Genomic DNA, 112,980 nt, shown 5'->3' with positions numbered 1-112,980 from the left:
TTCGCGCTGCCTGCCGCATAGGCGGCTGGCGCTGGTCTCGCACACATCCCGGCGTCGTTTCTTTTGCGTAAAGGATCTCAGGATCCCGACGCTGCGTGTGAATCGCGCCGAGCCCGGTGTGTCGGCCGCCTCAATGCTCGCCCATCGTAACGATCGAATGTCGCGGCGCTTTGCCGCGGTGCGAATCCGGCGAGCGGCAGCAGGCCGACAGGCGACTGCAGCCGTCCCTTGGTAGCGAATGCGCAGGAGTTTGCGCTTCCACAAAGAGCCATGGATAGAAATAGGTCGATTGTTGCACCGCGGGTGGTCCGACGCACCAATCGAATCTTGATGGAGCGCCGGGCAAGACGGCCCCTCGGTGGAATTGATCCAGCTCAAAATATGACGCGATGGATGATCAATAGTCAGGCACCAGGATCAAACATCAGGGATGAGACGATGATGGCGCCCACTCCGGCTGATCTTGGGATCGCTGCGGAAATACCAGTCTTCAGTGGACTCGAGCCGCAGGCGCTCGCGATCTTGCTGGGGCCAGCCAGCATCTTCAATCTCCGTCCGGGTCAAACGCTGTTTCGTCAGGGCGAGCCGGCCCAGGCATTCTTTGTCGTGATGGACGGCTGGGTCAAGCTGTATAGGGTCACTCCTGCTGGCGACGAGGCCGTGCTCAACGTGCTCACCAGGGGTGAGAGCTTGGCCGAGGCGGTCACCTTCACGTCCAGCCGCTATCCCGCTACCGCGAGTGCGGTAACACCCGCCCGTGTGATGGTCATTCCAGCCGACCACGTCGTCGCCTGCATTCGCCAGATGCCAGACGTCGCGATCGCGATGATCGCATCGACGTCGCAACATCTGCACCGAATGGTTCAGCAGATCGAGCAATTGATGGCGCAGAGCGCCACGCAGAGGGTGGCCGAGTTTCTCGCCTCGCTGGCTCCCCGAACCAGGGGGCCATGCACGATCACCCTGCCATACGACAAATCGCTGATCGCCGGCAGGCTCGGCCTGAAGCCAGAATCGCTCTCGCGGGTGTTCGCCAAGTTGCGCATGGTAGGCGTCGATGTCCGGGCCTCGAATGTGGTGGTGCGCGACATGGCGCAGCTCTGCAAGCTCGTGGCCTGCGACCGGATCAGCGGGCACTGCCCCGTAAAGCCCAAGATGATGTGCTCCCAGCCGCCCGCTCCACGCGCGATCCAGCCCGAGGTGAAATCCGTGCCGGCGTGAACCTTCATGCTCCTCAAGCTGGAGAACGTCGGTTTCCCGTCATTTCTCCGAATCCACGCTGGCCTATCCGGGGCGTTGCCCAGACCAGTCCCACTCAAAACAGGAGACGACGACATGAGGCGTGTCTTGATCGCAATCGCAGTCGCTGTGGCTTCGAGCAGTGCTGCTTCCGCGCAGGATGTGACGGCCGGCGCTACAGCCTTCAAGAAATGCGCCAGCTGTCACGATGTCGGCGCGACCGCGAAGAACAAGGTCGGTCCGGTACTCAATGGACTCGACGGCCGCAAATCGGGATCGGTTGCTGGCTACAACTATTCGGATGCGAACAAGAGCTCCGGCATCACCTGGGACGAAGCGAACTTCCTCGATTACATCAGGGATCCCAAGGCCAAGGTGCCCAATACCAAGATGGCATTCGCCGGCATCAAGAACGAGGCCGAGGCGAAGAATCTCTGGGCCTATCTCAAGCAATACGACGCCGACGGCAAGACCAAGTAAGAAAATCGCCCGAATTGAGCGCGCGCCTCGTCCTTCGAGACGACCGCTTTGCGGTCTCCTCCAGATGAGGCTAAGCGGCATAGGTGCTCGTTGAAACGAGCGTAATGCACTCGGTCCTCATCCTGAGGGCCCGCCAACGGCGGGCGTCTCGAAGGATGGCCACAGGCGAAATCGTCTCTATTTCCCTGGCTCCGCTCGGCGGGCATCGTCGCTCAGCCAACGATGCCGTCGCGCGGGCCGGCGGCCCAATATGAGTGGCGCCCGGCCGGATCGGTAGCCCAGATCGCAGTGCCGCTCAGCCGTGGCAGCAACGCCTGGATCTCGTCCGCAGACGCGATGGAGAGCGCCGTCGACAACGCGTCGGCCACAGCGGCCGAGCGATGGTGCACGGTGATGGTGCGCCAATGAGCTGCACTGCGGCCGCTGCGCGGATCGAACAGGTGGTGCGCCGCGCCATCGGCACCGAGCACGCAGCCCGAGCCTTCGGACGTGGCAAGGGCACCTTCCGCCAGGTGCAGCGGATCGGCGTCACGACGCGCGATCAGCCAGGGCGATCCGTCCCGGCGCGGTGCGATCGCCCGCATCTCGCCGAGATCGACCAGGATGTTGGTGAACCCTTTCGCCGCCAGCAACTCCGCCACGCGGTCGGTGACGTAACCCTGGCCGAGACCATTGAGCGTCAGACGTTGGTTGTCACCCAGATGAATTGAATCCGGCTCGAGCCGGACGCCTCGCCAGTCCACGGCCCACCGCGCGTCGGCAATGACGGTTTGCGGCGGCAGGCCCGTATGGGTCTTGTCCGCGAACCAATCGACATGGGCTTCCCACAGCGCCTGCACGGTCGGGTCGAACAGGCCGTTGGTGAGATCTGCGACCTGAAGCGCCAGCGCCAAGGCGCGACGCAGATCGCCGCCCGGCTCGGCGAGCGCGCCATCGCGATTGAGCCTGCACAGCTCGGATCCGGATTGGAATAGGCTCAGCGCATTTTCCAGGCGATCGATCTCTGCCTCGACCAGCGTGGCAATTCCTCGTGCGCACCCCGGCTCGATGTCGCTGAACAGGATCCGCGCGTCCGCGCCCATCGCCGTACCGCGCCATTCGAAATCGGCCCGGGCAGGACTGGCGGGACCCGCGATGGCGACCGCGACGGCCGATGCCAGGATCGTGATGGCACGACGTCGTGTCGGATGATCAGGGAGCATCGTATCTCCTCACGACGGCTTCGAAGGAGCTTGCGGCAACGGTTGACGCCGTTGTGCGCGCTTCTTCAGATGCAGGCAGACGTCCTGGTCGAAATAATTGGCCTGGCACTTCAGGCAGTAGATGCATTCGTTGGGGTTGATCTGGCCGAGCGGATGAATTGCCTGCACGGTGCAGCGCCGCGCGCAGACATGACATTCCGCGCCGCATTCGCGGTAGCGCTTGAGCCATTCGAACATCCGCATCCGGGCCGGGATCGCCAGCGCCGCGCCGAGCGGGCAGAGATAGCGGCAGTAGAAGCGCTCGACGAACAGGCCGGCCAGCAGCAGCAACCCGGCGTAAACGCCGAACGGCCATTCCCGCAGGAACTTCATGGTGATCGCCGTCTTGAACGGCTCGACCTCGGCGAGCTGGAAGGCCGTCAGAATCGAGCGCAGCGAGATCGCCAGGATGGCGACGAAGAGGACGTATTTGATCATCCACAGCCGCTCATGCAGTCCGAACGGGATCTCGATCTGCTTGATGCCGAGACGACGCGCGAGCTGATTGGTGAGCTCCTGCAATGTCCCGAACGGGCAGAGCCAGCCGCAGAATACGCCGCGCCCCCAGAACAGCATGCTGAATGCGACGAAGCTCCAGAGCAGGAACACCAGGGGATCGAGCAGGAAGAGCTCCCAGCGGAAGCCGGACAGCAAGGCATGGATGAAGGTCAGCACGTTGACGACGGAGAGCTGTGCGTTGGCGATGAAACCGAGGAACACCAGCGTCGTGAGCAGATAGCCTGTGCGGAGCCGAGAGTAGAACGCGCCGTGGGCCGTCACCGTGTCCTGGAAGATCAGGATGCCCGCGAGCACCGTCAGCATCGCGCCGAGCACGCCGATCTCGTAGCGTCGCGCCCACCAGATCTCCTGCCACACCGTCTGGACCGGAGTGGGGGCGGCCGTCGTCGATGCCGCGGGCGGCTCGGCCGGCGCGGCGATCAAGTAGCGATCGGGAATGCGATAGTCGAGCGAGACCAAAGCGGGGCCGCTCGCTGCGGCGCCGGCGCCGAGATCGACGTCGAGCCGGAATGGTTTGGTCGAATCGAAGCCGCTCGCCTGCGGAATGCGGAACACGGCGATCTCACGCAACTCCGGCGCGCCGGCGGCATGCAGCGACTCGACCGCCGTGTGATCGGCGGGCTTGAGACGAAGCGTTCGCGAACCTTGGACGATCTCGATCCGGGTGAAGGTCCCCGACTGGCGCCATTCCGTACCCTTGAACGAATAGAGGCCGGATGCGCCGATCAGAAGCAGATCGTCGTCGGGGCCGATCTTCGCCGTCTCGCTTTCGTAAGTCCGCTGGCCGAGCAGGCTCTCCCCGATCGGCGGCGGCGTGGCGAGCGCCATCCAGAGATCGATGAAGGCCTTGTCGGGTTCACTGTCCTGCGTACCGAGCAGCTTTGCCGCTTCGCCACGGCTCACCAGCCGTCGCTGCACCGCGCCCTCGGCGAGCAGCGAGGACCAGGACGACCGGCGCAGGGTCTCGCGGTCGAGCCGCACAGCCCGCTCGGGCGCGTTAATCCGGCTGCGCAGCACGGCGCGTGCCGAGCGCACGATCGCATCGCGGATCACGGTGCTCGTAATGGTCGCGCCGGCGACGGCGTGCGGTCCATGCGCGGGTTCACCGGCGGATTTGAGCGTGGCGCTGCCGCGCACGTCGAAGCCGCGGAAATCGGCGACATAGGCGGCGAGCGCATCGCGCGGAATTCCGATCACGAGGATCGGTTCTTCATGCGCGACGATCTCGGCGCCGGCGACGATGCCATCGGGCGTCACCGCCGCGACGATATCGAGCGGTCGGCCCGCATAGCCGACGGATCCCGAGACATCGAGGCTTGAAAAGGCGTAGCCGAGCACGCGTCCGTCTGCGGCCCGCACCAAAGCTGCCGGAGGCTTGCCATCGGCACGGTCGATCACGACGGGCTCGGAGAAGAACTTTGCGGCAACGCCGAGATCGGCAGCGTTTGCGCTGCAATACATCAACGCCAGCGCCGCCAGTGCGGACAGTGCGTGCCGTACGGCGGCGGAGATGATTCCAGACGATCGCATGCGACGGATCAGGCAGCGTTGTTGGCAGCGCGCATTGAGGTGGATCAATGTTGCGATTAACCGCGGTCAAGGAGAAATCACGGGATTCCCTGCATAAGCCTCTCATCGGATTCTCATGCTGGAGGAATGTAATGCGAGGCCGACCTTCACTATTTCCAAAGCTTGCAAGCTGCGTTGCAGCAACGAGCCTTATGCTTCTGAGTGCGACGGCGGCCGGCTACGCGCAGCAGCAGGCTCCGGCACCGAAACCTGCCGATGTCGAGCAGCACAAGACGACACCGGGCGGCCAATATCAGCCGAGCTTGGACGTTCTCGGCAAGGGCGCGACCGAGCAGCCCGGCACCAAGCCGGGCGATCCCAACCTCACGAAGGCCGAGTTCGACAAGGCCAATCAGATCTATTTCGAACGTTGCGCCGGATGCCATGGCGTGCTGCGCAAGGGCGCGACCGGCAAGCCGCTGACACCTGACCTGACCAAGAAGCTCGGCTTCGACTATCTGCGCGACTTCATCACTTACGGCTCGCCTGGCGGCATGCCGAACTGGGGCACCTCGGGCCAGCTCGAGGCCGCCGATATCGATCTGATGGCCCGCTATCTGCTGAATACCCCGGCGCAGCCGCCGGAGTTCGGCATGAAGGAGATGAAGGACAGCTGGAAGGTCCTGGTTCCGGTCGCGCAGCGGCCGACCAAGAAGATGAACAAGCTCGACATCGACAATCTGTTCTCGGTGACGCTACGTGATGCCGGTGAAATCGCCCTGATCGACGGCACGACCAAGAAGATCGAGCACATCATCAAGTCCGGCTATGCCGTGCACATCTCGCGCATGTCGGCGTCGGGGCGCTACCTCTACATCATCGGGCGCGATTCCAAGCTCAATCTGATCGATCTCTGGATGGACCCGCCGCAGACGGTCGCCGAGCTGAAGATCGGCACCGAGGCGCGTTCGGTCGAAACCTCGAAGTTCAAGGGCTATGAGGACAAGTATGCGATCGCCGGAGCCTACTGGCCGCCGCAATACGTCCTGATGGACGGCGCGACGCTCGAGCCGATCAAGGTGGTCTCGACCCGCGGCATGACCGAGGATACGCAGGAGTACCACCCGGAGCCGCGCGTTGCCTCCATCGTGGCTTCGCACTTCAAGCCGGAGTTCGTCGTCAACGTCAAGGAGACCGGGCAGGTTCTGCTCGTCAACTACCAGGATCTCAAGAACCTGAAGGTGACGGCGATCGAGGCCGAGCGCTTCCTGCATGACGGCGGCTTCGACAAGACCGGTCGTTACTTCCTGGTTGCGGCGAATGCTCGCCACAAGGTCGCGATCGTCGACACCAAGGAAGACAAGCTGGTCGGCGTCGTCGAAACCGGCGGCCAGACGCCGCATCCCGGACGCGGCGCCAACCTCGAGCATCCGAAGTTCGGACCGGTGTGGGCGACCAGCCATCTCGGCAGCGAGACGATCTCCTTCATCGGCACCGACCCCGAGAAGCACAAGCAGTTCGCCTGGAAGGTCGTGCAGACGGTCGAGGGGCAGGGCGGCGGATCGCTCTTCATCAAGACGCATCCGAAGTCGGAGAACCTCTACGTCGATACGCCCTTGAACACGGACGCCGAGATCTCCTCGTCGGTCGCGGTGTTCAAGATCAAGGACCTCGCGGGCGAGAAGCCGACCTACAAGGTGCTGCCGATCGGTCAGTGGTCCGGCATCTCGGAAGGCGCGCGCCGCGTCGTGCAGGGCGAGTTCAACAAGGACGGCACCGAGATCTGGTTCTCGGTCTGGAACAACAAGGCGCAGGACTCGGCGATCGTCGTCGTCGACGACAAGACGTTGACCTTGAAGGCGGTCATTCGTGACCGGCGACTGGTCACGCCGACCGGCAAGTTCAACGTCTTCAACACGCGTAACGACGTCTACTGACAAGCATGGGTTGGTGCGGCGAGCGATCGCCGCACCAACCAGCCTTTTCGCGATGGTTTCGGCGGAGCGCAGCATGGCTGTTGGAAAAGTCTATCTCGTCGGCGCCGGCCCGGGCGATCCCGAACTGCTCACGCTGAAGGCGGTCCGCGCCATCGGTGAGGCCGACGTCGTCGTCTATGATCGCCTGGTGCCATCGAGCATCCTGGCGACCATTGCCGACGGGGTACTCCAGATCAATGTCGGCAAGCAGGCCGCCCATCATCCGGTGCCCCAGGAAGAGATCAACGAGATGCTGGTCCGGCTGGCGCGCGCCGGTCGCACGGTCGTCCGGCTCAAGGGCGGCGACCCCTTCATTTTCGGGCGCGGCTCGGAGGAGGCGGCCGAACTCGACCAGGCCGGCATTCCCTATGAGGTGGTGCCGGGCATTACTGCGGCACAGGGCTGCGCGGCGGCGGCGCGGATGCCGTTGACGCATCGCGGCGTCGCCTCCGGCGTGCGCTACGTGACGGGCCATCGCAAGGCGAACGAGCCGCTCGATCTCGACTGGAAGAGCCTCGCCGATCCCGACACGACGCTCGTCGTCTATATGGGCCTCGCCAATATCGCCGAGATCGTCCGCAACCTGACTGCGCAGGGACTGCCGGGAACCACGCCGGTGCTTGCGGTGTGTCAAGGAACGACGGCGCAGGAAAGCCGAATATGTGCGCCCCTGGAGGCGCTTCCGGTCGCTTTGAAAGACGTCTCCTTCAGCGGTCCCGTCCTTTTCATCATCGGAAAGGTCGCGGGAATCGCCCTGGAACGGAGCGCGCGGAGCGATGCGGCAATTTGCGAGGCGATTTCAGTTGTGGCCTAGCGTCGCCCTGGCATCGGCCGTTGCGATCGGGCCGGCTACCGCGGGCGAAGCAAATGCCGATGCCGCAAGGCTTGCCAATCTGGTGCGGCAGGACTGCGGCTCCTGCCACGGGCTGACGTTGAAAGGCGGGCTCGGCAAGCCGCTGACGCCGGACCATTTGAGCGCCTGGAGCCGCGACCAGCTCATCAGCATCGTCCTGGACGGCGTGCCGGGCACGCCGATGCCGCCCTGGCGTCCGTTGCTGAGCGAAGCCGACGTGCGCTGGATCGTCGAGCGCCTGCAGCAGGGAGATCTGCCATGAAGGTTGCGGCGCGATGGTGTCTGGCCCTGCTTCTGCTGCTGCTGCTGCCAATGCTCTCGCGCGCCGACGAGCTGCGCGGCACCGGCAATCTTGGCCTGGTGGTGGAGCGCGCGACGGGCTCGGTGCTGATCGTCGATGCCACCGCACGCAAATCGATCGGCCGTGTCGAGGGGCTCGGCGATCTCTCGCACGCCTCCGCGGTGTTTTCGCCGGATCAGCGCTACGCTTATGTCTTCGGACGCGACGGCGGCCTGACCAAGGTCGACATGCTCACGAGCACGATCGTCAAGCGCATCGTTCAGGCCGGCAATTCGATCGGCGGCGCCATCTCCGACGATGGCGCGCTGATCGCGGTCTCGAACTACGAGCCGGGCGGGGTGAAGGTGTTCGACGCCAGGACGCTCGATCCCGTCGCCAACATTCCGGCGATCGGCTCAGGCGGCAAGGCCTCGAAGACGGTCGGGCTGGTCGACCTGCCCGGACGGCGTTTTGCCTGGGCGCTCTACGACGCCGGCGAGATCTGGATCGCCGACCTCACTGATGTCGAGACCCCCGCGATCACCAGGCTGACCGATGTCGGCAAGCTGCCCTATGACGGCAACGTCACGCCCGACGGCCGCCATTATCTTGCGGGTCTGTTCGGCGAGGACGGCGTCGTGCATGTCGACACCTGGCGCGCGCCACTCAAAGCCGAGCGCATCCTCAACGGCTATGGCCGCGGCCAGGAAGCGCTGCCGGTCTACAAGATGCCGCATCTGGAAGGATGGGGTGCGACGGGTGACAAGCTGCTGCTTCCCGCCGTCGGCCATCACGAATTGATCGCGGTCGATCTTCGCAGCTTTACCGAGGTCGGGCGCACCGCCACCCACGGCCAGCCGGTCTTCGCCGTGGCGCGGCCGGACGGGCGCCATGTCTGGGTGAATTTCGCCCACCCGTTCAACGACACGGTCGAGATCGTCGACACCGAGACGCTGAAGGTGATTCATCGCCTGACGCCCGGCCCGGCGGTCCTCCACATGGAGTTCACCCCGCGCGGCAACGAGGTCTGGATCTCGGTGCGCGATGCCGATCGCATCGACGTCTACGACGCCGCCTCTTTCGTCAAGAAGGCGGAGATCCCGGCGCAAAAACCGTCCGGAATTTTCTTCACCATACGCGCGACGAGGATCGGACAATGACGCCAAGCTCCGTCGAACTCGCCCTGATCGATCGCTGGCAGCACGACTTTCCGCTTGTAGCGAAGCCGTTCGCAATCGTCGGCCGCTCCGCCGCGCTCGACGAGCAGGCGACCATCGGCGTGTTCCGCCGCATGCGGGCGTGCGACCTGATCTCCCGTGTCGGTGCGGTGGTCCGTCCCAACACGGTGGGGGCGAGCACGCTCGCCGCGCTGCAGGTTCCGCCCGATCGGCTCGACCAGGTCGCCGAGGTCGTCAGCCGGGAGCCGCTGGTCACGCACAATTACGAGCGCGAGCACGATCTGAACTTGTGGTTCGTGATCGCCGGCGGAGATGCCGGGGCGATCGCTGAGACCATCGACAGGATCGAGGCGCAGACGGGGCTGCCCGTCGTGGATCTGCCCATGGTGCAGGCCTATCATCTCGGCCTCGGCTTTTCGCTGCGCGAGCCGCGCGCGCAGAAGCGCCAGCCGCCGGCCGCCGGGGACTATCGTCCCGATCCGCGCGACCAGCGCATTCTCGCCGCGATCGAGAACGGGCTGCCGCTGGTCGAGCATCCCTACCTCGCGGTCGCCGATCAGCTGGCGCTGGGCCAGGAAGAGGTCATTGCGCGGCTGGAGCACCTGGTCGCAGCCGGCGTGGTGACGCGTTTCGGCTGCGTCGTGCGCCACGACAAGCTTGGCTTCCGATCGAATGCGATGGCGGTTTGGAACATCCCGGGCGAAATCATCGACGATGTCGCCGCGATCTTCGCCCGCCACGCCAGCGTGACGCTGTGTTACCAGCGTCCGTCCCGGCCGCTGGTCTGGCCGTACAACCTGTTCTGCATGGTGCATGCGCGCTTCCGTGAGGAGGCCTATGCCGTGATCGACGAGCTCAATCTGCTCGCCGATACCGGTCTGATGCAGCAGGCCGTGCTGTTCTCGAAGCGCTGCTTCAAGCAGCGCGGCGCGGTCTTCTCGCGGCACAAGGAGACCAATTGATGCGCGCGCTGGACCCGACCGAAAAGGCGATCATCAACGGCCTGCAAGGCGGCTTTCCCCTGACGCACCGGCCGTACCGCGATGCCGGCGCCCAGCTGGGCCTGAGCGAGGGCGAGATGATCGAGGAGATCGGCAATCTGCTCGCGCGTGGGCAGCTCAGCCGGTTCGGCCCGCTCTGGAATGCCGAAGCCCTCGGCGGCGCCGTCTGCCTTGCCGCGATGGCTGTGCCGCCCGATCGCTTCGATGAGGTCGCCGAGCTCGTCAATGCCCATCCCGAGATCGCGCATAATTATCAGCGCGATCACGAGCTGAACATGTGGTTCGTCGTGTCGACGGATGCTCCCGCGCGCATCGATCAGGTGATTGCGGAGATCGAACGTGAGACGGGCCTTGGCGTGCGCGCGATGCCCAAGACGCGCGAGTTCTTCGTTGGTTTCCGCGTGGAGGTGTAGGCAATGCTCGATGCCATCGATCGCAAGCTGATCGCCACCACGCAAGCAGGGCTTCCGCTCGTCGCCGAGCCCTATCGCGCGCTCGCCGACGAGCTCGGCCTTGACGAGGCCGAAATCGTCAGCCGCCTCGGGCAGCTGCTCGAAACCGGTGCGATCCGCCGCATCGGCGCGATCCCCAATCATTATGCGCTCGGCTACACCGCCAACGGCATGTCGGTGTGGGACGTCGCCGACGAGGCCATTGCCGAGATCGGCGCCAGGGTCGGCGCGCTCGATTTCGTCACGCATTGCTATGAACGGCCGCGTCATCCGCCGCTCTGGCCCTACAATCTCTTTGCCATGGTCCACGGCCGGACGCGCGACGAGGTGAGGGCGAAGGTTGCCGAGATCGCCGTGCTGGTCGGTCCGGCCGCGCGGGCCCACGAGGTTCTGTTCTCGACCCGGATCTTGAAGAAGACCGGCCTTCGCATTGCCGCCTGACGACGGGAGCCGGTCATGTTTCGCCTGAGCCAATACTTGCGCGAACTGGACGAGCCGGCTCCGACCGGGCCGGTTCGGCAGCCGCCCGGACCGGTGGTGATCTGGAACCTGATCCGCCGTTGCAACCTCACCTGCAAGCACTGTTACTCGATCTCCGGCGACGTCGACTTTCCCGGCGAGCTCTCCACCGCGCAAGTGTTCGGCGTGATGGACGACCTCAAGGCGTTCCGCGTGCCGGTGCTGATCCTGTCGGGCGGCGAGCCACTGATGCGGCGCGACATCTTCGAGATCTCGGCGCGCGCCAAGGCGATGCGGTTCTATGTCGGCCTGTCGTCCAACGGCACCCTGGTGGACGCAGCCATGGCCGACCGCATCCGCGAGATCGGCTACGACTATGTCGGCATCTCGCTCGACGGCATCGGCGAGACCCATGACCGTTTCCGCCGCAAGCAGGGTGCCTATCAGGAGGCGTTGAACGGCCTGCGGCTGCTGCGCGACCGCGGCATCAAGGTCGGGGTCCGCTTCACCATGACGGAGGACAATGCGGCGGAGCTGCCGCGCCTGCTCGATCTGGTCGAGCAGGAGAACTTTCCAAAGTTCTACCTCTCGCACCTCGTCTATGCCGGCCGCGGCAACAAGAACCGCGGCGACGACGCCATGTGGCAGACGACGCGCGATCGCATGGACATGGTGATCGCGCGGGCGTGGCGATGGGCGCAGTCGGGCAGCGAGATGGAGATCGTAACCGGCAACAACGATGCCGATGCGGTCTATCTCCTGCATTGGGCCGAGCGAACCGTGCCCGATCGCGCGAGCGATCTGCGCGCCAAGCTGGTGCGCTGGGGCGGCAATTCCTCCGGCGTCAACGTCGCCAACATCGACAATCTCGGCAATGTGCACCCCGACACGATGTGGTGGCACCATACGCTGGGCAACGTGAAAACGCGTCCCTTCTCCGAGATCTGGCCGGACATCTCCGATCCGATCATGGCCGGCCTGAAGCAGAAGCCGCGCCACGTCTCCGGGCGCTGCGGCGCCTGCGCCTATCTCGACATCTGCAACGGCAATACCCGCGTGCGCGCGCAACGGATTACTGGCGACGCTTGGGCGGAGGATCCCGGCTGCTATCTCAGCGATGCCGAGATCGGCCTTGCGACGCCGACCGATCGGGTGAAGACCAGCATCTATCGCGGAACACGTCATGAAGCGCCGCTCTCTGTTTGATCGCATTCTCCTCGCTCTGGCGCTGCTGGCGCTGGCAGGCCCTGCGCGCGCCGAGCCGGATGCGGCAAAGCTGTTCGCGGACAATTGCGCCGAATGCCACGGCGCGGACCGGCTCGGCCGGCTGGGGCCGGCGCTGCTTCCTGAAAATCTCGGCCGCATGATGGGTACGCGGGCCGCCGCGGTGATTGCCGACGGACGGGCCGCGACCCAAATGCCGGGCTTCTCCAGCAAGCTCTCCAGGGACGAGATCGCCGCGCTCGCGGCCTATGTCTCATCGCCGTTGCCCGCGGTGCCGGCCTGGGGCGCGGCTGAGATCGACGCCAGCCGCGTCGTGCATGCTACGGCGCCGCCGCTGGAACGACCGCGCTTCGAGGCCGATCCCATGAACCTGTTCGTCGTGGTCGAGGCCGGCGACCATCATGCCACGATCCTGGACGGCGACCGCATCGAGCCGCTGGCGCGCTTCCAGACGCGATTTGCGCTGCATGGCGGCCCGAAATTCACGCCCGACGGCCGCTACGTGTTCTTCATGTCGCGCGACGGCTGGGTCAGCAAATACGACCTCTGGACGCTGACCATGCTGACGGAGGTGCGCGCGGGCATCAATTCCCGCAACATCGCGATCTCGCGGGACGGCAAGCATATCGCGGTCGCCAATTATCTGCCGCACACGCTGGTGATGCTCTCGGCGGACGATCTGTCGGTGGAGAAGATCTTCGACGTGAAGGACCGCCTGGGGACGTCCTCGCGGGTCTCGGCGGTGTATCAGGCGCCATCGCGCAACAGCTTCATCGCGGCACTGAAGGATGTTCCGGAGATCTGGGAGATCGCCACCGATCCGAATGCGGGCCCGGTTTATGCCGGCTTCGTCCACAGCCACGAGAAAGGTATGATCGAGGCGCTGCCGTCCTCTCAGGGCCTGTTTGCGCTACGCCGGATCGAGACCCCGGAGCCGCTCGATGACTTCTTCTTCGATCCGCCCTATCGCAACCTGATCGGCTCGGCGCGGGAGGGCAGGGCGATCGTGGTCAATTTGACGGTCGGGCGCGATATCAAACAGCTCGATCTGCCGGGGCTGCCCCATCTCGGCTCGGGCATCTCCTGGACCTGGAACGGCCGGCTGGTGATGGCGACGCCGCTGCTGAAAGCAGGCAAGATCAGCGTGCTGGACATGCAGGACTGGTCGCAGATCAAGCTGATCGAGACGCCTGGACCCGGCTTCTTCATGCGCAGTCATGAGAACACGCCCTATGCCTGGACCGACAGTATGATGGGCAGCGGGAAAGACACGCTTTCGATCATCGACAAGCGCTCGCTGGAAGTGGTCCGTCGCGTCACGCCGGAACCGGGCAAGACTGCAGCGCATGTCGAATTCGACAGATACGGGCGCTATGCCCTGGTATCGATCTGGGAAGACCAGGGCGCGCTGGTGGTCTATGATGCGGCAACCTTTACTGAGGTGAAGCGTATTCCGATGTCGCGTCCTTCGGGCAAATACAACGTGTGGAACAAGATCACCTTTTCCGATGGCACCAGTCATTGAGCAGCCGGGCACTGCCCCGTCGATCGCGTTGCTGTTGGCAGCCCATGGCGAGCGGCGGCTGGGTGCCGGCAACACAGGGGCGTTCCAGCTTGCCCGCGCACTGGCCGCTCGCGGTCTGGTGGCCGAGGTCGCCGTCGGCTTCATCTCGGGCACGCCTGGCATCCGGCAGGCGCTGGAGACGCTGACCTCCAGTCGAATCCTGGTCTATCCGCTGTTTGCCTCCAGCGGCTATTTCACCCGCGACCGCCTGGTTCAGCTGCTCGACGAAGCGAAGGGCGATGGCCGCAGAATCGACGTGCTGCCGCCGCTGGGGCTTGATCCGGGCCTGCCCGATCTATTGTGCGATCAGGCCGTGCGCCGTGCGCGCGACCACGGTGTCGCGCCCGAGGATTGCACACTCGTCCTGCTGGCGCACGGCTCGAAGCGCAATCCAGCCTCGCGCCAGGCCACCGAGCAGGTCGCGCGCGAGATTGAGACACGGGCGGTCTGCCGAAACGTCGTGGCCGCCTTCCTGGAGGAGCGGCCGTCGCTCGAAGAGGCCGCGGCATCCATTGATGGCTCTGCGATTGTCGTTGGCCTGTTCTCCGGTGAAGGTTTGCACGGCGCAAAGGATGCGCCGAAGCTGGTTGCACGGCTTCGCCGCCGCGACATCATGTTCGCGGGCATCATGGGCAGCGGGCCCGGCATCGAGGATCTCGTCGCGCGGGCGGTGGCCGCTGCCCTGCAAAACCCGGGAGCGGTGCAGGCCGGGGAGGACCAGTCGACGCTTGCGCCGGCACCGGGATGCTGCGCCGTTTCAGTTGATTGATGGCGCGGCGTTGAAGCAAAGGGACAAGAGATGACCGAGTACCTTGATGTCGATGTCCGTCCGATCCTGCGGGCCGGGGGCGAACCGTTCTCGACCATCATGGCCGCGGTGGAAAGTGCAAAACCGGGCCAGGGCATCCGGCTCTACGCGCCCTTCAAGCCCGTGCCCTTGTTCGGCGTGATGGCCGGCAAGGGCTTTGCCCATTCCGCGACGGAGATCGGCGGAGGCGATTGGCAGGTGCTGTTCACCCCGACCGGAGCGCCTGCCGAGGGTCTGGCGCCGAAAGCGCAGGCCAGCGCCAAATGGCCGGAGTCAAAGGTACGGCTCGATACCAGGGAGCTCGATCCGCCGGAGCCGATGATCAGGATCCTCGCGGCGGCGGAGACCCTGGGAGCTGGAGAAACACTGACGGCGTTTCTCAGCCGCGAGCCCGTGTTCCTTTTTCCGCAGCTGGAGAAGAGGGGCTACAACTGGCTCGGCGGCTTCCTGCCCGACGGCGTCACCTACGAGCTGACGGTGCGGGCACCGTCATGAGCGGGCAGAGATGCACTTTGCTCCGAATCGATCAGAGCAGCGGATGTTTGATGAACCGCGTCTCGCCTTTTCAATTCAGCTCCGCAATGCGTCGTTCCCATCACAATTCATGTCCCGGAGCGCCGCTCGAAGCGAAGTGACCCACACCGCGATCGCGGCAGGCGATGAGCCTGCCCCTGCGGCGTCTGACGCCAAGCGTGGGACTGCGACAGGGCAACCCACCGGCAGACGAACAGTCAAGCCGGGACCCTCACGAAAACATCGAGGCGATCGTCTGGATATGATCGGTCGCGGCGGCGACAAGATCGGCATAATTGGTGTGCCCTTGCGCGGCCGCCTTGAGAATGCATTCGGCGAGGAATGCCTTCGTCGATATGGTCACGAGGTCGGCAGGCACCTTGGTCATGGCCTCCTCGAGGGCCGTCCTCATGGTGCACACGAGCTCAGGATCGAATTGCGGCATCGAGACAGCTCCATCCATCGCAGCGTCCGGATCCCCAATCAGGCAACCGGTGCGGCAGAAGTCTCGCCGCGCCGGCCGCAAAATCAAATCAACTGCGTTTGACATCCATGAAATCTTGGAAAGGTTGGGCGTTCTCGCGTCGCGCTGGCCCTGAGTTCGGTGCGGCGGTCCGTTTGATTGGCAAAACCGATCGCATGGCTCATCATTGTTCGCATAAGCCACCTTGCCCCAAGACCTGTCGCCTTGCTTCTTGTCAGCCGAGATGACCCATGCACCAGATCGATTGGATTTCGGCGAACATTGCAGCTTCTGCGACTGAACGCGCGCTCAGGGCCGGACAGACCTTGTTTCGAGCCGGCGCGAGACCGGCCGGGCTCTACGAGGTCGTCAAGGGCAAGATACGGCTGGTGCGGTTCGACCGCTCCGGACGCGAGGCTATCCTGCAGCTTGCCGCGCCTGGCGACGTGCTGGCGGAGGCGTCGCTGTTCTCCTCGGCCTACCACTGCGACGCCATTGCCTCAAGCGAGGCGACCGTCCGGCTGTACCCCAAACCAGCTCTGCTCGCCGAACTCGAACGCGACCCAAAGCTCCTCCTGGCATTCTCGGTAATGCTCGCACGCCAGGTCATGGCGCTGCGGACCCGGCTCGAATGTCGCAACATCCACTCGGCTCGTGATCGCGTCCGGCACTATTTGACGGTCAACGCCGATAACAGGGGGCGCAGCGTTACCTTGCCCGGAACGTTCAAGGATCTCGCAGTAGAACTCGGGCTGACGCACGAAGCCCTCTATCGCACGCTTGCCGGGATGGCGGCCGATGGCGAGATCGAACGAGGCAAAGGACAAATCCGCATCTTGAAGTGCCCGATATGATCGAGATCATATGTTGTCGGCGGCCGCCGGTTTAGAAGGGAAGAGGCGGGCGCCTGCAACAGAGGGATCGATCATGGTTTCGTGGCCGACCAGAGCCGCATTGGGCGGCGCCGCAATCCTGGCGACGGCTGCCTTGGCATCGGCCGGCACCTCGAGCCATTCCGGTATGCATCATCAGATGCAAGCTGGCCAAAGCCATGGTCAGGGCCAAGCGATGAGTTCGCACATGTCCCATGACGGCGCGGCCAAGGACGCGCGCGAGATGGTGCAGTTTCCGCCGGACATGCAGACCCATTTTCTGGGCAACATGCGTGATCACCTGCAGACGCTGAACGAGATCGTCGATGCCCTCGCCAGGGACGACTATGCTGCTGCTTCGAAAGTCGCCACCGAGCGCCTGAGTCTGGACTCGCCGTCGGCGGCAGGATGCAAGCCGCAGTCGATGCATCAGGCAAGCCGACCTCCGGAGAACAGATCCCAGAAGCCGATGACAATGGAGGACATGATGGAGACCTATATGCCAGAGGCCATGCGAGGCATCGGCCTGTCGATGCATACGGCGGCGAGCGAGTTCGCCAAGGTTGCGATGACCCAGGACCGCGCCGGGGCGATGACGGCCCTGTCGCACGTCACCCAGAACTGCGTCTCCTGTCATTCGAGCTATCGGCTGCGATAACCATCAGCAGGGTCGCGGCCAGGGTGTCGCACCTTGCCTGTGTCGCGCTCTGTCAATCCGTCTCGCCAAAAATATTCCACTTTACCGAAATTCGGTTTTGGCGTATGTGTCGCGCATCCCGGCTCATCAAGAGGGGCGATCTTGTGGTCGTCACGTTCGCGAGCCGGGCTTGCGGTGGACGCGGCAGCGTCGGCACTGTGAGCTCGAACCCCGCGTGCGGACGAGCGGCGCTGCTAGGCTTCGTCTCGTCTTGCAAGTTTCCGGCTTCGTCGACAGGGCTGGAAAAACTGCGGCGAATGGCGGGCCGTGCGTACGGCAAAACCGTGTGGTCCTGGCCGTCGTTGCTACGGTCAAGCCTTTCGAAGATGCGCGCGAACCCAACCGGGTGGACGGCATCGCCAATTCGAACGGCGAGGGAGGCCAGAAGGAAAGTTCGGCTCCCGGGAGATCACGGCATAAGCCGTCCGACCACCGCGCAGGGAAGGCCGAGTGATCGGCACCACCTGTATGCTGCTGTGCGGTTCTTCCTGCGTGTGCATTTTCGCGCAGCGGACCGCGGGTGCGAGCTGGCACCCGGCCTTCCCTGTGCCCTCTTGGCTTTGAGGGTGGAGCAACGAAGCAAAGCTCGGGCGAATTAAGCCGCGAGGCTGCGAAGGCGTGTCTGCTTGCCTGAAGATTGACAATGCGAACTCAGCTCTCACCGCCGTCACCCTGAGGTGCGCGCTACGCGGCGCATCGCGCCGCGGAGCAAGCCTCAGGATGACGGATTTGCCTGGCGATGCGGAGGAGACACGGCAGCATCAACCCACACCCTTCCGATGATTGAGGTATCGAAGCGCGAGCTTGATGAAGTTGTGCACCACCATCGACGTCTCGTCGGCTCTGAAGACCAGAAACACGTCGGCCGTGGGCGGCGACGGCCTGATCGGACGGAAGACGATGTCGGCTGTGGTGAAGCGCGCAATCGACTGCGGCACGAGCGCCACGCCGAAACCCGCGGCAATCAGACTTGGGATCGACTGGGCATCGACGACCTGCTGAGACACTCTTGGCAGGAAGCCGGCATCGACACAGCAGGTCTGCACGTAGCGTGCGAAATCGGAGCTGTTCGGATCCAGGACGACGTGATCCTCGGACGCCAGTTCGCCGAGCGCGATGCGCTTGCGGCGGGCCAGATGATGGGTGCCGGGCATTGCGAGAACGACCTCTTCCCGCCATGCAAGCTTGCTGGTCAGGTCGCGCTCGCCGGGAATTCCGCGAATGAGACAGATATTGGTCGTGCGGCTGAGCAGCGCCGCGATCTGCAGTGCCGGCGCCTGCTCATGCACCGTCATCTTGACCTGCGGAGCGACCTTCCGGTAGGCCGCGAGCAGCTCTGCGAGACGGCCGCGCAGGATCGAGCCGGTCGCGCCGACATCCAGCGTTCCGATCAGGCCAGCTCCGATCGACCGCGCCTCGTCTTCCGCGGCTTTGACCTGTTGCAGGATCGCGCGGCCCCGCACCAGCATGGCCTCGCCCGCCTGCGTCAGCTCGACCCTGCGGCTGGTCCTGTAGAGGAGCGGGGTCGCGAGCTCTGCCTCGAGGGCCTGGATCTGTTGGCTGAGCGGCGGCTGCGAGAGGTTCAGCCGCCGGGCCGCGAGGGTGAAGCTGCGCTCTTCGGCAACCGCGATGAAGTACCGGAGCTGGCGGAGATCCATAGCGAAAACCTATTAATCGTGTCGCTCTATATATTGGACTTCATGTCGCACCTGGTCAACGAATGACCGGCGGAGCCTTCCAAGCGTCCTGTCGCCGCGAAACGCTCCGTCCGCAGCGATCTCACGTCGCCGCCAACGACAACAATGGCGAAGGCTCCGGCCGACCAAGCCAGATGGAAGCCCAGCGAGCGAGGAAGGCCATGCCCATGTTCTTCATGCCCAAGATCTTCAAGTCACTCTTCTTCCAGGTCGTCGTTGCACTCGCGGCCGGCATTGCGCTCGGCGTCGTCTATCCCGATACCGCATTGCAGATGAAGCCGCTGGGTGATGGCTTCATCAAGCTGATCAAGATGCTGGTGCCGGTGATCGTGTTCTGCGTCGTCGTGCAGGGAATTTCGGCGGCCGGCGACCTTTCAAAGGTTGGAAGGGTCGGCATTCGTTCGCTTCTCTATTTCGAGATCGTTACCACCGTTGCCTTGGTGTTTGGCATTGCGCTTGCCTATTATTTCCAGCCGGGCGCCGGAATGAACATCGATCCGAAGGCGTTGGACGCCAAGGCGCTCAGCGGGTTCAGCCAGACGGCGGCCCAGGTCGCAGGCGGGGGCGTCTCCGAATTCCTGATGAAGCTCATTCCTTCGACGCTTGTCGGGGCTTTCAGCTCCGGCGACGTTCTGCAGGTCCTGATCGTCTCGATCATGTTCGGTTGCGCCGTGTCACTGTGCGGCGAACGCGCGAGGCCAGTCGTTGAGTTCGTCGAGCGGGTGAACGAGATCATCTTCAAGATGATGAACTTCGTCGTCCGGCTCGCGCCGATCGGTGTCTTTGGTGCGATCGCCTTCACGGTCGGAAAATACGGCATCAGTTCGCTCAAGCAGCTCGGGGGCCTCGTTGCCCTGTTCTATCTGGCAGTGGTTCTGTTCGTGGTCGTCGTTCTCGGCGCGATCATGCGGCTTTCCGGCTTCAGCCTGTTCAAGCTGCTGGCCTATCTGCGCGAAGAGCTGTTGATCGTTCTCGGGACGGCCGCGGGCGACAGCGTGCTGCCACAGACCATGCGTAAGCTCGAGCTGCTCGGGATCAAGCGATCGACCGTCGGTCTGGTGATCCCGACCGGGTACTCGTTCAATCTGGATGCGTTCTCCATCTACTTGACCCTGGCGGCCGTCTTCATTGCACAGGCGACGAATACGCCGCTTGCCACGGGCGACCTGCTGGCCATCCTCGGCGTCGCGTTGCTCACCTCCAAAGGTGCTCATGGTGTCCCGGGCTCGGCCATCGTCGTCCTCGCTGCGACGCTGGCCGCCATTCCGGCCATCCCGGCGATTGGACTGGTGCTCATCTTGTCGGTAGACTGGTTCATCGGCATCGCCCGCGCGCTCGGCAACTACGTCGGAAACTGCGTTGCGACAGTCGTCGTCGCCTCATGGGAGGGAGACCTCGATCACGCGAAGGCGCGTCGCATTCTGAACGGCGAGATTGACCCTTCAGTCGAGAATCTGCGATTGGATCCAAACAGTGCGGATGCTCCGGTCGCAGGTCTGCAGACTCTTTGAACACGGTGGCGCTTGAGGCCCGCAATGGTGACACTCTCGATCGAGCCTTTGACGCAGCAGGCATTCGCTCCGTTCGGAGACGTCGTCGAGACGGAAGGTAACACGCCGCTGTCGATCAACCAGGGTTACGCTCAGCGCTTTGACGGGCTCGCCCATATCGACATTGCCACGGAAGGCGGACAGGTCAACATCGGCTGGTTTGTCGCCTCAGTGCGGCCTGCGCCGATCGCGATCCGCCTGATGGAGCGCCATCCGCTTGGAAGCCAGATGTTCGTCCCCCTGAACGGAGCGGATTGGCTCGTGGTCGTTTGCACAGACCCGGGCGTCCCCGCCAGCTACCGGGCGTTCGCGGCAAAGGGCCACCAGGGCGTGAACTATGCTAGAAACTGCTGGCACCATCCGCTCCTGGTTCTGAAGGACGCAAGCGCGTTCCTCGTCGTCGACCGCAAGGGGGATGGCGCCAATCTCGAAGAACACTGGCTGAGCGAGCCGATGCAGATCGGTGTTCAGTCAGCTGCAAGCTGATACGTCCGATCGGTAACCTTCACGAGGCTTGATGATGTCGTCGCGCACCTATCACGTACCGCAGGGCGGCCATCCGCCCCAGACGGACCTGCTGAGCGGCCGCGCGGTCTTTACGAACGCATACGCCGTCATCCCGAGCGGCGTGCAACGCGATATCGTCGTCAGCTACCTGCCGCATTGGGACAGCACGCGCGTCTGGGTGTTGGCGCGACCGCTCTCCGGCTTCGCCGAGACGTTCTCCCATTATCTCATGGAGATCGCGCCGGCCGGAGGAAGTGACATGCCAGAGCCGGACAAGGATGCCGAGGGGGCGTTGTTCGTCGTCGGCGGCAAGTTGAGTCTCAAATTGGCCGATGGTGAATTTGAGCTGCGGCCCGGCAGCTTCGCCTACGTGCCTCCGGGCTGCGCCTGGAGCATTCGCAACCGCGGCCTGGACCCTGCACAGGTTCACTGGATCCGCAAACTGTACCAGCGCGTGCCGGGGGTGGCCGTGCCCGAGGCCATCGTGATCAACGAAGACTCCATCGAACCGATCGCGATGCCGGGCACAGAAGGGAGGTGGGCGACCACCCGCTTCGTCGATCCGGCGGACATGCGCCACGACATGCACATCACCATCGTGACGTTCGAACCGGGTGGGACGATTCCCTTCGCAGAGACGCATGTCATGGAGCACGGATTGTATGTCCTCGAGGGCAAGGCCGTTTACCGTCTCAATCAGGATTGGGTGGAGGTCGAGGCCGGAGACTACATGTGGCTGCGCGCATTCTGCCCGCAGGCCTGCTACGCCGGAGGCCCCGGCCGGTTTCGCTATCTGCTCTACAAGGACGTCAACCGTCACATGAATCTGCGGCAGGGCCCGCCGCTGGTTTAGCCTGCTGCGCCCGCCCGCTTGGCGAGCCCGTCACCGCCCTGCCTGCGCGAGAAGCCAATCCAGAAACAGCCGTCCGGCCCGGTCCTTCATCGCCGTTCTGTAGAGGACATGGAAGCCAGGGCCAACCAGCGTGCGCTCCGGAAACGGCGCGACCAGTCTTCCGCTCGCGAGGTCGTCCTGGATCAATGCGAACGGCCCGACCGCGGCGCCGAGGCCGTTGATCGCAGCCTGCAGGGACAGGAAGAAATGATCGAAGTACGGTCCGGCAACTGTTTCTCCGATCACGACGCCACTGGCGCCGAGCCACCCCCTCCAGGCGTCGGGTCGCGATTTGAGGTGAAGAAGCGGCACGGCTAGCAGATCTCGCGGAGCATTTATGCTGTGCTTCTCGAGCAGCATGGGGCTCACGAGCGCCGTCGAAACGTCATCGGCGATTTTCCCGCAAGAGTGATCGCTGCGCCGCATGACGTCACGGCGAATGATGAAATCAAAGGGCTCGCCGAGCTGATCGATCTCGTCGGTCGGAGATGTCGACAGGCGCAGTTCGATCGAGGGATTCGCCAATTGAAATGACGATGTCTGCGGGATCAGCCAGCGCATCGCGAAAGACGGTGTCGCGTTGATCTTGAGAATTCTGCCTGGCCTGCGCCGCGCCAGTTGTTCCGACGCGATCGCCAGACGATCCAGACACGCCCTGACATCCGCGAGGTAGGCTGATGCCTCCAGCGTCGGCTCGATCCCGCGCCCTGAGCGGCGGAAGAGAGACCGGCCGAAATACTCTTCCAGAATCCTGATCTGCTGACTGACCGCGCCGTGAGAAACACACAGCTCTTCGGCAGCGGCGGTCACGCTCGAGTGTCGGGCGACCGCTTCGAAGACCTTCAATGCTCTCAGGGGCGGTAAGCGTCTCATGATTTAGAAAATCTAACAGATGGATGCGAATTTCGGGATGGTCTGGAGGAATTATCTCATACAATTATCGCTTCAGAAAGGCGATCGCGCCGCAGCTGCCGCGCTGTCAGCTCGTGAGTATTCCTATCATTTTGCCCCAGGCCGGATCCGCGCCTGCTTTGGACGCACGGAGGAAATAAAGATCATGAACGGCAAAGGACATCTGCTCAGGGACAAGATGGCCAATTCCGGTCTCGTCCAGATCATGGCGGCGCATAGCCCGTTGTCCGCGCTGCTCGCGCAGGAGGCGGGGTTTGACGGCATCTGGGCGTCGGGCTTCGAGCTCTCGGCGCTGTACGGTCTTGCCGATGTCAGTCTGATTTCGATGACGCAGCACCTCGACATGATGCGTGCCATGGCCGAGCGGGTGGATCTACCGATTGTTGCCGACATCGACACCGGCTTTGGCAACGCCATCAATGTGATTCACGCGGTGCAGCAGTATGAGCGCGCTGGGGCCTCTGCTGTCGTCATCGAGGATAAGTCGTTTCCGAAGGTGACCAGCCTCGTGACGGATGGCCGCCAGGAGTTGCTGCGGATCGAGGAGTTTCAGGGCAAGATCGAAGCCGCGTGTCAGACGCGAAAAGATGCCGGCTTCCTGGTGGTCGCGCGCGACGAGGCGTTGATAGCCGGGCTGGGAGAGCAAGAAGCACTGAAGCGGGCTGCGGCCTATGAGGAGGCCGGGGCGGACATGGTCCTGATCCATTCCAAGCGAAAGACGCCCGACGAGGTGGAGAGTTTCGTGCGCGCCTTCAAGGGCAGGGTGCCGCTCGTTATCGTTCCGACCGCGTATCCCGAGATGACGACGGAACGCATTCGTGCGCTCGGAAAGATCAAGATGGTCATTTACGGCAACCACGCGATCCGCGCAGCCGTTATGGCGATGAAGGATGTTTTCGCCGCCATCCTGAAGGATGGCGGCATCCAGAATGTCGACAGGGTAATCGTCTCCGTCGAGGAGATCTTCCGTCTGCAGGGCATGGATAAAGTCAGGGCCGACGAGAAGCGCTATCTGAGATGAGCAAAGAGAGACGGCGCTGATGAAGATCTTGGCCTTTAGCGACTTGCATCGAGACAGTGATGCCGCACAGGCTATCGTCGGTGCCTCGCGAGAGGCCGACGTCGTGGTGGGCGCCGGCGATTTCTCAACCCAGGGGATCGGGCTGCGCGAGACGGTTGATCTGCTCCGCGCCATCACCGTTCCCATGGTCCTCGTCGCTGGCAACCATGACGACCTGAACGAGTTGCGGCGTGCCTGTTGTATCAACACTGCCATCCACGTTCTTCATGGCGAAGCCGTGACAGTTGAAGGCGTGCCGTTCTTCGGCCTCGGATTTGAAATCCCCGCGGGTCGGCGGGACGAGTCCTGGAATCGGCGGCTCGGTGAGGCGGAGGCGGCGGATCTGATCCGCGGGTGTCCGCCGGGGGCGGTTCTCGTGACTCACTCGCCGCCGTTCGGCTGCGCCGACGTTCAAAGGGACGGCGCCCACGAAGGCAGCCACGCTATCCGCGATGCCGTCCTGTCGACGAAGCCGCGGCTCCATCTATGTGGTCACATCCATCACGCCTGGGGCAGATCCGGCATTCTCGGCGAGTGCCGGGTTCACAATCTGGGCCCAACGGTGAATTGGTTCGTCACTTAGGTGCATGCAGATCGCACCTGCATGCTCTCGCGGTTTGTTGTCGCCAGGAATGAGAGTCCGCTCGAATGGCGCCGCACGTCCCGCTGCGACCTAGTCCATCGCCGTGCGCGAGCGGCGGTGGCTGCTCTGAAGCTCGGGATAGCCGGTCAGCATCAGCTTGTCGGCGCGGACGCCCCAGCTCTCCAGGCGGTCGAGGAAGCTCATCCCGAGCAGGTTGGTCTTCATCTGCCCGCGTTGGACGACGAGGGCCGGCACCGATTTCTCGACGAGATGACCGACGGAGAGACGGTCGAGCGTGAGGCGGGCTGCCTTGGTATGACCGCCCGCGGTTTCGAGATCGACATCGTATTCGAGCATCTCGAGCGGCAGCCCGATGGCTTTCGCGGTTTCCCACGTCAGCACCACCGACGTCGCACCGGTATCGATCACCATCGGCGCCGCGACACCATTGATCTTCGCGCGCAGTGCGAATTCGCCGCCCTGGCCGCGTGGGATCTGCACGGCGGGGGCGGCCGCCACCGTCTGCGCGCGAAAGATGTGCGAGACCTTGTGGCTGGCGCGCGCGATCTGCTCGGGATCGCCATAGGCGACGACCGCGCCTGCCGTGCCGGCGAGCGTGACGAGAACGAGCAGGAAGCGGATCATCGTGCGCCTCCGGAGGCGCGCAGGCCGGTCAGGTCCGTTTCGGCGATGGCGCGATCGACGCAAGTCCGGCTTCCGTCATGCGTGCCGGCAACAGGGCCATGACCGCGAGCCGTTCGGCGCTTTCCATGGCGTGCCAGCGCGCGATCTCGGGCAGGGTCCGGCCGCAGCCGAAGCACAGCTTGGTCCTGGGATCGATCATGCAGACGGCGACGCACGGCGTTTCTTTGCTCATTCGGATATAGTGGGGGATTGTCGGGCATCTCTGCAAGCTTCTGGTTAAGAGCCCGTGCCGGCGCTCATGATCGGCTTGTGGCGCGGCCGGCGCTTCTCATCGGGCAGTACGGAATTCTCCGGCTGGAGCGGTGGAGAATCATCCGACAGCGGCGCAAGCGCGCTCATCACACGCTCCGGCGGGAAGGTGACGATCACCTCGGTACCGATGCGCAGCTTCGATTTCAGCGTGAACGTGCCGCCATGCAGGTCGATCAGATTCTTGGCGATCGGCAGACCGAGCCCTGCGCCCTGTTCGGCCGATTTGATCGAGTTGGAGCCCTGGCCGAACGAGGCGAGCACGACCGGGATCTCGTCCTCGGGAATGCCGGAGCCGGTATCCCTCACCGAGAGGTATTGTCCGCCCGAAGCGGTCCAGCCGGCCTTGAGCCAGATCTCGCCGCCCTGCGGCGTGAACTTGATCGAGTTGGAAATCAGGTTGAGCACGACCTGGCGGATCGCGCGCTCGTCGGCCCAGAGCCGCGGCATTGCCTGCTCGAACACTTCGTGGATGGTGATGCCGCGGCTAGAGGCGCGCAGCTTCATCAGATGGTGGCAGTCGGCGACGATGCCGACCAGCGACACTGCTTCCTCGTTGAGCTCGTAGCGGCCGGCCTCGATCCGCGACAGATCGAGGATCTCGTTGATGAGGTTGAGCAGGTGGACGCCCGAATTATGGATGTCGGCCGAGTACTCCTTGTAGACAGGCACCGCATGCGCGCCGAAGATCTCGCTCTTCATCACCTCGGAAAAGCCGAGGATCGCGTTCAGCGGCGTGCGCAGCTCGTGGCTCATCTGCGCGAGGAAGCGCGATTTGGCGACATTGGCGGATTCGGCGCGGTGGCGCGCTTCGTCCGAGATCGCCTTGGCCTGTTCGAGCTCGCCGATCAGCGCGTCCTTTTCGGCGCGCGCTTCCAGCGTGGCGAAGGTGGAGGAGTGCAGGCGATGCGCCAGCAGCACGAAATAGCCTTCGGCGGCGAGCGCGAGCGCGGCCAGGATATAATTGTCCAGCGAGCCGGTCATCGCAAAGCTCAGCGCCATGGCGACCGCGACCGGCGCGGTGGCCGCAAGGGCTGCGATCGGCAAGTTCGCGGCGACCATGCTCGATACTGCGATCACCAGCAGCATCAGGAACATCATCAGCGTTTCCGTGACCATGTCGAGCACGGGGTGGATCAGGATCGCCATCCAGCACAGGCCATAGAGCAGATCGAGCACGACGAAGCGCGTCCGCCATGCGCGCGTCGCCGCGGGCGAGGCGGGCTCGGTCAGGAAGCGCCGGCAACTGCGGATCATCGCCGCGTGGATGCAGAGCATGCCGACCGTCCAGGCTGCGGCGGGGATCGGCTGCATCCACAGCCCGAACAGCACCCCGGTCGCGACCACCAGCAGCATCACGACATAGGAAGCCGACAGCCGGGTCTGGGCATATTGGCGCAGCATCTCGGCGTCGAAGGCCGGTCGGGTTCCGCTGGTCGACGTTAACCTGTCGCGCGCCTCGCGCACCCGCTGCGCCGCAGCCCTTCGGCTGCTCGCCGATGGAGCGCTCACCGGCTCGGCCGGAAGCTGCACAACCTCGGGCTTTTCAGCGGGGTTACTCATCAAGCAACAACGATTCCTGCCCACGCCGGACGCGGGCCTTCTGCATTGTCTATCTCTGGCAAGAAATCCTTAAGAGGTGACTTAAGGAGCTAAAGAATTACGTTAACCCGGCGTTAATTTGGATCTCGCCGGCGCCGTTCAGTGCAGCGCCGCGTGCTGCACGATGTAGACCATCGCCCCCGCCAGATAGCCCGCGAGCGCCGGACCTGCGATGCGGCGGGCGTACCAGAAGAACTCGATCTTCTCGAGTCCCATGGCGGCAACGCCCGCGGCCGAGCCGATGATCAGGATCGAGCCGCCGGTTCCGGCGCAATAGGCGATGAACTCCCAGATGAAGCTGTCCGGCGGATATTGCACCAGATTGTACATGCCCATCGTGGCGGCGACGAGCGGCACGTTGTCGATGATGGCGCTCAAGAGGCCAAGCAGGATGACGATGATGTCGAGACGGCCGACCGTGGCGTCGAGCCATTTCGCGAGTAGCTCAAGGACGCGGGCGTGCTCCAGGCACGCGACGGCCATGAGGATGCCGACGAAGAACACGATCGAGCTCATGTCGATGCGCGCCAGCGCATGGACGAGGGTGAGGGGACGGCGCGCATCCTCGTCCTTGTGGCGGTGGACGATCTCGCCGACCAGCCAGAGGATGCCCAGCCCGAAAAGGATACCCATGAACGGCGCGAGATGCGTCACGGCCTTGAAGACCGGAACGGCAACCAAGGTGCCGAGCCCGAGATAGAACATCAAATTGCGCTCGAACAGCTCGACCCTGAGGGCCTTCGCTTGTTCCTGCAACGGGGGCACGATGTTCTTGCCCCTCAGCGAATAGCCGATGATGAGCAGCGGGATCAGCAGGTTGAGCAGCGACGGCAGGAACACCGCCTTCATGATGCTGACGGGAGAGATCTGGCCACCGATCCAGAGCATGGTCGTGGTGACGTCGCCGATCACGGTCCAGGCGCCGCCGGCATTGGCGGCGATCACGATGATGGAAGCGAACAGCAGGCGATCGCCCTTGTTGCCGATCAGCTTCTGGATCAGCGAGATCATCACGATGGTGGTCGTCAGATTGTCGAGGATCGAGCTCAGGAAGAACGTCACGAAACCGATGATCCACATCAGCGTGGTCTGCTTCGTGGTGCGGATCACCGAGGTGATGACTTCGAAGCCGTTGTGGGCGTCGATCACCTCGACGATCGTCATGGCGCCGATCAGGAAGAAGACGATCTGCGCGGTCGAGGCGACGGATTCGTCGAGCTGGTGGTTGACGAGCGAGGCGTCACCGACGGACATCGCGTAGATGGTCCAGAGCAGGCCCGCTCCCAGCAGAGCCGAAGCGCTCTTGTTGACGCCCAGCGGATGTTCGAGCGCGATGGCAGCGTACGCAACGATGAAAACGACGGCTATCACGCTCAGCAAGTCAGTCCCCCCGGAATTCGTTTTTCGGCTCGATGCGGGCCTCGTCGCGGCGCAAGCGCGGCGTCGAGACCCGTGACGGTCGCAGCAGCCCGGCCCCGACCGTCGACGCGTTCCTCAGCGTTGCAGGCGCGCGAGCAGGCTCGATGTGTCCCAGCGCTTGCCGCCCATCTTCTCGACCTCGGCATAGAACTGGTCCACGAGTGCGGTCACCGGCAGGGTGGCACCGTTGCGACGGGCTTCAGCCAGCGAGATCGAGAGGTCCTTGCGCATCCATTCGACCGCGAAGCCGAAATCGTACTTGTCTTCGTTCATGGTCTTGTAGCGATTCTCCATCTGCCAGGACTGCGCGGCCCCTTTCGAGATGGTCTCGATCACAGCAGTGACGTCGAGCCCGCTCTTCTTGGCGAAGTGGATACCCTCGGAGAGACCCTGCACCAGACCGGCGATGCAGATCTGGTTGACCATCTTCGTCAGTTGGCCGCTTCCGGCGGGCCCGAGCAGTTTGCACATCCGCGCATAGGCGCCCGTGATGATCGGCTCGGCGCCGGAATAGGCATCTGGCGCGCCGCCGCACATCACCGTCAGCACGCCATTCTCGGCGCCGGCCTGGCCGCCGGAGACCGGCGCATCGACGAATTTGAAGCCCACCTTGGTGGCGGCTGCATCCAGCTCACGTGCGACCTCGGCAGAGGCGGTGGTGTGATCGACGAAGGTCGCACCCTTCTTCATACCGGCGAAGGCGCCGTCGGCGCCGATCGTGACCGCGCGCAGATCGTTGTCGTTGCCGACGCAGCACATCACGAAATCCTGACCTTCGGCGGCCGCCTTCGGGGTCGCTGCGGTCTTGCCGCCGAACTTGTCAGCCCATTCCTTCGCTTTGGCCGCGGTGCGATTGTAGACGGTGACCTCATGGCCCCCTTTTTTCACGAGGTGTCCGGCCATGGGGAAGCCCATGACGCCGAGACCGAGGAAAGCGACTTTAGCCATGTGTGGTACCTTGTCCGTAGTTTTGAGTTTTACGGTTGTAGCCGGGCGAGGGCGCCGGGCGGCGCCCTCGAAGTTCCGCTGCGAGGGCGGATCGGAGGCGCACCATAAACCGTTAAGCCGGGAGGGCAACGGCTTCGTTTGGCGGCCCCCTGTGCTAGGATGGCGGGACCTAAGGACTTCGAAAAAGGGAGCGAGAGCATGGGCGGTGTGAGCGTTGGCGTCCTCGATCATTTCAACATCCGGACCCGGAATCTGGCCGAGACCGTCCGTTTCTACGAGGACGTGCTGGGCCTGGAAAAAGGCGCCCGGCCGAATTTCGCCTTCCCCGGCGCCTGGATGTACAGCGAGGGCAGGGCGGTGGTGCACCTGGTCGATATTTCCGCGACAGCGGAGCCACAAAAGCCGGATTCCGGCGTTGTCCATCATGTCGCCTTCGTCAGTCGCGGCTTCGACGGCATGAAGCAGAGGCTGGCTTCCAAGGGGATGAAGTTCGACTCCCGCCAGGTGCCCGGCGGCGACCTCTGGCAGATCTTCGTTCACGACCCCAACGGGGTCATGATCGAGCTGAATTACGAGGCCGCCAAAGAGCAGGGGTCGGCGCCCGCCGAGATGGCTGACGATATCGGCAGGCAGTAGCCTTTTGGGCGTTTCCGCTCTAATGGGGCATCCTAAAGTCTCGAGCATGACCTTGCCGGAAAGCCGCCCACGCTCTGCGCTGGTGCGGCCCTTCCGGGTCCGGATCAGGCTCCGTCCAGGAGATGCACCTTGAGTGTGACGCAGCAACAGGTTCTCGACAGCCTCGCCAGGATCAAGTCGCCCCGCGGGGTCGCGCTCACCAATGCCAATGTGCTGAGCGCGATCAGCGCGTCCGACGGCAAGGTATTCTTCTCGATCAATGTCGAAGCCGCCGAGGCCAGGGCCTGGGAATCCATCCGGGCCGAGGCCGAGGCCGCCGTGCGCACCATCCCCGGCGTCACCACCGTCATGGTGGCGCTGACCGCCGAGCGTAAGCCGGGCTCCGCACCGCCGCCGCCTCCGCAACCCAGTCGCGGCGCGCCGGGCGTGCAGCCGGCCCATGCCCACAAGCCGCCGCAGGGAGGCGGGTCGCCCATGGCGCGGCAGTCGGAGATTCCGGGCGTCGCCGCCGTGATCGCGGTCGCCTCCGGCAAGGGCGGCGTCGGCAAGTCGACCACCGCGTTGAATCTGGCGTTGGGCCTGCGCGACCTCGGCCTCAAGGTCGGGCTGCTCGATGCCGACATCTACGGCCCCTCGGTGCCGCGCCTGACGGGCCTGCGCGACAAGCCGGAACTGAACGACGAGCGCAAAATGATTCCGCTTCGGCGCTTCGGCCTCGCCATCATGTCGATCGGCTTCCTGGTCGAGGAAGAGACCGCGATGATCTGGCGCGGTCCCATGGTGATGTCGGCGGTGACGCAGATGCTGCGCGACGTCGAATGGGGCAAGCTCGACGTGCTGGTCGTCGACATGCCGCCGGGCACCGGCGATGCCCAGCTCACCCTGGCGCAGAACGTGCCGCTCAAGGGTGCCGTGATCGTCTCGACCCCGCAGGACCTGTCCCTGATCGATGCGCGGCGGGGGCTTGCCATGTTCAAGAAGGTCAACGTGCCCGTGCTCGGTATCGTCGAGAACATGAGCTATTTCCAGTGCCCGCATTGCGGCACGCGGTCGGACATTTTCGGCCATGGCGGAGCGCGGCACGAGGCCGAGAAGCTCGAGGTCCCGTTCCTCGGCGAGATCCCGCTGCACATGGCGATTCGCGCCACCTCGGATGCCGGCAATCCCGTCGTCGATAGCGAGCCGGACGGTCCCCATGCGGCGATCTACCGTGCCATTGCAGGGCAGGTCCGGGACCAGCTCAAGGGCGTCATCGCGGCGGCCTGAATCGGCCGCCCGTGGCACACCTGCTCGTTCCCTCGGAGGACATGCGACTTTCGTAGAGCCTCGTCATGCCATTGTCGCGTTCCGAAACCGGGCCGTCCGTGTTAAAGGCCCACGGCAGTCCAAGCCCCTTCGGTGCGACGCGCCCTGGCGCGTCGCCGGAATCAGCGGCGGCACAAGAGAAGTTTAAGGGGAAACGCCCCAGCAAGGAGAAACCTGAAGATGAAGCGTCGTGATTTTCTGAAAGTGTCGGCAGCAGGCGCGGCGGCGACCGCAGTGGCCTCGCCGGCGATCGCGCAATCCTCGCCCGAGGTGAAGTGGCGCTTGACTTCGAGCTTCCCGAAGTCGCTCGATACCATCTATGGCGGTGCCGAGCAGGTGGCGAAGTACGTCGCCGAGATGACCGACAACAAATTCCAGATCCAGGTGTTCGCCGGCGGCGAGCTCGTCCCGGCGCTCCAGGCGCTCGATGCGACCTCCAACGGCACCGTCGAGATGTGCCACACCGTCTCGTACTACTATGTCGGCAAGGATCCGACCTTCGCGATCTACGCCTCGGTGCCGTTCGGCCTCAACGCGCGCCAGCAGAACTCCTGGTGGTACCAAGGCGGCGGCATGGAGCTCGGCAACGAGTTCTTCAAGAAGTCGAACGTAATCGGCCATGCTTGCGGCAACACCGGCACCCAGATGGGCGGCTGGTTCCGCAAGGAGATCAAGACTGTCGCCGATCTCTCCGGCCTCAAGATGCGGATCGGCGGCATTGCCGGCCAGGTGCTTCAGAAGGTCGGCGTGGTGCCGCAGCAGCTCGGCGGCGGCGACATCTATCCGGCGCTGGAAAAGGGCACCATCGATGCGGCCGAGTGGGTCGGCCCCTATGATGACGAGAAGCTCGGCTTCGCCAAGGTGGCGAAGTACTACTATTATCCGGGCTTCTGGGAGGGCGGTCCGATGGTCCATGCCTTCACCAACCTCGACAAGTGGAATTCGCTGCCGAAGAGCTACCAGGCGATCCTCGCCAACGCGACGGCGAACGCCAACAGCTGGATGGCCGCGCGCTACGACATGCAGAACCCGGCGGCGCTGAAGCGTCTGGTCGCCGGCGGCACTCAGCTTCGTCCCTTCACCAACGAGGTGCTGGAAGCCTGCCTCAAGGCAACCAACGAACTGTGGGGCGAGATCTCGGCCAAGAACGCCGACTTCAAGAAGTCGATCGACGCCATGCAGGCCTACCGCTCTGACGAATATCTGTGGTGGCAGGTTGCCGAATATACCTACGACAGCTTCATGATCCGCTCGCGCACGCGCGGCTGATCGCCTAGTCCTAAAGTCGCAAGACCGGAAAGCCCGGCCTCCATGGAGGCCGGGCTTTTTCTTTGCCGCAGTGCGATCGGGATGGCATTCGGCCGCGGCTTGCATCATGCTGTTCCCCAAGCCTCGGCAAGAAGGCCCACAATCACTGATACATCAGGGCAGGAAATCATGAAGAGAAGAGACTTCATCAAGGTCACAGGACTTGGCGCGGCCGGCGCCGCCACGCTCGCGGCTCCCGCGATCGCGCAGTCCATGCCGGAAATCAAATGGCGTATGCCGACGAGCTGGCCGAAGTCGCTCGACACGCTGTTTGGCGGCGCCGAGATGATGTGCAAGATGGTCGCGGAGGCGACCGACAACAAATTCCAGATCCAGATCTTCGCGGCCGGCGAGATCGTCCCGGGCCTCCAGGTGCTCGACGCCGTGCAGAACGGCACCTGCGAAATCGGCCACACCGCCTCCTATTATTATTTCGGCAAGGATCCGACCTTCACCTTCGGCTCGGCCGTGCCGTTCGGCCCCAACATGCGCATCAACCAGGCCTGGTACATGCTCGGCGGCGGCCGCGACGTGCTCAACGAATTCTACAAGAGCTACAACGTCGTCTCGCTGCTCGCGGGCAACACCGGTTGCCAGATGGGCGGCTGGTTCAGGAAAGAGGTCAACACGCCCGACGATCTCAAGGGCATGAAATTCCGCATCGGCGGCTTCGCCGGCCGGGTGCTGCAGAAGCTCGGCGTGGTGCCACAGCAGCTCGCCGGCGGCGACATCTACCCGGCGCTGGAGAAGGGCACCATCGACGCCGCCGAATGGGTCGGCCCCTATGACGACGAGAAGCTCGGCTTCTACAAGATCGCGCCGCACTACTACTATCCCGGCTGGTGGGAAGGCGGGCCGATGCTGCTGGCTTTCGTCAACCTCGACAAGTGGAACGCGCTGCCGAAATATTACCAGAGCGTGCTGGAGCAGGCCGGCCACTACGCCAACAACTACATGATGGCGCGCTACGACGCCGCCAATCCGCTGGCGCTGAAGAAGCTGCTCGCCAGCGGCGCCAAGCTGCACCCGTTCTCGCCGTCGATCATGGACGCCTGCCACAAGGCCGCCAAGGAGCTGCACGCCGAGGTCGGCGCAACCAACGCCAACTTCAAGAAGGTGCACGACTCTCTCAACAAGTTCACGAGCGACGGCTACGCCTGGTTCCAGGTCGCCGAGGTGGGCTACGACATCTTCATGGCGCGGCGCTCGCAGAGCTGATCGCTTTATCTGTCACAAGCAGCTCCCCGGAGTGAAAGCTCCGGGGCGTTGTCGTGTTTGGAGGCAGACTCAAAAGCTGAAAAACAACCCCATGCACAGTAGCCAACGGCTTGATAAGTCGTGAAGAAATCAGTGGTGCAAGCGGCCTTCGCCCGGCAGCTCCTGCGAACTCAGGAGCACTTTGACGTGTCGGGCAAAACAGTGGCAGAATGCTAGAATCGAATAATCCGAAATGCGTTTCGTTGGCACTCATTTGGAGATGACGATGAGCTTCGATCCAGCCGCCGTTCAAGGCGCGCTGCGCAGGGCATGGTCGCTGTCGACGGCGAGCCAATGGACGGCGGGCAATCCCGCGGCGGCGGCCTGCCGAGCTCCACCATGAGGCCAATTGCCGAGCTAGCCAATCTTGTCGCGAACATAGGTCTCCGCTCGCTCCAGCAGATCATCGAGCGAACAATTGGCCGTGTCGAGCACCAGATGCTGTCGGTCCCATGGTTCATACGCGCGGCTCACGACATCACTCCAGGTTGGGAGTTTGAGGCCATCAATGTCGGGTGTCCGGCTTTCCAAGCGTTGCCGGTGTAGCGCCGGTTCGCTGCAAACCATTTCGATCTCAACCATGCGGGCCGAGGTCTGCAAGGCACATTGCCGCCAGGCAGCGCGGCTTGCCTGCACTGGATTCACGCAGTCGGCGATAACGATGCGTCCGAGCTTGAGATTTTCGGCAGCCAGCGCGTTGGCTATGGCATAGCCCTCTGCACCGACGGTAAAGCCAGCGTCCCGCAACGCCTGTTCGATCGAATCGATACGCAGATATGTCGCCGCGAGCCGAACGGTCAACTCGCGAGCAATGGTCGTCTTGCCGGTGCCCGGAAGGCCGCCGAACACAATGAGTACCGATAATGGATTCATGATGCCCATGATGGGGCGGCGGCTCGAGGTCCGCAACGGGGCGGACGCGGCGATGTCCGATCAAATATGGGTAGCCGACAGGCCGATGCGTGAGACCTTACGCAGTGTCAAATCGAGTTGCACCGAATAGCCGATGAATTCCGGATCGGCATTCAGAGCGGGCGAAGTTGCTGGACGCGCCGAAATTGGGCGTTCGTAACCTTGTCGTGAACGCGGTACGTAGTCTTGCGGTGTTCCTTTCGCGGAACGACCGGGCTATCGGAATCCGGCAATCGGGCTGGAGTCGCGGCCTCAGGCGTGTTTCCCCGCCGTCCGGACTTCACGGTACAATATACCGGACTCAACCAGTCCCGACCAAAATTCAGCTTTCACCGAATGCGGCCAGTCTCGATTCCCGATCGAGATGACGAACGGCCGTTTCCCGTCGGCATTTATCAATGAGCATGGCAACTGAAATCGTACAACTTCTCGTGCAATCGGCCGGCAGTTGGCTCTTTGAAGGCACTCGTTCGGGGCTGAGCGATCGTGAGTGGATGGCCTTGCGCTTTCTCGCGCTTGCCAACAGACTTTCGAGGACCCCGACGGCACTCGCCGGCTTTCTGGGGACGACCCGCGGCGGCGCATCTCTGATTACCGCCGCGCTCCTGGACAAGGGATTGGTGGTCCGTAAGCCCTCCGCGGAGGACAAGCGTTCGATTACGCTATGTGTCACGGGCGAAGGCAAGAAGCTCCTGGAGCGCGATCCGATCCACGCCCTGCGAGACCAGATTGTGGCACTCGAGGGCTCCGATCGATCTCGGCTGCGCGATACGCTTCGCCGCGTCCTCGTTGGGCTCGATGTTGCCGAGCGCCGTCATCACACCGACGTTTGCAGTCAATGCATGTTTCTGGTCGCGAGCGGGGAGGACGGAGACCGCCACTTCAAGTGCCGGCTCTTTCGGAAATCCATAGCCCTGAAGGAGACGAGCCAGCTGTGCACCTATTTCGAAGGGCGGAGCTAGCAAGGTCCGCTGCTCTCGCGAGGAGCGGTCCGGCAGAAATGGCGGGCCATGTTCCATCGGTTGACGCGAACCTGACGACAGGCTGACCTGCTTTCCGGCCACTTTTCGCTGGCCGAGGCGGCCGGAATGATGGAAGAGAGCGAAGATGCCGCGCGGGCCGGGCGGCGACTTGAGTATTTGGCGGACATGCAATGCGCCTTCTGATCGTCGAGGACAATGCCGAGCTGTCGCGGCTCGTCGCGGCCGGGCTGGCGGCGGCCGGCTACCAGAGCGACATCGTGGGCAGCGCGGCCGAGGCGCGCGAGGCGGTGAGCAGCGTCAGCTATGCCGCAATGATCCTCGACCTCGGGCTACCCGACGGCGACGGTCTGTCGGTGCTGCGCGAGCTGCGGCTCAAGATGGAACCGCTCCCGGTGCTGGTGCTGACGGCACGCGGCGGCCTGCAGGACCGCGTCAGCGGCCTGCGCAGCGGTGCCGACGACTACCTCGTCAAGCCGTTCGCGATGGAGGAACTGGTGGCGCGGCTGGAGGCGATCCTGCGCCGGCCCGGCCAGCTGCTCGGCCGCTCGCTCAGCCTCGCCAACCTCGTCTACGACACCGAGAGCCGCCAGATCTTCGTCGACGACCAGCCGCGGATCATCTCCGCGCGCGAGACCTCGGTGCTCGAGATCCTGCTGCGCCGGCAGGGGCGGGTGGTGCCGAAGAAGAACGTCGAGGACCACATCTTCGGGCTGGACGGCGAGGTCGCCTCCAACGCGGTCGAGGTCTATGTCTCGCGGCTGCGCAAGCAACTCGCCGAACACGGCGCCAAGGTCGCGATCCACACCATTCGCGGCGTCGGCTATCTCATGGACGTGGAGAAATAGCGTGGCCCAGATCGGGTCCTATGCCAGGTCCTATGGCAGGTCGCCGACGTTCAAATCGCTGATCTGGCGCATCGTGTTCCTGCACATCCTGGCGGTCGCGGTGGTCGCGATCCTCCTGCCGCTGGTCTTGTTTTGGCTGCTCAATTCCGAGATCACCCAGCTGCATCGCGATGCCATGCGCGCCCAGGCCGAAGTGCTGGCGGAGCGCATCGTTGCGCAGCCGGGCGGCCTGTTGACGTTCAATCTACCCGACAGTCTCAAAGGACTCTATTCCGAAGCGTATGGCCGCTATCAGTACGACATTCGCGATGCCGACGGCCGTTTGCTGTTCTCCTCGCACCGGCGCTCCGCCGCCGCTGCACCTCGCTCGTCGGAGAGCATTTCCGGCGCCGCGGTCACCCGCGACATCGACGGCAAGACGGTGCGCATCCAGGTTGCAGAGGACCTCGCGCATCGCGACGTCATCATCGACGACATTGTCTCGAACTTCTTCCGGCGCGTAGGTTGGATCACCATCCCGATCCTCCTGATCCTGCTCGCCACCGACATCATCATCTTTCGCCGGGCGGTCGCGCCGCTATGGAAGGCCTCCGAGGAGGCCAGCAATATTGGCCCTGCGCGCACCGACATCCGGCTGCCGACGGAGCAGATCCCGCGCGAGATCTTGCCGCTCGTCACCGCCGTCAACCAAGCGCTCGACCGCCTCGAAGGCGGCTTTCGGGTGCAACGGCAGTTCACGGCGGACGCCGCGCATCAATTGCGCACGCCGCTCGCGATCCTGCGCACGCGGATCGAGACGCTTGACGATCGCGCGGCGCGGCAGGCGCTGCATGCCGACATCGAAACCATGAGCCGCCTCGTTGCCCAGCTCCTGGAGATCGCCGAGCTCGACACCCTGGTGCTCGATCCCGGCGAGACCGCGGATTTACGCGCCGTCAGCGCCGAGGTGGTCGCCTCGATCGCGCCGCTGGCGATCGCGCAGCACAAGGACATCGCGCTGAAGGGCGCCGACGCGCCGGTGCTGATCCACGGCAATGCGGAGATGCTGCAGCGCGCGATCTTCAACCTCGCCGAAAACGCCATCAAGTTCACGGCAAAGGACACCACAGTCGACGTCGAGGTGGGCGAGGACGGTTCGGTGCGCGTGCGCGATTCCGGCCCGGGGATCGCCGAGGCCGAGCGCGAGCTGATCTTCCAGCGCTTCTGGCGCGCCGACCGCCGCCGCAGCGATGGTGCTGGATTGGGGCTCTCGATCGTGCGCGCGGTGGCGGACGATCACGCGGCGACGGTCGCGGTGGAGAATCTTCCGGGGGGCGGGGCCGAGTTCACGCTGCGTTTTCGGCCGGCGGACAAGGTAGAGGTCGGGGAGGAACTCGCGCGGCACTGACACTGCACTCTCTCCCTCCTTAAGGCTGGGCAACGGAGCAGGGAGGAAGGCGCCGTATGGCACCTCAGGTGTATGACAGTGTCATATCATGTGCTATAAGGGCGGTGAAAGGGGACAGCATGCGTACCAGCAAGCCGATTACCGTGACCCTCGGCCCGCAGCTTGCGAGCCTGGAAGCCCGCCTGAAATCGGGCGAATACGCCTCCGCCAGCGAAGTCATCCGCTCGGCCCTTCGCGCCCTCGATCGGCAGGATGCTGCGCTTGACGAATATCTAGCCGCCAAGGTTCGGGCTTCGATCCAGGATCCGCGCCCGAGCGTTGCGGCGACGGATGTTTTCAAGCGTTTGCGAACGCGCCACGCGAGGAACGCGAAAGCCGCCAAGCGTGGCGCTTAAGGTCGTATTCCGACCGGAGGCGGAGGCCGATTTGGTCGGCCTTTACGAGTACATCGCAGAACGTGCCGGCTATCGAATCGCAGGCGTCTATATCGACCGTCTCGAGGAGGCATGCATGGCTCTCGCCACCTTTCCCAAACGTGGCACCAGCCGCGACGATCTTCTTCCGGGCCTGCGTACCATCGGATTCGAGCGGCGCGTGACGATTGCATTCCGCGTCCTGAAGACGGAGGTTGAGATCGTCACCATCGCGTACGCCGGACGTCGTTTCGAAGACGATTTATGAGCCGCTTCCGGCTTCCAACGAGAGAGCTTCGTCTTTGGTCAAGGCTGACTGCCGAACCCGGCGAGGGCGCCGCTACTTCAGCTTGCCGCTCGACAGGTCCATGATCATGCGCGTCGCCAGATAGAGCCGCGGCTCGATGCTGCCCAGCTGCACATATTCCGCATCGTTGGAGTGTGCACCGAAGCCCGACAGGCCCATGCCTTCGACCACGGCTCCGCTGGTCTTGAGCGCGGCAAACGCGGCGTCGGTGCCGCCGCCGGTCGCCTTCTCGTCGACCTTGAGGGATAGTCCGATCTCTCCATAGATCGTCTTGCCGTAGGCCGCCACGCGGCGCGAGGCCTCGTTGGCTTCGAGCGGCGGGCGCCGCACCTCGAACTTCAGGTCGACCTTGGAGCCGGGCAGCAGGCGATTCTTGATCTTGTCCTGCAGCTCCTTCTCCAACCCGTCGAAATCGGACACCTTGAGCGCGCGCGCATCGGCCTGGGCCGTGGCGTTCGCAGGAATCACGTTGCGGTTGGTGCCGGATTGGGAGACCGTCCAGTTCAGCTTCAAGCCCCGCTCGGGCTTGGACAGATCTTTCATCTGCAGCACCTGGTGCGAGAGCTCGTACAGCGCATTCACGCCGCCCTCGGGCCTGGCGCCGGCATGTGACGACTTGCCCTGCACGGTGAGATAGGCCGAGCCGATGCCGCTGGTGGCGAGGCGCAGCGTGCCGTCAGTGCCGCCGCCTTCGAACGAGAACACCGCGTCCTGATCCGAGGCGAGGCGGGTGATGGTGCTGCGCCAGCCGGGCGAGGAGATCTCCTCGTCGCCGTTCGTGAGCACCGTGAGCGTGCCGTAATCCCTAAAGTTCAATTTCTGCAGCAACGCCACGGTGTGGAGAATGAGCGCGACGCCCTGCTTGTCGTCGGCGATGCCGAGGCCGTAGGCCTTGTCGCCGTCGATGCGGAACGGCTGGTCCTTCAGCATGCCCTTCAGGTACACCGTGTCCATGTGGGCGATCAGCATGATCTTCTTGGTTCCCGCGCCCTTGAACACGGCGTGCACGGCGGGTCCGATCTTCTCGGGGCTGTCGTCGAGCCGATAGACGTCGGTGGGCTGCAGGATCTCCACCGTGCCGCCGAGCTGCTTGAGCTGGCCGGCAACGCGCTCCGCGATCTGGTTCAGGCCTTCGATGTCCTTGCTGCCGGATTCGATGCTGACGAGATCGCGCAGCGTGTCGAGCAACGGCTGCTGCTCCTTTTGCGCCAGCATGTGGACATCGGCGATCGGCTCGGCCTGCACCATCGCCGCGGCACATGTCAGCCAGAGTGAGGCGATCAACCGGCCAACGAGCGACAGAGCAGGGTGCAATCGGGGCATGAGCGGTCATCCTTAGGGCTGAGGATGGCCCGGTATGCCTGCGTTTCCGGTGCTTGTCACGCGCGCCGTCGCGCGTCGTGCGCCACTTGCGCGGAGCACGACGGCGGGTGTTGTCCTCGCTATTTCTGCGGCGGTCCGAGATCCAGCGGCGGCAGCTCGATCTGCGGCACCTCGATCTTGATCGTGTTGGGATCGATGGTCGACTGCACGCCCTTGTAGTGCATGACCATCGCGGGGAACGCGATCACCAGGCCGACCATGATGACCTGGATGACCACGAAAGGCACCGCGCCCCAATAGATCTGGCCCGTGGTGACGGGGTCCATCCGCTTGCCGGTGACGCGATCGGTGTAGCGCTCCTTCGGTGCGACCGAGCGGAGATAGAACAAGGCGAAGCCGAACGGCGGGTGCATGAACGAAGTCTGCATGTTGACGCCGAGAATGACGCCGAACCAGATCAGGTCGATGCCGAGGTGCTCGGCGGCAGGTCCGAGCAGCGGGATCACGATGAAGGCCAGCTCGAAGAAGTCGAGGAAGAAGGCCAGCACGAACACGAACGCGTTGACGAAGACCAGGAAGCCGACCTGGCCGCCGGGCAGCGAGGTGAGCAGGTGCTCGACCCAGACGTGGCCGTTGACGCCGTAGAAGGTGAGCGAGAACACGCGGGCGCCGACCAGGATGAACACGACGAAAGCCGACAGCTTGGCCGTCGATTCCGTGGCCTGCCTGATCAGGTCCCAGCTCAGCCGCCGCTTCGCGGCGCCGAGGATGAGGGCGCCGGTGGCACCCATCGCGCCGCCTTCGGTCGGGGTCGCGATGCCGATGAAGATCGTGCCGAGCACCAGGAAGATCAGGAACAGCGGCGGCACCATGACGAAGGTCGTCTGCTGCGCCATCTTCGACAGGAAACGGAAGCCGGTGAGCTTGTCGATGATCCAGTTCACGACGGCCATGGCGAAGGCGAAGACGATGCCATAGAACATGCTGAGCACGACGTAATCGGCGCCATGCGTCTCCGAATTGCGCATCATGAACCAGCCAAATACGCCGCTCGCGAGGAACAGCACGCCGAGCGAACCGAGGCCGCGGCTGCCGCTGTCTTCGCGGAAGCCGATCGCCTCCTTCGGCAGGCCCGGCGTCGCCTTCGGGAAGATCATGCTGACGAGGAAGGCGTAGCCGGCGTAGAGGCCGGCGAGCACGAGGCCCGGAATGAAGGCGCCCTCGTACATGTCGCCGACCGACTTGCCGAGCTGGTCGGCCATCACGATCAGGACGAGCGAAGGCGGAATGATCTGCGCGAGCGTACCGGATGCGGCGATGACGCCGCTTGCCACGCGGCGGTCATAGCCATAGCGCAGCATGATCGGCAGCGAGATCAGGCCCATCGAGATCACGGACGCGGCGACCACACCCGTCGTCGCGGCCAGCAGCGCGCCGACGAAGATCACGGCATAGGCGAGGCCGCCGCGGATGGTGCCGAACAATTGGCCGATGGTGTCGAGCAGGTCCTCGGCCATGCCCGACCGCTCCAGCACCAGTCCCATGAAGGTGAAGAAGGGAATGGCCAGCAGCGTGTCGTTGTTCATCACGCCGTAGACCCGCTCCGGAAGCGCCTGGAGGAAGTCGGGGTGGAATTGGCCGAGTTCGACGCCGATGATGGCGTAGAACAGGCCGACGGCGCCGAGCGAGAATGCCGCGGGATAGCCGAGCAACAGCACGACGACCAGCGACGCGAACATGATGGGCGCCATATTGGCGATGATAAAAGCGGTCATGATTTCCCCTACACCGTCGCCAACGGCTACTTCTTCTCGATCGCTTCGACGAGATGCTCGACTTCCGCTTCCAGCGCGGACACCTGGGATTCATGCGGGTCCGGTATCATTCCGCGCATCACCGCAATCCGCTTGATCAGCTCGGAGATGCCTTGAACGAGCAGGAAAGCGAACCCGATCATGATCAGGGCTTTGGCGGGCCATTGCGGCAGGCCGCCGGCATTGCCGGATTGCTCGTTGATGTGGAACGAACGCTGGAAGAACGGCACGCCGGTGATGACCATGACGATGCACAGCGGGATGAGGAAGAACAGGTGACCGATCACGTCGATCATGCTGCGGACCGTCTTCGGCAGCGCGTTGTTCACGATGTCGATGCGGATGTGCTCGTTGTCGAGCAGCGTCCAGGGCGAGCAGAGCAGGAACACGATGCTGAACAGCACCCATTGCAGCTCGAGCCACGAATTGGAGGACGTGTCGAAGGTCTTGCGGACGATCGCATTGACCGCCGAGATGATGACGGCGGCCACGATCAGCCACGCCAGGCGTTTGCCCGTCCAGCGCGTGAACGCGTCAATCCCTTGGCTCAGCTTCAAGAGCGCTTGCAACGATAGGTCCTCCCCCGATTGTGCCCCGGCCGTCTTGACTGCGCCGAACGGGCGCGTGGCTTGTCTCGCCGCGCAGGCATGAGGCAGCCGCACCAAATCAGCGGGCGTGCCGCCAGTCAATCGGAAGTTTGTTGATAGTTAAGGGGAATAAGGCCGTAGTCCGCCGGTGTCAGCCACCGGTGACGCTCATATGCCTGGAGACGCTGGGACGGTCGTGGCGGCGGTCGATGATGAAATCATGGCCCTTCGGCTTCAGGCCGATGGCGCGGTCGATCGCATCCGCAAGCAGCAGGTCGTCATCAGATGCACGTAGAGGTTTGCGCAAATCCGAGGCGTCCTCGTGGCCGAGGCAGGTGTGCAGCGTTCCCGTGCAGGTAATCCGAACCCGGTTGCAGGATTCGCAGAAATTGTGCGTCATCGGCGTGATGAAGCCGAGCTTGCCGCCGGTCTCGGCGACGCTGACATAGCGGGCCGGTCCACCGGTGCTCTCGGCGAGGTCCGTCAGCGTGAATTGCTGGGCAAGGCGTGCGCGCACCAGCGAGAGCGGCAAATATTGGTCGATGCGGCCCGAGCCGATCTCGCCCATCGGCATGACCTCGATCAGCGTCAGGCCCATGCCCTTGCCGTGGGCCCAGCGCATCAGCTCGGGAAGCTCGTCCTCATTGAGGTTCTTCAGCGCCACCGCGTTGATCTTGACGGCAAGTCCTGCGGCGCGTGCGGCCTCGATGCCTTCCAGTACCTTGTCGATCTCGCCCCAGCGGGTGATGTCGCGAAACTTCCTGGGATCGAGCGTGTCGAGCGAGACATTGATGCGGCGGACGCCGCAATCGGCGAGCTCGCTCGCGTGCTTCGCCAGCTGGGTGCCGTTGGTGGTCAGCGTCAGCTCGTTCAGAGCGCCGCTCGAAAGATGCCGCGACAGCGAGCGCACCAGCGACATCACGTTGCGCCGGACCAGCGGCTCGCCGCCCGTGAGCCGCAACTTCTTGACGCCCTTGGCGATGAAGGCCGAGCAGAGCCGGTCGAGTTCCTCCAGCGTCAACAGGTTTGCCTTCGGCAGGAACGTCATGTCCTCGGACATGCAGTAGAAGCAGCGCAGGTCGCAGCGGTCGGTGACGGACACGCGCAAATAGCTGATGGTCCGCCCGAACGGGTCGGTCATCGGGGTCGACAGCGCGGCGGATCCGTTCATGCGAGAGGCCTTGTCACTACGGCAATGGGCGCACCCTGGCTTCAGCGGTGCTCGGGACGCAATCTAAGCATCGGACGCGACGAGGACAATCGGGTGGTATACGTAGATCACCGCTTGCCGGCGTTCGGATTGGGGAACGGTGAGGCCGCGGCCGGCGCCGCCTCTGCCGGTGCCGCAGCAGGCGCGGCTACGGCCGGTTTGGGCTTCCTGGGCCGGTGCGGCTTGCGAACCGGCTTGGGCGGCGTCGCCGGCTGGAGTTCCGCAAAGACCGGATTCGGGTCCGTGGTCACCGACGCCGGGGTGGTGAAATCCCCGGGATTTTTGATCACGTTCACCGGGACGCTTGCCGGCTGGTGCTTCGGGAGCGCGAAAGCGACCGTGAAGGGGGCCTCGGGGGCGGGAACCGAGACGGAGCAGGGGGTCTTGCAGCCCGGACCCATCGAGGTCGTGGCGTCCGCACCCGGGGGATTGGATTCGAGCCGGACCTGGACGGTCGGCGGGGCCGATTTGAACATGTCCCAGGACATCGAGGAGCAACCCCCAAGACCTGCCGCCCCCAACAGACCCGCTCCCGCTAACGCAACCGCGATGACACGACGCATGACCCATCCACTTCAACTGCGACGAACCGCCACACAAGCCCCGCGCGGACCTTAGGAGCGTCGTTGGGGGCAGGCAACCGGCGGGCGGCGCATAGTTAATGAATGGTTAATGCGAGGCTATCGCGGAATAATAACGCGATTCCAGGAGCTTGATGGCGTTATACGGTCATCAGGCTGCTGGCGGCGGCCGGCAGGTCGCGCATGTGATGGATCAGCCGGTCCGGTTTCAGCTCGGCAATCGGCACATCCGTGTAGCCGAAGCTGACCCCGATCACGGGTACTCCGGCCCGGCGGGCCACCCCGACATCGGTTCCGGCGTCGCCGACCATGATGCTGGCTTTGACCGCTCCGCCGGCCCGCGCCACGGTCTCGCGGAAGATGGTCGGATCCGGCTTCTGGACGCCAAAGGTGTCGGCGCCGCAGATCGCCGCGAAGCGGCGGCTGAGGTCGAGCTCGTCCAGCAGCCGCTTCGACAGCCATTCCAGCTTGTTGGTGCAGACCGCGAGGCGGTGGCCTTGCGCCGAAAACTGGTCGAGCGCGGCCTCGAGCCCCTCGAAGGGCCGGGATTCGACGGCGATATGATCGGCATAATAGCCGATGAAATCGGCGGTCATCCGGTCCATGTCGGCGGGGGTGACGGTGCGACCCTCCGCTTCCAGCCCCCGCTCGATCAGCTTGCGGGCGCCGGCGCCGATCATGTTGCGGGCCGAGGCCATCGGCACCGGCGGCAGCCCTTCGCGGTCGAGCACGTAGTTCAGCGCGGTGATCAGGTCGGGCGCCGTATCCACAAGCGTGCCGTCGAGATCGAAGACGATGGTGTGAGGGGAGTTCATGATCCAAGCGCTACCGGCCCGCTCGTGTCCACGCAAGGGGCGGGCCCATAAGATCACCTTATAGGCCTGTTCCCGCGCGGAAAACGAGGCTACATAGGCCGCCGAAAGCGGCCATGATCGGCGGCACGTTCGAGACTTCATAGGTGGGCGCAAACGTGAATATGGACCAGTTGAAGCGACAGGCTGCTGCTCGCGCGCTCGAGGATGTCAGGGACGGCATGCAGCTCGGGCTCGGCACCGGCTCGACCGCAAAGCATTTCGTCGAGCTGCTCGGCGAGCGCGTCGCCGCCGGGCTGAAGGTGATCGGCGTGCCGACCTCCGAGGCGACGCGCCTCGACGCGGCGCGTTGCGGGGTCCCACTCACGACGCTCGACGAGATCGACCATCTCGACATCACCGTCGACGGCGCCGACGAGATCGATCCCGCGCTCAACCTGATCAAGGGCGGCGGCGGCGCGCTGCTGCGCGAGAAGATCGTGGCGGCGGCCTCGGATCGCATGATCGTGATTGCCGATGACACCAAATGGGTGCCGACGCTCGGCAAATTTCCGCTGCCGGTCGAGGTCATTCCGTTCGGCCTCGGCGCGACGCGCCGCGCGATCGAGAAGGCATTTGCCGAATGCGGCGTTTCCGGGCAAATGGCGGTCCGCAAGGCCAAGGACGGCCACGTTTTCGTCACCGACGGCGGCCACTGGATCGTCGATGCCCAGCTCGGACGGATCGAGGATCCTGCCAGCCTCGCCACGGCGTTGAGCGCGATCCCCGGCGTGGTCGAGCATGGATTGTTCATCGGCTTGGCCAGCTCTGCCGTTCTGGCGGGGGCTGAGGGAATTCGCGTGATTGAACGGCGCAAGCCGAAAGGAGACTAGGAATGAAGAGCGTTTTGAAGTTCTTGCCGGCCGCGACGCTCGTCGTGGGATTGGCCCTTACGGCCGCCCCGGCCGTGGCGCAGCAGCCCGCCCAGCCAAAGGCTGGCGCCGCGCCGGCCCAGCCGAAGGCCTCGCCCGCGGCGATTGCGGCAGCCAGGGAAATTTTGCAGATCAAGAACGCCAATGCGATGTATGCCGGCGCCGTGCCCGGCCTCGTCGAGAAGACCAAGATCGCGCTGACCCAGCAGAACCTGAACTATCAGAAGGACCTCAACGAGGTCGCGCCGATCGTGGCGCAGCAGCTCCAGGGCCGCCAGAACGAGATCGGCGAAGGCATGGCGCAGATCTATGCCAGCGAGTTCACCGAGCAGGAGCTGAAGGATCTCGTCACCTTCTACAAGTCGCCGCTCGGCAAGAAGCTGATCGACGCCGAGCCGCGCGCCATCGGGCTCAGCATGGCCTTCATGAACTCCTGGGCCCAGAACTTCTCCGAGACCGTGATGGGGGCCTTCCGCGCCGAGATGCGCAAGCGTGGCAAGGAAATCTGACAGACACTATCTGATCAGGAATCTTTGAAGGAGGTCGGAGTGGACAATGGCTGAATTCGACGTCGACCTCTTCGTCATCGGTGGTGGTTCGGGCGGCGTGCGTGCCGCCCGCATCGCGGCCGGTCACGGCGCCCGCGTGATGATCGCGGAAGAGTACCGCATGGGCGGGACTTGCGTGATCCGCGGCTGCGTGCCGAAGAAGCTGTTCGTGATCGGCTCGCATGTCCGTCATGAGCTCGAGGATGCCGCGGGTTTCGGCTGGACCGTTCCGCCCGCCAGCTTCGACTGGGCGACGCTGATCGCCAACAAGGACAAGGAGATCGCGCGGCTGGAGGCGGCCTACACTGCCAATGTCGAGAAGTCGGGCGCGCAAATCGTCAAGAGCCGCGCGGTGATCGAAGACAAGCACGCCGTCCGTCTGCTCGAGAACGACCGCAAGATCACCGCAAAATATATCCTGATCGCCACCGGCGGCGCGCCCAACCACGGCGCCGCGATTCCCGGCATCGAGCACGTGATCTCCTCCAACGAGGCGTTCCATCTCAAGAAGCTGCCGAAGCGGATCGTGATCCAGGGCGGCGGCTATATCGCGCTGGAATTCGCCGGCATCTTCGCCGGCTTCGGCTCCGACGTCACCGTGATCTATCGCGGCGACAACATCCTTCGCGGTTTCGACGAGGACGTCCGCGCCCATGTCCGAGCCGAGATGGAGAAGCAAGGCATCACCATTCTCACCGGTTGCACGGTGGCGAAGGTCGATCGCCACGGCGAGGAGTTCACCACGCATCTGTCGAACGGATCGAGCCTCGCTTCCGACCAGGTGATGTTCGCGATCGGCCGCCATCCGGCGGTGGCCAATCTCGGCCTGGAGAAGGCCGGTGTCGCCATCAACCCGAACAACGGCGGCATCGCGGTCGACCATTTCTCCAGGAGCTCGGTCGACAGCATCTATGCGATCGGCGACGTCACCCATCGCTTCAACCTAACGCCGGTCGCGATCCGCGAGGGCCATGCCTTCGCCGATACCGTGTTCGGCAAGCGCGAGGTGAGGGTCGATCACGCCAACATCCCGACCGCGGTGTTCTCGCAGCCGGAGGTCGGCACGGTTGGTCTGACGGAAACCGAGGCGCGCGCGCAATTCAGCCACGTCGACATCTACAAGACGACGTTCCGCCCGATCAAGGCGACGATGTCCGGCCGCGACACTCGCGTGCTGATGAAGCTCGTGGTCGACGGTGCGACCGATCGCGTGCTCGGCTGCCACATCGTCGGCGATGCCGCCGCCGAGATCACGCAAGCCGTCGCGATCGCGGTGAAGATGAAGGCGACCAAGGCCGATTTCGACGCGACGATCGCGCTGCATCCGACCGCGGCCGAGGAACTCGTCACCATGCGCACGCCGACCGCGCGCCACGTCCGCCAGGCGTCGGAGTAGGGCGTCTCCTAACCGTACAGATACCCCACCGGCTCACCTTCGGTGCGCAGCGGACGAATGTCCTTCCGCGTGATGATCTGCCCGGCGAGACCGTCGATCTCGTCGCGCTGCGTCGGCGTCCAGCTGCGAAGGTTGTCGATGCCCTTGAGAAGGCCGAGCCGGAGCACCTGGGTGTTCTCGCCAACCGCGACGAGGCTGATCGAGCTCTTGCCGGCCGTCAACACATCGCCTGACGCAAGCTCGAATGTCTCGCCGGCCTTGTTCTTGAATTCAGCCGTGCCGCGAATGACGCGATAGATCACGACCTCACCCTTGGCGAACGAGGCGGCGTCCACGGATGCCGATGTACTCTTCGGCAGAAGCGACTGGCCGCGCGGGTCGGTCGCGATGATGTGGCCGGTGACGAGCTCGCCGCTCGGTGTCTCGATGCCGATATCGCGCACGCAAACCGGCAGCGGCGATTTGATCGAGCCATCCGCGAGCGGCTTGAACAGTGCATCCAGCGCCAGCGGATCCTGAAGCCAGAAGCCGGCATTGGCCGGGCGATCGTGCAGCGGATGGCTCCAGGCCACGCGCGGCGTTTCAGCTTCAACGATCTGATCGGGGCCCACGATGGTCGGATTCGGAAAGGTGGTGGGATCGGTGATGAAGGCTTCGAGGAATTTGCCCGAATAGCCCATCGAGATCGGATCCGGCACCACCGTCTGCGGCGTCTTCAAGTTCTCTTCGGTCGACAGGCCCGACCAGGTGTAGAAGAGCTGGCGATGCACGATCGCGCTTTGCAGCATCACCGCGCCGGGGCCGACATTGTAGAAGCGCCCGTCATAGTCGAAGGTGAACGCGCCCGAGGTGACCAGCACCAGCTGAAAGCCGCCGGGTGGAAGATGCAGGTGGAAGTCGGTGGGCCCGGTGTCGGGGCGATAGATCGGCAAGTTCGTCGCGACTTCGTGGAGCAGGAAGGTTTCGTTGTTGGCGTGAAAGCCTTCGTTGGCGCGATTGTAGAGCGCTTGCGGGCGATACGTCGCCTCGAACTTCGCATTCCGGTCGCGATCGATTGCGACGAAGTCCTGGGTGCTGAGGCGGAGCGGCGCGCCATTCGGATGGGTGAGGCCGGTCGTCTTGAGATCGCCCGCAGCATGCACGTTCATGACGTTCTCCGCTCTGCGCCTTTGCTTCGCTGACAACGTCATTGCGAATTCTGGGCCAGTTGGTTTGTGAAGCAGCGAGCGAGCCCCGGCGCCGCGATGCAAGCGTGCCCGTTCAGGAAAAAATCCGGTGGTTGCACGGGACGTTAGATCGACGGCTTGTTCTGATCGTCAGACGCCGTGTCGGGGGCGCGTGCTTCCGAGGGCGGCGACGGGGGTGTCCAATTTGTCGGCAAGCCACGCCAGTGCAGGTGCAGCGGCGCAGGTGCCAGATCGGCGCGATGCCGCTCTTGGGATCAGCAATAATGTCGCGACCGCACAGGCGGCGATTGACAGAATGTTCATGTTTTGTTCTTATGCTGCCACCGAGATGGAGGCAGTCATGGACAACCGTATCAGCGAAATTCGCAGAACCATCAGAGCGCTCCGCGTCAGCATGCGCGAAGCCGAGGCGATCATGCACGAGCAGATCAATCGCGGCGAGGACTGCAGCTTCGTGGCGCAGGAAGTCATCAAGATGCGCTCGGTCATGAGCCTGCTCGCGAAGGAGCGGGTCGCGCTCGGCGATCACGAGCCGATCCTCGTGAACAATTTCTTCATCCCGCGGCGCCGGCCGACGCGAAAGTCGGTCGATGCTCGGGCCCCGACCGTCGAGTCCGTGTTCCGTCCGCGGCTGGTGGCACGGGCTTGAGGCGGAGGGCGCCTTAATCAAGAGCGCGCGGCGCGGCCCGATCCGGCTTGCCGGCCGGGCTGTCCGCCCACTTTGCCATCTCCATAGTCCGCACGTCGACGCCCTCGCACCAGAAGCAGCTTGGCCGCGCGCGACCGTTCTTGGACAGGATCGGGACCAGGCTGTGGCCGCAACCGGCGCACCAGGCGATGTCAGTCATGCATTCCCCTACGGCGTACCAAATTCAGAAATCACGTTCTCGTTCGCGAAGCTTGCGCGGGCGCTATGAGGGCGCTGGCGTATTGCGTCCGATCGGCGCGCTCGATCCCGAAATCGTCGATGTAGCGATCCATCGTGACACTGCTGCGATGTCCTCGCCGCTTTCGCGATAGGCGCGAAGCTGGAATTCGGCCGAGCTGCCGCGGTCCACAATGACCCGGCAATGCTCGATCTCAGCGGCGCAACCCAGTAGGTCCGCGTCCTCGGCGGTATCGCCGATGATTCGGGAGAGTAGCTCCGAGATCGTGACCGGTCCGTCTCGAGAGGCAAAGATGCAATCGGTTCCGTAGCGCTGGGCGCGCCATTTATTCTCTACCGCGATTGCGCGTTCGACCGCCGTGACCTCTTTCGACAGATGAGGCCGCAGATGGAGGTGACGCGTCAGGCAGCGATAGAGCGAGGCGATGGCAACGGCATCGTCGACGAAGGTGCAGGTGTCGGGCGCACGAAGCTCGAGCGTCGGGTGCCGCATCGAAGGACGCATCGCCCACCAGATGTGGCTCTCGTCGGGTATCACGCCGGAGCGCTGCAGGGTGCCGACATATTCGTCGTAATCCTGCTTGGCCTCGAACAGCTCGGGCAGGCCGGTGCGCGGCAGCTCGGAATAGGCGGCGAGCCGGTAGCCCTTCAGTCCGGTCTTGTGCGAATTCCAGAACGGAGAGGAGGCCGACAGCGCGATGAGCAGCGGCAGATGCGGCAGCATCGCCCGCATCACCGCCATGCGCTTCTCGGGATCGGGCAACTGAACATGCACATGCATGCCGCACATCATGTTGCGATGGCCGACGCTGCGCAGATCCTCGATCATCTCCTCATAGCGCGGCTTCGGGCTCGGCTGCGACATGCGCCAGACTGCCGTCGGATGCGTGCCGCAGGCCATGATCACGAAGCCATATTGCGCGGCGACGTTCGCGATTTCGCGACGCAGGAAGCGAAGCTCTTCGCGGGCATCGTTGACGTCGAGGTGAACGTTGGTGGCGACCTCGAGCTGGGATTGCAGCATCTCGCGCATGGCCTGGCCGCCGGTCGACCAGGTCGCCGATTCGAACAGCTCGTTGGGAGTCTGGATCGCGACCTCGAACGTACGTCGATCGGCCAGGAAATATTCCTCCTCGATGCCGAACGAATATTCAGCCGCCTTGCCGCCGGCGCCGGCGGAGCGAATGACGAGGTGCTGCTTGTCATGAGAGGAATCGAGGCGCAGCAATTTCAAAACGTCCGAAGCAAATGTCATTAGGCCACCCGGCAAAGGCATCACCTCCGGGCGATAATCCTTCTGGCAGGAGCGGGTTCCGCGTCGCACTCACTGCAAATTGTCGCGTCGAACGGAACAATCTTCGCGTTTTCGGACGCACGCGCGATCAGCGCGTGATTGGGCGGCACTTCGGTCCAGTCCGATTCCTTGTCGAACGGCTCGGACACGACGATGACCTCGCCGCCGTCCTCACGGAAATAGAGTGTGTTCGCGGCGTCGTTGACCGCAACACGGAAGGCGTAGAGATCCTTGCCGTTGGCGATCGCACTGGTGAAGCGCAGCCGTTCGCGCAAGTGGCCTTCATTGACGAGGCCGACGAGAGCATGCAGCACACGCCGCGTCGCCTGAAGCGGATCGCTGTCGAGGCCGGCGCCCATCATCGCCAGGAACACGGCTTCCGAGTCGGTCGTGCCAAGCCGCGAAGGGTAATAGGCATCGGGAATCAGCGCCTCGACCTTGCGCCGCAGCCGGTTCCAGCTTCCGACGAATCCGTTGTGCATGAACATCCAGTGGCCGCAGGCAAAGGGATGGCAATTCTGCCGCGTCACCGCCGTGCCGGTGGCGGCGCGCACATGCGCAAAGAACAAATGCGAGCGCAAATGCCGGCAGAGATAGCGCAAATTTTCGTCCGACCACGCCGGGCGCGTCTCGCGATAGAGGCCGGGTTCCGGATGCTCGCCGTACCAGCCAAGACCAAAGCCGTCGCCGTTCGAGCCCGCCGTCGATTGCAGCGAGCGGATGCTCTGCGCGACCAGAGAATGCTCGGGCTCGGTGACATAGGGCTCGAAAGACGTCGTCTCGCCCCGGTATGCAATCCAGCGGCACATGAGATGTATCCTGTCGGGAGATACCGTGATGTGCAGTAATTGATTGGCCTGCATGATAGTTCCTGGCCGCAGCTGTTCGTCCTCTTCGGAAGGACTCGCATTTCGCGTGGCATCCTTAGACGTTCATTCACCCTGCGGAGGTGCAACGCGTAGACTAGTACGTCTGTTAACTCGACACGGCTAGGTTGCACCCTGTAATTTGGGTGCGCATCATGAGCCGCTTCGTTCTTTTCACATGCATGGCGTTCGTCACCGCTTTCGTCGCTGTCTCCTGGGCGATGCGTGGCTTTCCCATGACCGTCCCTTCCTCTTCACCGACCGGTGAGTTGAAGGCGACACTCACGGCCTCATTCGGCGACGAGAGTGCCAAGGCGTACGAGCGCAAGGCGTGGGAAGCCAAGCACACCCTGCAAAGTGACAAGGATCCGCAGCTCGATGCGCTGCGCATGGACGCGCTGCAGGCGGGCACCGCCTACACGATGTCGCCGTGTGACAAGACGATGAAGGCGAACCTCATCGCGGCCACGTCGGCTTATGCGCGGGGCTACATGAAGATTTTCGACTGCCCAAATCCGGCGCTGGCAATGTTGTGTAGCGAAGAGAAGCGTGATCGGGCCAACGCCGCATATTCGACGCCCCTTGACGTTCGCGTCAAGGCGCAGCTCGCCGAGGCGTTCGAACAAAAAGGAATCGTCAAGGAGGATTTCCCGGAGGAGATCCGCCTCACGGTGCTCCAGTTTGCCGGGCCCGGCCTGTGGTCCGATCCGTCTCCGGTGTGCCTGCCGCAGCAACGCGGGACGAATGCGAGATGAACCGCGCCTGGTTCATCCTCTGGGCCCTCGTCGTCTATCAGGTCGCCGCATGGGCATTTGCGCCGCAAAAGCCAGCCGAGCCTGCGAGGCCAACCGACGGTCCGGGTTATGGCTCCAACGAAGCGATCTTCGTCCACGGGAGAGCGAGCACGCGCCACGAAGCGACGCTGGCGTTCGAGCGTCCCTATGGCTCGCGCTGCGCAGGTGAGGGGCGGAGGCAGTTCATCAGCTCGGTCAGCGGATATTACACGCGCCGTCAGAACGAGACCGAACGTTATCCCGAGACCTTTGGCAAGCCCGGTGCGGACTACATCGCGAAGCAATGGTCCACCGGCGAAGACAAACGCATCGAGCGATTGACGCAGGAAGCGTATGCGCAGGGTTATCTGCAACCGTCCGACTTTGACGATCTCGCACGCAAGGCGGTTGAAGCAATTGTCAGGGGTGAGCGCGTGACGGTTCGTTCCTGCGCAAGCTGACATCGGGATGTTGCGGCCGTTGATTGCCAACCCGTCATCCTTCGAGGCTCGGCCTCCGATGCCAATGCATCGCAAACCTCACGCCTCAGGATGACGGGTTCGGAAAGCGTCGTTCGCCTCGGCCGTTCCCCATAGACATGGAACCCGATGCGGCGGCTGGTCGCAGTCATCTCGTATTGATTCCGACAGGCGCATCTTTATCTCTGACACGAACAAGAATCCGGGCCCCTCTGGCGAGGACGCCGACGATGTCGGCCAACCTCGTGATGTCGGATGACCTGTCCCGCGCGAATGCGATGGATTGGCCGATCGTCGGGCCCCTAATGTTCTCTCCGACCTCATCGTCCCCATCGCAGCTCCGTGCGGCCATTTCGCAAAGATTGAGGAGCAACGATGACTGACGCCAAGCATTCAAATCCTGTTGAGATCGAGATCGCGGAGCCGTCCAGCCTGAACGAGCAGGCCGCGGCCGCGCTGGTGATTGCCGGCGCGCTCGTCGCCGTGGCCGACCGGCGGGTCTCGCCGGTCGAGCGCGACGAGGTGATCCGGTTCATCAGGGAGCGCGGATTGGCGCCGCATCTCGACGACGAGCGGCTGTCTGCAATGTTCGACGCACTGGCCGAACGGCTGGAGGAGCCGGATTTCGCCAATGTCGTGATTGACACGCTGCGACCGGTCTCGGACATGCCGCTGTCGTCACATATGATGGAACTGTCGGAGCGGGTCGCAGCGGCCGACGAAGACGTCCATCCCCATGAAGTGCAGGCGATCAAATTGTTGCGCTTGCTGACACTGGCGCTGCCGCGCGCCAAGCCGGTCACATCGGGTCAGGGGCGCATCGAACGGCAGTTGGCCACGGAGAAGTAAGCATGAGCGCAGCATCGGACGAGCGCAGCAATGAGGCCGCAGGTCCCGCCAGCGAGATGGCCAGCGGTGACCCGCGCCTCGACAAGCTCGTCGATCGGCTGCCGCCGCGCATGGGTGACACCGTCACCTATCTGCTCAAACCGTCGAACCGCTGGGTCAGAATCCCCTCGGGCACGCTGCTCATCGTTGGCGGCGTGCTTTCCTTCCTGCCGATTCTCGGCGTCTGGATGCTGCCGCTCGGTCTCGCGCTGCTTGCCGAGGACGTGCCTGCGCTGCGCTCCTCACGTTCGAAGGTCCTGGATTGGGTCGAGCGGAAGAAGCCGCATTGGCTCGATCCGTCTGCACCGAATGACCGATCATGACTGAATTCATCACGCCCGATGCGCTGACCGCGCTGCTTCAAGTCGTCCTGATCGACCTCGTGCTCGCCGGCGACAACGCCGTCGTCATCGGCCTCGCCGCAGCGGGACTGCCGGCCGAGCAGCGCCGCCGCGCCATCATCGTCGGCATCGCTGCCGCCACGGCACTGCGCATCGTCTTCGCCGGCGTCGCGACCCAGCTGCTGCAGGTCATCGGCCTGCTGCTTGCCGGCGGCGTGCTGCTGCTCTGGGTGTGCTGGAAGATGTGGCGCGAACTGCGCGAGCAGTCGCATGCGAGGCAACTCGCGTTCAGCCGTGGCGCCGGCGCGGATGCTGCGCCGGCGCAGCGAAAGACCTTCGGCCAGGCTGCGGTGCAGATCGTTGCCGCGGACGTCTCGATGTCGCTCGACAACGTGCTCGCGGTCGCGGGCGCCGCGCGCGAGCATCCCTACATCCTCGCCTTCGGCCTGTTGCTGTCGGTCGCGATGATGGGCGTCGCCGCCGATCTGCTCGGCCGCGTGCTCCAGAAGCAACGCTGGATCGCCTATGTCGGCCTCGCCATCATCATCTACGTCGCGTTCGAGATGATCTATCGGGGCTCGCTCGAGCTCGCACCCGTCATCGCGAGTCTCTGACGCGCGCATGCCTGTCTGCAATCCGGAGTGATCAATGACGTCTGAATCCACAGCACCTTCGGCGCCGACCGCGCCGCAGCCGCCGATCGGCCTGTTTCCGAAACTGATCTTCGGCTCGCGCTGGCTGCAATTGCCGCTCTATATCGGCCTCATCGTCGCGCAGGCCGTCTATGTGCTGCTGTTCCTGAAGGAGCTCTGGCACCTGGTTGCGCACTCGTTCGACGCCAGCGAGCAGCAGATCATGCTGGTCGTGCTCGGGCTGATCGACGTGGTCATGATCTCGAACCTGCTGGTGATGGTGATCGTCGGCGGCTACGAGACCTTCGTCTCCCGCCTGAACCTGAGCGGGCATCCCGACGAGCCGGAATGGCTCAGTCACGTCAATGCCAGCGTGCTCAAGATCAAGCTCGCGATGGCGATCATCGGCATTTCCTCGATCTCGCTGCTCAGGACCTTCATCGAAGCCGGCAATCTCGGCACCACGCGCAGCAACTTCACCGAGACCGGCGTGATGTGGCAGGTGCTGATCCACCTGACCTTCATCATCTCTGCGATCGGCATCGCCTGGGTCGACCGCCTCAGCGAGAGCGGCCACCGAACGGAGGCCGGCCACGACTGACGAACCTGGCCGCCTGAGACCTCCCGAGCGGCCGATCCTGGGCCCGCCTGATCGTCCGATCCGGCGGGCTCTTTTTCGAGATCGATAAGCTTGTCTGCAATCGGTTCAGCGGCGGCAAACCCTGCCGACAAGAAGCCCGACGCCTTAAACCAGGCCTTTGGAACCGATCTGCATCCTGCCTGCAAAAGGGCAGGGCTATGGGCATGTCAGTTCTCAGGGAGGTCGTCGCAGCAGTCGCGGGAGTCTACGCGCTCCTGCTGGTCTGTGACGCATTGTTCGGGGTCGGCGAGGCGCGCTTCGACGACGCCTATTACCGCGCCAGCTTCTATGCGCCGCGGCCGAAGGAGTTTCGGTTTGCGACCGACACGCCGCCGGCGGTCCGCGTCAGCGAAGCGTTCGCGCAGTTCTCGGCCGGCGAGGTCAAGCCGAATAAGCGTTATTCGTCGCTGACGACGATCATCCGTTAGGGCCTGGCCTCGCTAATCGGCTGTCCGCCTGACGCCCGGCTTACCGGCAGCATCAGCCGAGGAGCGGATGGCCTCCGAGGTCGCAGATGGGCCCAGTTGCAGACGTCGGCCCGAGCGCCGCAGGAGGTCGGCTATGGGGCCATAAGCGGGCTGACGGCGCCATGCACATGCGTCGCGTAGTCTATTGCTGCGATCTGCTTTCAAGCAGCCGGTCGCGGACCTCCTCCGATATAAAGCGCTCCGCCCGCTGCCATGCCTCGTCGTTGTCGCCGCGGAACTGGAAGTATTTCCTAAACACGATGCGCTGGGATTCTGTATCGATAGCAACAATCTGCGCAAACTGCACCAGCGTGCTCATCTTATGAAAGCCGCCGATGATCAGGATCCGCGCGCCGTCCTGTGACGCCGCGCGCAGCCGATCGCGCAACGTCGGTTCATCGGTCGGACAATTTGAAGAGCATGAGGACGGCACAAGCTCAAAACGGTGGTCCGCCGTGACATCGTCCCGCAGCGCGGTCATGAAGGCCCGCAATCGCTTTTCATGAACGGCCGTCTGATCGGCGGGCTCGTTCGACGTGTCTCTATATTTGAAATCGTCGACGGAGATAGCCAAGGCGTGGCCGGCGGTCTCGGCGGATGCACCTGAGATGAGGCTGGATCCCAGGAACAGACCGGCTGCGGTAACAGCGTGCAGGACTGAGCTGTGGCGCATGGCGATGACTCGATCTCCTCAGCTAAGCCCATCTTGGAAGATCGATTCTTTCCGTCTCCTGTCGAAGAAATTAATCCTTGGTAACGCTATGCGGCCGCCCATGGCAGCGCAGCGCTATGCTGTTCGGCTCACCTGCCCGGAAGCCGACATTGCGGCTATCCGGGCGAATGGCAGTCACGGCCATAACGGGACCTGCCGAGAGCGCTGAAAACCGGTCGCTTTTGAGGCACCGCTTCTCCGCTGGCAGGACCGTTGCGGTTGGGCCAATGGAAGCTGGGCCGCCATTCCACGAAGCTGTCACTGCAGACTCGTCACGCCTGCGCGACGCAACCCATCTGCGAGGTGCTTCCGGTATTTCGTCTCGAGATACGGGGTAGTGACATCGAACAGCTGTTGCGGATCCGCCGGCCGGGCGATCAAATCATGCAGTAACGGCCGAGCTTCCTCAATTCGTCCAAGTTGGCCCAGGCTCGCCAGCAGAATTCTGAGACCGAGATAATGGGGGCGCGTGCGGATCGCAAGCTGACCATAATGGCCAGCCTCCTCATAGTTCTCCTGATGATAGTGTGCTAGTCCGACGAAGCTGAAAAAGGCACCCGCCTGGGGATCGTTCGGGTTCAGCCGGAGACAGCGTAGCAGAGCGTCGAGCGCTTCCCTGAAGTGCCCGATATAGACCCGAACTAAACCGAGACTCAAAAAGCCGAGTGCAAAGTTCGGGTTGAGGTCGATCGAACGCTGCGCCTCCGCAAGCGCTTGTGCGTGCATTCGCATTACCAAACTCGTCCAGCACAACGCATAGTGGCAGTAAGGATCGCGGTCATCAAGCGCAACCGAGCGCGCCGCAGCCGCATGAGCCTCAGATGCCTCGTTTGCGATATCCCTGGTCCAGCCGTGCCAAATCCGGCTGTTCAGCGTGCGCGCCAGTGCCATGTGTGCCTGGGCGAGAGCCGGATCAAGGCTGATCGCCTGTCGCAACAAAACGACTGCCTGGTCCTGGTTCGCCGGAGTTATTTGCGAAAAATGCCCCATGGCCCGCATGCAGCAGTCGAATGCATCAAGATTGGTGACGGGCTTGCGAAAGGCTCGTCTGCCTTCGATCAGCAACATCTCGGGCTCGATCGCGCCGACCACGCTCTGGGTGATCTCGTCCTGGATAGCAAATATGTCGGCCATGTCGCGATCGAACCGCTCGGCCCATAGATGGTTTCCGGTTTCCGCCTCGATCAGCTGGCCCGTAATCCGCACGCGCTGACCGGCTCTTCGTACGCTTCCTTCGAGGATGTACCGTACGCCAAGCTCGCGAGCGACCTGCTTCACGTCGACGGCTCGAGCTTTGTAGACGAACGTTGAGTTTCGAGCGATGACGAAGAACCATCGGTGGTGCGACAGGGCGGTAATAATGTCCTCCGTGATGCCGTCCGCAAAATATTCCTGCTCGGGATCTCCACTCATGTTTGAGAACGGGAGCACCGCGATGGAGGGCTTATCCGGCAGCGAGAGGTCACCGCCCAACACGCCGGTAGCTGCCGGATGCTGAAGCCGCCAATCCACGGCGTACACCGAAACCGGCCGACTAATGTTCTTTAACGATCGTTTTCCGAGTGACATGAGTGGAAAATTGAGCTTGCCCTCGATCTGATCGCGCACCACGTCCGAAATGCAGATGCCACCAGGATCGGCAACTCCTTCTAATCGGGCGGCAATATTTACTCCGTCGCCGAACAAATTATCGCCTTCAACTATTAGGTCACCAACATTGACCCCAATGCGAAACTCCATCTTCTTGTCATCGGGAAGGTCGGCGTTGTGGCGGCTAAGAGCGCGCTGAATTGCCACTGCGGCGCGAACTGCCTGGACGGAACTGCTGAACTCCGCAATCACGCTGTCGCCGGCGCCGCCGAAAATCCGTCCAGCATGTTCAGATACCAGCTCAGATATTGCACGACGGCAGGACTCTAAAGTCCTCAACGTGCCTTCCTCATCGGCCGACATTAGGCGGCTGTACCCGGCAACATCGGCTGCCAGGATCGCGGCCAAACGCCTCATGGTCGATGGGGTGTCCATGCCGTCCCGCATCCTTGGTTTGGCGAGTGTACCCGATTTGAGGACGAAGGTAAGAGTAAGCGTGCCCGGCGATCGAGGTCCTTGTATGCCACTGCAGCGCCGCGATTGATGGGGTGTGCACTCCTGCTAAGCGGTAACCCAACCCCGTTAGCCAGCGACATGGCCCCGCAGGGCCATTTCAAACGTCATTTCTATGGTCGAAACGTAGTACGATGTCGTTCGATCTGTCCCTGCTTGCGCTGGTAGCAGTCTCATGAAGTTGTTTTTCGCTCCCGGCTCGTCCTCCCTACTGCCGCACATCGTTCTTCACGAAGCGGCAGTCCCCTTCGAGCCCATCAGGATCGACGAGCACACCAAGGCCATCTCGGGAGGTGGCGATTACAGGACCGTGAACCCTCTAGGCTACGTACCCGCTCTCTTGCTTGACGATGGGACGTTGCTCACGGAAGGAGCTGCGATTGTTCAATACGTGGCCGATCTCGTTCCCGGAAAGAAGCTTGCTCCGCCAAACGGCACGATCGAGCGCGTGAAACTTCAAGCGTGGCTCAATTTCTTCGCAAGCGAGATGCACAAGGGTGGCTTCTCGCCGCTGTTCTATGAGGGCGTGCCCGAGCAAGGCAGAGCTGTATTTCGCGCGCGTCTCAGAGCGCGCTTCACCTATCTCGATGGTCATCTTTCATTGAACGAATATCTGATGGGAGGTGACTATTCGGTGGCAGATGCGCACTTCTTCGTCATATCGAACTGGGCAAGCTGGGTGGATTTCGATCTGTCGCCGTACAGCTCGGTACTTGCGCATCGCCAGCGAGTAGGATCTCGCCCTGCCGTTGCTGCTGCTCTGACGGCCGAAGGGCTTGTGCCTTGGCCGGCCAAGCAACCTCATTGAGGCCGCATTCCCTCCGACGTCCGCCTTGGGTCACGAGCAGTAGATCACGCTCAAGGTGGTGACTTCCGCTTTACGGTGGCGAGCCGACATTTATGAGTACACGTCCTGATTCATGCCTACGCCGGCGGCCCGCGACCTCCTGCTTGGCCGCTTGCGCGTCGGCAAAGGCGGCTGCGCGGGAGTCGCACGCCTTTCAGCGTCTGCGTGGAAACCCGAGCCGCTGCCGGGCACGATCTACAAGTCCTTGCGTTGCCCGACGGGCAAAACATGCCAGGGGTGGGACAACCCTCATTGCCAAAAAGCTTGGGCGAGAAAAGCCGCGAGGACGCGAAGGCGTGTCTCACTCCCCCTGGACCCATTCCGCGACGCCGCGCCACAGCGTGTCGCGGTGTTCGAGGCGGAAGAAGCCGAAATGGCCTATTTCCTTGGCGCCGACCTCGGAGGGCTTCACGGTCAACACCTCCGGCTTGATCGTAGTGAAGCCGCTCGCCAGCAACTCGACCGCCGGCCGTGTCGCCCAGGGATCGTCGGAAAAGCACAGCGCGCGCAGCTCGCCCCTGAACTTTGCAAAGTTCTCCAGCGCCGGCAGCTTGGAATCGAAGAGATAGCGGGGGCTCGAGACCCACTCGGCCCATTGCAGGAAGACGCCCTTGGGCAAATCCTCGCCGATTCCGGCCCAGCCCGGCGCATAGCCGAGCGCGTGGGTGAGGGGCACGCCGACAAAATTCATGAAGGCGAAGACGCGGTACTTCTCGGGTGAGGTCATCAGCCGCCAGGTCGCGGCCTGCGAGGCCACGAAGGTCGCGCGTGAGATGTCGGTATTGTTCGCGATCAGCCCGAGCGCCTGACCGCCGAAGGAATGACCGATATAGGCGAGCGGCAGCGTATTGTACCGCTCGCGCATCCAGCGCACCGCGGCGGTGACGTCGAGCGCGGCCCAGTCCGACATCGAGGCCTTGAAGCCGACCAGCGATTTCGGCCGGTTGTAGCCGACCATCGCCGGCAGCCGGGAATCGCCGATGCCGCGGTAGTCGTAAGTGAGCACCGCGCAGCCGCGATGGGCGAGATAGGAGGCAAAGCCGCGATAGATTTTCCGCGGCACGGCGGTCGCCGAGTTGATCAGCACGGCATGGCGCTTGGCGCCCCGCGGCAGGAACAGGGTGCCGGTGAGCCCATACCCGTCGGTCGCCGGGAAGCTGATCTCGTCGATGAAAACGTCGTCCAAAGCTGCGTCCATGGGCAGAAGGTATCCTGCCAGTTTCCTCTAGCTTTCCCAGCAAATGCGAATTTGGCTTTCCCCGCAAGGGTTTGCGATGCAAAACGGATTTACAACTGGCGGGGCGGAGCGAGCCTGTGTATAAGGCGGCCCTCGCAACCCCTAGATCAGGTTGTGCTTTTTGCTTCACGGAGAGATTGCGATGTCCGAGCGGTGGACGCCCGAGTCCTGGCGCAGCAAGCCGGTGCTACAGGTGCCGGACTATCCCGACGCCAAGGCCCTGGCCGACGTCGAGGCGCAGCTTGCGACTTTTCCGCCGCTGGTGTTCGCGGGCGAGGCGCGCAATCTGAAGAAGGCGCTGGGGCGCGTTGCCGCCGGCGAGGCCTTCCTGCTCCAGGGCGGCGACTGCGCCGAGAGCTTTGCCGAGCACGGCGCCAACAACATCCGCGATTTCTTCCGCGTGCTGCTGCAGATGGCGGTGGTGCTGACCTATGCCGGCGCGGTGCCTGTGGTGAAGGTCGGCCGCATCGCCGGGCAGTTCGCCAAGCCGCGGTCGTCGCCGACCGAGAAGGTTGATGGCGTCGAGCTGCCGAGCTATCGCGGCGACATTGTCAACGACATCGCCTTCACCAAGGAAGCGCGCGTCCCCGATCCGCAGCGCCAGCTGATGGCCTATCGCCAATCGGCCGCGACGCTGAACCTGCTCCGTGCGTTCGCGACCGGCGGCTACGCCAATCTCGGCAGCGTGCACCAGTGGATGCTCGGCTTCCTCAAGGATAGCCCGCAGTCGCGCCGCTACAAGGAATTGGCCGACCGCATCTCCGACGCGCTCAATTTCATGCGCGCCTGCGGCCTCGATCTCGAGGCCCATCCCGAGCTGCGCGCCACCGATTTCTACACCAGCCACGAGGCGCTGCTGCTCGGCTACGAGCAGGCCCTGACCCGCGTCGATTCCACCACCGGGGACTGGTACGCGACGAGCGGCCACATGATCTGGATCGGCGACCGCACCCGCCAGCTCGATCACGGCCATATCGAATATTTCCGCGGCATCAAGAATCCGATCGGGCTGAAGTGCGGCCCGTCGCTGAAGCCCGACGAGCTGTTGAAGCTGATCGACGTGCTCAACCCCGACAACGAGCCGGGCCGGTTGACGCTGATCGGCCGCTTCGGCTCCGACAAGGTCGGCGAGCATCTGCCGAACATGATCCGCGCCGTGAAGCGCGAGGGCCGGGCGGTGGTCTGGTCCTGCGATCCCATGCACGGCAACACGATCACCTCGACGTCGGGCTACAAGACGCGGCCCTTCGACCGTATCCTGTCCGAAGTGAAGTCGTTCTTCGCGATCCATGCCGCCGAAGGCACCCATGCCGGCGGCGTGCATCTGGAAATGACGGGCCAGGACGTCACCGAATGCCTCGGCGGCGCCCGCGCGATCACCGACGAGGATCTCAACGACCGCTATCACACGGTCTGCGATCCCCGCCTCAACGCCGAGCAATCCATCGACATGGCTTTCCTGGTCGCAGAACTGCTCAAGCAGGAGCGCGCCGGCAAGGCCCAGCCGATGCCGGTCGCAGCGGGGCTCTAAAACCTTGCTGCGGATCTGGAAGGCCACGATCAATTCCCGTAACGGTCTGGCCTATGCGATTGGATCGGAGCAGGCCGTCCGCGAGGAGATCTTTGCGCTCCTGCTGTCGGTGCCGCTCGCCTGGTTGATCGGCGCGACTGCGATGCGGGCCGTCGAGCTGGTTTGTGCCGTCGCCTTCGTGCTGGTCGTCGAGCTGCTCAACACCGCGATCGAAAAGCTCGCCGACCGCCTGACCATGGACCACGACAAGCAGATCGGCCGGGTCAAGGACATGGGCTCGGCCGCGGTCGGCGTGGCGCTGCTGATGGCTGGTGCGTTCTGGATCTTTGCCGTCGTCGAGCGGTTGGGGTTCCTCTAGCCAACAGGATCGGACAAAGCGGCCATGACCGAACGTCTCAACGCATTCGCGGTCACGCTCGCCCAGCTCAATCCGACCATGGGCGACATCGAGGGCAACGCCGCCAAGGCGCGGGCTGCGCGTGGGCAGGCGATCGCCGACGGCGCCGATCTCGTGCTGTTTCCGGAATTGTTCATCGCCGGCTATCCGCCGGAAGATCTGGTGCAGAAGCCGTCTTTCCAGGCCGCCTGCCGCGCCGCGATCGAAGCTCTGGCGCGCGAGACTGCCGATGGCGGGCCTGCCATGCTGGTTGGCACGCCCTGGGTGGAGGAGGGCAAGCTCTACAATGCCTGCGCGCTGCTCGACGGCGGCCGCATCGCCGCACTTCGCTTCAAGTGCAATCTCCCGAACTACGGCGTGTTCGACGAGAAGCGGCTGTTCGCGTGTGGCCCTGCTGCGGGTCCCGTGACTGTGCGCGGCGTGCGCATCGGCGTGCCGATCTGCGAGGACATCTGGCTGGAAGAGTCCGAGGACTACGAGAACGTGGTCGAGACGCTGGCCGAGACCGGCGCCGAGATCATCCTGGTCCCCAACGGCTCGCCTTACGCCCGCGACAAGAACGACGTGCGCCTGTCGGTCGCGGTCGCGCGCGTCACCGAGAGCGGGCTGCCGCTGGTTTATCTCAACCAGGTCGGCGGCCAGGACGAGCTGGTGTTCGACGGCGCGTCCTTCGTACTCAACGGCGATCTCTCACTCGCGGCGCAATTGCCGGCGTTCGAGGAAAGCGTCACCACGCTGCGCTTCACGCGAAACGGTGACGATTGGCGCTGCGCGGGGCCGACCGCGACGCTGCCCGAGGGCGACAAGGCCGATTACGCTGCATGCGTGCTGGGCCTGCGTGACTATGTCGGCAAGAACGGTTTTCCCGGTGTGCTGCTCGGCATCTCCGGCGGCATCGATTCAGCGCTGTGCGCGGCCATTGCGGTCGATGCCCTCGGTGCCGATCAGGTGCATGGCGTGATGCTGCCGTATCGCTACACGGCGGCACACTCGATCGCGGACGCCGGCGAACTCGCCGGCCATTTCGGCATCCGCTACGAGGTCCTGCCGATCGCGGAAGCCGTCAGCGGGTTCGAGACCATCCTCTCGGGCCTGTTCAAGAATCTGCCGCCCGATGTCACCGAGGAGAATCTGCAGGCCCGCACCCGCGGCACGCTCTTGATGGCGATCTCCAACAAGACCGGCCTGATGGTGGTGACGACAGGCAACAAGTCCGAGATGTCGGTCGGCTACGCCACGCTCTATGGCGACATGAACGGCGGCTTCAATCCGATCAAAGATATCTACAAGACGCAGGTGTTTCGCCTGGCGAGCTTGCGCAATTCCTGGAAGGCGGACGGCGCGCTCGGACCTGCCGGAGAGGTGATCCCGCCCGACATCATCACGCGGCCGCCGACCGCGGAGCTGCGCGAGAACCAGCGTGACGAGGATTCGCTGCCGCCTTACGAGGTGCTCGATGCCATTCTGGAGCGCCTTGTCGAACGCGAAGAGCCGCTGGATCAGATCATTGCCGCCGGTTTCGATCGCGAGACCGTCACCCGCATCGATCATCTGCTCAACGTCGCCGAATACAAGCGCCGCCAGGCCGCGCCCGGCGTGAAGGTCACGCCGAGAAATTTCGGCCGCGACCGCCGCTATCCCATCACCAACCGCTTTCGCGACAAGGGTGAGAAACTACAGGCGGCGGATGAGACGCTGGTGTCGCGCGGGAGCAAGGCCTCGATCGACGCGTTCGAGGGGTAGGGGGCTAGCTCGGTCGGTTGGACGAACGCTCTGGCCACATAACGTACTGTCATCATCCGCGAAGGCGGATGATCCAGTACTCCGCGGCGGACATTGTGAACACCAAATTCCCGCCGCGGAGGACTGGATGCCCCGCCTGCGCGGGCATGACAGCTGAGATTGGAGCGGGCGCCTTAGTCTACTTCTGCTGCTGCGGCAGGAAGGTCGGGCCGACCGAACGGATCGGCTTGTTCTCCGACGAGGTCGCAGGGGCTGCATCCGCCGGCGGCGTTGCGGCCGGCGCAGTCGCCGTCGTCGGCGCGGGGGCCGCGCCCTTCTTGGCATTGGCAGGCGCGCCCTTGTTGAGCCGCTGCTGCTGCATCTTCCTGGCGCTCTCCTCGGTGACGATGATGTCGCCCTGCTGCTCGGCCGCCGCCTTGTCGTCGGCAGATTTCAGCGCGTCCGCCCAGGTCTGTCCTGCGGCCTTGCAGGAGCAGGACGGGTTGAACTCGCTGCGGAATTTGAACGCTGTCGGCAGCGCCGTGTAAGGCTGGCCGCCGATCGAGACCGCCGAGTTCATGTCTTCCCCGGGATTGCGATGGCTGTAGAGCACGGCTTCCGCGGCCGGGCAGAGCGCCTTGCAGGTCCTCTCGTCGTCGGGGAAGCGCGCCGGCACCGTCGCAAACGAGATCGGGAAATAGGCGCCGTCGCAGGTGCGCACGCACACGGTGCGGTAGGTGCCGGATTGCGATTGCGGCCCGAGATCGGAGGGCGGCACACCTTGCGGATTGCCCGCATTGTTGCCGCCGAACAGGTTGCTCAGGAAGTTGCCGCCGCCTTGCGACTGCGCGGCGTTGGCGTATTGCGGGCCGCAATTGTTCTGCGCCAGCGCCGCCAGCACCGAGCGGCGCTGGTTGTCGCGCTCCGGATTGAAACCGCCGGCGCCGCCGCCGCGCAGGCGCTCGAGATTGCCGGTGATCTGGTCCAGATTGGCGCGCATCTGCTGGATCTGGGTGTTGACCGGGCCGCATTGTGCCGACTGGCCGTTGAACAGCGAGAAGAAGCCGGAGGAATCGCAGCCCATGCGCTTGGCCTGCATGGTGACGCGGTCGAGCTCGGCCTGCTGGCGGGTCTGGGAATCCTGGTAGCGGCGGATCTGCTCCTCACGCGCGGGATCGCCACCGCCGCCGCGGTCCAGCGCGGCGAGCTGGCCTTCGAGGCGCACGCACATCGGATTCGGCCCAAGGCCGTTCTGGCCCGCTTGCGGCGGCGGTCCGGGCGGACCGGCCTGAGCGAAGGCGCCGGTGGCGAGCACGGCCGTGCTCAGGAGCACGATGCAGGCAAGGAGAAAGCGAGCACGGGAGAGGGACAGGAATTCAGGCATATCCGCCATTCTAGCGAGGTCACGGCCCAATGTGACTTTCCAACGTGACTTTCCAACTTGACTTGGAGGGCCGAAGCGCGCCCTCCCAATAGCCGCTTCCTGCGGCATCGTCACGTCGTTTCAGGGGCCAAAGGACCGGCCTAAGCTGCGCCAGCTCCGAGCAAATTCAGCGCTGGCAGGTGATTGCGACATATTCGTCGCAACGGCCTTGGGAGCAATTTGTGCCGGTTTTGGGGACAGAACCGGTAATTTCGTCGGGATCGACCCGGCGATAGCTCGATGCCTGGGCAAAATCGCGTGACTGGCAATAGGTGCGCGCGGCGGAGGCGCCACATTTGTCGCCTTTGGCCAGACAATGGTCGATGCCGTAGCCGTCCGCCTGGTTGGCGATGATGAAGACGCGGCTCTCGGCGAAGGCGCTGGATGCCGCAACGATGAAGGCGCTGGAAATCAGCGCGGGCAAGAATCGCATGAAAAGGTACCTGGGGCAAAAAGGGGAACTGCCGGTTCCAGAATGGGCTCAAATGGTTAGGGGATCATGAACCATTGTGGCAGGGGAGCGCCTTGCAAGGAGCAAAATGGCGTTTTCGCGGCTCTCTTGACGCAGGGGCGCCTGATGGCCCATATGTTCCGCATGAACGGTCTCCTCGCCATCTGTGCCATTTGCCGCGAGATTACGAGCTAGCGATTCGCTGGCTGGAGCCGTCTTTTCTCAAACACATTGAGAGCCTTGGACGCCCGGCCAACAGCCGACGGGTATCCATATGGAATTGCGCCTTTACGATACGTTGAGCCGGGAAAAGCGCACCTTTGTGCCGCTCGATCCGAACAACGTCCGCATGTATGTCTGCGGACCGACCGTCTATGACTTCGCCCATATCGGCAATGCGCGGCCGGTGATCGTGTTCGACGTGCTGTTTCGGTTGCTGCGCCATCTGTATGGCGAGGCGCATGTCAAATATGTCCGCAACATCACCGACGTCGACGACAAGATCAACGACCGTGCCGCACGCGATTTCCCCGGCCTGCCGCTGAACGAGGCGATCCGGAAGGTCACCGAAGAGACCGGCAGGCAGTTTCATGCCGACGTCGATGCACTCGGCGCATTGCGGCCGAGCGTCGAGCCGCGTGCGACCGAGCACATCGCCGAGATGCGCGAGATCATCGAACGACTGGTCAAGGGCGGCTTCGCCTATGTCGCGGAGGATCACGTGCTGTTCTCGCCGCAGGCGATGAACGCGGCCAACTCCTCGCTGCCGCGCTACGGCGCATTGTCCAATCGCTCGCTCGACGAGATGGTCGCCGGTGCCCGCGTCGATATCGCGCCCTACAAGAAAGGCAACACCGACTTCGTGCTGTGGAAGCCGTCCAAGTCGGGCGAGCCGTCATGGCCGTCGCCGGCCGGCATCACGGCCGAGGGGCGTCCGGGCTGGCACATCGAGTGCTCGGCCATGGCCTGGAAGCATCTCGGCGAGCACTTTGACGTCCATGGCGGCGGCATCGATCTCGTGTTCCCGCATCACGAGAACGAGGTCGCACAGAGCTGCTGCGCCTTCCACCGAGAGCGCATGGCGAATTATTGGATGCACAACGGCTTCCTGCAGGTCGAGAGTGAGAAGATGTCGAAGAGCCTCGGCAACTTCATCACGATCCACGAGCTGCTCAAGGACTGGCCGGGCGAGGTGCTGCGCCTGAACATGCTCAAGACGCATTACCGTTCGCCGATCGACTGGACCATGAAGTCGCTCGAGGAGAGCGCCAAGACGCTCGACGACTGGTATCGCGTCGCGGCGGACGTCGAACCCGGCAAGCCGGCTGCGTCCGTTGTCGAGCCGCTGCTCGACGATCTCAACACGTCGCTGGCGATCGCGGCGCTGCACAGCCTGCGTGGCAGCAATGTGCACGCCCTGGCGGGGTCATTGGGGCTGCTCGGCTTCCTGTCCGAGAGCGCTGCGCAATGGGAAGGCCGCAAGCAACAGGCGAGCGGCGTCGATGCCAAGGAGGTCGAGCGCCTGATCGCGGAGCGCACGGCGGCGCGCAGCCGCAAGGATTTTGGGGAATCCGACCGCATTCGTGATGTGCTCGTCGCGATGGGCGTTGCGATCAAGGATTCCAAGGAAGGAACGACGTGGGAGGTCGTACGATGAAGCGCCCCGACACGCCGTTCCCGCGGCACTGGCTCTATTACATCGCGCTGAAGATCGCGCTGCTCGTGGGCGCCGTGCTGCTGGTGCTCAAGCTCTATGGGATGTGGTGAGGACGATGGGACAGACTTTGCCAAAGCCCGGCTTGCGGCCGTTCCTGCCTGATGATGTGCCCCTGCTCGCCGCGATCTTCACCGCCAGCATCGAGGAGCTGACCGGCGAGGATTATAGCGAAGCGCAGCAGCAGGCCTGGATGGAGGTCGCGGAAGGCGAAGAGTTCGGCAAGCACCTCGCCTCCGACCTGACGCTGATCGCGACGATCGAAGGCTCGCCGGTCGGCTTTGCTTCGTTGCGCGGCAACGACCATATCCGCATGCTCTATGTGCATCCAGCCGTAGCCAAGCAGGGCATCGCCACCATGCTGGTCGATGCGCTGGAGAAGCTTGCCGCCGGCCGCGGCGCGCAAAGTCTCATCGTCGATGCCAGCGATACCGCGCAGGGCTTTTTCGCCAAGCGCGGCTACACGGCCCAGCAGCGCAACAGCGTCACCGTCAACGACGAATGGCTCGCCAATACCACGATGAAGAAGATGCTCGGAGCGGGGCAATGAGCAAAGAGCGCCTTTATCTGTTCGACACCACGCTGCGCGACGGCGCGCAGACCAATGGCGTCGATTTCACGCTGGCCGACAAGCAGGTCATCGCCGCGATGCTCGACGATCTCGGCATCGACTATGTCGAGGGCGGCTATCCCGGCGCCAATCCGCTCGACAACGAATTTTTTGCGACCAAGCCGAAGCTGAATCATGCGCGCTTCACCGCGTTCGGCATGACGCGACGGGCCGGGCGCTCGGTCTCGAACGACCCCGGGGTGGCTGGGCTGTTGGAAGCAAAGGCAGATGCGATCTGCTTCGTGGCGAAAGCTTCGGCCTATCAGGTGCGCGTCGCGCTGGAGACGACGAAGGAGGAGAACCTTGCTTCGATCCGCGACAGCATCGCGGCCGCCAAGGCCGCCGGTCGTGAGGTCATGCTCGACTGCGAGCATTTCTTCGACGGCTACAAGGAAGATGCGAGCTTCGCGCTCGCCTGCGCCAAAGCCGCCTTCGATGCCGGCGCGCGCTGGGTGGTGCTGTGCGACACCAATGGCGGCACCATGCCTGACGAGGTCGAGGCCATCGTCACCGAGGTGACGAAGCACATCCCCGGCGATCATGTCGGCATCCACGCCCATAACGACACCGAGCAGGCGGTCGCCAATTCGCTTGCCGCGGTGCGCGCCGGCGCGCGGCAGATCCAGGGCACGCTGAACGGCCTTGGCGAGCGCTGCGGCAACGCCAATCTGTGCTCGCTGATCCCGACGCTGAAATTGAAGAAGGGTTTTGCCGACGCCTTCGAGATCGGCGTCACGACGGAGAAGCTGGCGACGCTCGTCAAGGTCTCGCGGACGCTCGACGACATGCTCAACCGCGTGCCGAACCGGCATGCTCCTTACGTCGGCGAGAGCGCCTTCGTCACCAAGACCGGCATTCATGCCTCCGCGGTGTTGAAGGACCCGCAGACCTACGAGCACGTGTTGCCGGAAACGGTGGGCAATCACCGCAAGGTTCTGGTCTCGGATCAGGCCGGACGGTCCAACGTCATCGCCGAGCTCGACCGGGCCGGCATCGCTTACGAGAAGAGCGATCCGAAGCTGACGCGCCTGGTCGAGGAGCTGAAGGAGCGCGAGGCTGCCGGCTACGCCTATGAGTCCGCCAACGCGTCCTTCGAGCTGCTTGCGCGTCGCACGCTCGGCAAGGTGCCGCATTATTTCGAGGTCGAGCAGTTCGACGTCAACGTCGAGCAGCGCTACAACGCGCTCGGCGAGCGCGTCACCGTGGCGCTGGCGGTGGTGAAGGTCGACGTCGCCGGCGAGCACCTGATCTCGGCCGCCGAAGGCAATGGTCCCGTCAACGCGCTCGACGTTGCCATGCGCAAGGACCTCGGCAAGTACCAGAAATACATCGAGGGACTGAAGCTGATCGACTACCGGGTGCGTATCCTCAACGGCGGCACCGGCGCGGTCACGCGCGTGCTGATCGAGAGCGAGGACGAGAACGGCGACAGCTGGACCACGGTTGGAGTTTCCCCGAACATCATCGACGCCTCGTTCCAGGCGCTGATGGATTCGGTGATCTACAAGCTCGTGAAGTCGGGCGCGCCGGCGTAGGATGATGACTTAGGGAACGGCGGCGCCACAAACGCCGTCATTGCGAGCGAAACGAAGCAATCCAGAATCCCTCCGCAGGGACAGTCTGGATTGCTTCGTCGCAAGGGCTCCTCGCAATGACGTGGGGAGAGAGGAGGGGCCTAACCAATGATCGACCACATTTCCGTCGGCGTCAGCGATCTCGAGCGCGCCGCGAGATTCTACGAGGCCACGCTCGCAGCTCTCGGCCTTGCGCGCCTCGTCGCGCGGCCGCGGACGGTCGGCTTCGGCAAGGCCTATCCCGAGTTCTGGATCAATCTGCGCGAGAACATGCCGCCTGTAGCCCGGGAAAGCGGCGTGCACATCTGCCTGCGGGCGAAGACGACGGGCGAGGTCGACGCGTTTCATGCCGCAGCTCTCGCGGCGGGCGGGGCCTCGGACGGCCCGCCCGGCATCCGCCCGCACGATCGCGTGCGCTATTACGCAGCCTTCGTCACCGATCCCGACGGCAATCGGATCGAGGCGGTGACGTTCCCGAGCGCGTAGACTTTCAGAGCTTGCGCGCCACTTCCGGCGCGAGCTTCTTCTCGGCCTCGGCGATCTGGGCCGAGGCGGCTTTCAGCTTCGGCAGAATGTCCTCGACGCGATCGGCCTTGAGGATGTCGACCGAAAGGCCGGCGCGGATGAACTCGGTCTGGCGCATATGCGACAGCAGCGAGAACAGTGGCTCCCAGAAATTGTCGATGTTGGCAAGCAGCACCGGCTTGGCGTGACGGCCGAGCTGTTTCCATGTCAACTGCTCGACCAGCTCTTCCAGCGTGCCGACCCCGCCCGGCAGCGCCACGAAAGCGTCGGAGCGTTCGAACATCAAACGCTTGCGCTCGTGCATGTCGGGAGTGACGATCATCTCCTGCACACGCGTCAGCGCGTTCTCGCGCAGCCGCAGGAAGTCCGGGATGATGCCGGTGACGGTGCCGCCGTGATCGAGCACGGAGGTCGCGACCGCGCCCATCAGGCCGAGCGAGCCGCCGCCGTAGACGAGACGGATGTCGTTCTCGGCGAGCGCCTTGCCGAACGCCTTGGCGCCTTCGGTGAAGCGGGGATTGGTTCCGGGGCCGGAGCCGCAATAGACACAGACGGTTTTGATCGTGCTCATTGGTGCCATGATGCATTGCAGCGAAGATGCGTCAAGCCCAATCGCTGATTCGGATCACCCGGAAATCTACCGGTAAATGGCGACAAACAATCGAAGATTCGCCATCTGGCGGGGTGCGCTGGCATCGGGAAGGCTCTATATGACAGGCGAAAATCGTTAATCGCAACGCTGCTCGCATCCGGCGGGCTTTCAGGCTCTTGATGGACCAACCTCAATCGTTGAACGGCGCCGACGTTCCTGATCCGCCCGTCGCGGGCCCGCTGGAGCGGGCCACGCTGATGGGCACGCTGGCGCATCTGTGGCCCTATATCTGGCCGGGCGATCGCGTCGACCTGAAGATGCGGGTGGTCTGGTCGATGGTGCTGCTGCTCGCGGCCAAGTTGATCACGCTGGCGGTGCCGTTCAGCTTCAAATGGGCGACGGACGCGCTCACCGGCGCCAACACCGCGCCAATACAGGCCGATAACTGGCATCTCTGGGTGATCGCCTCGCCCTTGCTGCTGACCGCAAGCTATGGCGTGACGCGCATCCTGATGGCGGTGCTGACGCAATGGCGCGACGGCCTGTTTGCACGCGTGGCCATGCATGCGGTGCGCAAGCTCGCCACCATCACCTTCATCCACATGCACGAGCTGTCGCTGCGCTTCCACCTCGAGCGCAAGACCGGCGGCCTGACGCGCGTGCTGGAGCGCGGCCGCGAGGGCATCGAAGTCATCGTGCGCATGGTGATCCTGCAGCTGATCCCGACCATCGTCGAGGTTTCGCTGCTTCTCGCCGTGCTGCTCTGGCAGTTCGACTGGCGCTACGTCGTGGCGACGTTGATCACCGTCGCGATCTACATGTACTACACCTACATCGCGACCGAGTGGCGGATCGGCATTCGCCGCAAGATGAACGATTCCGACACCGAGGCGAACACCAAGGCGATCGACTCGCTGCTCAACTACGAAACCGTGAAATATTTCAGCGCCGAGGCCCGCGAGGCGCAGCGCTACGACAAGTCCGTCGCGCGCTACGAGGAGTCGAGCGTCCAGGCCTATACGTCGCTCGCGGTGCTCAACACCGGCCAGGCGGTGATCTTCACGCTGGGCCTGACCGCGACCATGCTGATGTGCGCGATCGGCGTGCGCAACGGCACCAACACGGTCGGCGATTTCGTGCTGGTCAACGCAATGATGATCCAGCTCTACCAGCCCCTGAACTTCATGGGCATGGTCTATCGCGAGATCAAGCAGGCGATCATCGACATCGAGAAGATGTTCGGCGTGCTCGGCCGCGAGGCCGAGATCAAGGACGCACCCGATGCCAGGCCGCTGGTCATCTCTGCCGGCACCGTCCGCTTCGAGGACGTGCGCTTTGCCTATGAGCCGACGCGCCCGATCCTCAAGGGCATCAGCTTCGAGGTGCCGGCCGGCAAGACCGTCGCCATCGTCGGCCCGTCGGGCGCAGGCAAGTCGACCATCTCGCGCCTTCTGTTCCGGCTCTATGACGTCTCCGGCGGCAAGATCCTGATCGACGGCCAGGACATCCGTGCGGTGACGCAGGATTCGCTTCGCGCCTCGATCGGCATGGTGCCCCAGGACACCGTGCTGTTCAACGACACCATCCGCTACAACATCCGCTACGGGCGCTGGGACGCCGATGATGCCGAGGTCGAGCAGGCGGCGCAGCTGGCGCAGATCGATCATTTCATCCGCCTGGCGCCGAAGGGCTACGAGACCCAGGTCGGCGAGCGGGGGCTCAAACTGTCCGGCGGCGAGAAACAGCGCGTCGCGATCGCGCGCACTGTCTTGAAGGCGCCGCCGATCCTGGTGCTGGACGAGGCAACCTCGGCGCTCGACACCCATACCGAGCACGAGATCCAGGGTGCGCTCGACCGCGTGGCGAAGAACCGCACCTCGCTGGTGATCGCCCACCGGCTCTCGACCATCGTTGGGGCCGACGAGATCATCGTGCTGGATCAGGGCCGCATCGCCGAACGCGGGACCCACGCCAAGCTGCTCGCGCATGGCGGTCTCTATGCCAGCATGTGGAACAGGCAGCGCGAGGCCGAGGCTGCACGCGAGAAGCTGGCCAAGATGGCCGATACCGGCGAGGCCCCCAACCGGGAGCCGCCGCCGGTCGACGACGCCCTGACGGCGCCTGCGGCGGCGGAGTGACCTTGTCTCCGGTCCCAACTCTGGCCTAAACAGACCCGCGCGACGATCCGCGCCATCAACCCTGAGCGGCAGATAACGATGTCCATTCTCGATTCGATCCAGCGTCAGATCCCGCCGATCCACAAGGAGGGCTATCCCTTCATCGGCGGCTTTGCGCTGGTAAGCCTGATCCTGTTCTGGCTGTGGTCGCCGCTGGGCTGGATCGGCACGATCCTGACGGTGTGGTGCGCGCTGTTTTTCCGCGATCCCGTGCGCGTGACGCCGGTGCGCGAGGGGCTGGTGGTGTCGCCGGCCGACGGCCGCGTCTCGATGATCACCATGGCGCTGCCGCCGGCCGAGCTTGGGCTCGGCGACCGGCCATTGCCGCGCATCTCGGTGTTCATGAGCGTGTTCAATTGCCACGTGAACCGCGCGCCCGTCGCGGGCAGGGTGGACCGCATCGCCTACCGTCCGGGCCTCTTCATCAATGCCGAGCTCGACAAGGCCAGCGAAGACAACGAGCGCAACTCGCTGGTCATCTCGACACCGACGGCTCGCATCGGCGTGGTCCAGATCGCAGGCCTCATCGCCAAGCGCATCGTCTGCTTCGTCAGGGAAGGTCAGGCGATCGGCGCCGGCGAGCGCTTCGGTCTGATCCGGTTCGGCTCGCGGCTGGACGTCTATCTGCCTGTGGGCACCAAGGCGCTGGTTTCGGAAGGGCAGACCGCCATCGCCGGCGAGACGATTTTGGCCGATCTTGTCGTAGACGACCCCAGCCGCGCCTACCGCGCCAATTAACCAATAGTCGGTCGACGAGGGCTTTCCGCCACAATGGCGGAGAGGGGCGTGGCTTGCTATATCTCGCCTTGAGGTGAGGATCAGCCATGACGCCCTACGACTTCAAGAATCCTGACGTTCGCCGCCGGCGGTTCCGCCCGATTCCGGTGCGGATGCTGGTGCCCAACGTCATCACGTTGCTGGCGATTTGCGCTGGGCTGACGGCGATCCGGCTGTCGATCGAGGGGCGGATGACGCTGGCCGTCTATGCCATCGTGTTCGCCGCCGCGCTCGACGGTATCGACGGGCGCATCGCGCGCATGATCAAGGGCCAGTCCAAGTTCGGCGCCGAACTCGACAGCCTCGCCGATTTCGTCAATTTCGGCGTCGCGCCCGGCCTGATGCTGTATTTCTGGCAACTGCACGAGCTCGGCAACGCCGGCTGGATCGCCGCGATGGTGTTTGCGATTTCCATGTGCCTGCGGCTCGCGCGCTTCAACGCCACACTGGACGATCCGAACAAACCGGCCTTTGCCGCCAACTTCTTCACTGGCGTGCCGGCGCCGGCCGGGGCCATCACCGTGATGTTGCCGATCTATGCGGTCTTCCTTGATCTGGGACGCTGGCCTGCGGCGCTGACGGCCGGCTACACGCTGCTGATTGCCTTCCTGATGGTGTCGCGCCTGCCGGTGTTCTCCGGCAAGAGCATGCGGATGCGGGTGCCGCCGGAACTGGTTCTGCCGGCGTTCGTCGCGGTGATCGTCTTCATCGCACTGCTGATCGCCTATCCCTGGCACGTGCTGTCGATCGGCACGGTGCTGTATCTTCTCGCTTTGCCGCTCGGCTACAAATCCTATCGCGACCAGGCACGCGCGATGGAGGCGGCGGCCCCTGCGGGCGGCGAGGTCTCGTCGCCACCCTCGGCGCCGACGCTGGCGAATTTGTCCGAGCCGCCGCACGACGACGACCGGCCCGGACGGCTGCACTGAACGGCGACACGCGGATATCTGCCATGAGGACCGCCGAGTTGGGTTGAGACCCGATCTCGGCTATATCGCCCTGTGACGGCGGCGTCGCGTCAATCAGCCGCCAATCTGGGAGAGAACGCCGTGACTGATAAAGCGACCGGGCCGCTGCCCGCTTCCGTCCTCGAAGCGCTGGGCCGCTATGATACGCCGACGATCTGCAATGCCATGGAGATCGTGGCGCCCGAGCGCCGGCTGATCGGCTACACCACCAAGCAACTGGTCTGCCCGTTCCCCGATTTGCCGCCGATCGTCGGCTATGCCCGCACGGTCGCGATCCGCTCGGTGTTGAGATCCTCGCTTCCGGCTGAGGAGCAATCGAAGCGCCGCATCGAATATTACGAATATGTCGGCACCGGCCATGGGCCGCGCATCTCGGTGATCCAGGACATCGACGGTCCTGACGTCGGCTACGGCGCGTTCTGGGGCGAGGTGCAGAGCAACGTGCACAAGGCGCTCGGCTGCCTCGGCGTCATCACCGACGGCTCGATCCGCGACATTCCACAATGGGCGCCGGGCTTCCAGGCGTTGGCCGGCTCGATCGGCCCGTCGCACGCCTGGGTCCACGCCGAGAGTTTTGGCGGCGAGGTGCGAGTCGCCGGCATGACCGTGAGGTCTGACGACCTCATCCACGCCGATCAGCACGGCGCCATCGTGATCCCGCTCGACGTCGCGGCAAAGCTGCCCGAGGCTGCCGAACTCTGCGGCCGCCGCGAGACGCCGATCCTGGAGATCGCCCGCAGCCCCGACTTCTCGCTGGAGAAGCTGAAGGCCGCACTGAAGCGCTCGGCGGAGATTCATTGAGCTTACGGCAACGACGCCGGACGCGCGCTTACCTTGTTCGGTCAGGAGGCAGCCCGATCAGGTTTGCTGCGCCACGGTTTTTGATCAATCGCGCAGCGATTACAGCGAAGACGGCCTCGAGAGAGCAGGGCCGTCGCGCGTCGTCCTGAACGGCATCAACGCGCGCACCAATCCGCAGATCGGCGATTCCGATGCGCGCAAGCGCCTGCGCGAGCTGGGTCTGAACTGACGGGGCTGGCACGCTAGCGCGCAATCATGGTTAGCAAAGCATTGAGAATCCTGTCGGCAAGCGGCAAAGCCGGCATCCTCCGAGCGGACTGTGCCGCTCCCTCGCGCCGCCTCAACTTAACCTTTACGCGGCTTTAAGGGCGGCGCTCTAGGGTTTCCGATGCGGTTCGGGGTTGGGCCGCGCCAGCGGCCAGGACGGCCGTTGTTGCGTACGCGTTGGAGTCTCCGATGGATATTATGACGGGCGTTGGGCTCGTGGCGGGCACGATCGTCATCGCGACGATGATGCTGCTGGGCGGCGACCTCCACATGTTCATCTCCGAGCATGCGATCATCATCATTTTCGGTGGGTCGGTTTCCGCCACCATGATCCGCTTTCCGCTCAGCGCTCTGCTGCATGGGCTGCCGCTTGGCGCCAAGTTCGCCTTCACCATGAGCCGGCTGTCGGCGCATGACCTCGTCGACGAGCTTGCGCGCATTGCCGAGATCGCCCGCAAGCAGGGTCCGGTCGGCCTGGAAAAGGTCGAGACCGACGAGCCGTTCCTGGCCAAGGGCATCCGTTACGTCGCCGACGGCTACGACCTTGATTTCATCCGCGACAATCTCGAGCGCGACCGTGACAACTTCCTGATGCACCTCGACGAGGGCAGCAAGATCTACCGCGCCATCGGCGACTGCGCTCCGGCGTTCGGCATGGTCGGCACCCTGATCGGCATGGTGCAGATGTTCGCCAACATGACCGATCCGTCCAAGCTCGGTCCGTTCATGGCGACGGCGCTGCTCGCCACGCTTTACGGCGCGCTGGTCGCGAACCTGTTCTGTCTGCCGATCGCCGACAAGCTGCATGGCAAGCTGCTGGATGAAGAAACGAATCGCACCTTGATCATCGACGGCATCCTGATGATCCGCGACTCCAAGAGCCCGACCTTGGTGCGCGAAATGCTGCTGGCCTATCTGCCGGAGAAGCATCGGAACGCCGAAGGCGAGCCGGTGCCGGCCTGATCGCGCCCCAGGATTTAGGCCATGGCCAAGAAGAAACGCGGCGATGCGCACGGCGGCGGTCACGGCTGGTTCGTGACCTTCGCCGATCTCATGGGCCTGATGATGAGTTTCTTCGTCATGCTCGTGGCGTTCTCGACCCAGGACGCCAACAAGCTGAAGATCGTCGCGGGTTCGATGCGCGATGCGTTCGGCATTCAGAGCGAGGCGCGCTATTCCGGCATCGTGGAGTCCGACGGCCTGCCGACCCGTCCGCGGCTGAAGAACGTCGACCATATCCAGCCCGAGGATGCTTCCAATACGCCGACCCCGGACCAGGAAGATCGCGACAAGACCTCGGGGGCGAAGATCAAGGTCGATCGCAATTTCGCGCTCGCCGCAGCCTCGCTGCGCCAGGCGTTGCAGGACATGCCGGAGCTGACCGAGATGTCCAAGCACATCATGTTCGAGGAGACCAAGCAGGGGCTCAACCTGGAGATCGTCGATCAGGACGGCCGCTCGATGTTCGCCGACGGCTCCAAGGTGCCGTATGATCGCACCCGCCGCCTGGTCGAGAAGCTCGCAGTCCCGCTCAAGGCCACGCCGCTCCGCGTCTCGATCGCCGGCCACACGGCGGCCGGCTTCGTGCCGAACCGCAGCGACTATGGCGCCTTCGATCTGTCGGCCGACCGCGCCAATGCCGTGCGTCAGATCCTCGAACGCGAGGGGCTGCCGCCGTCGCACATTTTCGCCGTCTCCGGCAAGGCGGACACCCAGCCGCTCTTTCCGGACGATCCTTCGCTCGCAGCCAACCGGCGGGTGACCATCACCCTGATGCGCGAGGATCCGCCGCTGCCGCCGAATCTGAAGCCATGAGCATGATCCGGGCCCGGAGGGCAGTGCTAGCGCAAAGCGGGCACCGGTTTTCCGACGTGATCATGCCCGGAAAATGGGCTGACTTGGCCCCCTTGCGCTACTATCTTACCTGAGGCATGTCGTCGCGCTGGCGATGAGCGTGGCTGCGGCGTTACGGCATCCGGCTCCGCGCCTGCTATGGTGGCGCGCCGATTGACAGGCGCGCCGGAAGCGTCAAAAGGCGCCGGATCAATTCCAGGGACGAAGCGTTCTCCACCCTCATGACGGCGAGCATCACACAGGCCGAGACCCACGAAGGGCCGGCCCGATCAGGTTTTTGGGCCCTTACGCTCGGGAGCATCGGCGTCGTCTTCGGTGATATCGGCACTTCGCCGCTCTATGCCTTCCACGAGGCTGTCCGGGGCGCAGCTCATGGCGAGCCGGTCTCACGGGTCATGGTGCTCGGCGTGCTCTCGCTGATCCTGTGGGCGCTGCTGATCGTCGTCACCGCCAAATACGTCCTGCTGCTGCTGCGTGCCGACAACAACGGGGAGGGCGGCACACTCTCCCTGATGGCGCTCGGCCAGCGTGCGCTCGGACGGCGGAGCTGGTTCCTGCTCGCCCTCGGCGTGGTCGGCGCCTCCATGTTCATCGGCGATTCCATGATCACGCCGGCGATCTCGGTGCTATCGGCAGTGGAAGGCCTGAAGCTCGCAACCCCTGCGCTCGAGCACTACGTCGTGCCGCTCACCGTCCTCATCCTGGTGCTGCTGTTCGCGGTGCAGAGTAAGGGGACCGCGCTGGTCGCTTCGGCCTTTGGGCCGGTGATGGTGGTTTGGTTCACCGTCATCGCTGTGATGGGGGCGGTCCACATCGTCGACGACCCCTCCGTGCTGGCGGCGATCAATCCATACTATGCAGTGCAGTTCGTGCTGTCGCATGGCACGATCGGCCTCGTGACACTCGGCGCGGTGTTCCTGGCGGTGACCGGCGGCGAGGCCCTCTATGCCGATCTCGGCCATTTCGGACGCAAGCCGATCCAGTCGGCCTGGATGTTCTTCGTGCTGCCCGCGCTCCTGATCAACTATTTCGGACAGGGTGCGCTGGTACTGTCCGATCCCAGCGCGATCGAGCACTCGTTCTATCGCATGGTACCCGAGAAGCTGGTGCTGCCGCTCGTCGGACTTGCGACTGCGGCCACCGTGATCGCGAGCCAAGCGGTGATCACCGGCGCTTATTCGCTGGTCTATCAGGCGGTGCAGCTCGGCCTGCTGCCGCGCTTCGAGGTGCGTTACACCTCGGAAACCCATGCCGGCCAGATCTACCTGCCGCGCGTGAACCGGCTGCTGCTGATCGGCGTGATGCTGCTGGTGCTGCTGTTCCATACCCCGAGCAACCTGGCCTCGGCCTACGGTATCGCGGTCTCCACCACCATGGTTGCTGACGGCATCATGGGCTTCGTCGTGATCTGGAAATTGTGGAACTGGCGCGCCGCCACCGCTGCTGCCGTGATCGTGCCCTTCGTCGTCGTCGACCTCAGCTTTTTCAGCGCCAATCTCTTGAAGCTGCTGGAGGGCGCTTGGGTGCCGCTGCTGTTCGGCGCGGCCATGGCGGGAACGATCTGGACCTGGCGGAAGGGATCCGGGATCTTGATCCAGAAGACGCGCCGGATCGAGGTGCCGCTCGACGACCTGATCCGGAGTCTCGAGAAGCGGCCCCCGCACATCGTCAAGGGTACCGCGGTGTTCCTGACCAGCGATCCCGCGTTCGTGCCGACCGCGCTGCTGCACAATCTCAAGCACAACAAGGTCCTGCATGAGCACAACGTGATCCTGACCATCGAGACCGCCCACACGCCGCGGGTCGACGTGTCGGAGCGATTCCGCATGGAGAAGATCAGCGACAAGTTCTCCAAGGTTCGTCTGCGCTTCGGCTTCATGGAGCAGCCGAACGTGCCCAAGGCGCTCGCGATCGCGCGCAAGCAGGGCTGGCAGTTCGACATCATGTCCACGTCGTTCTTCGTGTCACGAAGGTCGCTGAAGGCGTCCGCGCAGTCGGGCATGCCGCTGTGGCAGGATCACCTTTTCATTGCGCTGAGCCGGTCGGCCAATGATGCCACCGACTATTTCCAGATTCCCACTGGGCGGGTGGTTGAAGTCGGCACACAAGTCACCATTTGAACGCAACTGGCGGACCTATGTGAATTTTGCATGGTAAGGACCCGAAATCGGGCTAGGCTATGCCGGTAGCGCAGGACTATAAGCCCGCGCGCTCTTCCGCCATTGTGCAGTGAAGCATTCTTAGAGGCCACTGGCTCTCCCATGACAAGCGACGTAGCAGTTCCCGCCCCGGAAACGGCGGCGGCCAGTGGGCATGGCGACGCCCACACCACGGCCGGCTTCGGCGCGCTGACGCTCGGCAGCATCGGCGTTGTCTATGGCGACATCGGCACCAGCCCGCTCTACGCGTTCCGCGAGGCGGTGACGGCGGCCTCGGGCGCTGAGGGCGTCGCCTCACCGGCGGCCGTGCTCGGCGTGCTCTCCCTGATCCTGTGGGCGCTCATCGTCGTGGTGACGCTCAAATACGTCGTGATCCTGCTCCGTGCCGACAACAATGGCGAGGGCGGCACGCTCGCGCTGATGGCGCTGGCCCAGCGCGCGGTCGGAACCGGCGGGGCCACCATCGTCCTGCTCGGCATCATCTCCGGTGCGCTGTTCTATGGCGATGCCGTCATCACGCCCGCGCTCTCGGTGCTGTCTGCGATCGAAGGCATGAAGGATGTCACCCTGACATTCGAGCCTTACGTCGTGCCGCTGACCGTGGTGATCCTGGTCTGCCTGTTCGCCGTGCAGTCGCGCGGCACTGCCCGCGTCGCCGCCTTCTTCGGCCCGATCATGTGCGTCTGGTTCGCAGTCCTTGCGATGGTGGCGATCCATCCGATCATCCAGCATCCACAAGTGCTGTACGCGCTGAACCCGCTCTACGCCGTGTCGTTCATGCTCCATCACGGCGTCATCGGCTTCGTCACGCTGGGCGCGGTGTTCCTGGCGGTCACCGGCGCCGAGGCGCTCTATGCGGACCTCGGCCATTTCGGCAAGCGGCCGATCCAGACCGCCTGGCTGTTCATCGTGCTGCCGTCGCTGGCGTTGAACTATCTGGGGCAGGGGGCCCTCGTCCTCGGCAATCCCGGCGCGATCGAGAGTCCGTTCTTCCAATTGTTTCCGCAAGGCTGGGTCCGTGGCGGCATGGTCGTGCTTGCCACCGCCGCGACCGTCATCGCCAGCCAGGCCGTCATCACCGGCGCCTACTCACTGACGCGCCAGGCGATCCAGCTCGGCCTGCTGCCCCGCTTCGAAATTCGCCATACGTCGGAAGCCCATTCCGGCCAGATATTCATTCCGCGGATCAACCAGCTGCTGCTGATCGCGGTGGTGCTGCTGGTGCTGCTGTTCCGCTCCTCGAGCGCGCTGGCCTCGGCCTACGGCATCTCCGTTACCGGGACCATGGTGGTCACGGCGATGATGGGCTTCGTCGTGATCTGGAAGGTCTGGCGGTGGTCGCCGGTTGCGGCCGCAGCCCTGATAGCGCCCTTCCTCTTCCTCGACCTCACCTTCCTGGCCGCCAACCTGCTCAAGGTGTTCGAGGGCGGCTGGGTGCCGCTTGCGCTCGGCGCGATCATGATCATCCTGATGTACACGTGGCGCCGCGGCAGCCGCCTCTTGTTCGAGAAGTCGCGCAAGCTCGAGTTCCCGCTGGCCGACCTCGTGGCGATGCTGGAGAAGCGGCCGCCGCAGCGCGTACCCGGCACCGCCGTGTTCCTGACCTCGGACCCGCTCAGCGCGCCGACGGCGCTGATGCATAGTCTGAAGCACTACAAGGTGCTGCACGAGAAGAATGTCATTCTCACCATCGAGACGGCGCAGACCCCGCGGATCAATCCGACCGAGCGCGTCAGACTGGAGCAGATCTCACCGACCTTCTCCAAGGTGACGCTCAAGTTCGGCTTCATGGAATCGCCCAACGTGCCGAAGGCGCTGGCGATCGCCCGCAAGCTCGGCTGGCAGTTCGATATCATGTCGACCTCGTTCTTCCTGTCGCGCCGGGCACTGAAACCCGCCGCCCATTCGGGCATGCCGCGCTGGCAGGACCGGCTGTTCATCTCGCTCAGCCGCTCCGCCAACGATGCCACGGACTATTTCCAGATCCCGAGCGGCCGCGTGGTCGAAGTCGGCACCCAGGTGGCGATCTAGGCGGCCAAACCAAGGCCGCACTTCAAGTCGCTGCGATTTAGCTTTAACTTGCGCCGCGCGGCTCAAGCCTTTGTAGCGCTTGATTTTCGTCTCCCGAGAGGCGAGGTTGCCGCCGGCCGGGGCGCCCCGGCATGAGCCCCGCGACGTTGGAGGATGATGTGGCAAACCAGGTACAGGATCTGACCCCGGACGAGGTCTCCAAAGGTGTCGCGGAAGGACGCTATCTGCTGGTCGACGTTCGCGAGCCGAACGAGGTGCAAGCCGAGGCCTATCCTTACGGCGTCGTGGTGCCGCTTTCGACCTTCGATCCCAAGGCGATCCCCGATCCCCAGGGCAAGCAGGTCGTGTTTGCCTGCCGCTCGGGCAAACGCTCGGTGACGGCCTCGCTCGCGGCGCAGGCGGCGGGGCTGCCGTACGACAAGCATCTGGCCGGCGGCATGCTCGGTTGGAAGGCGGCGGGTCTTCCCAGCAAGGTCGGTGGCTGATCGGGCCGATGACAACCAAGAGCTCCTCGCTGAACAAGGTCTTCGCCGACCTTCCCGTCACCATCTTCGAGGCGATGTCGCAGGCCGCGCGCGACAACAATGCGATCAATCTCGGCCAGGGCTTCCCCGACGATCCCGGCCCGGAGGACATCCGCCGCGCCGCGGCCGAGGCCTCGCTGAACGGCTACAACCAGTACCCGTCGATGATGGGCCTGCCGGAGCTGCGCCAGGCGATCGCGACCCATTACGGCCATTGGCACGGCCTCAAGCTCGATCCGATGAGCGAGGTGATGGTGACCTCCGGCGGCACCGAGGCGCTGACATCGGCCATCCTCGCGGTGGTCCAGCCCGGCGACGAGGTGGTGTGCTTCCAGCCGGTCTATGATTCCTATTTGCCGATCATCCGCCAGGCCGGCGGTATTCCGCGCCTCGTCCGGCTCGAGCCGCCGCACTGGCGGCTGAATGAGGACATGCTGAAAAGCGTCTTCAATTCAAAGACCAAGGCGGTGCTGTTCAACAATCCCTTGAATCCGTCCGCGGTGGTCTATCCGCGCGAGGACCTCGAGCTGCTTGCACGCTATTGCCAGGAGTTCGACGTCATCGCGATCTGCGACGAGGTCTGGGAGCACGTCACCTTCGACGAGCACAAGCACATCCCGCTGATCACCATCCCCGGCATGCGCGAGCGCACCATCAAGGTCGGCTCGGCCGGCAAGATCTTCTCGCTGACGGGCTGGAAGATCGGCTTCGTCTGCGCCGCGCCGCCGCTGCTCCGTGTCGCCGCCAAGGTGCACCAGTTCCTGACCTTCACCACCGCGCCGAACCTGCAGGCCGCCGTGGCCTACGGCCTCGGCAAGTCCGACGATTACTTCCTGTCGATGCGCAAGGATTTGACGCGGAGCAGGGACCGCCTGACCAAGGGGCTCGAAAGCCTCGGCTTCCCCGTGCTGAAGTCGCAAGGCACCTACTTCCTCACCGTGGACCTGTCGCCGCTCGGGCTCAACGAGAGCGACACCGAGTTCTGTTGGCGCATCGTTAGGGATTATAAGGTCGCGGCGATCCCGGTCTCGGCGTTCTACGAGCAGGATCCGGTGACCTCGGTGGTTCGCTTCTGCTTTGCCAAGAAGGATGAGACTCTCGACACCGCGCTGGAGCGGCTGTCGGACGCGGTGCGCGGACGCAAGAGGTAGCGATGACGAAGGTCGGCCGCTTGAGGCTTTGCTTTTCCTGGCTTTGCCTTGGTTTTGCAATCGCCGCAGCGCTGACGTTGCTCATCGCCCCCGCAGGGGCCGAGCAGCGGGTCGTCAACTTCTACAACTGGTCCAACTATATGGCGCCGGATGTCCTGGAGGGCTTCACCAAGGAGACCGGCATCAAGGTCGTCTACGACACCTTTGATGCCAACGAGACGCTGGAGACGCGCCTGATGGCCGGCAGGTCCGGCTACGACGTCGTGGTGCCCACCGCCTATTTCCTGCAGCGCCAGATCAAGGCCAACATTTTCCAGAAGCTCGACAAGTCGAAGCTGCCGAACTTGGCCAATGCCTGGCCGGTGGTGACGCAGCGCCTCGGCATCTACGATCCCGGCAACGTCTACGCCGCCAACTACATGTGGGGCACGACGGGCATCGGTTACAACGTCGCCAAGGTGAAGCAGATCCTTGGGGCCGATGCCGAGATCGACAGCTGGGACATCGTCTTCAAGCCGGAGAACCTGGCAAAATTTAGAGATTGCGGCGTGCACATGCTCGATTCCGCCGACGACATCTTTCCGGCAGCGCTGAACTATCTCGGGCTCGATCCGAACTCGACCAAGCAGGCCGACCTGGAGAAGGCCGCCGATGTGGTCGCAAAAGTCCGCCCGTCCGTGCGCAAGTTCCACTCGTCCGAATACTTGAGCGCGCTCGCCACCGGCGAGATCTGCTTCGTGGTCGGCTGGTCCGGCGACATCATGCAGGCCCGCGCCCGCGCCGCCGAAGCCAAGAGCGGCATCGAGATCGGCTACGCCATTCCGAAGGAGGGTGCGCAGATGTTCTTCGACAATCTCGCGATCCCGGCGGACGCCAAGAACGTCAAGGAAGCCTACGAGCTGATCAACTATCTCTACCGTCCGGACGTTGCCGCCAAGAACTCGGACTTCCTGTCCTACGCTAACGGCAACCTCGCCAGCCAGAAGCTGGTCGATCCGAAGATCCTGAACGACAAGAACATCTATCCGGACGAGGCGACGCTCGCAAAATTGTTCGTCATCACGGCGCGGGAGCCGGCGACGCAGCGCATCATCAATAGGCTTTGGACCAAGGTGAAGACGGGAAGGTAGAGGGGTCGCACTTCGTCATTGCGAGCGAAGCGAAGCAATCCAGAATCTCTCCGCGGCGGCACTCTGGATTGCTTCGTCGCTTCAGCGCAAAATTGCTACGCAATTTTGTCGCGAGCTCCTCGCAATGACGACGAGCTACCGCCACCTGCGATGCAGCCACAGCCATTGCTCGGGATGCTCGCGCACCCAGCTCTCGACCACATTGGTGACCGCCTGCGTCGTGCCCTGGATGTCGATCCTGCCGTCCGCATCGCGCACCGGGGGGATCTCTTCGGTGAGCTCGGCGCGGAAGCGAAAGCCGGGCAGGCGGATGATGCGTACGCCGTGGATCGGGCATTCGACCTGGCGGAGCAGGCGCGCCAGCATCGGATTGGCGCGGGTCTTGCGGCCGAAGAAGCTGACCTCGACGCCGCCGGTCAGGTACTGGTCGATCAACATCGCGACGTGCTTGCCGTCCTTCAGCGCCTGCGCGAGCCGCAGCGGCGCGTCGCGGCCGGCGGGGATCAGCGTGCCCATGTTGACCTGGCGCATTTCCTGAATGATGCGGTCGGCGGAGGCGATGTTGGGGCGGCGGTAGAGGATCGCGGTGTCCAGCCCATGCGCGACCGCGGCGAGCGCCGGCAATTCCCAGTTGGCCAGATGCGCTGCGAAGATCAAAGCCGGTTTGCCGTCGTCGCGGATGCGGTCGAACCGTTCGACGCTGCTCTGGGGCAGTTCGATCCGGCTGTTTTCCGGATGGGCACGGTCGTAATCCCAGACGTGGTCCATATGGGCGAATTCGGCACCGACGCGACCGAGATTGTCCCACACGCCCATCAGGATGTCTTCGATCTCTTCCGGCGACTTCTCGGGGAAGGCCGCAGTGAGATTGGCGCGGCCGATGCGGTGCTCGCGCAGACGCCGCCCGATCAGCTTGGTCGCACGTGCGAAGAAGTCCGAGGTCTTGACCGGATCGAAATAGCGTGTCGTGCGCAGCATACCGACCGTGGCCGCGCCGATCAGGCTGCCGCTGATCGATTTGGCTGCATTCCGCGCGCGAATCTTCGTGCTGATAGGAATCAGCGCCATGCGTCCGGTCAGGCCGGTTCGCGGGTCAGGATCAGCGAGGCGTTCTGGCCGCCGAAGCCGAAAGAGTTCGACATCACGGCGGTGACGCGAGCATCCCGCGCCTTGTTGCCGACGACGTCGAACAGGATCGTGGGATCCGGAGTGTCGTAATTGATCGTCGGCGGAATGCGCTGATGCTCGAGCGTGAGCAGCGAGAAAATCGCCTCGACTGCGCCGGCGGCCGAGATGGTGTGGCCCACCATCGACTTGTTGGAGGTGACCGGAATCTTCTGCAGGAGCTCGCCGAACACGGCCGACGTCGTGTTGTACTCCATCTTGTCGTTCTCGGGCGTCGCGGTGCCGTGCGCGTTGATGTGGTCGATCTGGTCCGTCGTCATGCCGGCATCGGCCAGCGTCTTGTTCATGCAGCCGATGATCGGCTTGCCGTCGGGCGAGGAGCGGGTGCGATGGAAGGAATCGGTGAGCTCGCCGCAGCCGGCGATCACGCCGAGGATCTTTGCGCCACGCGCGGTGGCGGCTTCATAGCTCTCCAGCACGAGCGCGCCGGCGCCCTCGGCCATGACAAAGCCATCGCGGTTCTTGGAGAAGGGGCGGGAGGCCGCTTGCGGCGGATCGTTCTGGGTCGACAGCGCCGAGAGCAGCGAGAAGCGCACCATGGCTTCAGGATTGACCGTGCCGTCGGTCGCGACGCACAGCGCGGCGTCGGTCTCGCCGCGGCGGATGGCCTCGACGCCGAGCTGGATCGAGGTGGCTCCGGACGCGCAGGCCGTCGACAGCGAGATCGGCGAGCCCTTGGTGCCGAAGGTTTCGGCGAGGTGGGCCGCCACCGAGCCGAACATGAAGCGGTGGTGATAGGCGGCGTACTTGCCGCCGCCGGAGATGCGCAGCAAATCGTCATAGGTGAAGTCGGGCTTGCCGACGGCGCGGCCGAGCTCGCGGCGCTGCGGCCATTCCACCTCGACCGGCGCGACCGCGAGGAAAAGGGGACCCGGGAAATCTGCCTTCGCGCCGATGCCGGCCTGCTCGAGCGCTTCCTGCGTCACCAATTCAGCCATGCGCTCGGACAGGCCGGTGGAGGAAAACGGATCGACGCTGACGAAATCGACAGTGCCGGCCATCGTGGTCTTCAGGCCGTCGACCGGAAAGCGGGTGATGGTGCGGATACCGGATTCGCCGGCAACGAGCTTCGCCCAATTGTCGGCCTTGCCGGCACCGAGCGAGGTCATGATGCCCATGCCGGTGACGACGACGACGGGCCGCCCGAGTTTGTCGCGTGGTGCAGTCATGTCGATCCCCCGGGTGAGCTAGCTAACCGCCTCGACCAGCGCCATGCCTTCGCCGCGCCAGTGTCCGGCTCCCACCACCACAATCTGGGTGGGGGCTCCCTGCATTTCAATCTCGGTGCCCGTGGAATCGTTCGGCGGGAACAGCGCACCACGCGAGATCGACAGCGCGGCGAGTGCGATGCCAAGCGGGAATTGCGTCTCCATGGTATGGCCGAACATCGTGCCGGTCGAGCGCACCGGGAAGTCGGCATGGCCCTTCAGGAAGCCGCGCTCTTCGCTGGTCGCCGGCTCCGCGCCGGTCGCCCCCGTGATGATGGCGCCCTTGCCCTCGCGCTTAGGCAGCTTGGCCCAGAGCTTTTCCAGCGTGACGGCCATGTCGCCGGGCTGCTTGCGCCGGGCGAGGTCGGCGACGACGCTCGACAATCTTGCGAACGGCTTTGCGCCGCGCGCCTGCGCATGCGCCTTCGACTCCAGCACCAGGAAGGCGCCGGCCGAGCCGAGCGCGAAGCCGGCGTGGTCCTTGCGCGCCCACACCGGCGCAAACTTGTCCTTCAGGTTGAAGTCTCCGAATTCATAGAGGACCATCAGGTCCTTGCGCTCGCCGTTGTGCGAGCCACCAACGAGGGCAATGTCGCTCTCGCCCGAGGCGATGCGCGCCAGCGCGATGCGGGCGGCATCGGCGCCCGCCACCTCTTCGCCCATGAAGGTGCGCGAGGTGCCGCCAAGACCGTGCACGATGGCGATGTTGCCGGCGAGCAGGTTGGAAAGCTGCGCCAGGAACAAGGTCGGGCGCAAATCGCTCATCAGCCGTTCGTTGAGGAAACCGGGCGCGTTCGCCCCCTTGGCCTCGGCCGTCAAGACGCCGGTGTCGACGTTGAGGTCGCGCTCGCCGCCGCCCGCGGCCACCACCATGTCGATCTTCGACAGGATGTCCTTGTTGCCCTTGATCCCGGCGGAATCGAGCGCAAGGCCGGCAGCATAGGTGCCGATGCGCTGCCAGGCTTCCATCTGGCGCTGGTCGCCCTTCTTCGGGATCTGGGCGTCGAAGCTGACCGGCATCAAGGGATGCACGATGTAGGGCGCAAAGCCCTTCTCGTCGACATTGATGCGCTTCTCCTGAAGCGCGGCCCAATTGGCCTCGAGGCCCTCGCCGAGCGAGGTCGCAAGGCCAATGCCAGTGATCCAGACTTCGGTCTGGCCGGGCTTCGAAGCAGTGTCAGTCATGGCGATACGGCCTGTTGCGGAAAGCCGACACGCTCGGCGACTTTCGCCATGTAACCGCGCATATCCGCATTGGGGAAGGGAATCAGTGTGAAGGTCAGCGCTGAATTCGCGCGCAGCTTGCCGCCGACCCTGATCTTGGCTTCGGTCATGGCATAGCCGGAGCCTTCATGGGTGAGGCTCGCCTCGATGCTCATGAGATCGCCGGGGAAGACCGAGCCGCGGACCTTGGCCTCCTTCACGGCGGCAAGGATCGGCATGCGTTCGAACTTGAACACGCCGAGCTGGAGCCAGCCCGAGGCCTGCGCCATCGATTCGATCAGGAGCACGCCGGGCATCAAGGGGTAACCCGGGAAGTGCCCCTCGAAGATGGTGCTCTCCTTCGGGACCTGGGCTTCGACGACAATCGTCTTCTCGTCGACCTTGAGGTCGACGATGCGATCGATCATGTGGAAGTATTCGAGTTGCATGGTCGCGCGCTTACGCGCTCGCGCCCTTGGCCGCAACCAGTTCGTCGATGCGGGCGCACAGGTTCTTCAGCACGAAATACTGTTCGGTGGTCGCCTTGCCGTCGTTGACCTCCTGGGTCCACTTTTCCAGCGGCAGCTTGATGCCGAACTGCTTGTCGATCGCGAACGCGATGTCCAGGAAATCAAGGCTGTCGATGCCGAGATCATCGATGGCATGGCTATCCGGCGTGATCGTGTCGCGCGGGATGTCGCAGGTTTCAGCGATGATCGTGGCGACCTGATCGAATGTGGAAGACATCACTAAGCCTTTGATATATTGCGGGTATTTTTCAGATTATCCAGAGTGGCACGGTGGGTGGGCATCGCGCCCCCGATGACGCCCTCAACCCCCCTCTGGCCGGGTCGAGAGCCCGTATATCGGAGCGCCGCCCCGAGTTCAATGGAGCCGGGCAGGCGAGGAGACGGGGCTGGGGATGCCCGCCGGAGCCTCTTCCGCCGGGCCTGGCGGCGAATCGGGCCTAGATATGCGGCGTCGTGATCTTGACGCAGTCGCGGCGGCCCATCAGCACGCAATCCTGGGTCCGACGCAGGTCGGCAGTGCTGACCGCGAGCCAAATTCCGATTGCGGTCAACGCGATGGTGAAGGCCAGCGCCGCGATGTTGGCGAGCATGCGGTGACGGAAATCGTCCGGCTCGGCGCGGGGTTGCTCGTAGCGTGACAGGTCGAGCGGTTCGGGCGCGACGCGCAACGGCTGCACGGTACCGCTGCCGCGGTGGACCGCCGGGGAAGGCGAGGTGCGCGGCCTGAACTGGAGCACCCGGTGCTCGTCGTCAGAGCTTATGGGCCGCCGGGTCGTCATAGGGTAGGGATCACTCCGAAGCAGCGGTTTTAGATAGCACACGTGATGAACGCGTTGCAGAAAATCTTCGCAATGTCCGCGTGTAATTGTGCTCTGGCGCTATCTGTGCAAGGGGCCGGTCCGGAGCGATCGTGGAACCGGCCGTCGTGTCGACGGCAGCGCGCGAGGGTTGCGTTGCAACAACGGGCAAGCGACGGCCAAGGACTTCGCGCGTTCGTTTCCGTCTACATCGGCTTTTGATCTCGGCGTGCTTCCGAACGCGTCTTGCCCTCGCCAAGTCCATGTCATAGTCGGGGGAACCTGAACCTCAGTTGCATCCATGCGAGGGGCCCTCGACCATGACCACGACCAACGCGCGCGAGCCGAGAGTGCATCCGATCCCGATCCTGTCGCTCCGGCCGACGCAGATGACGGTCGGCATGCGCGAGGTCAAGGAGAAGCGCAAGCGCTGGCGCGAGCATGACAAGAAGAAGCAGGCCGATCTGCTCGGCAAGCACATGATCCCCGTCGTCTACGGCCCCGACGCGCGCTATTACGTGATCGACCATCATCATCTTGGCCGCGCGCTGCACGACGAAGGCGTCAAGGAGGTGCTGGTGACCATCGTCGGCGATCTCCGCATGGTCGAGCGCGAGGCGTTCTGGGGCGTGATGGACAACAAGCGCTGGGTCTACCCTTACGACGGCAAGGGCGAGCGGCGGTCGTTCCGCGATCTGCCGAAATCGATCGCCGATCTCAAGGACGATCCGTTCCGCAGCCTTGCCGGCGAAATCCGCCGCATGGGCGGCTTCGCCAAGGACACCACACCCTTCTCCGAATTCCTGTGGGCCGACTTCCTGCGCCGGAAGGTTTCGCGCAAGGTGGTGGAGGGCGATTTCGACAAGGCCCTCGAGAAGGCGATGTCCGCGGCCAAGAGCAAGGATGCGATCTATCTGCCCGGCTGGTGCGGCCCGGCGGACGAAGATTAGACGCGATCGTTCATCAATCGCGCTGGAAGATCTTGGCGCCGGGGTAGGCGCGGCGGGCGTAAGTGACCACCAGCGCGCGGTCCTGGGTGTCCAGGAAGGGCGTTCGGATCTGGCACGACCCGACGATGAGGTGCCACAGGCCATTGAGCTTCTGGATCACGATCTTCATTTGAATAGTCCTCGATGACTCCCATTCCAGCGAATGCTGCTTGTCGCTGCAGTGCTTAGGATCGTGGCCGCGGGTGTGAAATTCCCAACACCGGTCGCGCTCCGCTGCAAAAACACGTCGACCATTATTATATTAGGTAGTCGCGGCACGCGCCCAGATAAGCCGAATCTCATCACAGCCGCTTGAGCGAAATCAATTTCCGCACCCACGAAACCGTCCTGAAACAGAGCCGGCCCATCTCTATGGAGTAGTCGAGCTCACACAGGAGGCGAACATGCGCCGTCTGGTTTTCGTAATTGCCTTGCTCGCGGTTGCGTCGGCGGGAATCTCGGCATCGTTTGCCGCAGTTCACCACGCCAAGACGTTGACGTTCGCGGAGCGCTTTGCTCCGGCGCTCGAGTTGATGGCGAAGCGCTAGCGCAAAACGCCTTGCGCGCGAGAGCGGATGGCTTCAACCGGCCAGTTCGCGATCGATGTTCCGCAGCCGCACGAAGGCTGCCCAAGCCTGCGGATAGTCCTTGTCGGCGGGATCGATTGCAAGCAGCGCGCAGCGTGCTTTCCTGATCTCTTCCGACGACACACGTTTCGTCGGAGGCTCCAATGTTCTCGACTGCTCCCAGCGGGCCTCGATCTCCTTCGCAAGAGCCAAGGCTTCGGCGGCCGTCGGCTCCTGCGTTGATTTCGCCGGGCATTGGCCTGAAGGGAGCGCCGGCCATGCGACCGGCGGCCGATCGGTCTGCCAGGTGAGTTCGGTGTCGGGGGCGGCTTTCATTTGCGAAACTGAAGACCGCATCTGCGAAATTGAAGGCTGCCCTGCCGGCGCCGGTCCCGTCCCGGCCGGTCCTGTCCCCGCCGGACCCGACGGGCTTCCCGCAGCCGATGCGACTGCTGCTGTCTGCGCGGCCAGTTGGCCAAGCTGTTGCTCCATCGTCCCGCCGCTGGATTGGGGGATGACCTTCCCGACGGCCTTGGCCACCGCCAGCGCGCCGGGCGCTATCGGCGTTTGTTGTTCGGCAGTCCTGACGTCGGTTGCGATTGGGCACGATTTGTATGGAAAGTGTTGGGAGGTGATCCGGCCGTCGTCGTCGACCCGGGCGAAGTCGCTGGCGACGGTGTAAACGAACGCGGCATCGATCGCGTGGCCAGCCCTGTTCTTCGCGTTCACGGCGCCGCATACGTATCTCGCAGCGTCTGCCTCGACCGTTCGCAGGCCGCTGAAGTGAGCTGAACGTGGCTCGAGGAGCATGCGAGAGACCGCCGCTCGGGCCTTGCGATGCTCAGATTGAAACAGGCTCCATATTTCATCGGAATTGACGATGTCGGGCTGGTAGTTCCACATGTAGCCAGCCCCGAAGAATGCTGCGCCGACGCACGTCGCAATGATGGATGCTCGCAGGTTCATGAGATGGCGCCCTTTGGCAGGCACGACTCGTCCGCGTCTCCGTCCATGGTCTTGACGGAAACTTGTGGAGGTTGCGCCGACGTGTTTGTGCTAGTTATGAGCGAGGCTCTTAACAAAACGTATGCGATTGTGGATTCATTTTGGTTCCCGTCAGGCGGGAACTTTATTTCCCGCCGCGGCGTCATTTCGCATGCGTGTCACGCGCCCATCGTCGGCCGGGCCTGTCGTGGATATCTCATGAAGCAAGCGGCGGCGTTCTCGGGATCAGCGACATCGCGTCCCAGGCACGGTTTGACATTCCGCAAGTACGTGTCGGTGCTGGCCGGTACTGTCCTCTTGCATGAATGCCGAAGAGCGTTGCGCCCCGATGTCGAGGGCGAGGTGGGCTTCAGGTCATGCCGATCGGAGACGCGACCATGAGCATCATCTTCCGCATCCTCTTTGTCCTTGCCGGCGCGATCACCGCGCTGTTCGTCGCCCGTGATGCCCTGAACTTCACCATCATCCAGACCTTCGTCGCCGTCCTGCTCGTGACGGCCATCGTGGGGGCTGGAAGTCTCTGGAGCCTGCGGCGGAAGACGTGAGCAAGGAAGTAAGCGGCGGTTCGGCCGGGCTGAGCGAAGCCGAGGCCCGGCTGCGACTGCAACAGGACGGTTACAACGAACTGCCTCGGCCCGAACGGCGCACTCCGCTGCGCATCGTTCTCGAGGTGTTGCGCGAGCCGATGCTCGCACTCCTTCTTTTCGGCGGGCTGATTTACCTCCTGCTCGGCGACCTCCGCGAGGCGCTGCTGCTGCTGGCATTCGGTGCCATCTCCGTCGTGATCACGATCGTGCAGGAAACCCGCACCGAACGCGTGCTGGAAGCGCTGCGAGAGCTGACCAGTCCGCGAGCGCTCGTAGTCAGGGACGGGGAGCGGCAGCGGATCGCGGGCCGGGACGTCGTCCGTGGCGATCTTCTCGTCCTGGCCGAAGGCGATCGGGTTCCGGCAGATGCGTTGCTCGTCAGCACGCGCGATCTGGCGGTCGACGAGTCGCTGCTGACCGGAGAGTCGGTCCCGGTGCGCAAGCAGGCCCCCAAGATGGCGGCTCCCGAAGCCGCTTTGGCCGAGCATCGCCCGGGCGGCGACGATCAGCCTTTCGTGTATTCGGGCTCACTGGTGGTGCGGGGCGAGGGCTTGGCCGAGGTCGAGGCCACCGGCCCTCGCAGCGAGATCGGGAAGATCGGGCTGTCGCTGCATGGCTTGCAGACAGAGCGGCCGCGGTTGCAACAACAGACCGCACGGCTGGTGCGGCTTTGCTTTCTCGGCGGCGTGGCGATCAGCCTGGCCGCGGTCCTGCTTTACGGGACATTGCGCGGGGATTGGCTGCAGGCGCTGCTCGGCGGCATCGCAATCGGCATGTCCATGTTGCCTGAGGAGTTTGCCGTCGTCCTCACGGTGTTCATGGCCATGGGCGCCTGGCGCATTTCGAAGGCGCGCGTGCTGACGCGGCGCGCTGCCGCGATCGAGGTGCTTGGCTCCGCCACGGTGCTGTGTACCGACAAGACTGGCACGCTGACGCAGAACCGGATGTCGGTTGCGGAACTGAGGCTGCGCGACGGGACGAGCTTGCGCATTGCCTCGTCGCAGCCTGCTCCTGTGGGCGCAGAGTTTTTCGAGCTGGCGCGTTGCAGCGTTCTGGCGAGCTCGCCGGAACCGTTCGACCCGATGGAGAAGGCCCTGCATACGTTCGTGCAGGCGAATCTGCCGAAGGCTGAGGAAGCCGGTGGCGTCCCGACCTTGATCCGCAGCTACGGCCTGCGGCCCGAGCTGCTGGCGATGACCCAGGTTTGGCGATTGCCGCGTCGGCAGGACATCTTCGCCTCGGCGAAAGGTGCCCCCGAGGCGATTGCGCGCCTCTGCAAGCTGGATGGTGCGCAGCAGGCGGCGATGCGCGATTCGGTCGCGGCTATGGCGAAGAATGGTCTTCGCGTGCTGGGCGTTGCCGCGGCGACCTGCGACGGCGAGGTCCTGCCGACTTCACAGGAAGGCTTTTCGTTTCGCTTCCTCGGTCTCGTCGGGTTGGCCGATCCGCTTCGCCTTGGCGTCCCCGAGGCGGTCGGCGAATGCCGCTCGGCCGGCATTCGCGTCGTCATGATCACGGGCGACTATCCGGCGACCGCCATGGCGATCGCCGCGCAGGCCGGGCTCGACGTCAACGAGGTCATGACCGGCGAGCAGATCAAGCTCGCGGACGACAGCGAGTTGGAGGCGCGCGTCAGGAACGTGAACGTTTTCGCGCGAGTCCTGCCGGAGCAGAAGCTGCGGATCGTTCAGGCGATGAAGCGCAACGGTGAGATCGTTGCGATGACCGGCGACGGCGTCAACGATGCGCCGTCCCTGAAGGCTGCCCATATCGGGATTGCGATGGGCGGTCGCGGCACCGATGTCGCCCGCGAGGCCTCCTCGATCGTCCTGCTCGACGACGATTTCGGCTCCATCGTTGCATCGATCCGGCTGGGGCGCCGGATCTACGACAATCTCCGCAAGGCGATGGCTTTCATCTTCGCCGTCCACGTTCCGATTGCGGGGCTTGCCCTGCTTCCCCTGGTTTTCGGGCTGCCCCTGATTCTCGGTCCCGTTCACATTGCGTTTCTGGAGCTGATCATCGACCCCGTGTGCTCGCTCGTGTTCGAAGCCGAGCGGGAGGAACGCGATGTCATGACGCGCCCGCCGCGGCGCGCCGATGCGGAGCTGTTCTCGTGGCCGTTGGTCGGCTGGAGCGTTCTTCAGGGCGCGATGGCGTTTGCATTGATCGCCGCGATCTTCGTCGTCGCGCTTCGTTCCGGCATGCCTGCCGATGAGGCGCGCGCACTCGCCTTCATTGCGCTCGTCGTCTGCGTCGTCGCGCTGGTGCTGGTCAACCGGTCCTTCAGCGCGTCGTTCTTGTCTGCCTTCTTCCGCCCGAACCCGGCATTGCTCTGGATCTTCCTGTCGATCGCGCTCGTTCTCGCCACGGCCTTGTTCTGGCCGCCGGCGTCCAGCCTGTTTCGTTTTGGTCCCCTGCACCTGGACGATCTGATGGTCACGCTCGGCACGGGACTGCTGGTGCTCACGGTGCTCGAATTGCTGAAGCCGATCTGGGCGCGGCGGTTGCGGTTCTAGCCACCGTCCTGGGAGCCCGTCTTTGTCGAAGCCTCCACCCGGTGCGAATCATCCCTGCCACCAAGCATCCGATGCAACCAGCGCTCGACGCGGCGGCCGATCGTGAGCAGAACGAAGGCAAGGGCCAGCGCGACCAGGACAATCTTCCATTGCCCGATGCCGCACGCAATGCCGAGACAGGCGGCAAGGAAGGTGCAGGCCGCGCTGGTCAGGCCGCGCACGCGAAAACGTTCGCTCTCGTGGACGATGACGCCGGCTCCGACGAAACCGATTCCGGTCAGGATGCCTTGGATCACACGGCTCGCCGCATCGGTCATCTTGCCGGGCTCGGCAAATTGGACCGCAAGCAGCACGACGGTCGCAGTGGAGAGCCCGACGATACCGAGCGTCTTCAGCCCGATCGGCTTGCCGTGCAGGTCGCGGTCCAGGCCGATCGCGCCGCCGGCGAGCGTCGCGGCTCCGAGGCGCAGCAGAATTTCGGGCCAGTCCAGTTCGGTCATGTCTTGTCCGTCACGTCTTCGGCACTCGTGCGCAGGCTTGCCACGGTTAGGAAAGCCGGCTTCGAGCGGGCAAAACATAGTCCATGCGGGCGGCCGCCTCAATGTGCCGAGGTGCCCGCCACGCACTCAGTGTCATCGCCCGACCTTGATCGGGCGATCCAGTATTCCAGAGACAGAACTGATTCAATCGAGAGGCCGCGGATTACTGGATGCCCCGGTCCCGTCTCCGCCAAGGCTACGCCGGGGCTACAAGAGTGCTCGGCACGCCGGAGCTTTGGCGAAGGCGGCAAGCCGGGGGCATGACAGCGGAATCTGTGGAAGTGGTGTCCGCGCCTTACCGCAGCGGCTTCTTCAGGAGCGAGAAGCGGTCCGGATCGAGCCCCATCGAGGGTTGCAGCAGCGGGGCCTCGACGTTGGAGAGCGTTTTGGCGGGCGGAGCCGAGAACACCGGATCGTTCGGCACGTCGCGCTGCGAGGTGGCGCCGCGCCAGCGCTCGAGCACGGCGCTGACGAAATGCATGTCGTGGCCGGAGGTGACGGACGGTACGCTCGAGATGGTGGCTTCGCCGCGCGGCAATTGATGCGGCGGCACCTCCTTGAAGCGCAAGCGGGTCGGCAGCGCGACGCCCTCGCCGAAGGCCAGCACTTCACGCGTGCCGAGGGAGGGCACGAAGGAGAGAAGGTTTGCGGCGGCGTCCGACACGGCGGCGCGCAGCAGCGTCTGGTCGCGCTCGTTGGCAAGACGCATCGTGAACAGCGTGTTGCATTGGGAGATGATGGTGGCGTCGAGCTCGGCCGGACGCTGGGTGATGAGGCCGAGATAGACGCCGTATTTGCGGCCTTCCTTGGCGATGCGCGACACAGCCTTGCGGGTTGGCCCGAAGCCGATGTTGCGGTCGGCGGAGGCGTAGCGATGCGCTTCCTCGCACACGAACAGCAGCGGCGAGACGCCGTCGCTCCACAGGCCGAAATCGAAGGCCATGCGACAGAGCACCGAGACGACGGAATCGATGACCTCGGCCGGGAAGCCGGCGAGCTGCATGACCGTCATCGGCTTGCCGTTCGCCGGGAGGCGGAACAGATGGCTGATGACTTCGGCCATGGTGTCGCCGCCGACATTGGCGTTGTCGAACATGAAGGTGTAGCGCGGGTCGTTGCGCACCGCCTCGATGCGCGAGATCAGCTTGTGATAGATGATGCGCGAGGAGCGGTTTTCCAGCTTTCCCATGCGCTCGTCGATCAGCGACATCAGGTCGACCAGGCGATAGGGCACCGGCGTGTCGACGGTGTAGCCGATCTGCTTGGGATCGATGCGCTTCAGGCCAATGCGGTCGGCGTTCTGGTACTGGGTGTAGACGCCCTTGGCGAGCGGGATCACCTCGGCCAGGATGTCGAGCTCTTCGGGCACGCCGGCGCGGCCGCCGAACAGCACGTCGACGATTTCCTCGAAATTGAACAGCCAGAACGGCAGCTTCAGGTTTCGCGGGTTGAGCACCAGCGCGCGGTCGCCGAAGCAGCGGCCATATTCGTTGTGGACGTCGAGCAGGAAGATGCGCAGGTTCGGGCGCGCCTTCAGGATCTCGTTGAGCAGCAGTGACACGCCGGTGGATTTGCCGACGCCGGTCGATCCCAGCACCGCAAAATGCTTGGACAGCATTTCCTCGACATCGACATAGGCGACGACCGAGCGGTCCTGTTGCAGGAAACCGACATTGATCTGGTCCGAGCCGGTCGGCGCGTAGATCGTGCGCAGCTCCTGGCTGGTGATCAGGTCGACAGCATCGCCGATGGTCGGATAGTTGGTGACGCCGCGCTGGAATTTCGGCTTGTCGCTGGCGTTGAGGATCTCGCCGAGCAGGTCGACCGAGGCGACCGCGATGTAGTTGTCGCTGCTCGACAAATTCTCGCAGGATACCTCGGTGATCATCGCGACGATGACCGAGCTGGCGCTGCGGATGCTGACGAAGCGGCCCACGGTCGCCCGAACTTCCGAGATGGGCATCTGGCTTTCCGCCAGCAGCCCGACCCGGGCGAGCGATCCGCGAACCGAAATCACGCGTCCAAAGGATGTCACGATCAATGAACCTGGCAAGAGCGAGGGATTTGCCCTGGACTATGCGCGGCCGTGGCTGGACAAACGGTTAAGCGGCAGGCGCGGCCGCTTCGTTAAATCCGCGACAATTCGGCCAGGAGCTTTGTTCCGATTGCCCATCTATGGGCGGAAACGGCGGGAAAATGCTGCAATTCCAGATCATTGGAGCCCAAAGAGCAAGTTTAGGAAGATTTTACCATCCGGCCGGTCAGCCCGCCGTTGGAGGAATATGGGTGTTTGTGCCGCGAACTTGATGCGGTTCAGGACAGCGTTGATTTGTTGACGAGACCTAATCATTTGTACATTAGTACAAATGAACCGGCGGCTTCAGTGCCGCCTTCGGTCGGGGCGGCGTGTTGCAGCCCTACACCCGATCGCGCGATCCGGCCCGGCGGATCGCTAGCTGTGCTGGAGGACAACATGCAGCCCGAACCGATGCTCGATCTTGCCCATCTCGGTCATATGGAGCTGCTGACTCCCAAGCCCGATGAGAGCCTGAAATTCTTCGTCGACGTCATGGGCATGACCGTCAGCGGCCAGAAGGGCGAGTCGGTCTATTTGCGCGGCTGGGACGATTACGAGCGGTATTCGCTCAAGCTCACCGCGTCGAAGACCTCGGGCATGGAGCACATGGCGCTCCGCGCGCGCAGCCAGCAGGCGCTGGAGCGGCGCGTCGCCGCGCTGAAAGGATCCGGCTTCGACATCGGCTGGATCGACGGCGACATGGGGCAGGGCCCGACCTTCCGCTGCCGCGATCCCGACGGTCACATCGTCGAGCTCTACTACGAGACCGAATGGTATCAAGCTCCGCCGGAGCTGAAGCCTGCGCTGAAGAACCAGGCGCAGCGCTTTCCCGCGCGCGGCGTCAATGTCCGCCGCCTCGACCATCTCAACTGCCTCGCCGTCGACATCAAGGCCAATCGAGAGTTCTTCGAAAATTACCTCGGCTGCCGCCTCACGGAGCAGATCGTGCTCAATGACGGCCGCGAAGCTGCGATGTGGCTGACAATGTCGAACAAGAGCTACGATTTTGCCTATTCGCTCGACCATTCCGGCGTGCCGGGCCGCTTCCACCACGTCACCTACGCGCTCGACAGCCGCGAGGAGATTCTTCGTGCGGCCGACATCTTCCTGGAGAACGGCATCCACATCGAGACCGGACCGCACAAGCACGCGATTCAGCAGACCTTCTTCCTCTACGTCTACGAGCCCGGCGGCAACCGCGTCGAGGTCGCCAATGCCGGCGCGCGCCTCATTCTCGCGCCCGACTGGAAGCCGATCGTGTGGACCGAGGAGGAGCGCAAGAAAGGCCAGGCCTGGGGATTGAAGACGATCGAATCCTTCCACACCCACGGCACGCCGCCGGTGGAGGCGAAGAAGCACGGCTAGAGTTAAAGCTGAGCTGGAAGAGGTATGAGCAAGCGCCTCGTCCTTCGAGACGACGCGCTTCGCGGTCTCCTCAGGATGAGGCCAAGCGGCAGCTTTGCCTTATTGAACTGCTGTCAGGCACTACGTCCTCATCCTGAGGGCCCGCCGCAGGCGGGCGTCTCGAAGGATGGCCGCAGGCGAGCTTTCAGCCACGCCTTCCTTCGTCTTACCTCAGTGCGCCGACGCGCGCACCCGCGCGATCGTTTCGCGCACGCCGGTCCAGGCCGGCTTGTCCGGCGCGAACTGTCTGCGCAGGAAGGTAACGAGCTCCTCGATTTGCGCATCGCTCATGCTGTTCCTGAACGCCGGCATGTAGCCGAGATCGCTCGTTACAGGTTCGGCAATACCGTGCAGGATCACCTGCACGAGATTGTCCGACGTCGCGCTATGCAGATTGCTGTTGAGTGCGAGCGAAGGACGGCTGCCGAACAGCGGCAGGCCTCCGACCTCGTGGCAGACGGCGCAGGCGCCCTGATAGAGCCGCGCACCGGTGGAAGAGGCGACGGTGACCTGCGTTGCGCTCTCGAGCTTCGTTGCAAGAGCAGGCGCATCGGCCGCGGCGTCGTTGAAGGAGTTGAGATAGACCGCCATCGCACGGATGTCTTGATCGGGCAGGGCCTTGAGGTCCCTGACGACTGGCGCCATCGGGCCGGCGGCGACGCCGTGATAGCGCGAATGGCCGGTGCGCAAATAGGCGAACAGCTCGTCCTCGCTCCACGGGATCGGCGCGTGCGACAGCGAGGTCAGCGGCGGTGCCTCCCAGCCTTCGGCGAAACCGCCGGCGAGATAGGCATTGCGCTGCTCGGCGCCGAGCGCGTTGCGCGGCGAATGGCAGCCGCTGCAATGGCCGAGACCTTCGACGAGATAGGCACCGCGATTCCACGCTTCTGACTTTGCGGGATCGGACTTGAACTCGCGTGTGTGGTGGAAAAGCGCATTCCACCCGGAAAGCAGCGGCCGGAAATTGTAAGGGAAGGCGAGCTCGTTCGCCGGCGCCGTCGCGCGCACCGCAGGCTGCGCCATCAGGTAGGCATAGAGCGCCTGCATGTCGGCATCGCCAGCCTTGGCGAAATGCGTGTAGGGAAAGGCGGGATAGAGCTGCCGCCCGTCGCGATGCAGGCCGTCGCGCATCGCGCGCTCGAAGGCGGGATAGGACCAGGCGCCGATGCCGGTCTCAACGTCGGGCGTGATGTTGGTGCTGTAGATGATGCCGAACGGCGTCTCCAGCGCGCGGCCGCCGGCGTTGAGCACGCCATTGATCGTGGTGTGGCATTCCGCGCAGTTGCCGAGCGCCGCAAGTTGTTGGCCGCGTGCAATGGTTGCCGCGGAATAAACCGATGCATCCGGTCGTGCGATCGGCGCAATGGCGCGCCCCGGGAGCAGTGATGCACCGATGCCGATCGCGGCGGTGCAGACCGCCGCGACCGCGGCGAAGATGCCGGCGCGCTTCGCGAATGGATTTTCCCAGATGCGGGACGGAGGCGAGGCCGCGGGCGCGGGCAGGGGCTGCGGCATGGGCGATGTTTCACCGCGAAGCCCCTTCAGGATGCGTTCCGGTGTAAACGGCGGCTCGCGAAAGCGCACCCCGGTGGCGTCGAAGATCGCATTCGCAATCGCCGCCGCGCTCGGCACCGAGGCGGACTCGCCGACGCCGAGCGGCGGCTGATCCTGACGCGGCAGCATCAAGACGTCGATCTCCGGCACGTCGGGGAAGGGGATGATCGGATAGGCGCCCCATTCCCGCGCCGCCACGGCGCCGCGCTCGAACGAAACCTCTTCCATCAGCGCGCGGCTGGTGGACTGGATGACGTTGCCGTGGATCTGGTGGCGCACGCCGTCCGGGTTGATCATCAGGCCGGAGTCCTGGCCCGCGACCACGCGGGTCACGCTGACGTCGCCCGTCGTCTTGTTCACGGCAACGTCGGTGATCCAGGCCGACCACGCCGCGCCATAGCCGGGAAATTTGCTATGGACATAGAGCGCATAGGCAAAGCCGCGCCCATGCACGATTTCGCCGTCCTTGTCCCGCCTCACAGGGCGTGGCGTCCAGCCGGCGCGCTCGGCCACTGCATTGACGAGATCGACCGCGCGCTGGTCTTTCAGGTAGCGCAGGCGATATTCGATCGGGTCGACGCCGGCCTCGGTGGCGGCCTCGTCGATAAAAGATTCGTGCGCGAAGGTGTTCGGCAGCGCGGAGACGCCGCGAAACCAGGAGGCGCGCACGATCGGCGCCATGTCGTGGGCGACGACGCGCATGTGGTCGTAGTCATAGGGCGGGATCGCGGTGCGGTCGCCCATCTGAAGCACTACGGGATCCGGGGAAATCCGTCCCGTGAGTAGCAGGGCCAGGGTCGGGGCGGCGTTCGAGGGATAGCGCGTGGCAAGGTCGTAACCGGCAACGCCGCCGTCCGCATTCAGCCCGCCATTGACGTCGATGAGCTGCGCGGTGCCCTTGGGCTCCCAGGCGTGCTCCTGCTCGCGTGTCAACTGTACGCGGACGGGCCGGCCGACCGCGCGCGACAGCAGCAGCGCGTCGGCCGTGACGTCGTCGGCGCAGTTGCGGCCGTAGCAGCCCGCGGCCTCCAGGCGGACGACCTCGATCTCGCTCTCGGGCCGCTCGATCAGGAGCGCAAGGTCGCTGCGCAGCACGTGTGGATTCTGCGTGCCCGACCAGACCCTGATGTTGCCGTCCTGAAAATCGGCAACGGCGCAGGACGGGCCGATCGAGGCGTGCATCTGATACGGCCAGACATAAGTGCGCTGCATCGGCTTGGCCGCGCCGGCGATGGCCGCGCTGACATCGCCCTTGTCGATCAGCGTGCGCGGCGTCGATGGATTGGCGCGCAGCGCGGTCTCGACGTCGGAAAGATCGGTGAGGGTCGGCGTCGGCTTCCAGCTTACCTTGAGCTGCTCCGCCGCACGGATCGCATTCTCCTCGCGCTCGGCGACGACACCGACGAAGTCGCCGATGCGCACCACTGCCACGAGGCCGGGAACGTTGCGGACCGATGCTTCGTCGACCGCGATCAGGCTGGTGCCGACGAACGGGCCGGCATCGATACCAGAATAGGGCGGGCGCACCACGCGGCCATGCAACATGCCCGGCACGCGGATGTCATGGACGAAGGTCAGCTCGCCCATGGCCTTGGCCGGCAGGTCGACGCGCGGGACGGCTTGGCCGACGATGGCGTAATCGCCGACCGGTTTGACCGCGACATCGTCAGCAAGCTCGAGCCTGATCTCTTCGCCACCGATCAGCTCGCCGTAGCTGACGCTGCGATTATCGTGCCCGCGGACGAGGCCGTCTTCGATCCTGAGGTCAGTGGCCGGAAGTTCGAGCCGCTCGGCCGCGCGCGCGATCAGGAAGTGTCTCGCTTGCGCCGCGGCCTTGCGCAGGGGGACGGCGGTGATCTGGATGGTCTCGCTCGCGATCGTCGCGCCCTGGTTCGGCACCAAAGCGGTGTCGCCGAGCACCACGACGACGCGCGCAAAGGACACGTCGAGCTCTTCGGCGACGATCTGGCCGAGTGCCGTGCGAATGCCGGTGCCGAGATCGACATGGCCGTTATAGGCCGTGACCGATCCGTCGGCGGTGATCCGCACGAAGGTCTCGGATGTGACCTCATCCACGGTGCGGACGACGACGAGCGAGCCCGGTGAGCGCTCAGCTCCGTTCGAAACAGGGAAGGCCATCAATCCGCGGCCTCGGTGAGCTGGCCCGACGCCCGCATCACGGCGCGGAGGATTTCGACATGGGTGCCGCAACGGCAGAGATTATAGCGCAACGCCGCCAGCGCCTCCTGTTCGGTCGGTCGCGGGTTGATCGCGAGCAACGCCTTGGTGGTCATGATCATGCCGTTGAGGCAGTAGCCGCATTGCGCGGCCTGCTCGTCGATGAAGGCCTGCTGCACCACATCGGGCTTGTCGCGCGTGCCGAGCCCTTCGAGCGTCACGATGTCACGGCCGACGCAGCCGCTGACGGGAATCACGCAGGAGCGCGCTGCCGCGCCATCGATCAGGACAGTGCAGGTGCCGCATTCGCCGAGGCCGCATCCATATTTCGGGCCGTTGAGACCGAGATCGTTGCGCAGCACGTAGAGCAGCGGCGTCTCCGGCGCCGCGGCGATCTCGTGGATCCTGCCGTTCACGGTGAGGCGGATCGGTGTCTGCGTCATCCTCATTCTCAAGCTCGCGGCAATTGCTGCCAAATCTCGACCGCGACGATACCGTTTGTACACAAACGTGCAAGCCATGCATGCCGCACTGCAGCGCGACTGCCTTCTTTGTGGACAGTGCGGATAGGCAAATGAGGTTTTATGCGGCAGCTGTATCTTTTGCACTGCACCGCCGCTTGACAGCCGGAGGGGAGCGCGCGCAACATCGTTCGTATACGAATGATAACCGCGGTCCTGCTGGCTTCGACATGGTGACTGAAACAACGAACGCCGCCATCGACAAGATCCGCTGCGATGCTTGTCCGGTGATGTGTTACATCAAGCCGGGCGCAGCGGGTGCCTGCGACCGCTACGCCAACCACGACGGCAAGCTCGTCCGCGTCGATCCGCACGTGATCCTGGAGCGCACCGTCTCGCATGGCGGCAAGCTGGTCCCGTTCAGCCGAACGGAAGATTGGGACGGCAAGATCGTCCACGAACCCTCGACCTTCGTCACCGCGATCGGCGCGGGCACGACCTATCCCGACTACAAGCCGGCGCCCTTCATCGTCTCAGCTGAGGTCGACGGCGTCGACATGGTGACAGTGGTCACCGAGGGCATCTTCTCCTATTGCGGCGTCAAGGTGAAGATCGACACCGACCGCTATCTCGGGCCGGAGACCGCGACCGTGCGCGCGCAGGGCGAGGCAGTCGGCCACGTCACCACCAGCGAATACGGCTCGCAGATGCTGTCGCTCGGCGGCGTGCATCACCTGACCGGCGGCTCCAAGAAGGAGGGCCGCGTCACCTGCGATACGCTGATGGACCTCGCCAATTGCAAGGCGGTCGAGCTCACCATCGACGGCGGCGCCACCGTGGTGGTGCAGGCCGGCGAGCCGCCTGTCGTCAACGGTATCAGGGAAGAGCGCATGCGGGTCGGCTGCGGCTCGGCGACGATCGGCATGTTCGCAAAACAATGGCACGGCAAGGTCGACGAGGTCGTCGTGGTCGACGATCACATCACCGGGGTGCTCTCGGAGCATCAGGCCGGCAAGCTGCTCGACATCGCCGACACCGGCATCAAGATGAAAGGCCGGCGTTCGACGCCCGGCCGCTATTTCCAGGTCGCCGATCCCGGCACGGGGTGGGGCGGCACCAACATTTCCGATCCGCTGGCGATCCTCGGGCCGTTCGATCCCAAAGAAGCAAAGCCCGGTCTGACCATGCTGATGGTGTCCACGACCGGCGAGCACTCGTCCTACTACGTGCTCGACGAGGCCTTGAAGCCGGTCGAGACCGAGATGCCTGCCGATCTGAAGTTCTCGGTCGAGCGCATCCAGGAGAATTGCGAACCGGCGCTGTGCACGGTGCTGTTCATGGCCGGCGCCGGTGGTTCCTTGCGCGCCGGCGTCACCGACAATCCGGTGCGGCTGACGCGCTCGGTGAAGGATGCTCTGACGCGCGTCACCAGCGGCGGCGCGCCGGTCTATGTCTGGCCCGGCGGCGGCATCACCTACATGGTCGATGTCACCCAGATGCCGGCGGGTGCGTTCGGCTATGTGCCGACGCCGGCGCTGGTCGCGCCGATCGAGTTCACGATGAAGCTGTCTGATTACGCGGCGCTCGGTGGCCACATGGATTACGTAAAGCCGCTGTCCGAGGTGCAGAACGGCGAGGATGTCCGGCAGTTGCCCTGGCAGAGCCCCATTCCAGGACCTCGGGCATGACGAGGCTGCCGCAAATCGCATTGCTGTCTGATGGCCGGCGGCTGCATTTGCAGGATGGACCGATTGACCTGATCGTTGAGGCGAGGGGGCGCACAGACGCGGTGCGAGCGGCCTATGAAGCTGCGGCGCGGCGGTTCACCGGGCTGCTTGACGAGCTCTGCGTGGAGCTGCCGGAGCTGCGCGCTGCTGCGGAGGAGCGCACCTCGCTGAGGGGCGTGGTGGCGTGCCGGATGCACGCGGCGGTGGCGCCCTTTGCCGCTGATTGCTTCATCACGCCGATGGCCGCCGTCGCCGGCAGCGTGGCGGAGGAGATCCTCGGCGCCATGCTGGGCGCTGCGACGCTCGATCGGGCCTATGTCAACAATGGCGGCGACATCGCCCTTCATCTGGGCAAAGGCGAGAATTTCTCGATTGGCCTGATGGATCGTCCCGATCGTGACGGCGTGATGCGAGCCATGAGGGTCGATGCGGATGACCAGGTCGGGGGCGTCGCGACCAGCGGGCGGCACGGCCGCAGCTTTTCGCTCGGGATTGCCGATGCGGTGACGGTGCTGGCCGCGACGGCTTCACAGGCCGATGCCGCGGCGACGGTGATTGCCAACGCCGTCGATCTGCCGGGGCATCCTGCCGTCGTCAGGCAACCGGCCTGCGAGCTTCAGCCCGACAACGATCTCGGCGCGCGTCTTGTCACCCGAAATGTCGGTCAATTGTCACAGGATGAGATCACTGCCGCCCTCGATTCTGGCGCGGAATGTGCACGTCAATTGTTCGATCGCGGATTGATCGAGGGTGCCGTATTGCAGCTTTGTGGTGATATGCTTGTCATCGGACCTAAGGATATTGAAGAGCAACGAACGCGCCCGCGTCTGCTGGAGAGCGCGGTTGGTGCCTGAACAGGGAAGCGAAACATGAGCGCGATCATCCGCAAGATCGTCACAGTCGTCGAAGAGACGCAGATGGAGATGGGCCGCCAGGTCTCGCCGCCGACCCGGCGTGCCGCAGCCATTGCCGTGATCGAAAATCCTTTCGCTGGACAATATGTCGAGGACCTCTCGCCGTTGATCGCGATCGGCGAGGAGCTCGGCGAGCTCTTGTCGAAGCGCGCGGTGGCGGCGCTCGGTATCGACGGCGCGAAGGCGCAGAGCTATGGCAAGGCCGCGGCCGTCGGCGAGAACGGCGAATTGGAACACGCCGCCGCGATCCTTCACCCGAAAATGGGAGCGCCGGTGCGTAAAGTCCTGAGCAAGGGCGCAGCGTTGATCCCGTCGTCGAAGAAGCGCGGCGGGCCCGGCACGACGCTGGACATTCCGCTCGGGCACAAGGACGCGGCCTTCGTGCGCAGCCATTTCGACGGCATGGAAGTTCAGATCAACGACGCGCCGCGCGCCAACGAGATCATGGTCGCCGTCGCTGTCACCGACAGCGGGCGCCCGTTGCCGCGCGTCGGTGGGCTCACGGTTGCGGAGATCAAGGGCGAAGACGGTCTGAGATAGGGTTTGAACCGGGGAGGTGGGCACAGCTTCCCCGACAAGGTCACGCTGAAGACGTAGAGTTCAAAACTGGAGGTTGGGATGCGAGCGAGAAACACTTTTGTGGGAGCGGCCTTCGCGCTTCTGGCGGGCGGCATGGCTCATTCGGCGATGGCGCAGGACATCAAGATCGGTGAGATCAACAGCTACTCGCTGCTGCCGGCCTTCACCGACCCGTACCGCAAGGGCTGGCAGCTCGCGGTCGAGGAGGTCAACGCGGCCGGCGGCATCAATGGCAAGAAGCTCGTGGTCATCTCCAAGGACGACGGCGGCAAGCCGGCGGACGCGCAGACAGCGGCCAACGAGCTGGTGTCGAGCGAAGGGGTTGCGATGCTCGCGGGCACGTTCCTGTCCAATATCGGCCTTGCTGTCAGCGACTTCGCTAACCAGAAGAAGGTGTTCTTCCTCGCGGCCGAGCCGCTGACGGATGCCGTCACCTGGTCCAAGGGCAACAAATACACCTTCCGCCTGCGCCCCTCCAACTACATGCAGGCGGCGATGCTGGTCGAGGCTGCCGCCAAGCTGCCCGCCAAGCGCTGGGCGACGATCGCGCCGAACTATGAATACGGCCAGTCGGCGGTCGCGGTGTTCAAGAAGCTGATGTCGGAGAAGCGTCCGGACATCCAGTGGGTCGACGAGCAATGGCCGCCGCAGGGCAAGATCGATGCGGGCCCGGTGGTGCAGGCGGTTGCCGCCGCCAATCCCGAAGCGATCCTCAACGTCACTTTCGGCGCCGATCTCGTCAAGCTCGTGCGTGAGGGCAACACCCGCGGCCTGTTCAAGGGCCGTGAGGTCGTCTCGTTCCTGACCGGCGAGCCCGAATATCTCGATCCGCTCAAGGACGAGACGCCCGAGGGCTGGATCGTCACCGGTTACCCCTGGTACTCGATCAAGACGCCCGAGCATGACGCGTTCCTGAAGGCCTACCAGGCCAAGTATAACGACTATCCGCGTCTTGGCTCGATCGTCGGCTACCAGACCATCAAGTCGGCGGCTGCGATCCTGGCGAAGGCCGGCTCGAGCGATCCGGAGAAGCTGATCGCTGCGGCAGAAGGCCTCTCCGTGCCGTCGCCGTTCGGGGAGATCACCTTCCGCAAGATCGATCACCAATCGACACTCGGTGCCTTCGTCGGCAAGACCGCGCTGAAGGACGGCAAGGGCGTGATGGTGGATTCGTCCTACAAGAAGGGCGCGGACTACCTGCCGAGCGACGCGGAAGTCGGAAAGCTGCGGCCGAAGGATTGAACTCCGCTGCCGTAGGGTGGGTTAGCCGAAGGCGTAACCCACCACGGTCTGCATCCGCAGAACCAGAGGAGGTGGGTTACGCCGAGCAGATGCGCTTCGCGCATCTGCAGGGCTAACCCACCCTACGAAGCTCTCTCTCCCCGCACGGGATGAGATGCAACACCCAACCCGGACCGCCGATGGCCTTTTACGTCGTACAGTTTCTGACCGGTCTCGCCAGCGCGGCGTCGCTGTTCCTGGTGGCCTCGGGCCTGTCGATCATCTTCGGCGTGACGCGGATCGTGAATTTCGCGCATGGCGCTTTCTACATGATCGGCGCGTATATTGCCTTCACGCTGACCGAGCGCCTGTCGGGGGCCTTCGGCTTCTGGGGCGGCATCGTGCTGGCGGCGCTCGCCGTGGCGCTGATCGGCGTCATCGTCGAAATGGTGCTGCTCCGCCGGATCTACCATGCGCCCGAATTGTTCCAGCTGCTCGCGACCTTTGGCCTGACCTTGATGGTCGAGGATCTTGTCGTGCTGATCTGGGGGCCCGACGATCTTGTCGGCCGCCGGGCTCCTGGCTTCAAGGGCGCCATCGATTTCTTCGGCCAGAACATCCCGAGCTACGATCTGTTCCTGATCGTGCTCGGACCGGTCGTGCTCGGCATCCTCTGGCTGCTGTTTCAGCGCACGCGCTGGGGCGTCCTGGTACGGGCCGCGACGCAGGACCGCGACATGGTCGCAGCGCTCGGCGTCAATCAGAAATGGCTGTTCACATCGGTGTTCGCGGTCGGCGTCTTCCTGGCCGCCCTCGGCGGCGCGCTCCAGATCCCGCGTGACGCCGTTCACCACGCGATGGACCTGCGCATCATCGTCGAGGTCTTCGTCGTGGTCGTGATCGGCGGCCTCGGCAGCATCATCGGCGCCTTCGTTGCCGCGGTGCTGGTCTCCGAGCTCAATGCCTTCGGCATCCTGATCTTCCCGAAAATCTCCATCATCCTGGTCTTCCTCGTGATGGCGGCGGTGCTGATCGTGCGGCCCTGGGGTCTGTTCGGCAAGCCGGAGGCGCCCGCGCGCAAGACGCCGGGGCTCACCGTCAATCCGTGGCGGCCGTTGACGTCCAATGAGCGGCTGGCCGCACTTGCGGCGCTGGTCATCGCGGCGACGCTGCCGCTGTTTGCCGGCAACTACGCGCTGACCGTTGGCTCGGAGATCGCGATCTTCGTGATCTTCGCCGTCAGCCTGCACTTCCTGATGTCGGTCGGCGGGCTCGCGTCCTTCGGCCACGCCGCCTATTTTGGCCTCGGTGCGTACGGCGTTGCGTTCCTCGCCAAGATGGCGGGGCTGCCGATGATCGTCTGTCTGCTGCTCGGTCCGCTGCTCGGCTGCATGGGCGCTGCCGTGTTCGGCTTCTTCGCCGTGCAGCTCTCCGGTGTCTACTTTGCGATGCTGACGCTGGCCTTCGCCCAGATTGTCTGGTCGATCGCGTTCCAATGGGTGAGCGTCACCGGCGGCGACAACGGCATATTGGGCGTCTGGCCGGAAAAGTGGGCGGCGAGCCCGTCGCATTTCTATTGGCTGGCGCTCGGCGTTGCGGCGCTGGTGACCATCGCGCTGCGCGCCATGGTGTTCTCGCCGTTCGGCTATGCGCTTCGTGCCACGCGCGACTCGCTGCTGCGCAGCGAAGCGATCGGCATCAACGCCAAGCGCATCCAGTGGACGGCTTTCGTGATCGCCGGCACGACCGCCGGCATCGGCGGTGCGCTGTTCGCGTATCTGAAGGGCAGCGTCTTCCCCGACAATCTCGGCATCTCGCTGTCAGTCGATGCGCTGGTCATGGTGCTGCTCGGCGGCGTCGAGACGGTGTCGGGCGCGGTGATCGGCGCCATCGTCTACAAGGCTCTGAACATCTGGCTGGTCAGCCAGACCGATCTGTCGAAGCTCGTGCTCGGCGGCTTCATCGTGCTGATCGTCGTCGTCTTCCCCAAGGGCATCGTCGGCATGCTGGAAACGTTGGCGCAGCGCCGCCGGAAGTCATCGCCGCCGGGATCTCCCCTGCTTGCCAAGCCGATCGAGTCCGCCGAATGAGCGTTGCACCCCCACTTCTCGCGGTCGAAGGTCTGACCAAATCCTATGGCGGCATCCACGCCGTGCGCGGGGTGTCGTTCTCGCTGCGGGCCGGCGAAATCCTGGCGCTGATCGGGCCGAACGGCGCGGGAAAAAGCACCTGCTTCGACATGCTCAATGGCCAGAACCAGCCTGATACCGGCCATGTTCGCCTGCTCGGCGAAGGGATCACCGGCAGAAAGCCGCGCGAGGTTTGGCGGCTCGGCGTCGGGCGCACCTTCCAGATCACCGCGACCTTCGCCACCATGACCGTGCGCGAGAACGTGCAGGTTGCGCTGATCTCCTACGGGAAGCAGCTGTTCAGTCTGTTCGGTTCGGCACCCAAGTTCGACCGCGACGAAGCCGGCCGTCTGCTCGAACTGGTCGGCATGGGCGGTTATGCGGATCGCCCCTGCGGCGAGCTTGCCTATGGCGACCTGAAGCGGCTCGAGCTTGCGGTGGCGCTCGCCAACCAGCCGAAGCTCTTGCTGATGGACGAGCCGACCGCCGGCATGGCGCCGCGCGAGCGTGTCGATCTGATGCGGCTCACGGCTCGAATCGCGCGGGAAAAATCGATCGGCGTGCTCTTCACCGAGCACGACATGGACGTGGTGTTCGAGCATGCCGACCGCATCATCGTGCTCAACCGCGGCGCGCTGATTGCCGAGGGCTCGCCGGCGGAGGTGCGCGGCAATCCGCAAGTGCAGGCGGTCTATCTCGGCGAGGGTCTCGTCTACGACGCCCGCCATCGTGAGGGAGCCTCAGCATGAAGCTGGCGGTGCAAGACCTCAACAGCCACTACGGCCCGGCGCATATCCTGTTCGACATCGGCTTCGAGGTCGGGGAGGGCGAGGTGGTGGCGCTGCTCGGCCGCAACGGCGCCGGCAAGTCGACCACGTTCCGCTCGATCGTCGGTCTCGTCGCGCAGCGCTCGGGCCGCATTGTGTTCGAGGGCAAGGACGTCTCGCTGCGTCCGACCCATGAGATCGTGCGCGAAGGGCTCGGCTATGTGCCGGAGGAACGGCGCATCTTCACCGACCTGACGGTGGAGGAGAATCTCGAAGTCGGCCGCCAGCCGAAGCGTCCGAACGCGCCGCACTGGACCCGCGAGAAGCTGTTCGCGCTGTTTCCCAATCTCGGTGAGATGAAGAACCGTCCCGGCGGCCGCATGAGCGGTGGCGAGCAGCAGATGCTGACGATTGCCCGCACGCTGATGGGCAATCCCTCGCTGGTGCTGCTCGACGAGCCCTCGGAAGGCCTGTCGCCGAAGATCGTGGAGCAGATGGTCGATGCCATCCTGACCATGAAGAAGGAGGGCGTCAGCATCGTCGTCTCCGAGCAGAATCTGCATTTCGCGCGGCTGATCTCCGACCGCGCCTACATCATCGAGCGCGGCCGCATCTGCTTCGGCGGCACCATGGCCGAGCTCGACGCGCGTCCCGACATCCGCGACGCGCATCTGTCGTTGTAAGGGCAAAGGGAAGGGCTGCGAGCGGATGGCGAGAAGCGTCACGGCGAAGAAGAGCATCAAACCGGGAAAACCGCCTTACGTGCTCGACGAGCAGGTCGGCTTCATCCTGCGTCAGGTCTGGCAGCGCCACAGCTCGATCTTCTCCCGCGACATCGGCACCAATCTGACCCCGACGCAATGGGCGGCGCTGTCGAAGCTCGCCGAGACCGGTCCGTGCTCGCAGAACCAGCTCGGCCGGCTGACGGCGATGGATGTCGCGACCATCAAGGGCGTGATCGACCGCCTGACAGCGCGTGGCCTGACCGAGACCAGTCAGGACCCCGGGGACGGACGGCGTCTGCTTGTGAGCCTGACGCGCGCTGGCCAGCAGCTGGCGGAAAAGCTCGCGCCCAATGCGCTCGCCATTACCCGCGAGACCCTGGCGCCGCTCGACGCCAAGGA

Annotated in this window: 112 protein-coding genes (2 of these 112 cut by a window edge); 73 read left to right on the top strand and 39 right to left on the bottom strand. The window is 64.1% G+C overall.

Features of this window, described 5'->3' with window-relative positions:
- From XH84_RS26955 to XH84_RS26945, 3 genes are all read left to right on the top strand, one after another.
- A protein-coding gene (locus XH84_RS26955) for a sensor histidine kinase (RefSeq protein ID WP_128922504.1) crosses the window boundary here: on the top strand, positions 1-21 show its final stretch. The gene continues 1,347 nt to the left of window position 1, outside the view; the window shows 21 of its 1,368 coding nt (coding positions 1,348-1,368); the start codon falls outside the window, past its left edge; it ends in the stop codon at positions 19-21.
- A gap of 372 nt (positions 22-393) precedes the next feature.
- A complete protein-coding gene (locus tag XH84_RS26950; RefSeq protein WP_245471866.1) occupies positions 394-1,221 on the top strand; it encodes a Crp/Fnr family transcriptional regulator in 828 nt (275 codons plus the stop codon).
- A gap of 114 nt (positions 1,222-1,335) precedes the next feature.
- Positions 1,336-1,719 carry a c-type cytochrome gene (locus tag XH84_RS26945; RefSeq protein WP_128922503.1) on the top strand — a complete coding sequence of 128 codons (384 nt, stop codon included), beginning with the start codon at positions 1,336-1,338 and terminating at the stop codon, positions 1,717-1,719.
- A 212-nt stretch (positions 1,720-1,931) separates the two neighbouring features.
- On the opposite strand, the gene XH84_RS26940 is transcribed toward XH84_RS26945, so the two are convergent.
- Together XH84_RS26940 and XH84_RS26935 are read right to left on the bottom strand one after the other, a co-directional pair.
- Complete coding sequence (locus tag XH84_RS26940; RefSeq protein ID WP_128922502.1) at positions 1,932-2,921, bottom strand: FAD:protein FMN transferase; 990 nt, start codon at positions 2,919-2,921, stop codon at positions 1,932-1,934.
- A 9-nt stretch (positions 2,922-2,930) separates the two neighbouring features.
- Positions 2,931-5,009, bottom strand: a complete 2,079-nt coding sequence (locus XH84_RS26935; RefSeq protein ID WP_128922501.1) for a NosR/NirI family protein — start codon at positions 5,007-5,009, stop codon at positions 2,931-2,933.
- A 191-nt stretch (positions 5,010-5,200) separates the two neighbouring features.
- On the opposite strand from XH84_RS26935, the gene XH84_RS26930 reads away from it, so the two are divergent.
- The 11 genes from XH84_RS26930 (at position 5,201) to XH84_RS26880 (ending at position 15,278) form a co-directional block, all read left to right on the top strand.
- On the top strand, positions 5,201-6,925 hold the full coding sequence (locus XH84_RS26930; RefSeq protein ID WP_206734181.1) for a nitrite reductase: 1,725 nt from the start codon (positions 5,201-5,203) through the stop codon (positions 6,923-6,925).
- Between the two features lie 73 nt (positions 6,926-6,998).
- Positions 6,999-7,778 carry a uroporphyrinogen-III C-methyltransferase gene (gene cobA, locus XH84_RS26925; RefSeq protein ID WP_128922499.1) on the top strand — a complete coding sequence of 260 codons (780 nt, stop codon included), beginning with the start codon at positions 6,999-7,001 and terminating at the stop codon, positions 7,776-7,778.
- A complete protein-coding gene (locus XH84_RS26920; protein ID WP_245471865.1) occupies positions 7,768-8,079 on the top strand; it encodes a c-type cytochrome in 312 nt (103 codons plus the stop codon). The genes cobA and XH84_RS26920 overlap by 11 nt, the downstream gene beginning before the upstream one ends.
- On the top strand, positions 8,076-9,257 hold the full coding sequence (locus XH84_RS26915; protein ID WP_128922497.1) for a cytochrome D1 domain-containing protein: 1,182 nt from the start codon (positions 8,076-8,078) through the stop codon (positions 9,255-9,257). The genes XH84_RS26920 and XH84_RS26915 overlap by 4 nt, the downstream gene beginning before the upstream one ends.
- The gene (gene ahbB / locus XH84_RS26910; RefSeq protein WP_128922496.1) at positions 9,254-10,237 is read left to right on the top strand and encodes a siroheme decarboxylase subunit beta; all 984 of its coding nucleotides are present in this window, start codon (positions 9,254-9,256) and stop codon (positions 10,235-10,237) included. Before XH84_RS26915 ends, ahbB (XH84_RS26910) begins: the two co-directional genes overlap by 4 nt.
- Positions 10,237-10,689 (top strand): Lrp/AsnC family transcriptional regulator, encoded by a 453-nt coding sequence (locus XH84_RS26905; protein WP_181769428.1) that lies wholly within the window; start codon positions 10,237-10,239, stop codon positions 10,687-10,689. Before ahbB (XH84_RS26910) ends, XH84_RS26905 begins: the two co-directional genes overlap by 1 nt.
- 3 nt (positions 10,690-10,692) lie before the next feature.
- Complete coding sequence (gene ahbB / locus XH84_RS26900) at positions 10,693-11,169, top strand: siroheme decarboxylase subunit beta (RefSeq protein ID WP_128922495.1); 477 nt, start codon at positions 10,693-10,695, stop codon at positions 11,167-11,169.
- A gap of 15 nt (positions 11,170-11,184) precedes the next feature.
- On the top strand, positions 11,185-12,393 hold the full coding sequence (nirJ, locus tag XH84_RS26895; RefSeq protein WP_128922494.1) for a heme d1 biosynthesis radical SAM protein NirJ: 1,209 nt from the start codon (positions 11,185-11,187) through the stop codon (positions 12,391-12,393).
- Positions 12,371-13,936 (top strand): cytochrome D1 domain-containing protein, encoded by a 1,566-nt coding sequence (locus XH84_RS26890; RefSeq protein ID WP_128922493.1) that lies wholly within the window; start codon positions 12,371-12,373, stop codon positions 13,934-13,936. The genes nirJ and XH84_RS26890 overlap by 23 nt, the downstream gene beginning before the upstream one ends.
- A gap of 34 nt (positions 13,937-13,970) precedes the next feature.
- Positions 13,971-14,744 carry a CbiX/SirB N-terminal domain-containing protein gene (locus tag XH84_RS26885; RefSeq protein ID WP_164937399.1) on the top strand — a complete coding sequence of 258 codons (774 nt, stop codon included), beginning with the start codon at positions 13,971-13,973 and terminating at the stop codon, positions 14,742-14,744.
- A gap of 30 nt (positions 14,745-14,774) precedes the next feature.
- Entirely contained in the window at positions 14,775-15,278 is a 504-nt protein-coding gene (locus XH84_RS26880) for a DUF2249 domain-containing protein (RefSeq protein ID WP_128922491.1), read from the top strand.
- Positions 15,279-15,528: 250 nt separating this feature from the next.
- On the opposite strand, the gene XH84_RS26875 is transcribed toward XH84_RS26880, so the two are convergent.
- Positions 15,529-15,684 (bottom strand): hypothetical protein, encoded by a 156-nt coding sequence (locus tag XH84_RS26875; RefSeq protein WP_245471864.1) that lies wholly within the window; start codon positions 15,682-15,684, stop codon positions 15,529-15,531.
- A 326-nt stretch (positions 15,685-16,010) separates the two neighbouring features.
- Between XH84_RS26875 and XH84_RS26870 the strand changes: the two genes are divergently transcribed.
- Both XH84_RS26870 and XH84_RS26865 read left to right on the top strand, forming a co-directional pair.
- Positions 16,011-16,613: a Crp/Fnr family transcriptional regulator gene (locus tag XH84_RS26870; protein WP_128922490.1), complete on the top strand. Its 603-nt coding sequence runs from the start codon at positions 16,011-16,013 to the stop codon at positions 16,611-16,613.
- Positions 16,614-16,623: 10 nt separating this feature from the next.
- Positions 16,624-17,289: a cytochrome c gene (locus XH84_RS26865; protein WP_128922489.1), complete on the top strand. Its 666-nt coding sequence runs from the start codon at positions 16,624-16,626 to the stop codon at positions 17,287-17,289.
- A gap of 800 nt (positions 17,290-18,089) precedes the next feature.
- On the opposite strand, the gene XH84_RS26855 is transcribed toward XH84_RS26865, so the two are convergent.
- Positions 18,090-18,986, bottom strand: coding sequence for a LysR substrate-binding domain-containing protein (locus XH84_RS26855; protein WP_128922488.1), 897 nt, complete (start codon positions 18,984-18,986; stop codon positions 18,090-18,092).
- 215 nt (positions 18,987-19,201) lie between these two features.
- On the opposite strand from XH84_RS26855, the gene dctA reads away from it, so the two are divergent.
- The 3 genes from dctA to XH84_RS26840 are packed head-to-tail and all read left to right on the top strand — an operon-like array spanning position 19,202 to position 21,935.
- Positions 19,202-20,536 carry a C4-dicarboxylate transporter DctA gene (dctA, locus tag XH84_RS26850; protein WP_128922680.1) on the top strand — a complete coding sequence of 445 codons (1,335 nt, stop codon included), beginning with the start codon at positions 19,202-19,204 and terminating at the stop codon, positions 20,534-20,536.
- 24 nt (positions 20,537-20,560) lie between these two features.
- Complete coding sequence (locus XH84_RS26845) at positions 20,561-21,061, top strand: ureidoglycolate lyase (protein WP_128922487.1); 501 nt, start codon at positions 20,561-20,563, stop codon at positions 21,059-21,061.
- 34 nt (positions 21,062-21,095) lie between these two features.
- Positions 21,096-21,935 (top strand): bifunctional allantoicase/(S)-ureidoglycine aminohydrolase, encoded by an 840-nt coding sequence (locus tag XH84_RS26840; RefSeq protein ID WP_128922679.1) that lies wholly within the window; start codon positions 21,096-21,098, stop codon positions 21,933-21,935.
- Positions 21,936-21,965: 30 nt separating this feature from the next.
- Here XH84_RS26840 and XH84_RS26835 read toward each other — a convergent pair whose 3' ends face one another.
- On the bottom strand, positions 21,966-22,847 hold the full coding sequence (locus XH84_RS26835; RefSeq protein ID WP_128922486.1) for a LysR substrate-binding domain-containing protein: 882 nt from the start codon (positions 22,845-22,847) through the stop codon (positions 21,966-21,968).
- Between the two features lie 19 nt (positions 22,848-22,866).
- Between XH84_RS26835 and XH84_RS26830 the strand changes: the two genes are divergently transcribed.
- On the top strand, positions 22,867-23,907 hold the full coding sequence (locus XH84_RS26830; protein ID WP_245471862.1) for a phosphonopyruvate hydrolase: 1,041 nt from the start codon (positions 22,867-22,869) through the stop codon (positions 23,905-23,907).
- Positions 23,908-23,926: 19 nt separating this feature from the next.
- Positions 23,927-24,529 (top strand): metallophosphoesterase family protein, encoded by a 603-nt coding sequence (locus XH84_RS26825; protein ID WP_128922485.1) that lies wholly within the window; start codon positions 23,927-23,929, stop codon positions 24,527-24,529.
- A gap of 90 nt (positions 24,530-24,619) precedes the next feature.
- Here the strand turns inward: XH84_RS26825 and XH84_RS26820 are convergent, their stop codons facing one another.
- The 5 genes from XH84_RS26820 to XH84_RS26800 all read right to left on the bottom strand — a co-directional run bounded on the left by XH84_RS26820 (position 24,620) and on the right by XH84_RS26800 (position 29,452).
- A complete protein-coding gene (locus XH84_RS26820; RefSeq protein WP_128922484.1) occupies positions 24,620-25,174 on the bottom strand; it encodes a TIGR02281 family clan AA aspartic protease in 555 nt (184 codons plus the stop codon).
- 28 nt (positions 25,175-25,202) lie between these two features.
- Positions 25,203-25,406: a DUF1289 domain-containing protein gene (locus XH84_RS26815; protein WP_128922483.1), complete on the bottom strand. Its 204-nt coding sequence runs from the start codon at positions 25,404-25,406 to the stop codon at positions 25,203-25,205.
- A gap of 44 nt (positions 25,407-25,450) precedes the next feature.
- The gene (locus XH84_RS26810) at positions 25,451-27,046 is read right to left on the bottom strand and encodes a sensor histidine kinase (protein WP_128922482.1); all 1,596 of its coding nucleotides are present in this window, start codon (positions 27,044-27,046) and stop codon (positions 25,451-25,453) included.
- A gap of 138 nt (positions 27,047-27,184) precedes the next feature.
- Positions 27,185-28,465 carry a sodium:proton antiporter NhaD gene (nhaD, locus tag XH84_RS26805; RefSeq protein ID WP_128922481.1) on the bottom strand — a complete coding sequence of 427 codons (1,281 nt, stop codon included), beginning with the start codon at positions 28,463-28,465 and terminating at the stop codon, positions 27,185-27,187.
- A 114-nt stretch (positions 28,466-28,579) separates the two neighbouring features.
- Entirely contained in the window at positions 28,580-29,452 is an 873-nt protein-coding gene (locus XH84_RS26800; RefSeq protein WP_128922480.1) for an NAD(P)-dependent oxidoreductase, read from the bottom strand.
- Positions 29,453-29,650: 198 nt separating this feature from the next.
- Between XH84_RS26800 and XH84_RS26795 the strand changes: the two genes are divergently transcribed.
- The 4 genes from XH84_RS26795 (at position 29,651) to XH84_RS26780 (ending at position 33,919) form a co-directional block, all read left to right on the top strand.
- Positions 29,651-30,088, top strand: a complete 438-nt coding sequence (locus XH84_RS26795) for a VOC family protein (protein ID WP_128922479.1) — start codon at positions 29,651-29,653, stop codon at positions 30,086-30,088.
- A gap of 129 nt (positions 30,089-30,217) precedes the next feature.
- Positions 30,218-31,354 (top strand): Mrp/NBP35 family ATP-binding protein, encoded by a 1,137-nt coding sequence (locus XH84_RS26790; protein ID WP_128922478.1) that lies wholly within the window; start codon positions 30,218-30,220, stop codon positions 31,352-31,354.
- A gap of 219 nt (positions 31,355-31,573) precedes the next feature.
- Positions 31,574-32,662 carry a TRAP transporter substrate-binding protein gene (locus tag XH84_RS26785; RefSeq protein ID WP_128922477.1) on the top strand — a complete coding sequence of 363 codons (1,089 nt, stop codon included), beginning with the start codon at positions 31,574-31,576 and terminating at the stop codon, positions 32,660-32,662.
- A 168-nt stretch (positions 32,663-32,830) separates the two neighbouring features.
- Positions 32,831-33,919, top strand: coding sequence for a TRAP transporter substrate-binding protein (locus tag XH84_RS26780; RefSeq protein ID WP_128922476.1), 1,089 nt, complete (start codon positions 32,831-32,833; stop codon positions 33,917-33,919).
- 396 nt (positions 33,920-34,315) lie between these two features.
- Here the strand turns inward: XH84_RS26780 and XH84_RS26775 are convergent, their stop codons facing one another.
- Positions 34,316-34,840: a P-loop nucleotide/nucleoside kinase family protein gene (locus XH84_RS26775; protein WP_245471861.1), complete on the bottom strand. Its 525-nt coding sequence runs from the start codon at positions 34,838-34,840 to the stop codon at positions 34,316-34,318.
- 428 nt (positions 34,841-35,268) lie between these two features.
- Here XH84_RS26775 and XH84_RS26770 point away from each other — a divergent pair, with 428 nt between their 5' ends.
- From XH84_RS26770 to XH84_RS26750, 5 genes are all read left to right on the top strand, one after another.
- Entirely contained in the window at positions 35,269-35,832 is a 564-nt protein-coding gene (locus XH84_RS26770; protein ID WP_128922475.1) for a MarR family winged helix-turn-helix transcriptional regulator, read from the top strand.
- A 191-nt stretch (positions 35,833-36,023) separates the two neighbouring features.
- Positions 36,024-36,698 (top strand): response regulator, encoded by a 675-nt coding sequence (locus tag XH84_RS26765; protein WP_128922474.1) that lies wholly within the window; start codon positions 36,024-36,026, stop codon positions 36,696-36,698.
- Position 36,699: 1 nt separating this feature from the next.
- The gene (locus XH84_RS26760) at positions 36,700-38,085 is read left to right on the top strand and encodes a sensor histidine kinase (RefSeq protein WP_164936636.1); all 1,386 of its coding nucleotides are present in this window, start codon (positions 36,700-36,702) and stop codon (positions 38,083-38,085) included.
- Between the two features lie 56 nt (positions 38,086-38,141).
- Entirely contained in the window at positions 38,142-38,480 is a 339-nt protein-coding gene (locus tag XH84_RS26755; protein WP_245471860.1) for a type II toxin-antitoxin system ParD family antitoxin, read from the top strand.
- The gene (locus XH84_RS26750; RefSeq protein ID WP_347338786.1) at positions 38,416-38,766 is read left to right on the top strand and encodes a type II toxin-antitoxin system RelE/ParE family toxin; all 351 of its coding nucleotides are present in this window, start codon (positions 38,416-38,418) and stop codon (positions 38,764-38,766) included. The genes XH84_RS26755 and XH84_RS26750 overlap by 65 nt, the downstream gene beginning before the upstream one ends.
- A gap of 72 nt (positions 38,767-38,838) precedes the next feature.
- Here the strand turns inward: XH84_RS26750 and XH84_RS26745 are convergent, their stop codons facing one another.
- From XH84_RS26745 to XH84_RS26720, 6 genes are all read right to left on the bottom strand, one after another.
- The gene (locus XH84_RS26745) at positions 38,839-40,128 is read right to left on the bottom strand and encodes a M20/M25/M40 family metallo-hydrolase (protein WP_128922472.1); all 1,290 of its coding nucleotides are present in this window, start codon (positions 40,126-40,128) and stop codon (positions 38,839-38,841) included.
- Positions 40,129-40,247: 119 nt separating this feature from the next.
- Entirely contained in the window at positions 40,248-41,903 is a 1,656-nt protein-coding gene (locus tag XH84_RS26740) for a TRAP transporter large permease (protein ID WP_128922471.1), read from the bottom strand.
- Positions 41,904-41,929: 26 nt separating this feature from the next.
- Positions 41,930-42,511, bottom strand: coding sequence for a TRAP transporter small permease subunit (locus XH84_RS26735; RefSeq protein WP_128922470.1), 582 nt, complete (start codon positions 42,509-42,511; stop codon positions 41,930-41,932).
- 169 nt (positions 42,512-42,680) lie between these two features.
- Positions 42,681-43,700 (bottom strand): GTP 3',8-cyclase MoaA, encoded by a 1,020-nt coding sequence (gene moaA, locus XH84_RS26730; RefSeq protein ID WP_128922469.1) that lies wholly within the window; start codon positions 43,698-43,700, stop codon positions 42,681-42,683.
- 107 nt (positions 43,701-43,807) lie between these two features.
- Positions 43,808-44,302, bottom strand: coding sequence for a hypothetical protein (locus XH84_RS26725; RefSeq protein ID WP_128922468.1), 495 nt, complete (start codon positions 44,300-44,302; stop codon positions 43,808-43,810).
- 158 nt (positions 44,303-44,460) lie between these two features.
- Positions 44,461-45,135 carry an HAD family hydrolase gene (locus tag XH84_RS26720; RefSeq protein WP_128922467.1) on the bottom strand — a complete coding sequence of 225 codons (675 nt, stop codon included), beginning with the start codon at positions 45,133-45,135 and terminating at the stop codon, positions 44,461-44,463.
- A gap of 155 nt (positions 45,136-45,290) precedes the next feature.
- Between XH84_RS26720 and rpiA the strand changes: the two genes are divergently transcribed.
- From rpiA to gor, 3 genes are read left to right on the top strand one after another with little or no spacing between them, the layout of a single operon-like run.
- Positions 45,291-46,004 carry a ribose-5-phosphate isomerase RpiA gene (rpiA, locus tag XH84_RS26715; protein WP_128922674.1) on the top strand — a complete coding sequence of 238 codons (714 nt, stop codon included), beginning with the start codon at positions 45,291-45,293 and terminating at the stop codon, positions 46,002-46,004.
- Positions 46,005-46,006: 2 nt separating this feature from the next.
- Positions 46,007-46,552, top strand: coding sequence for a DUF2059 domain-containing protein (locus XH84_RS26710; RefSeq protein WP_128922466.1), 546 nt, complete (start codon positions 46,007-46,009; stop codon positions 46,550-46,552).
- Between the two features lie 46 nt (positions 46,553-46,598).
- Positions 46,599-47,987, top strand: coding sequence for a glutathione-disulfide reductase (gene gor / locus XH84_RS26705; RefSeq protein ID WP_128922465.1), 1,389 nt, complete (start codon positions 46,599-46,601; stop codon positions 47,985-47,987).
- Between the two features lie 8 nt (positions 47,988-47,995).
- On the opposite strand, the gene XH84_RS26700 is transcribed toward gor, so the two are convergent.
- Positions 47,996-49,135, bottom strand: a complete 1,140-nt coding sequence (locus tag XH84_RS26700) for a hypothetical protein (protein ID WP_128922464.1) — start codon at positions 49,133-49,135, stop codon at positions 47,996-47,998.
- Positions 49,136-49,514: 379 nt separating this feature from the next.
- On the opposite strand from XH84_RS26700, the gene XH84_RS26695 reads away from it, so the two are divergent.
- A complete protein-coding gene (locus tag XH84_RS26695; RefSeq protein WP_128922463.1) occupies positions 49,515-49,823 on the top strand; it encodes a hypothetical protein in 309 nt (102 codons plus the stop codon).
- Positions 49,824-49,836: 13 nt separating this feature from the next.
- On the opposite strand, the gene XH84_RS26690 is transcribed toward XH84_RS26695, so the two are convergent.
- The 3 genes from XH84_RS26690 to XH84_RS26680 form a co-directional block, all read right to left on the bottom strand.
- Entirely contained in the window at positions 49,837-50,022 is a 186-nt protein-coding gene (locus XH84_RS26690) for a hypothetical protein (RefSeq protein WP_128922462.1), read from the bottom strand.
- Positions 50,023-50,085: 63 nt separating this feature from the next.
- A complete protein-coding gene (locus XH84_RS26685) occupies positions 50,086-51,315 on the bottom strand; it encodes a carboxylate-amine ligase (RefSeq protein WP_128922461.1) in 1,230 nt (409 codons plus the stop codon).
- Between the two features lie 20 nt (positions 51,316-51,335).
- Positions 51,336-52,163: a class II glutamine amidotransferase gene (locus XH84_RS26680; RefSeq protein ID WP_128922460.1), complete on the bottom strand. Its 828-nt coding sequence runs from the start codon at positions 52,161-52,163 to the stop codon at positions 51,336-51,338.
- 212 nt (positions 52,164-52,375) lie between these two features.
- Between XH84_RS26680 and XH84_RS26675 the strand changes: the two genes are divergently transcribed.
- From XH84_RS26675 to XH84_RS26645, 7 genes are all read left to right on the top strand, one after another.
- A complete protein-coding gene (locus XH84_RS26675; protein WP_245471859.1) occupies positions 52,376-52,975 on the top strand; it encodes a hypothetical protein in 600 nt (199 codons plus the stop codon).
- A complete protein-coding gene (locus tag XH84_RS26670) occupies positions 52,972-53,454 on the top strand; it encodes a hypothetical protein (RefSeq protein ID WP_128922459.1) in 483 nt (160 codons plus the stop codon). The genes XH84_RS26675 and XH84_RS26670 overlap by 4 nt, the downstream gene beginning before the upstream one ends.
- 393 nt (positions 53,455-53,847) lie before the next feature.
- Positions 53,848-54,321 carry a TerB family tellurite resistance protein gene (locus tag XH84_RS26665; protein ID WP_128922458.1) on the top strand — a complete coding sequence of 158 codons (474 nt, stop codon included), beginning with the start codon at positions 53,848-53,850 and terminating at the stop codon, positions 54,319-54,321.
- 2 nt (positions 54,322-54,323) lie between these two features.
- Positions 54,324-54,683 carry a hypothetical protein gene (locus XH84_RS26660; protein ID WP_128948513.1) on the top strand — a complete coding sequence of 120 codons (360 nt, stop codon included), beginning with the start codon at positions 54,324-54,326 and terminating at the stop codon, positions 54,681-54,683.
- The gene (locus tag XH84_RS26655; protein WP_128922456.1) at positions 54,680-55,315 is read left to right on the top strand and encodes a TerC family protein; all 636 of its coding nucleotides are present in this window, start codon (positions 54,680-54,682) and stop codon (positions 55,313-55,315) included. The genes XH84_RS26660 and XH84_RS26655 overlap by 4 nt, the downstream gene beginning before the upstream one ends.
- A 34-nt stretch (positions 55,316-55,349) precedes the next feature.
- Entirely contained in the window at positions 55,350-55,934 is a 585-nt protein-coding gene (locus XH84_RS26650) for a TIGR00645 family protein (RefSeq protein WP_128922455.1), read from the top strand.
- 203 nt (positions 55,935-56,137) lie between these two features.
- The gene (locus tag XH84_RS26645; protein ID WP_128922454.1) at positions 56,138-56,401 is read left to right on the top strand and encodes a hypothetical protein; all 264 of its coding nucleotides are present in this window, start codon (positions 56,138-56,140) and stop codon (positions 56,399-56,401) included.
- 181 nt (positions 56,402-56,582) lie between these two features.
- Here XH84_RS26645 and XH84_RS26640 read toward each other — a convergent pair whose 3' ends face one another.
- Both XH84_RS26640 and XH84_RS26635 read right to left on the bottom strand, forming a co-directional pair.
- Complete coding sequence (locus XH84_RS26640; protein WP_128922453.1) at positions 56,583-57,113, bottom strand: DUF2380 domain-containing protein; 531 nt, start codon at positions 57,111-57,113, stop codon at positions 56,583-56,585.
- Positions 57,114-57,410: 297 nt separating this feature from the next.
- Positions 57,411-59,177 carry an adenylate/guanylate cyclase domain-containing protein gene (locus XH84_RS26635; RefSeq protein ID WP_245471858.1) on the bottom strand — a complete coding sequence of 589 codons (1,767 nt, stop codon included), beginning with the start codon at positions 59,175-59,177 and terminating at the stop codon, positions 57,411-57,413.
- A 253-nt stretch (positions 59,178-59,430) separates the two neighbouring features.
- Here XH84_RS26635 and gstA point away from each other — a divergent pair, with 253 nt between their 5' ends.
- A complete protein-coding gene (gene gstA / locus XH84_RS26630; RefSeq protein ID WP_128922452.1) occupies positions 59,431-60,063 on the top strand; it encodes a glutathione transferase GstA in 633 nt (210 codons plus the stop codon).
- A 340-nt stretch (positions 60,064-60,403) separates the two neighbouring features.
- On the opposite strand, the gene XH84_RS26625 is transcribed toward gstA, so the two are convergent.
- Entirely contained in the window at positions 60,404-61,300 is an 897-nt protein-coding gene (locus XH84_RS26625) for an alpha/beta hydrolase family protein (protein ID WP_128922451.1), read from the bottom strand.
- A 181-nt stretch (positions 61,301-61,481) separates the two neighbouring features.
- On the opposite strand from XH84_RS26625, the gene XH84_RS26620 reads away from it, so the two are divergent.
- Genes XH84_RS26620 through XH84_RS26610 form a run of 3 tightly spaced genes read left to right on the top strand, consistent with a single transcriptional unit; the run spans position 61,482 to position 65,010 of the window.
- Positions 61,482-62,870 carry a class II 3-deoxy-7-phosphoheptulonate synthase gene (locus XH84_RS26620; protein WP_128922450.1) on the top strand — a complete coding sequence of 463 codons (1,389 nt, stop codon included), beginning with the start codon at positions 61,482-61,484 and terminating at the stop codon, positions 62,868-62,870.
- A 4-nt stretch (positions 62,871-62,874) separates the two neighbouring features.
- Positions 62,875-63,228, top strand: a complete 354-nt coding sequence (locus XH84_RS26615) for a diacylglycerol kinase (protein WP_128922449.1) — start codon at positions 62,875-62,877, stop codon at positions 63,226-63,228.
- Positions 63,229-63,252: 24 nt separating this feature from the next.
- On the top strand, positions 63,253-65,010 hold the full coding sequence (locus XH84_RS26610) for an NAD+ synthase (protein WP_128922448.1): 1,758 nt from the start codon (positions 63,253-63,255) through the stop codon (positions 65,008-65,010).
- Positions 65,011-65,188: 178 nt separating this feature from the next.
- On the opposite strand, the gene XH84_RS26605 is transcribed toward XH84_RS26610, so the two are convergent.
- Positions 65,189-66,382, bottom strand: a complete 1,194-nt coding sequence (locus XH84_RS26605) for a DUF2865 domain-containing protein (RefSeq protein ID WP_128922447.1) — start codon at positions 66,380-66,382, stop codon at positions 65,189-65,191.
- A gap of 157 nt (positions 66,383-66,539) precedes the next feature.
- Complete coding sequence (locus XH84_RS26600) at positions 66,540-66,845, bottom strand: hypothetical protein (protein ID WP_128922446.1); 306 nt, start codon at positions 66,843-66,845, stop codon at positions 66,540-66,542.
- A gap of 292 nt (positions 66,846-67,137) precedes the next feature.
- Between XH84_RS26600 and cysS the strand changes: the two genes are divergently transcribed.
- From cysS to XH84_RS26580, 4 genes are all read left to right on the top strand, one after another.
- On the top strand, positions 67,138-68,520 hold the full coding sequence (cysS, locus tag XH84_RS26595) for a cysteine--tRNA ligase (protein ID WP_128922445.1): 1,383 nt from the start codon (positions 67,138-67,140) through the stop codon (positions 68,518-68,520).
- 115 nt (positions 68,521-68,635) lie between these two features.
- Positions 68,636-69,127 carry a GNAT family N-acetyltransferase gene (locus tag XH84_RS26590; RefSeq protein ID WP_164936634.1) on the top strand — a complete coding sequence of 164 codons (492 nt, stop codon included), beginning with the start codon at positions 68,636-68,638 and terminating at the stop codon, positions 69,125-69,127.
- A complete protein-coding gene (gene cimA, locus XH84_RS26585) occupies positions 69,124-70,722 on the top strand; it encodes a citramalate synthase (protein WP_128922443.1) in 1,599 nt (532 codons plus the stop codon). The genes XH84_RS26590 and cimA overlap by 4 nt, the downstream gene beginning before the upstream one ends.
- 147 nt (positions 70,723-70,869) lie before the next feature.
- The gene (locus XH84_RS26580; RefSeq protein ID WP_128922442.1) at positions 70,870-71,247 is read left to right on the top strand and encodes a VOC family protein; all 378 of its coding nucleotides are present in this window, start codon (positions 70,870-70,872) and stop codon (positions 71,245-71,247) included.
- A 4-nt stretch (positions 71,248-71,251) separates the two neighbouring features.
- Here the strand turns inward: XH84_RS26580 and XH84_RS26575 are convergent, their stop codons facing one another.
- Entirely contained in the window at positions 71,252-71,857 is a 606-nt protein-coding gene (locus tag XH84_RS26575) for an LOG family protein (protein WP_164936633.1), read from the bottom strand.
- 200 nt (positions 71,858-72,057) lie between these two features.
- Between XH84_RS26575 and XH84_RS26570 the strand changes: the two genes are divergently transcribed.
- From XH84_RS26570 to XH84_RS26520, 11 genes are all read left to right on the top strand, one after another.
- Positions 72,058-74,016: an ABCB family ABC transporter ATP-binding protein/permease gene (locus tag XH84_RS26570; RefSeq protein WP_128922440.1), complete on the top strand. Its 1,959-nt coding sequence runs from the start codon at positions 72,058-72,060 to the stop codon at positions 74,014-74,016.
- Positions 74,017-74,088: 72 nt separating this feature from the next.
- Complete coding sequence (locus XH84_RS26565) at positions 74,089-74,793, top strand: phosphatidylserine decarboxylase (RefSeq protein WP_283811972.1); 705 nt, start codon at positions 74,089-74,091, stop codon at positions 74,791-74,793.
- An 86-nt stretch (positions 74,794-74,879) separates the two neighbouring features.
- The gene (locus XH84_RS26560) at positions 74,880-75,761 is read left to right on the top strand and encodes a CDP-alcohol phosphatidyltransferase family protein (protein WP_128922438.1); all 882 of its coding nucleotides are present in this window, start codon (positions 74,880-74,882) and stop codon (positions 75,759-75,761) included.
- 120 nt (positions 75,762-75,881) lie between these two features.
- Positions 75,882-76,601, top strand: coding sequence for an RraA family protein (locus tag XH84_RS26555; protein ID WP_164936632.1), 720 nt, complete (start codon positions 75,882-75,884; stop codon positions 76,599-76,601).
- Between the two features lie 456 nt (positions 76,602-77,057).
- Positions 77,058-77,831, top strand: coding sequence for a motility protein A (locus tag XH84_RS26550; protein ID WP_128922436.1), 774 nt, complete (start codon positions 77,058-77,060; stop codon positions 77,829-77,831).
- A gap of 21 nt (positions 77,832-77,852) precedes the next feature.
- Entirely contained in the window at positions 77,853-78,683 is an 831-nt protein-coding gene (locus tag XH84_RS26545) for an OmpA/MotB family protein (RefSeq protein WP_128922435.1), read from the top strand.
- Positions 78,684-78,943: 260 nt separating this feature from the next.
- Positions 78,944-80,842, top strand: coding sequence for a potassium transporter Kup (locus XH84_RS26540; RefSeq protein ID WP_164936631.1), 1,899 nt, complete (start codon positions 78,944-78,946; stop codon positions 80,840-80,842).
- 141 nt (positions 80,843-80,983) lie between these two features.
- On the top strand, positions 80,984-82,912 hold the full coding sequence (locus tag XH84_RS26535; protein WP_128922433.1) for a potassium transporter Kup: 1,929 nt from the start codon (positions 80,984-80,986) through the stop codon (positions 82,910-82,912).
- Between the two features lie 158 nt (positions 82,913-83,070).
- A complete protein-coding gene (locus tag XH84_RS26530) occupies positions 83,071-83,397 on the top strand; it encodes a rhodanese-like domain-containing protein (protein ID WP_128925005.1) in 327 nt (108 codons plus the stop codon).
- A gap of 8 nt (positions 83,398-83,405) precedes the next feature.
- A complete protein-coding gene (locus XH84_RS26525) occupies positions 83,406-84,587 on the top strand; it encodes an aminotransferase (RefSeq protein WP_128922431.1) in 1,182 nt (393 codons plus the stop codon).
- A 2-nt stretch (positions 84,588-84,589) separates the two neighbouring features.
- Positions 84,590-85,717 carry a polyamine ABC transporter substrate-binding protein gene (locus XH84_RS26520; protein ID WP_128922430.1) on the top strand — a complete coding sequence of 376 codons (1,128 nt, stop codon included), beginning with the start codon at positions 84,590-84,592 and terminating at the stop codon, positions 85,715-85,717.
- Between the two features lie 135 nt (positions 85,718-85,852).
- Here XH84_RS26520 and XH84_RS26515 read toward each other — a convergent pair whose 3' ends face one another.
- From XH84_RS26515 to XH84_RS26490, 6 genes are all read right to left on the bottom strand, one after another.
- Entirely contained in the window at positions 85,853-86,785 is a 933-nt protein-coding gene (locus XH84_RS26515; protein ID WP_128922429.1) for a lipid A biosynthesis lauroyl acyltransferase, read from the bottom strand.
- A gap of 8 nt (positions 86,786-86,793) precedes the next feature.
- Complete coding sequence (locus XH84_RS26510; RefSeq protein ID WP_128922428.1) at positions 86,794-88,071, bottom strand: beta-ketoacyl-ACP synthase; 1,278 nt, start codon at positions 88,069-88,071, stop codon at positions 86,794-86,796.
- Positions 88,072-88,089: 18 nt separating this feature from the next.
- Positions 88,090-89,295 carry a beta-ketoacyl-ACP synthase gene (locus XH84_RS26505; RefSeq protein WP_128922427.1) on the bottom strand — a complete coding sequence of 402 codons (1,206 nt, stop codon included), beginning with the start codon at positions 89,293-89,295 and terminating at the stop codon, positions 88,090-88,092.
- Entirely contained in the window at positions 89,292-89,762 is a 471-nt protein-coding gene (locus tag XH84_RS26500; protein WP_128922426.1) for a 3-hydroxyacyl-ACP dehydratase FabZ family protein, read from the bottom strand. Before XH84_RS26500 ends, XH84_RS26505 begins: the two co-directional genes overlap by 4 nt.
- A gap of 10 nt (positions 89,763-89,772) precedes the next feature.
- The gene (locus XH84_RS26495; protein WP_007592476.1) at positions 89,773-90,060 is read right to left on the bottom strand and encodes an acyl carrier protein; all 288 of its coding nucleotides are present in this window, start codon (positions 90,058-90,060) and stop codon (positions 89,773-89,775) included.
- A 220-nt stretch (positions 90,061-90,280) separates the two neighbouring features.
- Positions 90,281-90,622, bottom strand: a complete 342-nt coding sequence (locus XH84_RS26490) for a hypothetical protein (RefSeq protein WP_128948512.1) — start codon at positions 90,620-90,622, stop codon at positions 90,281-90,283.
- Positions 90,623-90,960: 338 nt separating this feature from the next.
- Here XH84_RS26490 and XH84_RS26485 point away from each other — a divergent pair, with 338 nt between their 5' ends.
- Entirely contained in the window at positions 90,961-91,590 is a 630-nt protein-coding gene (locus tag XH84_RS26485; RefSeq protein WP_128948511.1) for a ParB-like protein, read from the top strand.
- A gap of 13 nt (positions 91,591-91,603) precedes the next feature.
- On the opposite strand, the gene XH84_RS40050 is transcribed toward XH84_RS26485, so the two are convergent.
- Complete coding sequence (locus tag XH84_RS40050; RefSeq protein ID WP_164936630.1) at positions 91,604-91,759, bottom strand: hypothetical protein; 156 nt, start codon at positions 91,757-91,759, stop codon at positions 91,604-91,606.
- A gap of 274 nt (positions 91,760-92,033) precedes the next feature.
- On the opposite strand from XH84_RS40050, the gene XH84_RS40045 reads away from it, so the two are divergent.
- Complete coding sequence (locus tag XH84_RS40045) at positions 92,034-92,177, top strand: hypothetical protein (RefSeq protein ID WP_164936629.1); 144 nt, start codon at positions 92,034-92,036, stop codon at positions 92,175-92,177.
- 33 nt (positions 92,178-92,210) lie between these two features.
- Here XH84_RS40045 and XH84_RS26480 read toward each other — a convergent pair whose 3' ends face one another.
- Positions 92,211-93,161 (bottom strand): hypothetical protein, encoded by a 951-nt coding sequence (locus XH84_RS26480; RefSeq protein WP_128922423.1) that lies wholly within the window; start codon positions 93,159-93,161, stop codon positions 92,211-92,213.
- A gap of 416 nt (positions 93,162-93,577) precedes the next feature.
- Here XH84_RS26480 and XH84_RS40040 point away from each other — a divergent pair, with 416 nt between their 5' ends.
- Both XH84_RS40040 and XH84_RS26475 read left to right on the top strand, forming a co-directional pair.
- Positions 93,578-93,745 (top strand): hypothetical protein, encoded by a 168-nt coding sequence (locus XH84_RS40040; protein WP_164936628.1) that lies wholly within the window; start codon positions 93,578-93,580, stop codon positions 93,743-93,745.
- Positions 93,742-96,306, top strand: a complete 2,565-nt coding sequence (locus XH84_RS26475) for a cation-translocating P-type ATPase (protein WP_128922422.1) — start codon at positions 93,742-93,744, stop codon at positions 96,304-96,306. The genes XH84_RS40040 and XH84_RS26475 overlap by 4 nt, the downstream gene beginning before the upstream one ends.
- Here the strand turns inward: XH84_RS26475 and XH84_RS26470 are convergent.
- Positions 96,303-96,806, bottom strand: a complete 504-nt coding sequence (locus XH84_RS26470) for an MgtC/SapB family protein (RefSeq protein ID WP_128922421.1) — start codon at positions 96,804-96,806, stop codon at positions 96,303-96,305. The genes XH84_RS26475 and XH84_RS26470 overlap by 4 nt on opposite strands.
- A gap of 334 nt (positions 96,807-97,140) precedes the next feature.
- Positions 97,141-98,880 (bottom strand): ATP-binding protein, encoded by a 1,740-nt coding sequence (locus XH84_RS26465; protein WP_128922420.1) that lies wholly within the window; start codon positions 98,878-98,880, stop codon positions 97,141-97,143.
- A gap of 438 nt (positions 98,881-99,318) precedes the next feature.
- Here XH84_RS26465 and XH84_RS26460 point away from each other — a divergent pair, with 438 nt between their 5' ends.
- A complete protein-coding gene (locus tag XH84_RS26460; protein ID WP_128922419.1) occupies positions 99,319-100,287 on the top strand; it encodes a catechol 2,3-dioxygenase in 969 nt (322 codons plus the stop codon).
- 210 nt (positions 100,288-100,497) lie between these two features.
- Here XH84_RS26460 and XH84_RS26455 read toward each other — a convergent pair whose 3' ends face one another.
- On the bottom strand, positions 100,498-104,019 hold the full coding sequence (locus XH84_RS26455) for a molybdopterin cofactor-binding domain-containing protein (protein WP_128922418.1): 3,522 nt from the start codon (positions 104,017-104,019) through the stop codon (positions 100,498-100,500).
- Complete coding sequence (locus XH84_RS26450; protein ID WP_128922417.1) at positions 104,019-104,501, bottom strand: (2Fe-2S)-binding protein; 483 nt, start codon at positions 104,499-104,501, stop codon at positions 104,019-104,021. Before XH84_RS26450 ends, XH84_RS26455 begins: the two co-directional genes overlap by 1 nt.
- A gap of 248 nt (positions 104,502-104,749) precedes the next feature.
- On the opposite strand from XH84_RS26450, the gene XH84_RS26445 reads away from it, so the two are divergent.
- From XH84_RS26445 to XH84_RS26410, 8 genes are all read left to right on the top strand, one after another.
- Positions 104,750-106,207 carry a 6-hydroxynicotinate reductase gene (locus tag XH84_RS26445; RefSeq protein WP_128922416.1) on the top strand — a complete coding sequence of 486 codons (1,458 nt, stop codon included), beginning with the start codon at positions 104,750-104,752 and terminating at the stop codon, positions 106,205-106,207.
- On the top strand, positions 106,204-107,100 hold the full coding sequence (locus XH84_RS26440) for a UPF0280 family protein (protein WP_128922415.1): 897 nt from the start codon (positions 106,204-106,206) through the stop codon (positions 107,098-107,100). The genes XH84_RS26445 and XH84_RS26440 overlap by 4 nt, the downstream gene beginning before the upstream one ends.
- Positions 107,101-107,115: 15 nt before the next feature.
- Positions 107,116-107,700, top strand: a complete 585-nt coding sequence (locus XH84_RS26435; protein ID WP_128922414.1) for an amino acid synthesis family protein — start codon at positions 107,116-107,118, stop codon at positions 107,698-107,700.
- A 78-nt stretch (positions 107,701-107,778) separates the two neighbouring features.
- Positions 107,779-108,981 carry an ABC transporter substrate-binding protein gene (locus XH84_RS26430; RefSeq protein ID WP_128922413.1) on the top strand — a complete coding sequence of 401 codons (1,203 nt, stop codon included), beginning with the start codon at positions 107,779-107,781 and terminating at the stop codon, positions 108,979-108,981.
- Positions 108,982-109,160: 179 nt separating this feature from the next.
- A complete protein-coding gene (locus XH84_RS26425; protein ID WP_128922412.1) occupies positions 109,161-111,050 on the top strand; it encodes an ABC transporter permease in 1,890 nt (629 codons plus the stop codon).
- Positions 111,047-111,838 (top strand): ABC transporter ATP-binding protein, encoded by a 792-nt coding sequence (locus tag XH84_RS26420; protein ID WP_128922411.1) that lies wholly within the window; start codon positions 111,047-111,049, stop codon positions 111,836-111,838. Before XH84_RS26425 ends, XH84_RS26420 begins: the two co-directional genes overlap by 4 nt.
- On the top strand, positions 111,835-112,539 hold the full coding sequence (locus XH84_RS26415; protein WP_128922410.1) for an ABC transporter ATP-binding protein: 705 nt from the start codon (positions 111,835-111,837) through the stop codon (positions 112,537-112,539). Before XH84_RS26420 ends, XH84_RS26415 begins: the two co-directional genes overlap by 4 nt.
- Positions 112,540-112,564: 25 nt before the next feature.
- On the top strand, positions 112,565-112,980 hold the 5' portion of the coding sequence (locus XH84_RS26410; protein WP_128922409.1) for a MarR family winged helix-turn-helix transcriptional regulator. It continues 40 nt past the right edge of the window; 416 of the gene's 456 nt are visible here — the first part of the coding sequence; the start codon lies at positions 112,565-112,567; the stop codon falls past the right edge of the window.

This window comes from Bradyrhizobium nanningense (genome assembly GCF_004114535.1).
GTDB lineage: Bacteria > Pseudomonadota > Alphaproteobacteria > Rhizobiales > Xanthobacteraceae > Bradyrhizobium > Bradyrhizobium nanningense.
Note: the sequence above shows the minus strand (reverse complement) of the source record. Positions and strands in the feature narration are given on the sequence as shown.

Bases quoted from the DNA above. Each gene is read 5' to 3' on its own strand.
- XH84_RS26535 (WP_128922433.1), top strand. From the start codon at position 80,984: ATGACAAGCGACGTAGCAGTTCCCGCCCCGGAAACGGCGGCGGCCAGT.
- XH84_RS26435 (WP_128922414.1), top strand. From the start codon at position 107,116: ATGAGCGCGATCATCCGCAAGATCGTCACAGTCGTCGAAGAGACGCAG.
- XH84_RS26930 (WP_206734181.1), top strand. From the start codon at position 5,201: ATGCTTCTGAGTGCGACGGCGGCCGGCTACGCGCAGCAGCAGGCTCCG.
- XH84_RS26430 (WP_128922413.1), top strand. From the start codon at position 107,779: ATGCGAGCGAGAAACACTTTTGTGGGAGCGGCCTTCGCGCTTCTGGCG.
- XH84_RS26755 (WP_245471860.1), top strand. From the start codon at position 38,142: ATGGCACCTCAGGTGTATGACAGTGTCATATCATGTGCTATAAGGGCG.
- XH84_RS26800 (WP_128922480.1), bottom strand. From the start codon at position 29,452: ATGGCTAAAGTCGCTTTCCTCGGTCTCGGCGTCATGGGCTTCCCCATG.
- XH84_RS26655 (WP_128922456.1), top strand. From the start codon at position 54,680: ATGACTGAATTCATCACGCCCGATGCGCTGACCGCGCTGCTTCAAGTC.
- ahbB (WP_128922496.1), top strand. From the start codon at position 9,254: ATGACGCCAAGCTCCGTCGAACTCGCCCTGATCGATCGCTGGCAGCAC.
- XH84_RS26820 (WP_128922484.1), bottom strand. From the start codon at position 25,174: ATGATCCGCTTCCTGCTCGTTCTCGTCACGCTCGCCGGCACGGCAGGC.
- XH84_RS26880 (WP_128922491.1), top strand. From the start codon at position 14,775: ATGACCGAGTACCTTGATGTCGATGTCCGTCCGATCCTGCGGGCCGGG.
- XH84_RS26625 (WP_128922451.1), bottom strand. From the start codon at position 61,300: ATGGACGCAGCTTTGGACGACGTTTTCATCGACGAGATCAGCTTCCCG.
- XH84_RS40045 (WP_164936629.1), top strand. From the start codon at position 92,034: ATGCGCCGTCTGGTTTTCGTAATTGCCTTGCTCGCGGTTGCGTCGGCG.
- XH84_RS26540 (WP_164936631.1), top strand. From the start codon at position 78,944: ATGACGGCGAGCATCACACAGGCCGAGACCCACGAAGGGCCGGCCCGA.
- XH84_RS26915 (WP_128922497.1), top strand. From the start codon at position 8,076: ATGAAGGTTGCGGCGCGATGGTGTCTGGCCCTGCTTCTGCTGCTGCTG.
- XH84_RS26425 (WP_128922412.1), top strand. From the start codon at position 109,161: ATGGCCTTTTACGTCGTACAGTTTCTGACCGGTCTCGCCAGCGCGGCG.
- XH84_RS26855 (WP_128922488.1), bottom strand. From the start codon at position 18,986: ATGGATCTCCGCCAGCTCCGGTACTTCATCGCGGTTGCCGAAGAGCGC.
- XH84_RS26560 (WP_128922438.1), top strand. From the start codon at position 74,880: ATGACGCCCTACGACTTCAAGAATCCTGACGTTCGCCGCCGGCGGTTC.
- XH84_RS26505 (WP_128922427.1), bottom strand. From the start codon at position 89,295: ATGACTGACACTGCTTCGAAGCCCGGCCAGACCGAAGTCTGGATCACT.
- XH84_RS26590 (WP_164936634.1), top strand. From the start codon at position 68,636: ATGGGACAGACTTTGCCAAAGCCCGGCTTGCGGCCGTTCCTGCCTGAT.
- XH84_RS40050 (WP_164936630.1), bottom strand. From the start codon at position 91,759: ATGAAGATCGTGATCCAGAAGCTCAATGGCCTGTGGCACCTCATCGTC.
- XH84_RS26810 (WP_128922482.1), bottom strand. From the start codon at position 27,046: ATGAGTAACCCCGCTGAAAAGCCCGAGGTTGTGCAGCTTCCGGCCGAG.
- gor (WP_128922465.1), top strand. From the start codon at position 46,599: ATGGCTGAATTCGACGTCGACCTCTTCGTCATCGGTGGTGGTTCGGGC.
- XH84_RS26835 (WP_128922486.1), bottom strand. From the start codon at position 22,847: ATGAGACGCTTACCGCCCCTGAGAGCATTGAAGGTCTTCGAAGCGGTC.
- XH84_RS26440 (WP_128922415.1), top strand. From the start codon at position 106,204: ATGACGAGGCTGCCGCAAATCGCATTGCTGTCTGATGGCCGGCGGCTG.
- XH84_RS26490 (WP_128948512.1), bottom strand. From the start codon at position 90,622: ATGACGACCCGGCGGCCCATAAGCTCTGACGACGAGCACCGGGTGCTC.
- XH84_RS26515 (WP_128922429.1), bottom strand. From the start codon at position 86,785: ATGGCGCTGATTCCTATCAGCACGAAGATTCGCGCGCGGAATGCAGCC.
- XH84_RS26875 (WP_245471864.1), bottom strand. From the start codon at position 15,684: ATGACCAAGGTGCCTGCCGACCTCGTGACCATATCGACGAAGGCATTC.
- XH84_RS26470 (WP_128922421.1), bottom strand. From the start codon at position 96,806: ATGACCGAACTGGACTGGCCCGAAATTCTGCTGCGCCTCGGAGCCGCG.
- XH84_RS26780 (WP_128922476.1), top strand. From the start codon at position 32,831: ATGAAGAGAAGAGACTTCATCAAGGTCACAGGACTTGGCGCGGCCGGC.
- XH84_RS26450 (WP_128922417.1), bottom strand. From the start codon at position 104,501: ATGACGCAGACACCGATCCGCCTCACCGTGAACGGCAGGATCCACGAG.
- XH84_RS26785 (WP_128922477.1), top strand. From the start codon at position 31,574: ATGAAGCGTCGTGATTTTCTGAAAGTGTCGGCAGCAGGCGCGGCGGCG.
- cimA (WP_128922443.1), top strand. From the start codon at position 69,124: ATGAGCAAAGAGCGCCTTTATCTGTTCGACACCACGCTGCGCGACGGC.
- XH84_RS26650 (WP_128922455.1), top strand. From the start codon at position 55,350: ATGACGTCTGAATCCACAGCACCTTCGGCGCCGACCGCGCCGCAGCCG.
- XH84_RS26665 (WP_128922458.1), top strand. From the start codon at position 53,848: ATGACTGACGCCAAGCATTCAAATCCTGTTGAGATCGAGATCGCGGAG.
- XH84_RS26605 (WP_128922447.1), bottom strand. From the start codon at position 66,382: ATGGCGGATATGCCTGAATTCCTGTCCCTCTCCCGTGCTCGCTTTCTC.
- nirJ (WP_128922494.1), top strand. From the start codon at position 11,185: ATGTTTCGCCTGAGCCAATACTTGCGCGAACTGGACGAGCCGGCTCCG.
- XH84_RS26775 (WP_245471861.1), bottom strand. From the start codon at position 34,840: ATGGGCATCATGAATCCATTATCGGTACTCATTGTGTTCGGCGGCCTT.
- XH84_RS26685 (WP_128922461.1), bottom strand. From the start codon at position 51,315: ATGACATTTGCTTCGGACGTTTTGAAATTGCTGCGCCTCGATTCCTCT.
- XH84_RS26575 (WP_164936633.1), bottom strand. From the start codon at position 71,857: ATGAGCACGATCAAAACCGTCTGTGTCTATTGCGGCTCCGGCCCCGGA.
- XH84_RS26940 (WP_128922502.1), bottom strand. From the start codon at position 2,921: ATGCTCCCTGATCATCCGACACGACGTCGTGCCATCACGATCCTGGCA.
- XH84_RS26415 (WP_128922410.1), top strand. From the start codon at position 111,835: ATGAAGCTGGCGGTGCAAGACCTCAACAGCCACTACGGCCCGGCGCAT.
- XH84_RS26825 (WP_128922485.1), top strand. From the start codon at position 23,927: ATGAAGATCTTGGCCTTTAGCGACTTGCATCGAGACAGTGATGCCGCA.
- gstA (WP_128922452.1), top strand. From the start codon at position 59,431: ATGAAGTTGTTTTTCGCTCCCGGCTCGTCCTCCCTACTGCCGCACATC.
- moaA (WP_128922469.1), bottom strand. From the start codon at position 43,700: ATGAACGGATCCGCCGCGCTGTCGACCCCGATGACCGACCCGTTCGGG.
- XH84_RS26770 (WP_128922475.1), top strand. From the start codon at position 35,269: ATGAGCATGGCAACTGAAATCGTACAACTTCTCGTGCAATCGGCCGGC.
- XH84_RS26905 (WP_181769428.1), top strand. From the start codon at position 10,237: ATGCGCGCGCTGGACCCGACCGAAAAGGCGATCATCAACGGCCTGCAA.
- XH84_RS26795 (WP_128922479.1), top strand. From the start codon at position 29,651: ATGGGCGGTGTGAGCGTTGGCGTCCTCGATCATTTCAACATCCGGACC.
- XH84_RS26525 (WP_128922431.1), top strand. From the start codon at position 83,406: ATGACAACCAAGAGCTCCTCGCTGAACAAGGTCTTCGCCGACCTTCCC.
- XH84_RS26720 (WP_128922467.1), bottom strand. From the start codon at position 45,135: ATGAACTCCCCTCACACCATCGTCTTCGATCTCGACGGCACGCTTGTG.
- XH84_RS26945 (WP_128922503.1), top strand. From the start codon at position 1,336: ATGAGGCGTGTCTTGATCGCAATCGCAGTCGCTGTGGCTTCGAGCAGT.
- ahbB (WP_128922495.1), top strand. From the start codon at position 10,693: ATGCTCGATGCCATCGATCGCAAGCTGATCGCCACCACGCAAGCAGGG.
- XH84_RS26935 (WP_128922501.1), bottom strand. From the start codon at position 5,009: ATGCGATCGTCTGGAATCATCTCCGCCGCCGTACGGCACGCACTGTCC.
- XH84_RS26455 (WP_128922418.1), bottom strand. From the start codon at position 104,019: ATGGCCTTCCCTGTTTCGAACGGAGCTGAGCGCTCACCGGGCTCGCTC.
- XH84_RS26510 (WP_128922428.1), bottom strand. From the start codon at position 88,071: ATGACTGCACCACGCGACAAACTCGGGCGGCCCGTCGTCGTCGTCACC.
- XH84_RS26635 (WP_245471858.1), bottom strand. From the start codon at position 59,177: ATGGACACCCCATCGACCATGAGGCGTTTGGCCGCGATCCTGGCAGCC.
- XH84_RS26580 (WP_128922442.1), top strand. From the start codon at position 70,870: ATGATCGACCACATTTCCGTCGGCGTCAGCGATCTCGAGCGCGCCGCG.
- XH84_RS26710 (WP_128922466.1), top strand. From the start codon at position 46,007: ATGAAGAGCGTTTTGAAGTTCTTGCCGGCCGCGACGCTCGTCGTGGGA.
- XH84_RS26725 (WP_128922468.1), bottom strand. From the start codon at position 44,302: ATGCGTCGTGTCATCGCGGTTGCGTTAGCGGGAGCGGGTCTGTTGGGG.
- XH84_RS26740 (WP_128922471.1), bottom strand. From the start codon at position 41,903: ATGACCGCTTTTATCATCGCCAATATGGCGCCCATCATGTTCGCGTCG.
- XH84_RS26620 (WP_128922450.1), top strand. From the start codon at position 61,482: ATGTCCGAGCGGTGGACGCCCGAGTCCTGGCGCAGCAAGCCGGTGCTA.
- XH84_RS26765 (WP_128922474.1), top strand. From the start codon at position 36,024: ATGCGCCTTCTGATCGTCGAGGACAATGCCGAGCTGTCGCGGCTCGTC.
- XH84_RS26495 (WP_007592476.1), bottom strand. From the start codon at position 90,060: ATGTCTTCCACATTCGATCAGGTCGCCACGATCATCGCTGAAACCTGC.
- XH84_RS26950 (WP_245471866.1), top strand. From the start codon at position 394: ATGATCAATAGTCAGGCACCAGGATCAAACATCAGGGATGAGACGATG.
- XH84_RS26610 (WP_128922448.1), top strand. From the start codon at position 63,253: ATGACCGAACGTCTCAACGCATTCGCGGTCACGCTCGCCCAGCTCAAT.
- XH84_RS26700 (WP_128922464.1), bottom strand. From the start codon at position 49,135: ATGAACGTGCATGCTGCGGGCGATCTCAAGACGACCGGCCTCACCCAT.
- dctA (WP_128922680.1), top strand. From the start codon at position 19,202: ATGCCCAAGATCTTCAAGTCACTCTTCTTCCAGGTCGTCGTTGCACTC.
- XH84_RS26500 (WP_128922426.1), bottom strand. From the start codon at position 89,762: ATGCAACTCGAATACTTCCACATGATCGATCGCATCGTCGACCTCAAG.
- XH84_RS26890 (WP_128922493.1), top strand. From the start codon at position 12,371: ATGAAGCGCCGCTCTCTGTTTGATCGCATTCTCCTCGCTCTGGCGCTG.
- XH84_RS26675 (WP_245471859.1), top strand. From the start codon at position 52,376: ATGAGCCGCTTCGTTCTTTTCACATGCATGGCGTTCGTCACCGCTTTC.
- XH84_RS26680 (WP_128922460.1), bottom strand. From the start codon at position 52,163: ATGTGCCGCTGGATTGCATACCGGGGCGAGACGACGTCTTTCGAGCCC.
- XH84_RS26570 (WP_128922440.1), top strand. From the start codon at position 72,058: ATGGACCAACCTCAATCGTTGAACGGCGCCGACGTTCCTGATCCGCCC.
- XH84_RS26445 (WP_128922416.1), top strand. From the start codon at position 104,750: ATGGTGACTGAAACAACGAACGCCGCCATCGACAAGATCCGCTGCGAT.
- XH84_RS26545 (WP_128922435.1), top strand. From the start codon at position 77,853: ATGGCCAAGAAGAAACGCGGCGATGCGCACGGCGGCGGTCACGGCTGG.
- XH84_RS26460 (WP_128922419.1), top strand. From the start codon at position 99,319: ATGCAGCCCGAACCGATGCTCGATCTTGCCCATCTCGGTCATATGGAG.
- XH84_RS26845 (WP_128922487.1), top strand. From the start codon at position 20,561: ATGGTGACACTCTCGATCGAGCCTTTGACGCAGCAGGCATTCGCTCCG.
- XH84_RS26830 (WP_245471862.1), top strand. From the start codon at position 22,867: ATGGATGCGAATTTCGGGATGGTCTGGAGGAATTATCTCATACAATTA.
- XH84_RS26695 (WP_128922463.1), top strand. From the start codon at position 49,515: ATGGACAACCGTATCAGCGAAATTCGCAGAACCATCAGAGCGCTCCGC.
- cobA (WP_128922499.1), top strand. From the start codon at position 6,999: ATGGCTGTTGGAAAAGTCTATCTCGTCGGCGCCGGCCCGGGCGATCCC.
- XH84_RS26600 (WP_128922446.1), bottom strand. From the start codon at position 66,845: ATGCGATTCTTGCCCGCGCTGATTTCCAGCGCCTTCATCGTTGCGGCA.
- XH84_RS26815 (WP_128922483.1), bottom strand. From the start codon at position 25,406: ATGAGCAAAGAAACGCCGTGCGTCGCCGTCTGCATGATCGATCCCAGG.
- cysS (WP_128922445.1), top strand. From the start codon at position 67,138: ATGGAATTGCGCCTTTACGATACGTTGAGCCGGGAAAAGCGCACCTTT.
- XH84_RS26870 (WP_128922490.1), top strand. From the start codon at position 16,011: ATGCACCAGATCGATTGGATTTCGGCGAACATTGCAGCTTCTGCGACT.
- XH84_RS26745 (WP_128922472.1), bottom strand. From the start codon at position 40,128: ATGCCCCGATTGCACCCTGCTCTGTCGCTCGTTGGCCGGTTGATCGCC.
- XH84_RS26670 (WP_128922459.1), top strand. From the start codon at position 52,972: ATGAACCGCGCCTGGTTCATCCTCTGGGCCCTCGTCGTCTATCAGGTC.
- XH84_RS26485 (WP_128948511.1), top strand. From the start codon at position 90,961: ATGACCACGACCAACGCGCGCGAGCCGAGAGTGCATCCGATCCCGATC.
- XH84_RS26480 (WP_128922423.1), bottom strand. From the start codon at position 93,161: ATGAACCTGCGAGCATCCATCATTGCGACGTGCGTCGGCGCAGCATTC.
- XH84_RS26840 (WP_128922679.1), top strand. From the start codon at position 21,096: ATGTCGTCGCGCACCTATCACGTACCGCAGGGCGGCCATCCGCCCCAG.
- XH84_RS26550 (WP_128922436.1), top strand. From the start codon at position 77,058: ATGGATATTATGACGGGCGTTGGGCTCGTGGCGGGCACGATCGTCATC.
- XH84_RS26520 (WP_128922430.1), top strand. From the start codon at position 84,590: ATGACGAAGGTCGGCCGCTTGAGGCTTTGCTTTTCCTGGCTTTGCCTT.
- XH84_RS26690 (WP_128922462.1), bottom strand. From the start codon at position 50,022: ATGACTGACATCGCCTGGTGCGCCGGTTGCGGCCACAGCCTGGTCCCG.
- XH84_RS40040 (WP_164936628.1), top strand. From the start codon at position 93,578: ATGAGCATCATCTTCCGCATCCTCTTTGTCCTTGCCGGCGCGATCACC.
- XH84_RS26420 (WP_128922411.1), top strand. From the start codon at position 111,047: ATGAGCGTTGCACCCCCACTTCTCGCGGTCGAAGGTCTGACCAAATCC.
- XH84_RS26750 (WP_347338786.1), top strand. From the start codon at position 38,416: ATGTTTTCAAGCGTTTGCGAACGCGCCACGCGAGGAACGCGAAAGCCG.
- XH84_RS26645 (WP_128922454.1), top strand. From the start codon at position 56,138: ATGTCAGTTCTCAGGGAGGTCGTCGCAGCAGTCGCGGGAGTCTACGCG.
- XH84_RS26660 (WP_128948513.1), top strand. From the start codon at position 54,324: ATGAGCGCAGCATCGGACGAGCGCAGCAATGAGGCCGCAGGTCCCGCC.
- XH84_RS26865 (WP_128922489.1), top strand. From the start codon at position 16,624: ATGTTGTCGGCGGCCGCCGGTTTAGAAGGGAAGAGGCGGGCGCCTGCA.
- XH84_RS26640 (WP_128922453.1), bottom strand. From the start codon at position 57,113: ATGCGCCACAGCTCAGTCCTGCACGCTGTTACCGCAGCCGGTCTGTTC.